The sequence below is a fragment of the Humibacter sp. genome (assembly GCF_035547335.1).
Lineage (GTDB): Bacteria > Actinomycetota > Actinomycetes > Actinomycetales > Microbacteriaceae > Humibacter.
In genome coordinates, this window is record NZ_DASZVF010000021.1 from 57,672 (window position 1) to 171,318 (window position 113,647).

Below are 113,647 nucleotides of genomic sequence, written 5' to 3' on the forward strand. Positions count from 1 at the left end.
CGATATGCGGGCGAGGTCCGCCGCTTCCTGAATTCGGCTCGCAACGGACGCGCGCGGACGGCGCGACCGCGGCCGCGGCGGCGGCGGCGTCGCCCGAGGTGCCTAGTGCAGGCTGACCTTCTTCGGCAGCGCGAACACGAGCAGGAAGGCGGCGACCGCGAAGATCGTGCTGGTCAGCATCGCGAGCGCCGAACCGTGACCGAAGGCGATAGCGAGGTTGTGGTCGATGTACTGCTGGATGGCGTGCTTGATGGCATCCGCTCCACCTGCCGCGTGCTGCTGGGCGATCTGCGCCGCCTTCGCCTTGCTCGGCGCGAACGACGACGGCAGCTGGCCGAAGAGCACGCTGCCGATCACGGCGATGCCGATGGCCGAGCCGATGCGCTGCATGGTCTGGATGACACCGCTCGCCGCGCCCGCCTCCGAATTGTCCACCGTGGCGACGATGAACCGCGCGTTCGGCGCAATGAACAACCCGCTGCCGAAGCCGGCGACGAGAAGCGGCGGAAGCAGATCCCAGTTCACGAGGTCGTCGGTGGGAACGAACGAGAAGAGCAGCCACAGCGTGATCAGGCCGAGCGCGACGAGCCCGGTGCCGAGCGAGAGCACGTTGCGTCCGAGCCGCTGCGCGAACCGGTCGCTGAGCGCCGCGCCCGCGATGCTGCCGATCGAGAACGGCAGCGAGACGAGGCCGGACTCGAGCGCCGTGTGACCCAGTCCTGCCTGCCAGAGCAGCGAGATCGTGAAGAAGATGCTGGTGAACGCCGCGAAATACACGAAGGCCAGCAGCACGCCGCCCGTGAACTGCGGATGCGAGAACAGGTGCGGAGGAACGAGCGGCTCCTTGTCCGTGCTGGCGACGTGCCGCTCCCACAGGGCGAACAGCACGAGCAGCACGACTCCGCCTGCGAGGCTGAGCCAGGTCCAGAGCGGCCAGCCCTGATCCTCTCCCTCGATGAGCGGAACGAGGATCGCCACCATGGAGGCGACGGCGAGGAGCAGGCCGACGGCATCCGTCGACAGGCGCTTGCCCTCTGCGCCGCCCGGCACGAGCAGCACGGCCGCGATGACGGTGAGCACGCCGATCGGCGCGTTCACGAAGAAGATGGAGCGCCATCCCTCGTTCTCGCCGAACGCCTGGATGAGCAACCCGCCGATGAGCGGACCGAGTGCCGTGGAGATGCCGATGACGGCTCCCATGACTCCGAATGCCCTCCCGCGCACCCGCGGCGGGAACATGAGCTGGATGAGGGATGCCACGGCGGGCACGTAGATGCCGCCGCCGACGCCCTGCACGACGCGGGCGATCACGAGCTCCGTGCTGGACTGCGCGAGCCCGCACCACACGCTCGCGAGCGTGAAGACCGCGACGCCCACGATGAAGATGCCCTTGTGACCGAAGCGGTCACCGAACCGACCGGCCGGGATGAGCAGCAGGCCGAAGGCCAGGGCGTAACCGGAGATGACCCAGGAGAGCGTGGCCTCGTTGGCGTTCAAGCTGGTGCGGATGGTCTGCAACGCCACGTTCACGATGCTCGTATCGAGCAGCGCCATGAACATGCCGGCGAGCAGCACCACGAGCGCCAGCCAGGCGCGCCTGCTCACCGTCGTTCCGGAGGGATCGGGTGAGAGGGCGAACGATCCAGTTCGGGTTGTCGGCTTCGCCGACCTGTTGTCCGTCACCGGACAAGTTGACCACGGGAACACCGCCAGTGCAGCCGATCGGCCGACTGCCGATGGACGAGAGCCACCGTTCGCCAGGGAATGACCGGATGCGATATATCGTTGACATTCCCAGTGGCCGTTCGCGGCCCCTCGGATGCTCGCACATCGGCGGGCACGGCGCGGCTTCGAGCGCACGGTGGTGAGAGCATCCCGAGAGCGAGGGAGACAGACATGAGCGGACCGGGGCCGGTCGGGCACGGCAGGCGTGGCGGCAGGGACATCGCGGCGGTGAAGGCGGCGAACGCGGCGGCGCCGAAGATACCGCATCTACTGCGCAGAGTTGGCAGGCTGTTCGCCCCGCACAAAGCCGCTCTCTCGGTGACGGTCGCCCTCGTTCTTCTCTCCGCCGCGCTCTCGGTCGTGCCGCCGCTGTTGACCCAGCGGGTGTTCGACCACGGCCTGTTCCCGGCATCCGGGCACCCGGACATCCCGGTGACCGTCGCCCTCGTGGTCGCCATGATCGTCGTCTTCCTCGCCTCAGGCGGCCTCGGCGTCTGGCAGACCTACCTCACCTCGACCGTGGGCAACAAGGTGATGGGCGCTCTTCGGGTGAGGCTGTTCCGCCACCTGCAGTCCATGGAGCTGAGCTTCTTCACGCGGACGAAGACCGGCGTCATCCAGTCGCGGCTGCAGAACGACGTCGGCGGTGTCGCGAACGTTCTCACGAACACCGTGTCGAGCGTGTTCGGCAACATCGTCACCGTCATCGCCGCCTTTGTGGCGATGCTGCTGCTCAACTGGCAGCTCACCCTGATCGCCATCGTGCTGATGCCCTTCCTCGTCATCGCGCAGCGTCGCGTGGGGCAGGTGCGAGCCAGGATCGCGACGGCGACGCAGGAGTCGCTCTCGGACATGACGGCGATCACGCAGGAGACGCTGAGCGTCTCCGGCATCCTGCTCTCCAAGAGCTTTAACCGTCAGCGGGCGGAGACGGTGCGCTACGAGGCGGAGAACCAGACGCAGATCGGGCTCCAGGTTAAGGAGGCCATGAGCGGGCAGTGGTTCTTCGCCATGGTGCAGATCTTCCTGTCGTCGATTCCCGCGATCGTGTACCTCGTGTCGGCATGGCTGCTGGGCACGGGCGCCGGTGACATCACGGCCGGCACGATCGTCGCGTTCACGACCGTGCAGGCACGGCTGCTGTTCCCGCTGATCGGCATCATGCAGACGGCGCTCAATCTGCAGACATCCAGTGCGCTCTTCGCGCGCATCTTCGAATACCTCGACCTGAAGCCCGCCATCCAGGATGCGCCAGACGCCGTCTCCGTCTCACCGGCCACCGACTCGGTCGGCGAGATCGAGTTCCGCGACGTCACCTTCCGCTATCCCGACTCGCGCCCCGATGAGCAGCCCACGTTGGACGACGTGTCGTTCCGCATCCGTCCAGGGCAGTTCGCAGCGTTCGTCGGTCCCAGCGGCGCAGGCAAGACCACCGTCTCCTACCTGGTTCCGCGGCTGTACGAGGCGTCCGAGGGTGCCGTGCTGTTCGCGGGGCACGACGTGCTCGACCTGGCGCACGAGTCGCTCATCGATCACATCGGCATCGTGAGCCAGGAGACGTACCTGTTCCACGCGACCATCGCCGAGAACCTCAGGTACGCGGCTCCGGATGCCACGCAGGAACAGCTCGAGCAGGCCGCCAGGGCCGCCAACATCCACGACACGATCGCGGGGTTCCCGGATGGCTACGACACGATCGTGGGCGAACGCGGCTACCGGCTCTCCGGCGGTGAGAAGCAGCGCATCGCGATCGCGAGGGTGCTGCTCAAGGACCCGGAAGTGCTGATTCTCGACGAGGCTACGAGCGCGTTGGACACGATCTCGGAGCGCGTGGTGCAGCAGGCGCTCGACACCGCGTCGCACGGCCGCACCACGATCGCCATCGCTCACCGGTTGTCGACGATCGTGCGTGCCGACGTGATCTTCGTCGTCGACAACGGACGCATCGTCGAGCAGGGCACGCACGGCGAGCTGCTCGCCCTCGGCGGCGAGTACGCGCGGCTGTACGACGAGCAGGCCCGGCTCACATCTGTCGCCTGACCCGTGGCGGCAGAGCCGCGACTCGGCCGTCTGCGACCAGGCGTCCGCACCCGTGACGGATGTCAGCGGGTCGGCGTAGCGTGCCCAGCATGATTGGAACATTCGACGTACTGGCCATCGACTGCCCGGATCCGTCGGCGCTCGCGCAGTTCTACGGCGAACTGCTCGGCATGCAGGTGGTCTCCGACGATCCGGACTGGGTCGAGCTCGCCTCTGAGACACGCCCGCGGCCCTTGGTGGCCTTCCAGAAGGTGGAGGGCGAGTACCGGCCCCCGCAGTGGCCAGGCCAAGACGTGCCGCAGCAGATGCACATCGACGTCAAGGTCGACGATCTGGATGCCGGCGAGCAGCAGGTGCTGGCACTCGGGGCCACCAAGGCGGGTTACGACCAGGAGACGTTCCGGGTGTATCTCGACCCGGCGGGGCATCCGTTCTGCCTGGTGAAGCCGAACGACTGACGCGGGGCGGCCGTCAGAGCACCGTCTCGACGGCCATCCGTACGGTGTCGCCGACGCCTACGCCCTCGCGGGTGCGGATGGCCTTCTTGATCGCCAGCACGTAGGTGCCGTCCGACTCCGGAAAGATGGAGGTGTTCCACCGCGACGATCGCAGCGTCGCCACCACCTTCACCGAGTTGAACCCGGCGGGCGGGTGGGGCGCGTCGTGGATCTCTTCCGACACCTCGAGCGGCAGCCGGGCGAAGACCCACAGCTCGCGCCTGGCCGCCCACGGGAACAGCGTCGACTCGAACTCGTGTCTGATGCCCGCCATGCCACCACCGTATGCGTCGCCGCTGACGCATCTCGCTCGGTTCGCTGCCGTTCGTCGCCCCTGCTGTTCGGCCGAGACCACGACGAAGCGTCAGGCTGCGTACCGGTCTGCCACCTCGAGGGCACTGTCTATCACGTCGAGGCCCCGGCGCAGCTCGTCCTCGGTGATGACGAGCGGCGGGGCGATGTGCATGCGGTTGAAATGCGTGAACGGCCACACCCCGGCGGCTTTGCATGCTGCCGCCACCTCGTTCATCGGTGCGGCATCCGCTCCGCCCGCGTTGTACGGCACGAGAGGTTCGCGGGTCTCCCGGTTCCGCACGAGCTCCAGCGCCCAGAACAGGCCGCGGCCGCGCACCTCGCCGAGCGACGGATGCGTCTGAAGCCATCCCGTGATGGTCGGCTCGACGATCCTGGAGCCCAGATCGCGCACGCGCTCCAGGATGCCGTCCCGCTCGAACACCTCGAACGTCGCCACGCCCGCGGCGCACGCGAGCGGATGCCCGGAGTACGTGAGCCCGCCCTGGAACGAGACGTCGTCGAAGAAGTGCGCTATGGCATCCGAGATCACGACGCCGCCCAGCGGCACGTAGCCCGAGTTCACTCCCTTCGCGAACGTGATGAGGTCGGGCGCGACATCGTACGCATCCACCGCGAACCACTCGCCGACGCGGCCGAAACCCACCATGACCTCGTCGGCGATGTACACGATGCCGTGCCTGTCGCACAGCTCGCGCACCCCGTTGAGGTAGCCGGGCGGCGGAACGAGCACGCCGTTCGTGCCGACGATCGTCTCGATGAGGATCGCCGCGATGGTCTGCGGCCCTTCGAGCTGGATGACCTGCTCGAGGTGCTCGAGCGCCCGGCGGCCTTCCTCCTCGACGGATCCCGCATGGAACGCCGACCGGTACGGATACGGCCCGAAGAAGTGAGCGACCGAGCCGTCCGCAGGCTCGTTCGCCCAGCGCCGCGGGTCGCCCGTGAGCGCGATCGCCGTCGACGTGTTGCCGTGGTACGAGCGGTACATCGACAGCACCTTGCGCCGGCCGGTGACGCGACGGGCCATGCGCACGGCGTTCTCGTTCGCATCCGCACCGCCGTTGGTGAAGAACACCGTGTTCAGGTCACCGGGCGCCACCTCGGCGATGCGTCGTGCGAGCTCGCCGCGCACGTCGTTCGCCATCGACGGCTGGATGGTCGTCAGCCGTCCTGCCTGGTGCTGGATGGCGCACACCAGATCCGGATGCTGGTGACCGAGATTGAGATTGACCAGCTGCGAACTGAAGTCGAGGTACGCGTTGCCCTCGTAGTCCCAGAACGTCGACCCCTCACCCGCCGCGACAGGGAGCGGTGAAATGTGCGCCTGCGCACTCCAGGAATGGAACACGTGGGCGCGATCGTCCTCGCGCACTTGCTGTTCCGCGGCCGCGTCGCCGAACGCATGGAACGCGCCCGTGCGGTCCGCGTATCCGGTGCGGTCCGTGTATCCGGTGACGCAGGTGTGCCCGGTGTCGGTGCTGTCCTCGGTGCCGGCGGCGTCTGACCCTGCGGTGCCGTTGTCCGCGATCGCGGCGTTGTCGCTGGTGCTCATGTGTGAATCCTCGGTCTCCGTGCTGCCTTCGTCGTCGTGTACCCCCTCCGTCGAGACTATGGATTGGCCACCGGAACTACGGCCGGATGTCGTAGTCTCGGCGCGCCGACCGTAGTCTCGGCGACGGGGGTGTTGAAGCGGCTCACTGGTTGCCGGGGAATGCGAGTTCCACCTTCGACTGCAGGGGCTCCGGCCACCGCGAGGTCACGACCTTCGAGCGCGTATAGAAGTGGAACGACTCGGGGCCGTAGATGTGGGAGTCGCCGAACAGCGAGTTCTTCCAGCCGCCGAACGAGAACGAGCCGACGGGAACGGGGATGGGCACGTTGATGCCCACCATCCCCACCTCGATGCGGAACTCGAACTCGCGAGCCGCCCCGCCGTCGCGGGTGAAGATCGCCACGCCGTTCCCGTAAGGGTTCGCGTTGATCAGCTCGATCGCGTCGTCGAGAGTGGCGACGCGCACGACGGACAGCACTGGTCCGAAGATCTCGTCCCGGTAGGCCGACGACTCGAGCGGAACGTCGTCGAGCAGCGTCGCACCGATGAAGAACCCGTCTCCGTCGAAGTGCCGCTGCGAGCCGTCCACAACGACCGTCGCGCCTTCGGCCGCAGCGCCCGTCACGTAGGAGAGCACCCTCTCGCGGTGCTGCGCCGTGACGAGCGGGCCCATGCCGCTTGCGGCATCCGTTCCGTCGCCGATCACCAGGTCGTCGATGCGCGAGCGGATGGCCGGGACCAGCTTGTCCCCGGCATCCCCGACGGCCACCAGCACGCTCACGGCCATGCACCGCTCGCCGGCCGATCCGTAGGCGGCCGAGACGGCGGCGTCGGCGGCGGCGTCGATGTCGGCATCCTCCATCACGACCATGTGGTTCTTGGCGCCGCCGAGCGCCTGCACCCGCTTGCCGTTCGCGGAGGCCCGCTCGTAGATGGACCTCGCGATGGGTGTCGAGCCCACGAAGCTGATGGCTGCGACGTCGTCGCTGTCGAGCAGCGCATCCACCGCCACCTTGTCGCCGTGCAGCACGTTGAGCACGCCGGCGGGCAGCCCGGCTTCGAGGAAGAGCTTGGCCAGGAACACGGATGCCGACGGGTCCTTCTCGCTCGGCTTGAGCACCACGGTGTTGCCGCACGCGATGGCGCTCGCCACCATCCACAGCGGCACCATCACGGGAAAGTTGAACGGGGTAATGCAGCCGACGACTCCCACCGGCTGCTTGACGCTGTGCACGTCGACGCCCGTGGAGATCTGCTCGCTGTAGTCGCCCTTGAGATGCTGGATGAGCCCGGATGCGAACTCGACGTTCTCCAGTCCCCTCGCGACCTCGCCCGCAGCGTCGGACAGCACCTTGCCGTGCTCGCTCGTGATGATCGCGGCGAGCTCGTCCTTGCGATCGGAGAGCAGCTGGCGCAGCCGGAACAGCACGTCGGCACGTTTCGTGAGACTCGTGGCGCGCCATCCGGGCAGGGCGGCCGATGCTGCGGCGATCGCGGCCGCGGCATCCGACTCGCTCGCCATGATCACGCGATGCTGCACGGCGCCGGTCGCCGGGTTGTAGACGTCTCCCGTGCGGTCCGGCTCGCCGAACTCGACGCCGTCGACGACGTGGCGGATGAGGGCCATCGCCCCTCCTTTCGGTATGTATCGCCGCTCGTCGCGCGGTCCAGACGGATGCTGTGCACCTGCCATCCGGACGAATCGACGGGCTTGTGCCTTAGTCTTAGTGCTCCCATGTTCACAGAGAAGTGGATGAGGTAGCGGTGCCAGAACGTCATAGCTTCGTCGACGGTCGCACAGATCGTCCGGTCGCCCGGCCGCGCGCCTCAGCGCCGTACGAGCCGGCGACTCACCAGGCCACGCCTCACCCGGCCGTGCCTGCCCCGCCCGCCGACCTCGATCGCACCGCGAAGCGCCAGGCCGTCTCACGGCAGGCGGTGCTGCCCACCATCCGCGAGGTGCTCAGGCTCGAAGAGGTCGTCACGGCGGTGCCGGAGGTGCTGAGCGGCGAGGATGCGATCGATCGCCCGGTCCGCTGGGTTCACGTGAGCGAGACGGCCGACGTCACGCACCTCGTGAAGGGCGGCGAGCTCATCCTCTCCACCGGTGTGGGGTGGCCCACGGATGCCGCCACGCAGCGCGACTTCGCGGCCCGCCTCGTCGACGCCGCCATCGTGGGCGTCGTGCTCGAGCTCGGGCATCGCATGACCCAACCGCCCGAGGCGTTCACCGATGCCGCGCGCCGCCTAGATCTCCCATTCATCGTGCTGCACGGCGAGGCGCGCTTCGTCGCCATCACCGAGGCGGTGCACTCGCGCATCATCGCCGACCAGATGGCGGCGCTGCGGGCAAGGGACGAGATCCATGCCCTCTTCACCCAGCTGAGCCTGCGAGGCAGCCCCGCCGACTACATCGTGGCCCAGGTGGCGAGGGTGCTGGGATCGCCGACCGTGCTGGAGGACCTCACGCACCGCGTCATCGCGGTGGAGGCCATGGGCGACGACACGCGAGTGCTGCGCGACTGGGAGCAGCGCTCGCGGCAGGCGCACGACCGAGCAGCCGATGCGGCGGCGCACGGCACCGTCTCGGGCGCGGAGGACTGGACGATCGTGCCCGTCGAGGCGCGTGGCATCCGCTGGGGTCACCTGATCGCGCTGCCCGGGCGACCGCATCTGGCCGGCCGCACCAACGTTCTGGAGCAGGCGGCCATGGCCCTGGCGCTCGGCCGGCTCGCCGACCGCGGCGCCGACGAATGGACCCGCACCAGCCACGAACGCATCGTCGCCGCTCTGCTCGGGCGGCGCTTCGCCAGTGAATCGTCTTTCGCGGACCGGCTTGAGGCCGGCGGCGTCCCGGTCGCGGGCCGCACGCTGGTCGGCCTGAGTGTACAGGTGCGGGGGAGCGGCAGGACGTCCAGCGCCGCCACGTCCGCCGTGCGCGAACTCGGCGTGCCCGCCATCACCGCGCCACATCCATCTTCGGATGCCGGCGCGAGCGTGATCATCGCATCCCTGCCGTCCGGGTCGAGGCTGTCGGATGCCGTGCTGCTCGCCTTCGCGACAGCCATGGCGAAGGCGGCGGACGCCTCGCCCTCCGACGTGACCGTGGCCGTGGGTGCGGAGGCCGACGGCGTTCCCGGGCTGCTGGCATCCGTCGAGCAGGCCACCGAGCTGCTGGCGCCGCACGACGACCACAAGCGGCGCGGACCCGTCGTCGTGCGCGTGGAGGACCGTCCGCTCCTCAGGCTGCTGAACTCGTTCGGAAGCGACCCGCGACTGCAGGCGCACAGCGAACGGATGCTCGCGCCGCTCATCGAGCACGACCTGCGCCGCGGAGGCGATCTCCTCGACGTACTGACGGCGTATCTCGCGTATCCGGGCAATCGCACCCGCGCCGCGACCGCCAGCCACCTGTCGCGCTCGGTGTTCTACCAGCGCATCGCCCTCATCGAGGACCTGCTCGGCGTCTCACTGGATGACGGCGAGGTGGTCAGCGCGCTCCACACCGCGATCCTCGCCCGCCGCACCGGCCGCTGAGTCGCGTCCACCCGCTGAGTTGCGTCGGCCCGCCGTGTCGCATCCACCCGCTGAGTCGCGTCGGCCCGCCGTGTCGCGTCCACCCGCTGAGTTTGCTTCCAGCGGAGTCGCGTCCCCGATACACGGGTTTACGGCACGCCGGAGTTTTCACGATTCGCCGTGCGGAAACCCTGCTTTCCATACGGCAGTTCGTCGAATTTCCGGCCTGGCAGAAACAGCCAAGTGATGCAGCTGTGGCGGCATCCGTTGGTTGACTCTGTCGCCGGGTGTTTCGCACGCCGAAGCTTTCACACCCGCCGTGTCGGTGCGTGAAGTTTGCTGCACGCCGGAGGTTTCACGATTCGCCGTACGGCAATCGCGCTTTCCGTACGGCGAATCGTCAAAGTGCCGGTCTGCGGATGCCGACGCCGATGCGGATGCGGACGCAAGCGGCAGCGGATGCGGATGCGCGGCGCGGGCGGTCGCGGATGCGGAGCGCGCGAGGGAGGGAGTGGATGGCGCGGCTGCCGTCGGCCGCGCGCGGCGACGGGTCAGCGGCGGCGGCCGCGGCGCGTCACGACGCCGTTCAGCAGCGCGATGGCGAGCGCGACGACGAAGATGATCGTGCCGAAGCAGAGCACCTGAGGCGGCAGGCCCACCTTGGCGGCCCCGTACACGAACAGCGGGAACGTCACGGTCGGGCCGGCGACGAAGCTCGTGATCACGTAGTCGTCGATCGACATCGCGAGGGCGAGCGCCGCGCCGGCCAGCATTCCGGGCAGCAGGAGGGGGAAGGTCACCTTCCAGAAAGCGGTGTACGGGTTCGCGCCGAGATCGCCCGCCGCTTCCTCCAGCACCTTGCCCATGCCGGACAGCCGCGCGCGGATGACGACCACGACGTAGGCGATGCAGAACGTGACGTGCACGAGGAGGATGGTGAGGTACCCGAGCGGCACGCCCGACGACAGGAAGAACGACAGCGACGCGGAGCCCACCACGATCGAGGGTGCGGCGATGTCGGCGAACACCACGGCGCTCAGCGTGCCACGCAGCAGGAACCGGTGCCGCTCCAGCGCCATGGCCAGCGGCACGCCGATGGCGATCGAGATGATCGCGGACAGCACGGCGATCTCGATGGACACCAGGAACGAGTTGCCCAGTCCGCTCACCTGAGTGAGGTTCTGATACCAGTATGGGGTGAAGCCGTGCCACTGGAACGTGATGCGGTTCGTCGGCGTGTTGTTGAAGCTGTAGACGATCATCACGAGGATCGGGATCATCGTGATGCCGATGACGACCCAGTAGATGATCGGCAGCAGAGGGCGCTTGCGGTCCCTGCGCTCGCCGATGGGCTCGCGCACCGGCTGCGCCGTGGTCACCGGCTGGGTCTTCAGCACGTCCGCGGTGGTCATACGAGGTCCTCGATGTTGTCGGTGCCGGCGATGCGGGCGTACGCGAACAGGATGAGACCGAGCACGATCATGAGCACGGTCGAGAGGGCCGCCGCGACGTTGTACTGCTGGTTGGTGAGGTACGCATCCTGGATCGCCTGGCCGATCACGTACGTGTGCGTGCCGCCCAGGAGCGACGGGTTCACCGGGTCGCCCGCCGAGTCGATGAACACGAGCAGCACGCCGGCGAAGATGCCGGACCGGGTCAGCGGCAGGATCGTGCGCGTGAAGGTCGCCGTCTTGCTGCCATAGAGATCGGCGGATGCCTCGATCAGCCGGGGATCGATCCGCTCCAGCGCCACGTAGATGGGCAGCACCATGAACGCGAGGTCGTTGTACGCCAGGCCGCCGATGACGGCAGCGTCGGTGCCGAGGATGTGGAAGCCCTTGCCCGCCAGGTGCAGGTCTCGCAGCACCGTCAGCACCGGCCCCTGGTCGGAGAGCACGAACGCCCACATGTCGGTGCGGATGACGAACGAGACGAAGAAGCTCAGCATCACCAGCAGGAGCAGCCCGTTCTTCCAGCGCGGCGAGACGCGGAACGCGATGAAGTAGGCCAGCGGGAAGCCGACGATGATCGTGATCACGGTGGCCGCAGCGCCGAACAGCAGGCCGCGGATGAGGAACGTGAGGTAGGGGACATCCGAGTTCACGAAGAGATCGGAGTAGACGCTCCAGTTCCACGTGAACGTGTACCCGTCTTGCGGGTTGCCGGTCATCAGCGAGACGGCGAGCCCCGAGACCAGTGGGATGACGAACAGGATGAGCAGCCATGCCGTTCCGACGAGGCCCAGCAGATACGGAGTGGAGTGCCGCAACAGGCTGCGGCGGAAGCGGCCCTCCTTGCGCTCCAGCGGTGCACGTTCCCGCGGTGCCTCCGTGCGGGACGGGGTGGAGCTGACGGCGGTCATGACTGGATCACGGGGTTGAACACCTTGTTCCACTCCTCGTACTCGTCGTAGTTCTTGAAGACGTAGAACTCGTGCGATCGGCTGTCCACCGAGGAATCGGGGAAGACGAGCGGGCTGTTCGCCACCTTCGGGTCGTCCAGCCCGTTCAGGATGTAGTCCTTCGCGGCGGGAACCGGACACACGTAGTTCACCCAGTCCTCGACCATGCCGGCGATCTCGGGCGTGTAGTAGAAGTCCATCCACTTGAGGGCGGATAGCGGGTTCTCGGCCTGCATCGGGATCATCATGTTGTCGTGCCAGATCATCTGGCCCTCGTCGGGGATGACGAACTTCAGATGCTTGTTGCCGCCGGCGATGGCCTGGAACACGTCGCCCGACCACGCCTGGCTGACCCAGGTGTCGCCGTTGGAGAGCCGGTCGATGTAGCTCTGGTCGTAGTAGCCGGCCACGTTGGGCTGCTGCTTCTTCAGCCAGTCCGCCGCCCTGCGCCAGTCGGCCGGCGTCGAGGTCGTGGGGTTCACGCCGATCGCCAGCAGGCCGGCGCTGCCCAGCTCGGTGTTGTCGTTCATCATGCCGACGTGACCCTTGAACGCCGGGTCAGCAAGGTCTTTGAAGCTCGTGATGGGACGGTCGATCAGCTTCGAGTTGTAGGCGATCCCGGTGAACCCGGTCTGCCAGACCAGCGAGTGCTTGTTGCCGGGGTCGTACGGCGGGTTCCGCACGTTCTTCGCCGCGTTCTTCGCGAAGTTCGGCAGCCGCGAGTGGTCGAGTTCCATGACGAAGCCGTTGCTGATCATCTCGGTCAGCTCCCAGCCGTTCGTCATGACGACGATGTCGTAGCCGGTGGCCTCGTGCGCGCGCAGCTGGGGTGCGACAGTCGCATAGAAGGGGGCGTTGTTCTGGATGACCTGCTGGTAGTTCACCTCGATCCCGGTCGCCTTGGTGAACGCCTCGAGCGACGGGAACTTGCCCTTCTCCTGGTCGATGTAGAGCGGCCAGTTGGCGAAGTCGAGGTGCTTGGTCGGGCGCTGCTTCGACCAGAACTCGGTCCAGTCCACCTGTTGTCTGGCCTGGCTGGAGACGGAGCCCTGGATGCTGCATCCGGCGAGCGCGGAGCCGAGCGCGGCGACCCCCACGCCGCCGAGCACGCCCTTCAGCATGGAGCGCCGGGAGATCCGGGTCTCCGTCAGGCCGCGCCAGAGCGCCGGGTCGGGGCGCCCGGTCACGACCCCGCTCCGGACGACCCGCCAGGCTCGCCGCCGCGCGCTTCGGCCGCCTCCTCCGACTTCTCTGCGGCGAGCGGGGTCGGCTCAGGGGAGGGGGCGAGCACGAAGGCGTGCTCGGGATCCCACGTGAGCACGACCTGCTCGCCGGGGCGCGCGCGCGACGAGTCTGCCAGGTTCTGTGCGAACGCCTTGAGGATGCCTCCCCACGGCGTCGAGACCTCGTACTCGGTGCTGGCGCCGAGATAGGTGGCGGTCACCACGGTGCCGCGCACGGTGTTGGCCTGTTGCGGGGAGCCGGTTGCGGCATCCGCTCGCGTCACGACGATCTTCTCGGGGCGGATCCCCAGGCGCGCGCCGGCGGGCAGCCGTCCGTTCACGCTGCTCACCAGCAGGGGCGTGCCGTCCGGCAGGCGGAGCGCACCGCCGTCGGATTGCGGAGCGATCACGTTGCACGTGCCGAGGAACTCCGCGACGAACTGCGTGGCCGGCCGGTCGTACACGCGGTCCGGTGTTCCGATGTCTTCTGTCCGGCCGGCGTTCATCACCGCGAGCCGGTCGGCCATCGACATGGCCTCGTTCTGATCGTGCGTGACGTACAGGAACGTGATGCCGACCTCGCGCTGGATGCGCTTGAGCTCCAGCTGCATGGTCTTGCGGATCTTGGCATCCAGGGCGCCCATCGGCTCGTCGAGCAGCAGAACCTTGGGCTCGTTCACGAGTGCACGGGCGAGAGCCACGCGCTGCTGCTGTCCGCCGGAGAGCTGCAGCGGCCGGCGCTTGCCGTAGCCGGCCAGGCCGACCATCTCGAGGTTGCGCTCGACCTTCTCGCGGATCTGGCCGGTCGAGACCTTGCGACGGCGCAGGCCGAATGCCACGTTGTCGAAGACGGACAGGTGCGGGAACAGGGCGTAGGACTGGAAGACGGTGTTCACATCCCGCTTGTACGGCGGAAGCATGGTCACGTCGCGGCCGTCGAGGTAGATGTGACCCAGGCTCGGCAGCTCGAACCCGCCCACCATGCGCAGCGTCGTGGTCTTGCCGCATCCGCTGGGGCCGAGCAACGCGAAGAACTCGCCCTGGGCCAGCTGCAGATCGATGTCGTCGACCGCGAGGGCGTCGCCGAACCGCTTGGTCACGTGCCGGATCGCGATCGCGGGCCGCTCGCTCTGCGGTGAGGTGTCGGGTGACGCCGATGCTGCGCTTTCGTTCGCCAGGGTCGTCATTGTTCTCCTTCGAAACACAGTGCCTGACGGCATCGAAGCGTCTGAGGGAGCGGGCTCGCACGGAAGCGCGGACACCTCGACTTTCGAGACTGCCGGACGATGTGAGACATTCTCGCAAGCCCTGCTGTGCAGGCCGAGCCTTTTCGGTCGCGAATCGGTATCGACTCCGGGCATTTCGTCCGGTGGAGCGGGCGTCGCAATCGGCGCTCCGAACCCGAAACCATTTGCCCGCTCGAATTCAGGATGAGACGCCACTCGCCCGCGATATGCGCACGTCTCGCCCCGCGTCCTGAATGCGGCAAGCAGTTCTGCGGGGGCAGCAGCGGCGCGGCCGGCAGCAGCACCAACCCGGCGAGTACCGCATCGCGCAAAGGCGTGAGCGCAGCATCCGCACCGGCCGATAGGGCCGCTGCCCTAGCCTGGATCGCATGACCGGCTCCACGACCGACCCTTCGTCTGCACCGATCGTCGCCCGCTACGGGGAATGGAGGTCGCCGATCAGCGCGGTGGATGCCGCGCGGTCGGCCGGTCACGTCGAGGAGCCCGCGTTCGTCGGCGACGAGGTGTGGTGGCTGGAGCTCATGCCTGCCGAGGGTGGACGCATGAGCGTCCGTCGGCTCGGCGCAGACGGCGAGGCCGAACACGTGCTTCCGGAGCCCTGGAACGCGCGCAGCCGCGTGCACGAGTACGGCGGCGGTTCCTGGACGGCGTACGACGGCGACCTCGTCTTCACGGAGTTCACAGATCAGCGGCTGTACCGGATGCCACAGGGAGGCGACCCGACGCCGCTCACGCCCGCCGACGGCGGCTTCCGTTTCGGCGGCATCTCGATCCACCGCGGAACGGTTCGGTCAGGTGAGGACGCCGGCGGCGACGGGGTGGGCGACGCTGTGCTCGCGATCCGCGAGACGCATCACGGCGATGGACCCAGCGACGTCAGCCGCGACATCGTGCTGGTGCCGCTCGACGGGTCCGCCGCCGAGGACGCCTCGCGAATCCGTTCGCTCGTGAGCGGGTCGTGGTTTCTCGCGCAGCCGAGCTTCTCCCCGGACGGCAGGCGGCTCGCATGGATCGCCTGGGATCACCCGAACATGCCGTGGGACGGCACCGAGTTGCGCGTCGGCGACCTGAGACGGGACGGGCGCGTCGCATCCTGGCGCACGCTGGTCGGCGGGAGCGCCGAGTCGGTGCTGCAGCCGGAGTGGGCGAACGACGACGAGCTGTACGCGGTGAGCGACCGCACCGGCTGGTGGAACCTCTACCGAGTGGCGGCCACCGGCGGCCAGCCTGTCGCGGTGACCGCGCTGGAGGAGGACCTCGGTGCGGCCATGTGGACGCTGACGAGCGCGAACTCCTACCTGGTGGAGTCGGCGGGCGCCCTGGTCGCCGTCGCCACGCACGGAACCGACCGTCTGGTGAGGATCGAGCCGAGCGAGGCATCCGTCGCGGAGATCGCGACCCCGTTCGACGTGGTGCACCTGGCGGCTGAACGCGACGGGGTGCTCCTGGTCGTGGCGGGGAGCGCGAGCGTGGCGACGGGCATCCGTCTGCTGCACCCCGACGATCGCATCCAGGACGTGTACGTCGTCGGCGCCGACCGGCCCGGCGCCGGATACCTGCCCGACGCCGAGCTCATGACGTTCCGGAGCGGAGAGCGCGAGACGCATGCCGTGGTCTACCGGCCGAAGAACGCCGACTACGTTGCGCCGGACGGGGAGCTGCCGCCGTTCGTCGCGCTCGTGCACGGCGGCCCGACATCGCACGCCTCTCCGCAGCTGAGCCTTTCGATCGCGTTCTGGACCAGCCGGGGCATCGGCGTGATCGACGTGAACTACGGCGGCTCGACGGGCTACGGACGTGAGTACCGCGAGCGGCTGCACGGCCAGTGGGGCGTCGTCGACGTGGAGGACACCATCGCCGCCGTGCGGGGGCTCGGGGATGCCGGCATCGCCGATCCGGCCCGCCTGCTGATCCGGGGCGGCTCAGCAGGCGGCTGGACGGTGCTGTCCGCGCTGACGGGGTCCGACGTCTTCGCCGCGGGAACGTCGTACTTCGGCGTCGCCGAGCTGACCGAGTTCGCCAAGGAGACGCACGACTTCGAGTCGCGGTACCTCGACTCGCTCATCGGCGCTCTGCCGAAGGCCGAGGAGCTGTACGTCTCCCGCGCTCCGCTGAACCACGTCGACACGCTCGCCACGCCGGTGCTCCTGCTGCAGGGGCTCGACGACCCCGTGGTGCCCCCCGCTCAGGCCGAGCGGTTCATCGACGGGCTGAGGTCGAAGGGCGTTCCGTACGCGTTCCGCTTCTACGAGGGCGAGTCCCACGGATTCCGCCGCATGGAGACGAAGGTCGACTCCCTCGAGCGCGAGCTCGGCTTCTACGGCGCCGTGCTGGGGTTCACGCCCCCTGGCGTGCCGGAGGTGGAATTGCTCGGCGGCTGACGCCCGTCCCGCCTGGCGCCGAATGCGGCCGGCCGCCGTGGAGACAGGCCCGTTGTAGGGCAGTGAGCATCCGTATTCAGGATGAGACGCCGCTCGCCTGCGATATGCGGACGTGTCGACGCGCATCCTGAATACGGCCGGGGCCATTCCAGTCTGCGCTCCAGGGCGGCCGCTCCAGCACCCGCACAGCAACACCCGCGAAAGTAGAGGCCGTGGAACTGGCCGTCGACATCGTGCTCGCGCTCGCCGCGCTCGCCGCGATCGCGATCGGCTGGCGTCGTGGCGCCCTCGTCACGGCGCTCTCGATGGTCGGCCTGATCGTCGGCCTGTGGATCGGCCTCATGCTGGCGCCCGGCATCGTCGGATGGGCGATGCCGCGGGGGCACGGCAGCATGATCGCGCGCACGGTGCTGGCGGCCGTCGTCGTTCTGGTCTGCGGCTCGGTGCTCTACGGCGTCGCCTCCACCGTCGGGGCCGTGCTGCGCCGGCGCATCGGCGCTCGCGGAGTGCTGAGCGGCGCGGATGCCATCGGCGGCGCGGTGATCGGCGTCGTCGCGTGGGCGGCCGTGGTGTGGCTGATCGCCGGGTTCGCCCAGGCGTCGTCGATCTACCCGGCGGCGCTGCTGGCATCCTCGTCGCGCATCGTGTCGGTGCTCGATGACATCGCGCCGGTTCCGCCGTCGACCGCCCTCGGTGCGCTGGACGACGCGCTCGCCGGCGCCGGGCTTCCCGAGGTGTTCTCGGGCAACGAGACCATTCCCGATGTGGCGGCGCCCGATCCGACCATCCCTGCTGCGGTGCAGGTGCGGTCGGAGAGCGTCGTCAAGGTGGAGGCGCTCGAGGCCAGCTGTTCGATGGAGTCGAGCGGAAGCGGCTGGGTGGAGTCGCCCGGCATCGTCGTGACGAACGCGCACGTCGTCGCCGGCTCGTCGTCGGTGCACGTGGTGACGCAGGATGACGGCGGCTACGACGCATCCGTCGTCGCGTTCGACCCCAAGCGCGACGTCGCGGTGCTGAGGGTGCCCGATCTCCCGTCGCCCGCGCTGCACACCGGACCCGAGATGAAGGCGGGCGACCCGGCCGTCGTGGCGGGCTTCCCCGGCGGCGGGCCCTACACGCTCGGCTCGGCCCGCATCCGGGGTGAGCTGACGGCAGCAGGCACCGACATCTACCAGCACGACGCAGTGGTGCGCGACGTGTACTCGCTGCGCGCCATCGTGCGACCCGGCAACTCGGGAGGGCCGCTGTTCGACGACAAGGGCGAGGTGGTCGGCATGGTCTTCGCGCGGTCCACGACGGATGCCGACACCGGCTACGCGCTCACGCTCGACGAGCTGAGTCCCGTGCTCGACTCGCTCAGCCCGGCTCCCGTCGCCACGGGCGTCTGCACGTCCGAGTGACCCGCGGCCCCCGGTCTGCACGTCCGAGTGACCCGCGCGGCCCGGCCGGCACGTCAGAGTGACCCGCGGCCGGCATCCGCACCTTCGGGTGCAACAGCTGCTGCCGGCGCCGCCGAGTTACCCACTGACCGGCAGACGGCAGAACGACCTGTCTACCCGCGACAGGCGGCGCCCGCGAGTCGATCGGCTGAACTGTTCGTGAACTCGATGAACGCCAGGTGAACCGGCGCGAATCGGGTGCCAGCATGGCATCCGTCCGGGCCTCGAACGGTGCCGGACGGTGCCGATCGGCCGCTCGTCTCCGCCCGTGATCCGGGCGTGAGGAGCCTCTGGTCGGCACGGTCACGGCGGTACGACGAGGGCGGATCGGGTGCGGCGAGCGGCGCAATACGGGATGCTGGCCGGCGGCATAGCCGCGGTCGTCACCCTCGGCGTCGTCGGCACGGTGACCGTGCGGCAAGGGTCGGAGGCGCGTGTCGCGCATCCGGATGCCTACCCGGTCACGGCGGGCATCTCCGGTTGCGGACGCGGCTGGTCCGACCCGGCGGCCGGAACCCAGACGTTCGACGTGACGAACACGTCGATCGCGGGCATGGAGGTGTACCTCGAGTCGGTCGCGAGCGGCGACGTGTACCTCGACCTCGAGGCGCTCGGCGCGGGCAGCACGACCCGCGGACGCGCCATCATCCCCGCCGGCCGGTACCGCTTCGTCTGCCTGCCGGCCGACGAGGATCCCATCGCGGGCCCCACGGTGACCGTGACGGGCGTCAGGCGTGTCGCGGACGCGACGCCCGGCATCCCGCCCGTCACCGAGAACGACCTGATCCCGGCATCCAAGCAGTACGGCGCGTGGATCGAGAGCCGGCTGCCCGTGCTGCAGGCGGATGTCGACGCGCTGGCCGATGACGTGGCATCCGGCGACCTGGGCAAGGCGAAGGCTGACTGGCTGACCGGGCACCTGGAGTACGAGTCGCTCGGCGCCGCGTACGGCGCGTTCGGCGATGCGGACGAGGCCATCAACGGGATGCCCGCCTCCGGTCGCACCGCGCTCGACGACCCCGGCCTGACCGGCTTCCACAAGCTCGAGGCGCTGCTGTGGTCTGGTGCCCCTGCCGCTGAGATCGCCCCCTTCGCCGACCGGCTCAGCGCCGACGTCGCCGGCCTGCGCGCGAACTTCCCGAACGTGCGCATCGACCCGCTCGACATCGGACTGCGGGCCCACGAGATCCTGGAGAACGCCCTGCAGTTCGAACTCACCGGCGCCGCGGATGCCGGCAGCCACACCAACCTCGCCACCGTCGACGCCAACCTCAACGGCTCTGCCGAGGCCCTGGCGCCGTTGCGCGGCATCCTGAAGCCGCGGTATCCGCAGCTGGCGAAGACGGAGGCGTCGATCGCCGCCGCCCAGCAGCTCGTCGAGTCGTACCGCGCGGCCGACGGCACGTGGACGCCGCTGCAGAGCCTCACCACCGCTCAGCGCGAGGCGCTCGACGCGCGCATCGACGCCACCGTCGAACTGCTCGCGCCGGTCGCCGCGATCTGCGACGTGCGGAGGGCGGCATCGTGAGCCCGCAGCGAGGTGCCGACGCCGAGCGGCCGGCCGCCGGGCTCGGTCGCCGGGGGTTCCTGCACGGACTCGTCGGGGCGGGCGTCGCAGCGCCGCTCGCCGCGGCGGCCGCCGTCGCACCGGCGGCGGCGACACCGGCATCCGCGCCCTCGTCATCCACGTCGTCGCCGCCAGGGACACCGGCATCCACTCCCTCGGCGGATGCTCCGGCCTACCCCTTCCACGGCGCGCACCAGGCCGGCATCCTCACGCCGGCGCAGCGCAACGGCACGTTCGTCGCGTTCGACCTCACGGCATCCTCGCGCGCGGAGCTCACCGAGCTCATGAAGACCATCACCGAGCGAGCGCGCTTCCTCACCGCCGGCGGACTGCCCGCGGAGGTCGGCATCGCGGCGCCGCCGCCGGACTCCGGCGTGCTCGGCCCCCGCGTGCCCTCCGACGGGCTCACGGTGACCGTGTCCCTCGGCGCTTCCGTCTTCGACGACCGGTACGGGCTCGCGGGACTTAAGCCGCACCGGCTGCGCACCATGGAGGACTTCCCGAACGACGCCCTCGACCGTGCGGCGTGCGACGGCGACGTGCTGCTGCAGCTGTGCGCGCACCATCCCGACACCATCACGCACGCGCTGCGCGACATCGCGAAGGCGACGCGCGGCGGCATGCAGGTGCGGTGGCGCAAGGACGGCTTCGTCTCACCGCCGCGGCCGTCTGGCACGCCGCGCAATCTGATGGGCTTCAAGGACGGCACGTCGTCGCCCGCCCTTGCCGAGCCATCCGCTCCCGATCGCCTGGTGTGGACGCATGCGGGCGGACCGGAGCCGCGCTGGGTCGAGGGCGGCTCGTACCACGTCGTGCGCGTCATCCGGATGCTCGTCGAGTTCTGGGACCGCGTCTCGCTGCACGAGCAGGAGAACATGATCGGTCGCAGGCGCGACTCCGGTGCCCCGCTCACGGGCACGCGCGAGCACGACGATCCGCGGTACGAGACGGATCCGACCGGCGACGTGATCCAGATGGATGCCCACATCAGGCTCGCGAACAACCGTTCGCCGCAGCAGGCCGAGCAGCAGATGCTGCGCAGGTCGTACAACTACGACTCTGGCGTCGACACGAACGGCAACCTCGACAACGGTCTCGTGTTCGCGTGCTTCAACCAGGACCTCGAGCGCCAGTTCGTGACGGTGCAGAAGCGGCTCATCGACGAGCCGCTCGCCGACTACATCTCGCCGACCGGTGGCGGCTACTTCTTCGCGCTGCCGGGCGTGCGTCACCAAGCCGACTGGTTCGCCAGCGGGCTGCTGGCCTGAACGGGCCCGCGGCAGATCCCTTCCCGACGAAAGGAAAACGAATGCCTACGGTGTTCGGGCGACGCGCGCTGCGCTTCGCCGCCATTCCGGTCGCGCTCGCCGCGATCGCGACGACGGCAGCCCTCTCGGCTCCGGCGTCGGCCCACCAGCCGGATGCCTCCGGCAACACCACGACGCCGATCAAGCACCTCGTGGTGCTGTTCGACGAGAACATCTCGTTCGACCACTACTTCGGCACCTACCCGAACGCGGCGAACACCGATGGCACCCCGTTCACGGCGGCGCCTGGCACGCCTTCCGTGAACACCATGCAGAGCGCGGGCCTCATCGCCTCCAACCCCAACGCCTACGCCCCGCAGCGGCTCACGCCCGCCCAGGCCGTGACGTGCGACCAGAACCACGGATACGGCGCCGAGCAGAAGGCGCTGAACAACGGCGCGATGGACAAGTTCGTGGAGAACACGAGCAAGGACACGTGCACGGGCATGTACGGCAGCCCGGGGCTCGCCATGGACTACTACGACGGCAACACCGTGACCGCCGAGTGGAACTACGCGCAGAACTACGCCATGAGCGACAACGCGTGGGACACCGTCTTCGGACCGTCCACTCCGGGAGCGCTCAACCTCGTCTCGGGGCAGACGCACGGCGTCACCTCGATCGATCCGACGACCGGTCGGCAGACGGCGAGCCCGGATGCCTACACGGTCGCGTCGCCCGACGCGAACGGCGTCGGCACGGTCATCAACGACCCCGATCCGGCCTACGACGACTGCGCTGACAACAACCACACGTCGACCAACGCGCTCGCGTCGCTTTCCGGCAAGAACATCGGCGACCTGCTCAACGCCAAGAACGTGACCTGGGGCTGGTTCCAGGGCGGGTTCGCTCCCACCACGAAGTGGGACGGCAAGGCGGGCGACTACGCGACGTGCGGCGCGACCTCCACGAACGTGGCGGGCGCGGCATCCGTCGACTACTCGCCGCACCACAACCCGTTCGCGTACTACAAGTCCACGTCGAACCCGCATCACCTGCCGCCGTCGAGCGACGCCGCGATCGGGCACACCGACCAGGCGAACCACCAGTACGACCTGTCGGCCTTCGACACGGCCCTGCAGCAGAACAACCTGCCTGCCGTCTCGTTCGTCAAGGCCGCCGAGGCCCAGGACGGCCACGCTGGCTACTCCGACCCGATCGACGAGCAGAAGTTCCTGGTCAAGCAGGTCAACGCCATCGAGCAGTCGCCCTCGTGGTCGAGCACGGCGATCGTCATCAACTACGACGACTCCGACGGCTGGTACGACCACGTGGCCCCGACGATCCTGAACGGTTCGAAGGATGCCGCGAACGACTCCACGATCTGCACGACGGCGTCGGCGCCCGCTGCCGGCGGCTACGCCGACCGCTGCGGTCCCAGCCAGCGGCTTCCGTTCCTCGTGATCTCGCCGTTCTCGAAGCAGAACTACGTGGACCACACCGCCATCGAGCAGACCTCGATCACGAAGTTCATCGAGGACAACTGGTCGACGGGACGCATCGGCGACTCGTCGTTCGATGAGCGTGCAGGCTCGCTCGACGGGTTCCTCGACTTCAAGCACCCGCAGCAGCGCGCCGTGGTGCTGGCCGACGACGGATCGGTGGCGAAGGTCATCCCGGTGCACGTGGGCACGGGCAACGGCAACGGCAATGGCAACGGGAACGGGAACGGGAACGGACACGCATCGCCCGGCCAGAGCATCGCGGATGCCGTCAGGTGGGTGCTCAGCCAGCTCAGCTCACTGCTGAAGCACGTGTTCTGATCCGACCCCGAAGCGGCGCAGGGGTTCCAGAACCGGCGCATCGAGTCGGCGGACCGAGACCACGACCCGAGTCCGCGCCATGAGTCCATGCCGATGAGCCATGCCGCCAGGCCACGCCACCGGGTCACGCCGCCGGGAACGGCCCGGTGGCGTGGCACCGGCGCCCGGTGCCGCTGCGGACGGATGCGACGGGTCGAGGCGCACGCTCGAGCGCGCCTCGGCCCGCTGTTCGGGTGCATGCCGTGCCAGCAGCCGGCAGTCGCGAGAATGGAGGCATCCGTTCGAGAGGAACCCGATGCCCGAAGCCGGCGACGACGACAGCACACCGAGGCCGACGCCGCAGCAGCGCGAATGGCAGCGCTGGGGGCTCGGGATGTTCGCCCACTTCGGGCTCAACACGTTCGCCGACGTCGAGTGGAGCGATGGCGCGCTCTCGCCGCGCCTGTTCGATCCCGTCGACCTCGATGCGGCGGAGTGGGTCGCCGCTGCGGCCGACGCGGGCGCCGAGTACTTCGTGCTCACGGCCAAGCATCACGACGGCTTCTGCCTCTGGCCGACCGCGACGACCGACTACTCCGTCGCATCCTCTCCGTGGCGCGCCGGCAGGGGCGACGTGGTGCGCCAGGTCGCGGAAGCCTGCGCGGCCCGCGGCATCCGGTTCGGCGTCTACCTCTCGCCATGGGACAGGCACGAGCCGAGCTATCCGGATGCGCCGGCCTACGACGACTTCTACACGCGCCAGCTCACCGAGCTGCTGTCCGGCTACGGACCCATCGCCGAGCTATGGCTGGATGGTGCGGGCTCGGCCGGCCGCAGCTACGACTGGGACCGCTACCTCGACGTCGTCGACCGGCTGCAGCCCGACACCATGGTCTTCAACATGGGCAGGCCGACCATCAGGTGGGCGGGCAACGAGGACGGTATCGCGGACGATCCGGTGGCCTACGCCGTCGATCGGACGGCCGACAGCCAGTACACGGACTCGTTCACCGCTCTGCCGGGGCGCGCGTACCTGCCGCCGGAATGCGACGTCTCCATCCGCCGCAAGTGGTTCCACAGCCCGTCGGACGAGACGAAGAGCCCCGAGCACCTGCTCGCCATCTGGTACCGCTCGGTGGGCAGGGGCGCCAATTTGCTGCTGAACGTGCCTCCGACACCACGCGGCCGTCTGGATCCGGCCGACGTCAGGGCCCTGCGGGCGTTCACTGCGGAACGGGAGCGCCGCTTCGGGGCGCCGATCCCCGGCGTGCTGCTGGACGCGACGGACGACGGCCGCGACCGCGCGGACCGCGGCCGCGGGCACAACGGCCGCACGTACCGCGTCGCGCTTCCGCGGCGTGCGCGCATCCGTCATGTCGAGCTGATCGAGGCTCTGGATGCCGGCCAGCGCGTCCGCCACCACGAGGTGCGCATCGGGGGAGAGACGGTGGCGGCCGGCTCCACGGTCGGAGCCCGTCGCATCCACGTCGTCGGGCCGGTGGAGAGCGACGAGCTCGTCGTGCAGCTGGACGACGGCGACCTCGAGGCCGTCGTCGTCTACGAGGGCGATGACGACATGGACGTTCCCGGACTTCCCGCCGGATACCAGGCGCCGACCGCGACACCGGACGAGCTGGCCGGGCGCTGAGCCGGGTCGGCGGTCGCGGCCGACTGGACCTGGAGCGCGCTCCGGCCGTCATCATGGAGGCATGAAGACCTTCACTCTCCCCGGCACCGACATGGAGGCGAGCAACGTCATCCTCGGCCTCATGCGCATCCTCGATCTCAGCGACGAGCAGATCCGCACACTGGTGGCAACGGCACGCGACTCCGGCATCAACTTCTTCGACCACGCCGACGTGTACGGCGGCGGCAATCACGGATGCGAGCGCCGCTTCGGCGACGCCGTGCAGTTCAGCGGGGCCGAACGCGAGCAGGTGTACATCCAGTCCAAGGTGGGTCTGCGCAACGGCTTCTGGGACTTCTCGAAGCAGCACATCCTCGAGTCCGTCGACGAGTCGCTCGCGGCGCTGCGCACGGACTACCTCGACGTTCTGCTGCTGCACCGCCCCGACACGCTCATGGAGCCCGACGAGATCGCGGATGCCTTCAGCACGCTTCACGACGCGGGAAAGGTGCGCTACTTCGGCGTCTCGAACCAGACGCCGGGCCAGACCGAGCTGCTCAAGCGCTCCATCAAGCAGCCGCTCGTGGTGAACCAGGTTCAGCTGAGCATCACGCACGCGAACCTCATCGCGCAGGGCATCGCCGCCAACATGAACGGCCTCGACCAGTCGATCGACCGCGACAACGGCATCCTCGATTACGCGCGTCTCAACGACATCACGCTGCAGGCGTGGTCGCCGTTCCAGAAGGGGTTCTTCGACGGCGTGTTCCTCGGCGACCGGGAGAACTACGCGGAGCTGAACGACGCCATCGACGAGATCGCCGCGTCGTACGGCGTGACGCCGACGGCCATCGCGGTGGCGTGGATCACGCGCCACCCCGCGAACATGCAGGTCGTGCTCGGCACCACGAACCCGCAGCGCGTGAAGGATTCGGCCGACGGCTCCGACCTGCCGCTCACCCGGCAGGAGTGGTACCGCCTGTTCACGACGGCCGGGCACAAGCTGCCGTAGTCCCGCGCTGTCGCTGTCTCCGTGGCGGCCGGTGACGCATCGCCTCCCGGCCGCCACGGTCGCGTCTCGGGCGCTTTCGGGATGACGCACTCCTCGACCTAGGCTTGTTCCTGGTCGTGCGACGGTAGCGACTTCAACGGGGAACCGTTGGACTGCACCTGAGCCGCTGTCGTTCGGCCGGGCACTCGCCTCGCCCGTGTCGCGCGCCACGACGCGAACCGCCTTGCACGGCCCGGGAGCCGTCGCTACTGTTGCGGACGGATCGAATCGATTCGAAGCCCCCGACTCCGCGCGACTGGAGGAGCACCATGCGCATCACGGTGTGGAACGAGAACTTCCACGAGACGACGCAGCCCGAGATCGCCGCCATCTATCCGAACGGCATCCACGGAGCGATCGCCGCGGGTCTTGCCGCGCGGCTGCCGGATGCGAGCATCCGCACCGCGACCCTGCAGCAGCCCGAGCACGGGCTCGATACCGACACGCTCGAGCAGACCGACGTGCTGCTCTGGTGGGGTCACATGAAGCACGACGAGGTCGACGACGTCGTCGTCGAGCGCGTGCAGCAGCGCGTGCTCGCCGGCATGGGACTCATCGTGCTGCACTCCGGGCATTTCTCGAAGATCTTCCGGCGTCTGATGGGCACGACCTGCTCGCTGAAGTGGCGGAACGAGGCGGAACGCGAGCTCGTGTGGACGGTGAACCCGTCGCATCCGATCGCCGAAGGCGTCCCGTCGCCGCTCGTCATCGGGCAGCAGGAGATGTACGGCGAGTTCTTCGACGTGCCGACGCCGGACGAGCTCGTGTTCGTGAGCTCGTTCTCCGGCGGAGAGGTGTTCCGGTCGGGCATCACGTACCGGCGCGGCCTCGGCAAGGTGTTCTACTTCAGCCCCGGCGACCAGGAGTACCCGGTGTTCTACCACGAGGATGTGCGCGATGTTCTCGGTAACGCGGTGCGCTGGGCCGCGCCAGCGCGTGGCGTCGCGAAGGTGCCCGAGGTCGCCAACCCGCCGCGCGACTGGTTCGCGACGGAGGATGCCGCGCGCTAGCGGCTTTGGATGACGTGCGCGGCCGGCGCAGGATGCCGCACGCGATCGGCGTCGAATGACCACCGCGGACGCATGCGCCGCGCGAACACAACGGATCGGATGAGGTGACCGTGGAGAAGATCAGGGTCGGCGTCGTGGGCGCCGGATGGGCAGGACAGCAGCACCTGAAGGGCTACGCCGCCCTGCCCGACGTGGAGATCGTCGCGCTGGCGGCCATGGAGGCCGACCAGGTGGCGGAACTGCAGGCCGAGTACGGCATCCCCACCACCTTCGCGCGCTGGGAGGACATGCTCGAGACGGTCGAGCTGGATGCCGTCAGCATCGCCACCCCCACGTTCCTGCACGCGCCGGTGGCGATCGCGGCGCTCGAGCGCGGCACCCACGTGCTGACCGAGAAGCCGATTGCGGCCGGCGTGGATGACGCGCGGCGCATGGTCGAGGCGTCCCGGGCATCCGGGCGCGTGCTGCAGGTGGTGTTCAATCACAGGCTGCGCGGAGACATCGCGGAGCTGAGCCGCATCATCGAGTCGGGCGAGCTCGGAACGCCGTATGTGGCGAAGGCCGGATGGTCGCGGCGCTCGGGCATCCCCGGTTCGGGCTGGTTCGCCAGGAAGGAGCTGTCCGGCGGCGGTCCCCTGCTCGACCTCGGCGTGCACGTGATCGACTACGCGTTGCACCTGCTGGGCGAGCCGGAGGTGGCGACGGTGTCGGCATCCACCTACGCCGAACTGGGCACGAAGGCCATGGAGGGCTTCGACGTCGAAGACATCGCCCTCGCGTTCGTGCGGCTGAAGAACGGCGTGACGCTCACGCTCGAGACCAGCTGGGACAGCTTCTCGCGGCACGAGAACGTGTACTGGATGACCGTGTACGGCACCGATGGCGGCGCCGAGCTGCGCGTTGTGGACTACGAGACCAGCGAGTTCACGGTGTTCCGCAACGAGGGCGGCGTCGTCGCCGACTACGACGCGACACCGGGCGAGAACGGTGGACACGACCAGGTGGTCGCGGAGTTCGTCACGGCGATCCGCGGCGGCGAGACGGAGTGGGTCAAGCACGACGGCTCGCTCGGGCTGCGCCGGGCCGAGGTCATCGACGCCTGCTACCGCTCGGCCGAGAGCGGCCACGAGGTGGCGCTGGCGTAGCCCATCACCTCCCGACCACCACCTCCGGTCCCACCGCATCACCTCCGAAACCCCGACCACCACGTTCTGAAAACAGGCATGATCGCGCTCTCGCGGCGAAAACAGGAGGATTTGGCCTGTTTCGGATGCATGTGCCTGTTTTCGTGACGGCGTGACCGGCAGGTTCTTGTGGCGGCGTGACCGGAGCAGGCTCTCGCGGCAGGCGGCGCACCGCCAGACGGAGCACCGGCAGGCGGCGCACCGCCGCGGCCGTCCGCATGGGTCACCGTGCCTAGTATGGTTCGGTGATCGAACTATCCGGATTCGAGGCGGATGCCCGCTCCGCCGTGCGCGCGCTCACTCGCTCCTCGCGCATCCTCGAGCGTTCTCTTCAGGGCCTGAGCCTCGCTGACTTCCGAGTGCTGTCGGCGGTGGCCGAGGGAGAGGCGCGGGCATCCCGCCTGGCGCAGCGACTCGCCCTGGGCAAGCCGGCGATCAGTTCCACCGTGGAGTCGCTCGTGCGACGCGGGCTGTTGCGCCGGGAGTCGCATCACGCCGATCAGCGTGCGACGGACCTCATGCTCACGGATGCCGGCAGCGCGGCCAGATCCGCAGCTGAATCCGAGCTCGTGGCCGTCGTCTCCTCGCTCGTCGCCGACACCCCGGATCCTGGCGGGACCCTCGCCGCCCTCGCTGCCCTGGATGTCGCTGTCGAACGACGTCAGGTCGCCCTCGCGTCCGCACGGCGCGCAGCCACGGGGGCTCGGCCGGGCTCCGCAGCGCAGGTCGCCGCGTCGACGCCGCGTGCGATCCCGACAGCCGCATCGGCACCGGTTCCCAGGCCGGCCGACAGGTCCGCGCCCAGCCCGGAAACGGTCGAGGGCGCGGTGTCCGACCCCGCCCCTCTGAACGCCGGGTTCGGCGGAAAGGTGATGCTGTGACGCGCGAAGAGGCCGACGAAGCGCAGAGGAGTCGAGCGACTGGGCATCGTGCCGGCCGGCCGGCGGAAGCGCAGCGCGTGGACGACTCCGCAGGGCAGCCGATCACGGATCGCTCCGTCGATCACTCCCCAGCGCGGCCGGCCGCTGACCGCTCCACCGCGGAGCCGTCGCAGGGCGAACGCGCCACTGACACCCAGCCCGGATGGCTCCGCCGACTCGGCCACTACCTGTGGCGGCACCGTGCGAACGTGACGATCGCGGTGAGTGCGGCCATCCTCGGGTCCGCGTGCCAGGTCGCCACACCGCTCATCGCCCGGCAGATCGTGGACGGCGTCATCGTCGACAAGACCGCGCCGCTGCTGCCCTGGCTCGCGCTGCTCATCGCGCTGGCACTCGTGGCATTCGGATTCGCGTACCTGCGCCGGTACCGCGGCGGCCGCGTCGCGCTCGATGTGCAGAACGACCTGCGCAACGAGATGCACGACAAGCTGCAGCAGCTGGATGCCGCCACTCTCGACACCATGCCCACCGGCCAGCTCGTTGCCCGGGCGAACTCCGACTCCGCGCTCGTGCAGGGGCTGCTGAACTTTTTGCCGCTGGTGTCGGGCAACGTGCTCATGATGCTGCTCTCGCTCGTCGTGATGTTCGTGCTGTCGCCCCTGCTCGCGCTCATCAGCCTCGCCGTCCTCCCCGCCCTGCTGGTGGTGAGCTATCGGATGCGCCGCCGCGTCTTCCCCGCCACCTGGGACGGCCAGCAGAAGGAGGGCGATCTCGCGGCCATCGTCGACGAGGACGTCGGAGGCGTTCGCGTCGTGAAGGCGTTCGGACAGGAGCGACGCGAGTTGGAGCGGCTGACCCGTACGGCATCCGCTCTGTACGGGGCGCAGATGCGCGGGGTGCGCATCCAATCCAGGTATCAGCCGTTGCTGGAGGCCGTCCCCGTGCTCGGGCAGGTCGGCATCCTCGCACTCGGCGGATGGCTCGCACTGAGCGGCAACATCACGCTCGGCACGTTCCTGGCGTTCTCTACATACATCGCCCAGCTGATGGCGCCCGCGCGACAGCTCGCCGGCATCCTCACCATCGGGCAGATGGCGCGCACCGGGCTCGAGCGCATCTTCCAGCTGCTCGACCTGACGCCCGCCATCCAGGATGGGCCCGACGCCGTCACGCTCCCGCCCGAGCCCGGCGTCATCGAACTGCGCGACGTCACGTTCGGATACGAGCCGGAGACGCCCGTGCTGCGCGACTTCTCGCTCGTCGTGCAACCGGGGGAGCGGGTCGCGCTCGTCGGCGCGAGCGGCAGCGGCAAGTCCACGGTCGGGCGCCTCCTCGTCCGCTACTACGACCCCGACTCCGGGTCGGTCACGATCGGCGGACGGGATGTTCGCGACATCCGCCTGGGCTCGCTGCGGCAATCGATCGGCATGGCCTTCGAAGACGCGTTCCTGTTCTCCGAGTCGGTGCATGACAACATCGCATACGGGGCGCCGGATGCCACCGACGACGAGATCGAGGCGGCCGCGCGTGCGGCCCAGGCGCACGACTTCATCATGGATCTTCCCCGCGGCTACGACACCGTCGTCGGCGAGCGCGGGCTGAGCCTCTCCGGCGGCCAGCGGCAGCGGATCGCGCTGGCACGGGCCATCCTGCGCGACCCGGCGATCCTCGTGCTCGACGACGCCACGAGCGCCATCGACGCGCGCACCGAGCAGACGATCCACGACGCGCTCCGCAGCGTGATGGAGAACCGCACCGTGCTGCTGGTGGCGCACAGGCACTCCACGCTGCACCTCGCCGATCGCATCGTCGTGCTGGAGCACGGCCGCATCGTCGACCAGGGCACGCACGACGAACTCATCGATCGAAGCGACACGTACCGAGCGCTGTTCGGCGCGACAGATGCCGCCAGGCGCGGTGACATCGACGCCCTCGCCGGTGTGCAGCCGAGCTCCCTCGTCGATCCCGGTCCCGCTGCGTCCCATCCGGCCGACCAACCCTTTTCCGCAGACAGCACTTTCGACGATTCGCCGTACGGAAATCGCGCTACCAGTGCGGCGGATCGGCAAAAGTCCGGTGCATCGGGGAAACCCAGCGGGGGTGAGACCCGCCGCGGAGGTGGGACTGGCGGCGGAGGTGGGACTGGCGGCGGAGGTGGAGCTGGCCGCGGAGGTGGAGTTGCCGCGGGCGGCGGGCGGTCGGTCGGCGGCGGCATCGGCATGGGGCTCGGCGGCGGTGGCGGCGGGATGCGCGGCATGGGCGCGGGCCTCGCGCCGACCCCTGAGCTGCTGGCTCGTGTGGCCGCACTCCCGCCGGTCAGGGACTTTCCCGACATCGATCTGGACGCGGAGTCGCGCCATCAGCGCGACTTCAGCCTGGGCAAGGTGCTGCGCGAGTTCCGGCGGCCGCTGCTGCTGGCGCTCGGCTTCGTGGTCATCGACGCCGTGATCGGACTGCTCGGGCCGGCCGTCGTGAAGACCGGCATCGACGACGGCGTCACCACCGGGGTCGCGGCCGTGCTGTTCGGCGCATCCGCTCTCTACCTCGTTCTCACCGTCGCGGACCTGTTCAACGGCATGGCGGAGTCCCTCATCACGGGTCGGGCGGCGCAGCGCATCATGCTGTCGCTGCGCATCCGCATCTTCGCTCAGCTGCAGCGTCTCTCGCTCGACTACTACGAGCGCGAGATGGCCGGCCGCATCATGACGCGGATGACCACGGATGTCGACCAGTTCGAGTCACTGCTGCAGAACGGTCTGCTCGGCGCCCTCGTCGCCGCCGTCACGTTCGTCGGCGTCGGCGTGGCGCTGGTGATCGTGGATGCCCCGCTCGGCCTCGCCGTGCTGATCGTCGTGATCCCGCTCGCCGTGGCCACCCTGTGGTTCCGGCGCCGGTCGACCAGGCTCTACGATCTGTCCCGCGAGCGCATCGCCATCGTCAACGCCGCGTTCCAGGAAAGCCTCTCCGGCGTGCGCGAGTCGCAGGCGTTCACGCACGAGGAGGCGACCATGCGCCGCTTCCACGGGCACGGCAGCGCCTACCTGAGGTCGCGCGTCGCGGCCCAGAGACTCGTCGCGATCTATTTCCCGTTCGTGCAGTTCCTCTCCGCGATCGCCGACGCGATCGTGCTCGGGCTCGGCGCGGCGCTCATCGCGCAGGGGCAGCTCACCGCCGGTGCGCTCATCGCGTTCCTGCTCTACATCGACATGTTCTTCTCGCCGATCCAGCAGCTCTCCCAGGTGTTCGACGCCTGGCAGCAGACCCGTGTGTCGGTGTCGCGCATCTCGGGCCTCATGAAGCTGGAGACGCTCACTCCGCAGGCGGAGCATCCCGTCGCGGTGGGCGAGCTGACGGGCGACGTGACGCTCGACGACGTGCACTTCGCGTATCCGACGGGTGCGGTGTCCGCCGAGATCCGCGGACCGCGGGATGCCCACGACGCGCTCTCGAGCGATGCCGCGGCGCACCGGCCGGCCGAGGCCCTGGCGGGCATCGCACTCGGCATCCGGCCCGGCGAGACCGTCGCGCTCGTGGGCGAGACGGGTGCGGGCAAGTCGACGGTGATGAAGCTCATCGCGCGCTTCTACGATCCGGATCGCGGCGCGGTGCTCGTCGACGGCGAGGACCTTCGGGCGCTCGACCTCGGCGGCTTCCGCCGCAACCTCGGGTACGTGCCGCAGGAGTCCTTCCTCTTCACGGGGCCCGTCGCTGACAACATCGCGTACGGACGACCGGATGCCCCGGCCTCCGACATCCGGGCGGCGGCACGCGCCGTCGGCGCGCACGACATGATCGAGGCGCTGCCGCACGGCTATGACACCGAGATCGCGGAGCGGGGCAAGTCGTTGTCCGCGGGGCAGCGCCAGCTGATCGCCCTGGCCAGGGCAGAGCTCGTGCAGCCGTCGATCCTGCTGCTCGACGAGGCGACGAGCAATCTGGACCTCGCGACCGAGTCGCGGGTGACGGATGCGATGCATCGCCTGGCCCGCGACCGCACGACGGTGCTCATCGCGCACCGTCTTCAGACGGCGATGGGGGCGCATCGCATCGTCATGCTCGACCACGGCCGCGTGATCGAGGTCGGCTCGCACGAGGAGCTCCTGGAGCGGGACGGCGCGTACGCCTCGATGTGGCGCGCGTTCGAGATGGCCGCCACCCCGGGTTGAGCCTGCCCTTCAACCGCCGCTTGATCCTGTATCACCGAGGGTTGAGCGTGTCGGAACCCCGGTTCCCCGGCTCGGTTTCGACAGGCTCAACCGGCGGTCGTGGTGCGGCTCGTTTCGATTGGCTCGACCGGCGGTGCGGCGTGGGGTGCGGCTCGGTTTCGACGGTCACAGCCGGCGGTCCGGCGTGGGGTGCGGTGGCGTGCTGGCTCAGCCCGCGGTGGCGGCGCGGGCGGCGGTGGCCGGCGACCGGGTGTCGGGCGCGACGATCTGGCTCTGTACGCGGCGGACGGCATCCAGATAGTCGCCGGTCCAGACGATGCGCACCGCGGTGGGCGTGCTCCGACCCGATGCGTCGCTGAGGTCGAGTCTGACCGAGTCGATGAGCTCCGCCGTGGACGCCGGGTCGGGGTCCAGAGGGCGAGGCGGATCCTCCAGCGCCACCAGCCGTCTGCTGTACTGCCTGCACCACTCGGCGACGGCGCGCGCCGACGCGTCGAGCGCCCGCCGGGCACGGGCACGGTCGCCGCTCGCGGCGCCGTCCTCGTCCTGCCACATTGCGACGATCGCATCGCTGATGAGGCGGATGCCCGCCACACCCGCCACTGCCGCCGCGGCCTGAGCGAGGGGCACGCGCCGCCTCGAACGCTCGGTGAGGTACGTGCGGAACGCGTCATCCAACCGCCTGGATGCCGCAGCTGCGCGCTTCGCGGGCGCCGTCGGCAGCGGGTGCTCCGTCACCGTCGGGTCGCACCTGTCCACGCCGAACGCGACGGCGTCCGCAAGGTAATCCGCGAGCTCGGCGTAGGCCTCGGAGAGCGCCGTGCGCAGCGCGGCCGCGGCACCCCTCGGCCAGAAGAGCAGGCCGACGAGCAGGCTTACGAGACAGCCGAGCACGATGTCTTCGATGCGATACAGGCCGACCGTCCAGCCGGTCGGCTCGATGATGTTGAAGAGCAGCACGAGAGCCAGCGTGAAGGCGGCCTGTCCCGCGGCGAACGAGATCGCCGTCGGCGCGACTCCCGCCACGAAGATCGAGATCGGGAGCACGATCCAGAGCGCCATCGAGTCGGTGCCGACCAGCGCCAGCAGCACGCCGCCGATCGCCACTCCGACCGCCGTTCCGATGACGCCGCGCAACACATTCTGGCCGGTGCTGAGCGCGTTCGAGCGCAGCACGGAGAGCGTGCCGAGCACCACCCAGAACGAGTGCTCGACACCGGTGAGGTCCGCAAGCAGCACCGCGAGCCCGAGCGCCACGGCGCCGCGGATGCTGTTGTGCAGCCACACCGAGTGCCACTCCAGCTGGGCGCGTGCGCGCTCGATGCCCGCGCTGAAGGTTCCGATCAGGTCACCTGGCTGCCTGCCGAGCGCCTTGTCCCACCAGCTGCGCCGTTCCGCCGCTGCCGTCAGCGCGATGTTCCAGCCGACCTGCAGCACTGCGTGGCTGAGCTCCTGGGCACGGAACCCGGGGTCGAGCGCGGAGATGAACGCGTCGGCATCCACCTGTCGCTCGTCGGTAGCCGGCCCGTCCTTGCCGGGCAGCCGCGCCAGTGCGCGTGTCGCGACGGCCAGTCTCGCCTCGGCGAGCCGCGACCGTGCGGCCTCCAGAGCCTCGGTGGATGCGCCGTTCGCGCGCAGCACCTCGGCGCCGCGATCCAGCACGTCGGCTGCGGCGATCTTGGCCTGGCAGACATCCCGGAACATCTGGTCGGTGCCGGCGAACGTCAGAGGCGGCACCGAAGAGGACTGCGCCACCACGGCCTGCAGCCAGTTCAATTCGTCCACGAGCCGCACGACGGTGCGAGCCGGCGTGTTGAGACCCGTCGGCCGGTACGGCGTGGCGAGGAAGAGGCTGCGCAAAGCGTCGACCGCCTCGTCGGCGGCAGCGGCAGCGCGGTCGCGTGCCTCACGGTCAGCGGGCTGGTGGCCGCCGAGCGCGTAGGCGGCGTCTGCGCGCAGCCGCGCCGCGAGCGCTGCGCAGGCGTTCGCCGCACTCGTGCGCAACGGCATCCTCGTGGGAGCCGGCCACAGCACGGTGATGGCCACCAGTGCCACCACGGAGGCCGTGCCCCAGCCGGCCAGACGCGGGAGCAGCACACCCATGCCGCCCGGCAGCGTGACGGGAAGGATGAACGACAGGAGCAGGGCGGTGCTGGCGGAGGCGAGCACGTCGCTGACCGTGCCGACGAAGAGCACGACGAAGGCGACGACCGCCATGGAGAGCGCTCCGAGCCACGCCGGGGCAGCGAGCAGCGTGCCGAGAGAGACGAACACGGCGCCGGCCACGATGAGCGCGGTCTGGGCTTGCAGCCGCTCGCGGAGCGTGCCGCCGAACCCCACGAAGAGGAGCATCGCGAAGGAGCCGAACGCGGCGAAGAGCGCGTAGTCGGCGTTGCCGACCACGTAGAAGCCGAACGCGAAGAGGATGGGCATCACGATGGCGATCCGGCCCGCCCGCCGAAGCGCACCGAGGTCGGGATCGCGTCGCTTCAGCCACGCCCATGCGCGCTTCGGGTCGAACGACATGGGCTGCCTCCGCCGGCTAGACCTTGGCATCCTGCCTCGGTATGAAGATCTGCTTGATGATCAGCAGGATGGATGCCGTCACCGGGATCGCGACGAGCGCCCCGAGCAGGCCGAGCAGCGTTCCCCCTACCAGTGCGCCGATCACCACGAGCGCCCCCGGCACCGCGATGGCGCGGTTCATCACCCTGGGCGTGAGGATGTATGCCTCGATCTGCATATAGATGAGGTAGATGATCGCGAACAGCACGGCGCTGAGCGGGCTGCTGAACAACGCGATCACGCTTCCGGTGATCCAGAACAGCACCGAGCCGACGAGGGGGATCAGCGTGATGCAGAACGCGCCGACGGCCATCAGCAACGGGAACGGCAGTCCGAGGAAGAGGTAGAGCAGGAACGCGACGAGCGAGTTGAAGAACGCGAGCACGACCATGCCGCCGAGGTAGGCGCCGATGCCTGACGAGATCTGCTCCATCATCGACGACACGGTCGGCCGGCTCCGAGCCGGCGCCAGCCGGGTGAACGCGAGCTTGATCGCCGGCAGCGTCGCCAGGAAGTACAGGCTCAGTACGAGCACGATGATGATGCCCGAGATGACTGTGCCGATCGTGATGCCGACCTTGATGACCCCTCCGCCGATCGCCGCGATGTTGGCCGGGTCGGAGAGGAACGTCTTGATCTGGTTCAGCAGCGATCCGACCTGGTCGCCGAAGTTGTTCTGGAGCCAGTCGTAGAGATCGGAGTTCTGGAACGACGTGATCGTCTTCGGAATGTTGGTCACGAACCCGCTGACCTGCACGACGATGGTGGGGATCACGAGCCACAGCACCCCGACGAGCACCACGGCGAACGCGGTGTACACGATGAGGATGCCCCACGGTCGCGCCACATGGTGCCGCTCGAAGGCTCGCACGAGCGGGTCGAGGCCGAGCGCGGCGAACAACGCGAAGACGATGTAGATGATGATCGTCGACAGGTTGGAGAAGGCCACTCCGACGACGAAGGCCGCAAGGCCACCGAGCGTGAGCGTGAACCCCAGCGCGAACGGCTGGTTGAGGTTGGCCCAGAACGTGCGCGACGGAATCGCCTCGTGTGCTTGCACGGCGACGGTGTCGCGGTCGGAGAGCCGATCCGTGTTCGGCTCCCCGACCGCTGTGCCTGTCTCCGCTGCCGATGCGTCGGTTCCAGGGTCGGCAGTCGGCTCGGTCGGCTTCGGCGCGTCCGTCATGGCCACACTCTAGGCGGACGGAGGCGCCCCGCCGATGATTTCGGTGAACCGGTGCGCTAGCCCAGTCGCTCGAGCTCGTCCGCGGTCAGCTCGACGTCGGCAGCGGTGACCGAGTCGCGGATGCTCTCGGGCCGTGAAGCGCCGGGGATCGGGATGACGTGCGGTCCCTTCGCGAGCTCCCAGGCGAGGGTGATGACGTGCGGGCTCACGCCGCGGGCATCCGCGATCTCCTGGAACGCCTCGAATCCGGCGCCTGCACCCGACCGCCCGATGCCGCCCAGCGGGCTCCACGGCAGGAACGCGAGTCCCATCTCCGCGCAGACCTCGAGCTCGGGCTCGCTGGAGCGGAACCGGGGGGAGAACTGGTTCTGCACCGAGACCAGACGGCCCTCGAGCACGTCCTGCGCGATGCGGATCTGCTCCGGGTTCGCATTCGAGATGCCGGCCATCTCGATCACGCCGTCGTCCAGCAGGTCGCGAAGGGCCTGCACCGAGTCGGCGTACGGAACGGCCGGGTCCGGACGGTGGAACTGGTACAGCCCGATGCGCTCGACGCCCAGCCGGCGGCGCGATTCCTCTGCTGCACCGCGGATGTAGTCCGGGTTGCCGTTGACGATCCAGGTTCCGTCGCCCGGGCGGATGTGGCCGCCCTTGGTGGCGACCAGGACGTTCGACGCGTCGCCGTCGTACTCGCGCAGGGCCTTCGCGATCAGGGCCTCGTTGTGCCCGACCTCGTCGGCGTGCACGTGGTAGGCGTTCGCCGTGTCGATGAACGTGACACCGGCATCCAGTGCGGCGTGGATGGTCTCGATCGACCGCTTCTCGTCGGGGCGACCCTCGATCGACATGGGCATTCCGCCGAGCCCGATCGCGCTCACGCTACGGGTGCCGATGGTGCGTTGTTGCATGGTGGCCATTTCTCCTTGATCGTCGTGCTAGACCGTTTTCGCGCTGCCCTCCACAGAGAGGCGCAGCTTGTCGCAGAGCGCCTCGAGCTGTTCCAGTTCCTCGGGGGAGAGGGCACTGCCGACGTGGTCGATGATCGACCGGCCGTGCTGAACGGCGCAGTGCCGGTATAGCGCATATCCCTCATCCGTGAGGCGCACGAGCGAGCCGCGTGCGTCATCCGGCTCGGGGCATTTGGAGACGAGCCCGCGATCGACGAGCCGGTCGACCAGGCGGCTGACGCTCGGCTGGGTGAGCAGCACCTGCTTGCGCAGATCACGCAGCCGGATGCTCCGGCCCTCCTGCTTCGAGATGGTGAACAGCACGTCGTACTCGGTGAGGCTGAGGTCGGCGTCTCGCGGGAACTCGGCCGCGAGCGTGCGCATCACGGTCACCTGGGCGCGGAACAGCGACTCCCATGCGCTGATGGCGGACTTCTTGGCCACGCTGGTGCTCCCTTCGCCTCGCCAGAGGGGTCGTTACAGCGTACGGCCGAGGTCCGACGGCAACCCGTACGCGGGAGCAAGGGGGCGGGTAGCCTCGGATCATGGATGACCGTCACCCCACCTACCCCGCCCGCACCGGCGCATCCGGCGCCTGGGTCTGGATCGCCGTGGTCGTCGCCGTTCTGGGCGCTGCCGGCTTCGTGGTCACACTCGTGACGAACGGCCATTACGGAGGCTGAGCCGTGGAGCCCCGCAGACGGGACTAGGGACCCAGGCAGAATCGCGGGCCAGACAGAATCGCGGGCCAGACAGAAATGAGGGCCGGTCGTAGAGGCTTACGACCGGCCCTCTCCCTTGCACCAAGAGTGTCCTGCAATCACATTCCACACCGACCGCCACAGCAAACAGCCGGTGCCCTTGAACTCTATAACGAACAGGTAACGGGTCGCTAGTTATCGTTCCGTTATTTTTCTTGTGAGTTCGTCGTGAGCCGGTCCCTCAGACAAGCATCACGTTTTGGATCTCCGTCCGCGCGATCGCTCGGTCCCGCGCGTCGGAAGCGGCAGTACGGCGCGGGTCGGCCAGATACGACTCGACGCCGGCGTCGCTCGAGAACTCGATGATCTGGGTCTCGAACGGATGCCCCGGAGCATCCGCATCGCCGGCCTCGCCGCGCGCGTGGCCGTCGTCGAGCGCGCGCACCCTGGCGACGACGCGGCCTCCATGGTCGGGCAGGAGTGCGAGCACCGCGTCCTCGTAGGCCGCGAGGGTCGTCTCCTCGCCGGGGTTCGGCCACAACGTCACGCACAGCACCATGCTCATGCGACGACCGTAATGGCCGCTGCCTCCCTTGACGTAATTCATCATGCGATGAATTATGGAATGGTCGAGGAGGCCACCATGCGCGCCATCGTTCTCAAGGAGTTCCAGGAGCTGCGCCGCGACCGGCGCACGCTCGCCCTGCTCGTCGTGATGCCGCTCCTGCTGCTCGTGATCTTCGGCTATGCGGCGAACTTCACCGTCGACCACCTCAGCGTGGCGGTCTACGGCGACCAGGCGACGAGCGTCACCAAGCTCATCGACGACAACTCGGCGCTGAGCGACCACCTCGACGTCGTCGTCACCGACGAAGGCGGCTCCAAGGCCGACGTCGTACGGGAGCTGCGCGACGATCGCGCGGATGTCGCGATCTACGCGGTCGCGGCATCCGGCGCGTCATCGGGCACCGGTGCGGCGCCGGCGGTCGACGCGCACGTCTGGATCGACGGCTCGAACCTCTTCGCCGCGCAGTCGGCCAAGACGCTCTTCGCCCAGGTGCAGCAGCAGCTTTCGCAGCAGGCGGTACAGAGCGGGAGCGGGCAGGCGGCCGGGCCTCACATCACCGTGGCCACGCTGTTCAACCCCGACCTCAAGACGTCGTGGGTGATGATCCCGGCCATCATCGGCCTCATCCTCACGTTCATCGGCACGATCATCACGTCGATCGGCCTGGTGCGGGAGCGTGAGGCGGGCACGCTCGAGCAGCTGGCGGTGATGCCGCTGCGTGCCAGCGCCGTCGTGCTGGGCAAGATCTCGCCGTACTTCCTGCTGGCCAGCTTCGACATGGCGCTGATCACGGTGCTCGGGCTTCTGCTGTTCGGCGTTCCGTTCAACGGGAACGCGGTCATCTTCATCGTCGGCGCAGCCCTCTTCCTTTTCGTCGTGCTCGGGCTCGGTGTGCTGATCTCCTCGGTGTCGCGCACGACGGGACAGGCGATCCAGCTCGCGTTCATGGTGCTGCTGCCGCAGATCCTGCTCTCCGGCATGATCTTCCCGCTGTCGGCGATGGCGGCCGGCGTGCGCTGGATCGGCTACTGCCTGCCGCTCACCTGGTTCACGATGATCTCGCAGGGCGTCATGATCAGGGGAGCGGGCTGGGATTCGCTGTGGCTGCCGCTCGTCATCCTCGCGGCGATGGCGGTCGCCATCTTCGGCCTGGCCGTCTTGCGGCTCAGTCGAAGCATCTCTCCCGTTCGACAGCACGCGCGGGCGGAGCAGGATGCTTCACGGCCGGCAGAGGCGGAGGTCGCGCGATGACCACCCCCGCTGCGGCACGCGGCACCGCACCCGACATCGCACGTGACACCGCAGCCGACGCGGGAGGCCAGGCGCCGACCGGCATCACCGGCGTCACGGTGCGGTTCGGCCGGACGACCGCGCTCCACGACGTGTCGCTGGATGCCCACCCAGGCCAGGTCACCGCCATCGTCGGCGGCGATGGCGCGGGCAAGTCGACGCTGCTGCGCGTGCTCGCCGGCCGGGTGCGCGCCGAGACCGGCCAGGTGCGCACGGTCGAACGCGCGCGATTCGGCTACCAGCCGTCGACATCCGGCGTCTGGCCCACGCTGACGGTAAACGAGAACCTGGAGTTCAGCGGGCGGTCCTACGGCATGTCGGCGGCCGACATCCGCTCGCGCTCGGCCGAGCTGCTGGAGCGCGCGGGGCTGGAGGGTGCACGGCGTCGGCTCGGCCACGCGTTGTCGGGCGGCATGCGGCAGAAGCTGGGGTTCGTGCTCGCCATCCTGCACGAGCCGGAACTGGTGCTGCTGGACGAGCCGAGCACGGGAGTGGATCCGGTGAGCCGGGTGGAGCTCTGGCGCCTCATCAGCGCCACTGCCACGATGCGCAACTCGGCGACCGGCAAGGGCACGACCATCGTCATGGCGACGACGTACCTCGACGAGGCGCAACGTGCGCCGCACGTTCTGGCGCTCGACAGCGGGCGCGTGCTCGCATTCGGCATGCCCGAGGCCATCGTGGCGTCTTTGCCTGGCACGATCTACCGGCTGCCCGACGCGGATGCCCTCCACGACGAGGACGCAGGGCGCACGTGGCGACGCGGGAACGAGCGCCGGCTCTGGGTTCCCGCCGTGGACGCTCGGGACGCTGGGGGCGCTCGGGACGCTGCGGACGCTCGGGACGCTCGGCATGCTCGCGACGCTCTCGATGCCGGCAGCCTTCGCGCCCCGGCGCCGGACGAAGCGCAGGGCGACGGTGTTCCCCTGCAGCGGCACGGCAAGCACTCGGCCGCCGCGACGGCCTCGCAGCCCGCGGCGGGCTCGGTCCCCGGAGCCGAACGAGCGGCCACCTCCATCGCCCGCCCCGACTTCGAGGATGCGCTCATCGCGCTGTCGCTCGCCGCGGCGCCCGTCGACGAGGGGCAGGACCCCGGCCCGCAGGAGTCCGGTCGCAACCGATCGGGTGGCAGACCCGGCGCTGCACCGGGTGCTGGGCGACCCGGCGCTGCCGGCTCGCGCCCAACGTCATCCGCTGTGGCGTCCGCCCGTCACGTCGTGAAGACCTTCGGGAGCACGAGAGCCCTCGACGACGTCGGCCTCGAGGTGCACCCAGGTGAGGTCGTCGGCCTCATCGGCGCCAACGGAGCAGGCAAGACGACGCTGCTGCGCATCCTGCTCGGTCTGGAGCGCGCCGACGAGGGGGAGCTGACGCTGTTCGGCGAGCCGCCCGCGAACTCGTCCCGTCGGCGGCTCGGCTACGTGCCGCAGGGCCTGGGCCTGTACACGACGCTCAGCGTGCGCGAGAACGTGGCCTTCCTGTCCCGCGTGTACGGCGTTCCGCGACCGGACCTTCCGCAACCGCTTCAGGAGGTGCGCTCCGACGTCGTGGCCGACATCGGGCTGGGCAGGCAGCGCCAGCTGGCATTCGTGCTCGCCCTCGCGCACGAGCCGGAGCTGCTCGTGCTCGACGAGCCGACCTCGGGTGTGGATCCGCTGGCACGCGCGGGGCTCTGGGACGTCATCCACGAGCAGGCGGATGCCGGCCGCGCCGTCATCGTGACAACGCACTACCTGCAGGAGGCGGAGCAGTGCACCCGCCTCGTGCTGCTGTCGCAGGGACGGATGGTGGGGACCGGATCCGTGGGCGACCTCACGCGCGGCGCCGCCGCTGTGCTCGTCACGAGCGACGAGTGGCAGCGCGCGTTCGACGCACTCGACCGGTCCGGCATGCCCGTCATGCTGAGCGGTCGCGGCATCCGCGTGGCAGGGGATGCGCGCGCACCGGGCGGCGTCGAGCGGCTGCGCGAGCGCGTGCTGGACGCGTTGCGCGGCATCCGGGTCGACGTACGGCCCGTGCCCGCCACGCTCGAGGAGACCATGGTGCTCCTCGACCACGACGCCGACGACGCCCACGACGCAGCGCGCGGGACCGCGGCATGAGCGGCCGCCGTCCCGGCAAGTCGACCACGAGGCAGGAGCTGCTGGACGCCGCGCGCGAGGTGTTCGCCGACCGTGGCGTCGACGGCGCGACGACGCGGGAGATCGCGCATCGTGCCGGCGTGGACCCCGCCATGATCGCCCACTACTTCGGCTCGAAGGGTGGCCTGTTCGAGGCCGTGACCGCGTTGCAGGTGGACCCGCGCGACGTCGTCGCTCCGGTGCTGGAGGCCGACCCGCAGGATGCCGCCCGGGAACTCCTTGCCGGCCTGGTGGCGGTGTGGGATGCGCATTCGGCCGTGCTCGCCGCCGTGCTGCGCAGCGCCACCCGCAACAAGGCGGTCGCCGGGCGGATGCGCACGTTCATCCTGGAACGCGCGGTGCACCCGGTCGTGAGCCGGTTCTCGCCGAGCGCCGATGAGGTCGACACGCGTGCCGCACTGCTCGCCAGCCAGATCGCCGGTCTCGCGCTCGCGCGTTATGTGCTGCGCTGGGAACCGCTCGCGTCCGCCGACGCGGACTGGATCGTCGCCCACGTCGGACCCGCCGTGCAGGCGTACCTGACCGGCCCGCTTCCCGCACCGACCGAGGGGCCACTCCCATAGTGTGAAAGGCGACGATTCGAGGAGGTCACATGCAGACGGTCATCCAGTACACGCGGTTCGGCGGACCCGAAGTGCTCGAGGTGGCCGAGCATCCCGACCCGGCGCCCGGTGAGGGCAAGGTGCTCGTCGCGGTCAGGGCGGCGGGGGTGAACCCGATCGACTGGAAGCTGCGCGAGGGCACCCGTGCGTCCGACCCGATCGAGAAGCCGCGCCGGCTGGGACTGGACGTCTCCGGTGTGATCTCCGCCTTGGGCGACGGCGTCGACGGGTGGTCGGTCGGCGACGAGGTGGTCGTGCGCGGGGCGAGCGGCGGATACGCCAGCGAGGTCGTGGCATCCGTCGGCAAGCTCGTGCGCAAGCCCGCCGGTGTCTCGTTCGAGGATGCCGCGGCGCTCGGAGTGCCGGCCGGGACCGCGTACCAGGTGGTCGTCTCGATCGGCGCGGGGTCCGGCGATGTGCTCCTCATCCACGGTGCGTCGGGCGCCGTGGGGCAGGCGGCCATCCAGTTCGCCAGAGCGCGCGGCATCACCGTCGTGGGAACGGCGAGTGCGAGGAACATGGATCGCGTTCGCGAGCTCGGCGCCATCGCGCTCGAGTACGGCGACGGTCTCGTGGGCCGGGTGCGCGAGGCAGTGCCTCAGGGCGTGGACTACGTGCTCGACATGGCGGGAACGGATGACGCGCTGCAGGCATCCTTCGAGCTCGTCTCCGATCGCTCGCACATCGGCACCATCGTGGTGGGAGCCAAGGCGGCCGACCTGGGGATCAAGGCGTGGTCGGGCGGCAGCCCGAAGCCTCTCACGCCGGAGGAGGAGGCGCTGCGCGCCGAAGGGCTCGAGGTGGCGCTCGCCGGTCTGGCCGACGGGACGTTCCAGGTGGAGATCGGCGCCACGTATCCGCTGAAGGATGCCGCGGAGGCGCACCGGGCCGGCCAGGCCGGCGAGGTGCGCGGCAAGATCATCCTCGTGCCGTAGCCGGGGCGCATGCTCGGCGGTCACCGACAGGGTCACCCGGCAGGGGTTCACCCGACGGGGGTGACGGCTGCGCCGCGAGACCGACGCATGCTTGAGGCATCGGCCGGAGCACGTGGGAGGTGCGGCCATGAGCGATTTCGAATACGGTCCCGTCGAGTTCGTGCTCGTCGCGTTCCAGGGTGAGGCGCCGGATCCCGGCGTGATCGAGGCCGTTCGGGAGCTCGTGCGTGATGGAGCCGTGCGCATCCTCGACGCCGTCGTCATCAGCCGCACGATCGAGGGTGGCGTCGAGACCATCGAGGTCGAGGACTCGACCGACGCGTACGGTCTCGAGGAGGCCGGCCTTGACCTTTCCGGCCTGGCCGCCGACGAGGACATCGAGTACTTCGCGGAGTCCCTCGAGCCCGGCACCAGCGCAGAGCTTCTCGTCGTCGAGCTGCTCTGGGCCAAGAAGCTCGCCTCGCGGCTGGCGGAGTCCGGCGGTGCGGTGATCGCCAGCGAGCGCATCCCGGCGCCCGTGGTCAACGAGGTCGTGGCCTCGGCCGGCAACGTGTGACGGCGGCCGAGGCGTTCGTCGAGAAGATCGGAGTCGATATGCCTTTCGTCGGTCGCATCGGGCGCCCCGGCCTCATCGGGCTGGCCGCGCGCACCGCCGTCGTCGCCGGAACGGCCAGCGCGGTGTCCGGGGGCATGGCGGCGCGCAGGGAGCGCAACGCCGAGCAGCAGAGTCAGCAGCAGCAATACGAGGCGCAACAACAGCAGGCGCAGGTGGATGCCGCAGCGCAGCAGGCCGTCGCCGCCCAGACTGCGCAGCAGCAGGCGGCGCAGCAGCAGGCCCAGCCTGCCGCGGGCGGAGGCATCACGGATGAGCTGCAGCGGCTCGCCGGGCTGCACCAGCAGGGCATCCTCACCGACGAGGAGTTCGCGGCCGCGAAGCAGAAGCTGCTCGGACTGTAGCGCCGCCGGGCGTCCGGGCGACACCCTTCGAGCACGTCCGTTCGGGACTCGGCCGCATAGGCTCGGGAGGCATGACGGACAACCCGGGCATGGTTCTCTCGCTCGCGGGACATGCAGCGCTCGTCACGGGCGTCTCGCGCCGGCGGGGCATCGGTTACGCGATCGCCTGCCGGCTGGCGGAGCTCGGCGCGAGCGTGTTCATCCAGCACCACGCGCCGCACGATGCCAACCAGCCGTGGGGGAGCGACGATCTGGGCGCCGTGCGTGCCGGCATCCGGGAACGCCTCGGACCGGGCGCGGGATTCGGTGACGTCGCAGCGGACCTGGTCGATGCGGATGCGCCTGCTCGCGTGGTCGAGGCGGCGCGCGCCGCACTGGGACGGGTCGACATCCTGGTGTGCAATCACGCGCGCTCGGGTGGCGACGGCTCCGTCCTCGACATGACGGCCGAGAAGCTCTCCGGTCACTACGACGTGAACACGCGTTCCACGCTTCTGCTCACCCGGTTCTTCGCCGAGCAGTTCTCCGCGTCGGAGCGGCCGGGGGACGGCGCAGGTGGGAAGAAGCCGGCCGACGCGCCGGCGTCACGACCGGGAGATCGGGAGCGCGTCAGCGTGCCGTTCGACGAGTTCGCCACGGGTCGCGCCATCTGGATGACGTCGGGACAGCTCGCCGGGCCGATGCCGGGGGAGGTCGCGTACGCGGCGAGCAAGGCGGCACTCGCCGGCGTCACGGCGACCGTGGCCGCCGAGCTGCTGCCGCGCGGCATCCTGCTCAACACCGTCAACCCCGGCCCGGTGAACACGGGCTATCTGGATGCCGACACCAGCGACCGCTCGGCGGAGACCGTCGAGCGCGTGCTCGCGTCGATGCCGTTTGGCAGGTTCGGGCACCCGGACGACGTCGCACGGCTGATCGGATGGCTCGCCTCGCCGGAGGGTCGATGGATCGTCGGACAGGTCATCACGTCAGACGGCGGCTTCGCCCTGCGCTGACGGGAGCGCCGCTCCGCGAGTCAGGACGGGACGGTTCAGGCGGAACAGGCCAGCTCAGGCGACGTAGGACCGCGCAGGCCCGGAGAGGCTCAGAAGAGATCGGGCGACGGCGCACCGGCGTGCCGGATGGTGACGTCGGCGTGCCGGTCGAACCGGTATCCGACGCCGCGCACGGTGCGCACGATGTCTTCATAGCGGCCGAGCTTCGACCGCAGGCGCCGGATGTGCACGTCGATCGTGCGCTCGTTGGGCACGTCGTCCTCACCGGCGCGCCACAGCGAGGAGATGAGCTCGGCTCGCTCGATCGTGCGACCCTCGCGCAGCACGAGGTACTGCAGCAGCTCGAACTCCTTGTAGGTCAGGCCGACGGGGTCGTTGTCCAGCAGCAGCCGCTTGCGGGAGATGTCGACGATCACGCCGGCAGCCCGATCCTGCTCCTGGTCGTCATCCTGGCGGTGGCGTGCCACGGCGGCGGGATCCTGTAGCGCGAGCCGCACCACGTCGATGTCTCGTCCTCCGGCGCTCTCGGGTGCGAGTGCGACGGCCGCGTACGTCTCAGATCCAGGTGCGATCTCGGCGGCCAGCCGCTTGAGCGCCTCGACGACGTGGCCGAGGTCCGTTCCCGCGGCGTCGGCCTTGTCCTCGTCGAAGCCCACGTACAGCGCGAAGCCGCGGGCCCGGGTGCCGTTCGGAACGGCGCGGATGCGCACGCGGGCGGGGGACTCCTGGGCGGGCGCTGCGGCTCGCGCGCGCTGCTGCACGGGCAGCGGCTGCAGCGGCTGGGTCTGCTCGGGCAGCACTCGACGCGGATGCGCGGTGCGCGCCGGGGCGGACGTCGCCGGAGCGGACGGCGCCGGCTGCGCCGTTGCCGACGCGCGCCGATCGCTCGTGGCCGAGGCGGCGGGCGCGCTCGCTGCCGGGGCCGGCCGCGTCGCTCGTGCCGGCGGGGTGCGCCTCTCAGCGGTGGCGGCGGTATCGGTCAGGGGGGTGACGGTGGCAAGAGACATGGGAGTCGAATCCTCGAGGTGATGATGCGGTGACCCGGGAACCGCTTCGTGCGAGCGGGTTCTGGAAACCGGGTCGGTCTGTGCTTGACCGCTTGGCGGCCGGGGACGGAAGCGTGAGCGGGATGCGCGGGCTTCCGGGAGCGTCGCCTCGAGGGTGTCTCGAACGGGACGGAACGTCGATCCGATCAGCGGTCTCGTGCCCGCTCTTCGGTCGGTTCGGTCTGCGACTGCTCGGCGAAGGTCGTCAGATCAGCGACACATTCGACAGCACATGACGTCAGCGCGGCCGGGCATCATCATGCCGGCGTGCCCAGGGGCCTCGAAGGAGGTCAGGGTGCGCAGGGGTGCAGTCATGCATGCCAGTAAAGCGGATACCGGCTCCGGTGTCAAAGAGCGGCTGCCCGTACCTGGCTCAGGCCGACTCGTACAGAGCTCAGACCAGCCCGTACAGGCGGTCGCCGGCGTCGCCCAGGCCGGGCACGATGTATCCGAGCTCGTTCAGCCGCTCGTCGACGGCGCCGACGACGAGCGTCACGTCGCGTCCCTCGGTGAGGCGCTCGACGGCCGCGATGCCCTCGGGCGCGGCGAGGATGCAGATGGCCGTGACATCGACCGCCCCTCGCTTGAACAGGAACTCGATGGCGGCGCTGAGCGAGCCGCCTGTCGCCAGCATCGGGTCGAGCACGAAGCACTGCCGGTTGGAGAGGTCGTCCGGCAGCCGCTCGGCATACGTCGTCGGCTGCAGCGTCTCCTCGTTGCGTACCATGCCGAGGAATCCCACCTCGGCCGACGGCACGAGCTTGACCATGCCCTCGAGCATCCCGAGACCGGCGCGCAGGATGGGGACGACTAGCGGCTTGGGATCGGCCAGTGTCACGCCGGTCGTCGGCGCGACGGGCGTCTGGATGTCGATGGGCGCGACGCGCACGCCCCGGGTCGCCTCGTAGGCGAGCAAGGTCACGAGCTCCTCGACGAGCGCTCGGAAGGTCACGGCGGGGGTCTCGCGATTGCGGAGCACCGTCAGCTTGTGGGTGACCAGAGGATGATCCGCAACGTGCACTCGCATAGGCTCAAATCTAGGGCACGACCGATCGGCGACGACCCGACATCGTCGGAGCCCCGGCCCGCCGGACCATGCGTCGACCGCAAGCCTCCGATTGCTGACGGGTCGCCCTGTGCTACGACGAGGAGAGCGGTGCCGAACATCGACCAGGCGGAATGGATGCGCCGCGTGGTCGCGGATGCGCGCCTGGCGCTGCGCACCGGCGACGTGCCCGTCGCCGCGCTCGTGCTGGCATCCGACGGGCGGGTGCTGGGCACCGGCCGCAACGAGCGGGAGGCCAGGCAGGACCCGACGGCGCACGCCGAGATCCTGGCACTGCGGGCCGCGGCGGCGACGACCGGCGACTGGCATCTCACGGATGCCACGCTCGTGGTCACGCTCGAGCCGTGCGTGATGTGCGCGGGTGCGATCCTCTCGGCCCGGGTGCCCACCGTCGTGTTCGGCGCGTGGGACGACAAGGCCGGCGCCGCCGGCAGCGTCTACGACGTGCTGCGCGACCGCAGGCTGAACCACCGCGTCGAGGTCTACGGCGGCGTGGAAGCGGATGCGTGCGCTGCCCTTCTCGAGGAGTTCTTCGCCGAGCGGCGCTGACACCGGCCACCGTGTACGCGAGCGCGGATGCCGAAACTCCCGCGGCCCGGTCACGCCAGGACGGGTCGTGACGAGCTGACGGCGCCCGACGCAGAGGCGAAGGCACTCGTCGCCGCCGTGCTGCCTCGCACGGTGGCGTGACGGCGGACGTGACGGCGGAACGGCGCGTCAGTCCTCACTCTTGATGACGATGGTCTCCGTTGCGGGTGCCGGCTCGGCGGTGTGCAGCACGTCGGGTTCGAGGTAGATCACCCGGGCGACGGGCACCGCGTCTCTGATCCGCGCCTCGATCGCGTCGATGGAGGCCGCCACCTCCTCGAGCCTCTTGTGCGGCGGCTGCGCGATCTTGGCCGCCACGAGCAGCTCGTCTGGCCCGAGGTACAGCGTCTTCAGGTGGATGATGCGTTCGGTCTCGCCGCCGGAGAGGATCGCGTGGTCGATGGCTCTGGCATCCGCCTCGCTTGCGCCTTCGCCGACGAGCAGGCTCTTCGTCTCCATGCCGAGAACGATCGCGACGGTCACCAGCAGCGCGCCGATGAAGATGGTGCCGATGCCGTCCCACACCCCGTCGCCGGTCAGGATGGTGAGGCCGACGCCGATGAACGCGAACGCGAGTCCGGTGAGCGCCGCGACATCCTCGAGCAGCACGACCGGCAGCTCAGGAGCCTTGGCTCGTCGGATGAACCCGGCCCACGATCCGGACCCCTTGTGCGGCCGCGATTCCCGGATGCCGGTGCGCAGCGAGTAGCCCTCGAGCGCCATCGAGACCACGAGCACCGCGAGCGGCAGCCACCACACCTCAAGCGGATGCGGGTTCGCGATCTTCTCGATGCCCTCGTAGACGGAGAACACGCCGCCGACCGAGAACAGGATGATCGAGACCACGAACGCGTACACGTAGCGTTCCCGGCCGAATCCGAACGGATGCTCGCGGTCGGCGTCGCGCCTCGACCGGCGTCCGCCCACCATGAGCAGGATCTGGTTGCAGGAGTCCGCGAGCGAGTGCACGCCTTCGGCGAGCATCGACGAGGAGCCGGAGAACGCCCAGGCGATGAACTTCGTCAGGGCGATACCGAGATTGGCGGCCAGCGCGGCGAAGATCGCTTTGTTGCCCGACGAATCGTGGTGGCCGGACTGCTTCTCGGCCTCGCCGTCTCCGTTCGCCTGCGCCTCGCGTGCGTCGTCGCGTCGTGGGCTGTGCTCGGCGCCTGGCTCGGTCATGCGCTCCATCCTATGAAGCTCACAAGCGCGGGTCGCTTGATGCCGACGTCGTTGTGGAAACCCAGCTCGTTGTGGAGACCGATGTCGCCGTGGAGACCGATGTGGTTGTGGAGATCGTGTCGGTGTGAGGCACACGTGTCGTGAGGTGCGGCCCGCTCGACGCCCATCTCGCCGGCGAGGGCCGCGGCGCACGCCAGGCCGTACGCTGGTCCGCATGAGCGAGACCGTCGTGGAGCTGCCGAAGATCGCGATCCTGGGCGCCGGGTCCATGGGCCGAGCCATCCTGAGCGGGCTGGTCGCGCCAAGCGTGCACGTCGACGGCGGCATCGTCGTGACGAACAGAAGCGCCCAGCGGGCGGCATCCGTTCAGCACCTGCCGAACGTCGTCGCGTTGTCGACCGAGCGGGACGGCGACGCGAACCGAACCGCCGTCGCGGATGCCGGGATCGTGCTCGTGGCGGTGAAGCCCGCGATGGTGCCCGACCTGCTCAGCGAGATCGCGGATGCGCTCGCACCCGGCGCCATCGTGGTGAGCGTGGCGGCAGGTGTGACGGTGGCCCGATTCGAGGAGCTGCTGCCGGACTCCGTCGCGGTGATCCGCTCGATGCCCAACACACCCGCCGTCGTGGGAAAGGCCGTGACGGGGCTGAGCGCGGGAACCCGCTCGACGCCGGAGCAGCTGGCTGTGGTGCGACGGCTGTTCGAGACGGTCGGCAGTGTGATCGAGATTCCGGAGTCGCAGCTGGATGCCCTGAGCACGATCTCCGGGTCAGGGCCCGCCTACGTCTATTTCCTCATCGAGAAGCTCACGGCCACCGCCGTCGACAAGGGCTTCACCCCTCAGCAGGCGGCCGAGCTGGTGAACGGCACGTTCATCGGAGCGGCCGCGCTGCTCGAGTCGTCGGAATCCACGCCGACCGAGCTGCGCATCCAGGTAACGAGCCCGAAGGGCACGACCGAGCGCGCCGTCGCCGTGCTGCAGGATGCCGACCTCAAGTCGGTCTTCGATGCCGCCACGGATGCCGCCCTCGCGCGGGCCCGAGAGCTCGCCGCCGGCTGACGGGGACTCCGGGTAGGGCCTCACTCCAGGGTGGCGAAGCGCTCCACGTCGGAGCTGGCGCCGGACACGATGATCAGATCGTGGTCGGAGACGACGGTCTCGCCCGTCGCATACGTGAACGGCTTGCCCGGCGTCTTCACGCCGACGACCGTGATGTCGTACTTGCGTCGCACCTGGGACTGCGTGAGCGTGATGCCGCGGATGACCTTCGGCGGGTACATCTTGACCAGCACGAAGTCGTCGTCGAACTCGATGAAGTCGAGCATCCGCCCGGAGAGCAGATGCGCGACGCGCTCGCCGGCCTCCGCCTCGGGATAGATCACGTGGTTGGCGCCGATGCGCTCGAGGATCGTGCCGTGCGACCTCGAGATGGCCTTGGCCCAGATCTGCGGGATGCCGACATCCACGAGGTTCGCGGTGATGAGCACGGATGCCTCGATCGAGGATCCGACGGCCACCACCGCGATCGAGAAGTCGCCTGCGCCGATCTGGTGGAGCGCCTCGATGGACCTGGCATCCGCCTGCACGGTGTGCGTGATGCGCTCCGACCATTTCTGCACCAGGCCGAGGTCCATGTCGACGGCGAGCACCTCGCGGTCCAGTCGATCCAGTTGCCCCGCCGTGGCAGCGCCGAACCGGCCGAGGCCGATGACGAGAACGGGGGCGTCGTGTCTGATGCGTTCAGCCAACGATGGGCCTCTCTTCCGGATGCTGGTAGTACTGCCCGCGCTGCGACTGCGCGAGAGCGGCGGCGAGGGTGACGGTGCCCACCCTGCCCAGGAACATGGTGAACGCCAGCACGTAGATGGCGGGCGTCGGCGCGTGCTGGGTGAGGCCGGTGGAGAGCCCGCACGTGGCGAACGCGCTGATCACGTCGAAGAGCACGTGATCGAGCGTGTCCTTGGTGAGAGCGAGCACGGTCACCGTCGACACCGCGACGATGGTGGAGCCCCAGAGCACGACGCTCACCGCGACCCGCAGCACGTCCGTCGGGATGCGACGACGGAACGCCTCCATCGAGTCGATGCCTCGCGCCTCGGCGAGGGCCGCGAGGAACAGCACCGCCAGCGTCGTGACCTTGATGCCGCCTGCCGTGGAGGCGGACCCGCCCCCGACGAACATCAGCATGTCGGTGACGAGCAGCGACGAGTGGTGCAGCTGGGTGACGTCGACCACCGAGAAGCCGCCCGATCGAGCCATCACCGACATGAAGAGCGACTGGAAGACGGCATCCCCGGCTCCCCGCGGTCCGAGCGTCTCGGGGTTGCCCGCTTCCAGGGCGAAGTACAGGATCCAGCCGGCGCCCAGCAGCAGTGCGAATGTGACGAGCGTGAGCTTGACGTGCAGGGTCCAGAACCTGCGCTTGGTCTTGCGCCGCACGTTCTGTGCGATGGCGAAGATCACCGGGAAGCCGATGGCACCGGCCACCACGCCGACCATCAGCGCGCTCAGAAACAGATAGTCCCCGGCGAACGGCGTCAGGCCGGACGCGTTGGGCATGAAGCCGGTGTTCGTGAACGCCATGGCCGAGTAATAGAGCGAGTTGAGCGCGCTGTCGTAGAGGCTGAACCCGTGCGCCAGCATCCGCGGGAAGAGCGCGAGCGCCACGACCAGTTCGATGAGCACGGCGCTCAACGCGACAGTGCGCAGCAGGTTGCCGATCTCGCCGAGCCTGATCGCCTGCCCTTCGGCAACGGGGCCGGCGTGGGCGCGGAGCGGATTGCTGTCGCTCGCGGCGATGAGCTTCGCTCGCAGCCCCAGCTTGCGTGAGATGACCATGCCGAGGATGGATGCCAGCGTGAGCACGCCGACGCCGCCGATCTGCACACCGACGTAGACGACGATCTGGCCGAAACCCGACCAGTGCGTCGCCATGTCGACCGTGGAGAGCCCGGTGACGCAGATCACCGATACGGCGGTGAAGAACGCGTCGGCCAGGGGCGTCGCGGAGCGGCCGGCGGCCGAGATCGGAAGCGTGAGCAGCACCGTGAACACGATGATCAGCGACGCGAACACGACGATCGCGAACCGCGACGGACTAGACCCGGCGAACTGGTTCATCCACTGCTGAACACGGCCCCACCACGTGGCCGGGATGAGGTGCCGGGATGCCTGTGCCGTCGCCCGCATCAGCCGCCCTTCCCCCGAGACCGCTTGCGCGGCGTCCCGGACTACTCGCGCGGTCGATGCTATCGCGCCACGTGGCGGCGACACGGAGCACCGCGTGCCGCTTCGGGAATGTACACGTGACGCTGCCGAATGAACGAGCGTCGGGTCATGGTGCAGCGGGCATCCGGCCACTAGCCTGGGGTGATGCCGGACATCTTTGACATCGTCGCGGATGCCACACGGCGCGACATTCTGCGTGTGCTGCGCGAGGCATCCGAAGGGTCGGACAGCGGCGAGATCAGCGTCTCGCAGATTGTGGGCGGGCTCGAGCTCAGCCAGCCGACGGTGTCCAAGCATCTGAAGGTGCTGCGCGAGGCAGGACTCGTGACCGTGCGCGAGGAGGGCCAGCACCGGTACTACCGGATCGACGTCGAGCCGCTCGAGGAGATCGAGGACTGGCTGATGCCGTTCGTGAGCGGCGGATTCGACATCGACGACATCGACGTGAGCGCCGTCGTCGCCGGGCTGAAGGATGAGACGAAGGAGTTCGCGGAGCAGGTCGGCAAGGTCTTCGCCGACACCAGCCACCGCGTCTCGACCGTCGTGGAGCGCGTGCGGCCCAAGCGCCGTCGCTGAGCCGCCCTGCCGCGTTGAGCCTGTTCCGCCGGGGGTTGAGCCTGTTCGCCGTGGGTTGAGCCTGGCGAAACCCACCCGACGCCGTGGAGGCCCACCCGCACCGGGGGGGTGAGCCTGTTCCGCCGTGGGTTGAGCCTGGCGAAACTCGTCGAGGCCCATGGGAAGCGGCACAACCCTACGGACCCTCGCTCAGGGGCACTCCCGCCGGATGGTAGACTGGGCGACCGTGCTGCCGCGCGCCGCGCAGCATCCCGGCAAACTTTGTGAGGTCTTTGTGGGTTCCGTTATCAAGAAGCGCCGCAAGCGCATGGCGAAGAAGAAGCACCGCAAGCTGCTTCGCAAAACTCGCCACCAGCGTCGCAACAAGAAGTAGCGCCACGAACAAGCGCCGGGTTCGCCCGGCGCTTTTCGCATTTGAACCCGTCATCCGTTGTTCTCCGCGGTTGTCGGCTCTCCGGTCCGGCTTCGACCCCGGCGCCGGGGAGTGGCAGGCACCGTAGGCTGTCAGCCGTGTCGAACGTCCAGCTCACGCTCATCGGCAAGCCCGGCTGCCATCTCTGCGACGACGCGCGGGATGCCATCAAGCAGGTGACCGATTCCCTTCCGGATGCCTCGCGCATCGCGATCGAGGAGCGCTCCATTCTCGACGAGCCCGAGCTGTTCGACCGGTACGCCGACGAGATCCCCGTCGTGCTGATCGACGGCCGGCAGCACACCTACTGGCGCGTGGACAAGGAGCGGCTCACCGCGGCTCTCAGCCAGCGACTCTCCGCCTGACCGGGTTTGGCCCGCGGCCACCAGGGCCGACGCCGACCCAGGCCGAGGACCGCCCAGGTCCGGCGACGGCCCAAGCCGGCCCCAGACCGACGGCGACCGTCACGGACTTGACTCAACGACCCCGACCGTACCCCGACAGTAAGGATGCAGGCATGCCGCTTCGGCACGTGGTGACGTGGAAAGTGACCGGCGACTCCCCGGAGGAGCGCGAGCGGATCAAGGAGGAGTTCCGTGACCGGCTGCTGTCGCTTCCCTCGCAGATCGACGTCATCCGGTCGTTCGAGGTGGGTCTGAACAACGCGGGCGCCGACGACAACTTCGATGTCGTGCTGGTCTCGGAGTTCGACGACGAGGCCGCGCTTCAGCAGTACATCGTGCACCCGGTGCACCAGGAGGTGGTGTCGTTCGTCCGCGCTCACACCACCGGCCGCGGAGCCGTCGACTTCACATTCTGACGTCGGCACCGGGCCCCCTCCGGCACGCTCCGGTTGTGCTGCTGCGGGAGTGACGTGGGGCGTCCCTAAGCTGGTGGGCATGAACCAGGGTGCCGCTGCCGATCCTCCGAGATCGGCCGGCATCCTACTTCCCACCGCACTCCGGAGGTCCCCTGCCCGCTCCGTTCCGACCGGTACGGACGGGTCCGAGCTTCCCCGCCGCACTGGGTACGAGCGCGGGCGCTGCAACCTGGTCGCATGCCGTCCCCTGATCGCCACGGCATGAGCGCGCCCCGACCGGATGCCGGGCAGGCCCCCGCGCCCCAGCTTCCGCCGTGGCTGCGGCGACCGCGCGGCGCGCTCGGCTGGATCGGCCTTTCGGTGGCGGTGGCGGTCGCATCCGTCGTGCTGCTCGTCGTCGGCCTCGCCCTGGTCGTGGTGGCGATTGCAGCATGGATCGTCCGCGGCGCCGTCTGGCTCGTGCTCACGATCACGGACTGGGTCTGGTTCACCGCGCGCGGGTTCTCGCGACGCCCCTACCCGTACGACCTGCGTCCGCCCGTGGACGCGGCCTCGCGTGCCATCGACATCAACGACGCGTGGGTCTCGACGCTGCCCAGGGCCATCGACCTGGTGGCGCGCACCGCCGGCTTCTTGTTCGCTCCGCTCGCGCTGCTCGCCTCGCTGGTCGGCATCGTTCTTCCCCGGCTGCGGGCGCGCCCGTACCTCGCGGTCTTCGGCGTTCCGGACCTGGAGACCAAGCTCGTGGGCCTGGGCCGCAACAGCGGGTTCTTCGACGACGGCCACGAGGTGTCCGTGGTTCCGTATGACGCCTTTCTGCAGAAGTCGTTCCCGCAGCGCGCCGACTTCTTACGATGGTGGCGCGATCCCGGAGCTTCCGGAACGTTCCACCCGGCGGCCGAGGACTGGAGCAAGCCGACTCACTTCTCGGGCCTCGCGCTCGGTCCCTACCCCGACGTGCTGGGTCTGCCTGGCCTGGCGCTCACCGCCATGCGGCGCCTCCGCATCGACGGGCTGCGCGAGCTGTTCATCTCCCAGCGCGAGATCGACGACCTCGGCGACCCTGATCTCGACGATCGGGCGGATGTCGCGGTCATCCGCATCGTGAGCGTCGACGACCCGGTCGACGCAGGCGCAGCGGACGACGGCACGGATGCCAGGCCGGGCCGCCGCTGGATCGTGCAGTTCCCGAGCACCCAGACGTGGCATCCGCGCGCCGGCACAGCGCCCAACGACCTCACGGCCGACTTCGTCGCGCTGTCCATGCACGAGACAACGCTCACCCGCGCGGGGCTGGTGGCCATGCGGCAGGCGGGCATACGCCCGGGCGAGCCCGTGCTCGTCGCCGGGTTCAGCCTCGGCGGCATGGTCGCGACCCAGGTCGCGGACGTCTCGGAGCGCCAGGGCTTCACCGTGACCCGGCTCGTCACGGCGGGATCGTCCATCGGCCGGTATCGGCTGCCGCGCGAGGTCAGGGTGCTCTCGCTCGAGCACGTGCTCGACACCGTGCCGCGCCTGGAGGGACGGGAGAACCCGATCATCGTGGAGCGGCGGCATGCCGACGGCACCCGCGCGGACGCGGACGTGGTCGTCGGACGCCGCGGCGACCGCCCGGCGGAGTGGCTCACGGTGAAGGCAGGACCACCGCTGCCGCGCGGCTACCGCATCGCGACGACCCATCACTCGCCGAGCTATGCGGAGACCGCGGGGGCGATCGAGACCGACTCGCCGGCGCCCGAGGTGGCGGCGTACCTCGACGACATCCGGCCGTTCTTCACCGGCAGGCAGACTATCGTGGACTTCGCCGCCACCCGGGTGGGATTCGAGATCTCGCGTCCTGCGGTGCCGATCTACTTCCACTCGACGGTCGACGACGGCATCACACGGGACCACCTTCGGGTCACGCTGCGTCGCGTGCCCGGTGTCATCGCCGTGGACCTCTACCAGTCGCGCACCGGGTTCCCGACGACGATCCTGTGGAGCGCCGACGTGCTCGTGCAGAGCCTGCGGCCGTGGTTCCAGGAGGTGGCGCGGGCATCCGTGTACCGCGCGCTGCTCACGCTGCTCGCCCGTGAACGCGGCATCGGCCTGCACCTTCGGCTTCAGGCCAAGCGCACGCCCGGCGTCACGTGGGAGTCCACGATGCAGCGCATGGCGGACGGCCGCTGGCGCGAGCGCGTCGACGTGAGCTTCGACACGGATGCCGCGCGCAAGGAGTGGGGCGACCTGCTCATGCCGGGCGGCTGGGCCTCGACCGTCACGTACTACGACGCATCCGAGTTCGACTGAGCCACGCCCTGGCCGCCGCTGCCGCCGCTACCGCCGGTTGAGCCCGTCGAAACCGAGTTGTCCGCACCGCAGGTCGAGCGTGTCGAAACCGGGCTGAGGTACACGGGTTTCGACATGCTCAACCCGCGGTGGTTTGGGCTCAACCTGCGGTGGCGCGGCGGCGCCTACGGCGTCAGGCGCGTCGGCCCACGGAACAGGTACGTCGTCTCGCGGATCGACTGCTCACCCAGCAGCAGCATGAGCACGCGCGCGAGGCCCATGCCGAAACCGCCGTGCGGCGGGATGCCGTAGCGGAAGAAGTCGAGGTAGGACTCGAGCCCTGCCAGGTCGAGTCCCTTCTGCACGGCCTGGGCCTCGAGCACGTCGATGCGGTGCTCGCGCTGAGCGCCCGTCGTGATCTCCACGCCGTTGTAGATGAGGTCGTAGCTCTTCGTGAGCCCGGTCTGCTCGTCGACCATGTGGTAGAACGGTCGGATCGCGAGCGGGTAGTCGGTGAGGAACACGAAGTCGTGTCCGTACTCCTCCTTGACGTAGGCGGAGATCTGGCGCTCGCCCTCGGGGTCGAGGTCGCCGTCGGTGCGCGGCACGGTGTATCCGCGTTCCTTCACGATCTCCAGCGCCTCGGCGAGTGGGATGCGCGGGAACGGCACGGAGGGGATCCCGACGTCGATGCCGAACGCGGCGCGGATCTCGTCGCCGTGCTTCTCCTTGACGGCGGTGAAGCCGGCGACGAGCAGCTGCTCCTGCATGGCTATGACGTCGTCGTGCGACTCGATCCAGCTCATCTCGGCATCCACGGTGGTGAACTCCGTCGCGTGCCGGGAGGTGAACGACGGGTCGGCGCGGAACACCGGCGTGATGGCGAACACCTTGCCGAACCCGGCCGCCTGTGCCATCTGCTTGAAGTGCTGCGGGCTCTGCGCCAGGTATCCGATGCCGAGGTCGAAGTACTCGAGCTGGAAGAGCTCGGCACGCGACTCGGCAGGCGTGGCCATGAACGAGGGCGTGTGCACCTCGACGAACCCGTTGTCGATCCACCACGTGCGCCAGGCGTGCTCGAGCGTGGTCTGGATGCGGAAGATCAGGTTGTTCTTCGGCTGCCGCAGGTCGAGGAAGCGCCAGTCCAGCCGCTTGTCGAGGCTCGAGTCGGCCGCGATCGGCATCTCCGGGTTCGCGTACGTCTCGACCTTCAGGGAGTCGATCTTCACCTCGATGCCGCCGAGCTTGACCCGCTCGTCGTGCTTCAGCTCGCCGGTGACCGTGATGAACGAGCCGAGCGTGAGCGACGAGATCGTCTCCGCCACATCATCCGTCACGCTCACGCCGACGGGCACGTCACCGGATGCCTCGACCACCTCGGCGACGGGCGCCGCGGACCGAGGGTGCACGAGCTGCACGTCTCCGGATTCGTCGCGAAGGATGACGAACTGCACCTTCTTCTGATCCCGCACGGTTTCGACCCATCCGGAGACGCTGACGGGACCGTCTTCACGAGCGGAGAGGTTCTTGACGAGTACGCGGGAAGTCACCATGCGAGTTTAGAGGAGCCGATCGCCCGTTGAGTCTTCGGGCGAGACCTCGGCAGTATCGAGCCGATTCAGTCCTGGAGCGGCGAACCACGATGCACATGATCGCGGCTCCGACCGACGAGCGCGGTCAGTCGGGATGCTCCTGCAGCCACGCGCTGACGAGCCGCTGCGGGGCGACGGAGATCCAGGCATCCGCCACGATCTCACCGAGCACCCGATGAGACACGTTGTCGAGCCAGACCAGCACCGCCGGGTACCCGTTGAAGTGCGATGTCGTGAAGAAGACGGTCGGGTCGTCGTTCACCAGCGCGAACTTCGTGGGCTCGTCGTCGACCCTGGCGCCGAGCACCGCGCCCGGCTGGGCATCGAGCCCGAGCTCTTCGAGGTCTTTGTCGCGCAACGGGCGTTCCCACACGAACGTCTTGCCGTGCACCCGCCACGACGGGTTGCCGCGGCTGATGGTTTCTTCAGCATCGGGCATCGAGAGCGCAGCGGTGCGAACGTGGTTCCAGGTCAACTCAGGCATGCTCGCCTCCTCACGTCATGGTGGCCGCGTTCGCCTCGGGGGCACAACCCGTTGCCGGCATCCGAGACCGCCTGCGCTCAGCGAATTCACTGAACCCGCCTCCGTACACTGGCTGTGTGGCGGCTTCCCAGGTGCATCTCGTGCGGCATGGCGAGGTGCACAATCCCGACGGCATCCTGTACGGCAGGATGTCGGGCTTCCACCTCTCCGAGCTGGGCAGGGCGATGGCGCAGACCGCGGCGGACGACCTCGTCGCGCGCGACCGGCCGGTGATGGCCGTGATCGCCTCGCCTCTGCAGCGCACCCAGGAATCGGCCGCCCCGATCTCCTCGGCATACGGCCTCAGCACCGAGACCGACGCCCGACTCATCGAGGGCGCCAACCATTTCGAGGGCACCGTGATGTCGCACGCGCTGCGCAACCCGCTGAACTGGCCGTGGCTGATCAACCCGCTGCGGCCCAGCTGGGGCGAGTCCTACCGCTCGATCGAGACGAGGATGCTCGCGGCCATCCACGCGGCGTTCGACCGCGCCGAGTCCGCCGCCTCGAGCGAGCGCCCCGACCGCGGCGCCGACATCGTGCTCGTCGGCCATCAGCTTCCGATCTGGATCGCTCACCTCGCCGTCGCGGGGGAACGGTTCATGCACGACCCGCGCGAGCGCCGCTGCTCGCTCTCCAGCATCACGTCGTTCGAGCGTCGCGACGGACAGCTGGTCGAGGTTGCCTACTCCGACCCGGCATCCGCGCTCGCCGCCGACTCCACCGACGTGGGGGCAGTGTGAGACTCGCAGCCACCCGACCCGGCAGGCGCCGGGTGCTCGCCGTCGTCACGGCCGCACTCGCGGTGGGCGCCCTGCTCGCCGGCTGCAGCAACGACGAGCTCGCCAAGCAGTACACATCGGGCGAAGACAAGAACTACATCGCAGGCAGCGGCGTCACCGAGCTCAAGCCGGCCGACCGGGGCAAGCCGATCGACTTCTCCGGCACCACCGAAGACGGCTCGACGTTCTCCTCCGTTTCCGCTCGCGGTGACGTGCTGGTCGTGAACTTCTGGTACGCGGGATGCCCGCCATGCCGCGCGGAGGCATCCGACCTCACGCAGATCGCCGGCCAGTACGCCTCGAAGGGTGTGCGGTTCATCGGTGTCAACACGCGTGACGACGCGGCGACCGCGAAGTCGTTCGACAGCACGTTCAAGGTGTCCTATCCCTCGATCCTCGACGTCGACGGCGGCGTCGTGCAGCTGGCGTTCAGCGGATCCATGCGTCCGAACGCCACCCCCACCACGTTCGTGATCGACAAGCAGGGACGCATCGCCGCTCGCATCGCAGGCGACGTCGCCGCCCAGCCGTCCACCCTGACCACGCTCATCGACTCCGCCCTCGAGGGCAAGTGACGATGCGAGCAGGCGAATGACGGGCGGGCGATGAACGGCATCGAGAACTTCGTGCTGTCGGCACCGCTGCTGCTGACCGTGCCCGTCGCGCTGCTCGCCGGGCTCATCTCGTTCGCGTCGCCGTGCATCCTGCCGCTCGTTCCCGGCTATCTGGCCTACATCGGCGGCTTCACGGGCGACACCGCTTCGGCGGCTGCCGCCGCAGGTGCCGCGCCTGCTCGGGTCAAGGGCACGCGCTCGACGGCGGCGGAACGTGCCGGGCGCAACCGCCTGGTGCTCGGTGTCGCATTGTTCGTGCTCGGGTTCGCCGCCGTGTTCGTGCTGACCGGTTTCGTGTTCGGGGCGCTCGGCTTCTGGATGATCCAGTGGCGGGATCTCATCACGCGCATCGCCGGCGTCATCCTCATCGGGCTCGGCCTCGTGTTCGTGGGCCAGTTCACGTTCCTGCAGCGCACGTTCAAGCCGCAGTGGCGTCCGTTTACGGGTCTGGCCGGCGCCCCGCTGCTCGGCGTCATCTTCGCCATCGGCTGGAGCCCGTGCACCGGACCAACGCTCGCGGCCATCACCACCATGAGCTACTCGGGCGGATCCGCGTGGCAGGGAGCGGTCCTCGCCCTGTTCTACGCGCTCGGCCTGGGCGTGCCGTTCGTGCTCATCGCGCTCGGCCTGGGCTGGGCGTCGGGCGCCGTCGCGTTCCTGCGCAGGCACATCCGCCTCATCAACGTCGTGGGCGGGGCGCTGCTCATCGCCATCGGCATCCTCATGGTCTCCGGTCTCTGGAACCAGTGGGTTATCGCGCTGGCGGGGGTGATCCCGAGCTTTGGAACAGCACTCTGAACCGCGCGGGGCAGGCACCGAGACGCTGCAGGGCGCCGACCCCGCCGTCGCATCCGCCGGCGACGCCTCCCGCGAGCAGGGCTCAACGGGCCGCCGCGGCGGACCTTCGGGAAAGCCGGCCGGGAAGCCGGCAGGTTTTCCCGCCGGGAAGAAGGAGCAGGCGCGGCGCGACAGCCGGCCCTCCGGTCACGTCGACGGCACGGATGCCGACGAGCTGACCCAGCCAAGGCTCGGCCTCGTGGGCTGGCTGCGCTGGATGTGGCGCCAGCTCACCAGCATGCGCACAGCGCTGTTCCTCCTCCTGCTGCTGGCCGTCGCGGCCGTGCCAGGGTCTCTCGTGCCGCAGCACACCTCCGACCCCAACGGGGTCGTGCAGTACAAGCTCGACCACCCCGTGCTGTACCCGATCCTGGACAAGCTCCAGGTGTTCGACACATACACGTCGGTGTGGTTCTCGGCCATCTACCTGCTGTTGTTCGTCTCGCTCGTGGGCTGCGTCATCCCGCGCATCAAGCATCACGTGGACTCCCTGCGCGCCAAGCCGCCGCGCACGCCGGCGCGGCTGCAGCGCATGGCCGGCTACCGGGTGCGCGTGCTGAACGGCGTCGCATCCGATGGCAGCGCGGCGGATGCCGTAGCCGTGCGACGGGCGGCCGTGACCGCCGCACAGAAGCTGCTGAAGGCATCCGGATACCGCACGGTCGTGCTCGAGAGCGCGAGGGATGCCTCGGTGTCGGCGGAGCGCGGATACCTGCGCGAGACCGGCAACATCGTGTTCCACGCCGCCCTGGTCGGCATCCTCCTCGCCGTCGGCGTCGGCGGCGGCTTCGGATACACCGGCCAGCGGGTCGTCGTGGACGGGCAGAGCTTCGTGAACACGCTCGTCAACTACGACTCGTTCAACCCGGGCCGGTTCGTGAACACGAGCGCGCTCGCGCCCTACTCGCTCACGCTCACCGGCCTCGACGTCAAGTACGTGACCGACAACAAGAACGCGCTCGGCGCTCCCGCGGACTACACGGCACATGTCGTCGCGACGCAGGACGGCAAGTCGGCCGACAAGACGATCAAGGTCAACGCCCCGCTCGGCATCGGCGGCACGAACGTCTACCTGCTGGGCAACGGATACGCCCCGGTCGTCACCGTGCGCGACCCGAGCGGCAAAGAGGTGTTCCACGACGCCATCCCGTTCCCGCAGCAGTTCCAGAACATGGCGTCTCAGGGTGTGGTGAAGGTTCCGGACGGGCTGAAGAAGCAGCTCGGCATGATCGGGCTGTTCTACCCGACGGCGACGAAGCTCGCCACGGGCGCGCTCGCGTCGTCATACCCCGACACGCGCAACCCCATGCTCGACCTCTCGGTGTACCAGGGGAACCTCGGGCTCGACAAAGGCACTCCGGTGTCGGTGTACGCGCTCGACATCGACAAGATGACGGAGATCGCGGGCCCGAACGCCAAGACGAAGGGCCTCCAGCTCAAGCCGGGTCAGACGGCGACGCTGCCGAACGGCCTGGGCAGCGTCACGTTCGACGGCGTGAAGCGGTTCGCGAGCCTCGACATCCATCACGACCCCACCCAGTTGTGGGTCCTCCTGTTCGCCGTGCTCGTGCTGGGCGGTCTGCTGACGTCGTTGTTCGTACCGCGACGGCGTCTGTGGGTGAAGGCCATCACACAGGCGGACGGGTCATTGCGCCTGGAGTACGCGGGTCTCGCCAGAGGCGAGGATCCGCGGCTCGACGACGCGGTGGCATCCATCGCAGACCGGCACATCGCCCAGTTGACCGGGCGTTCCACCGGTTCCGCGGATCAGCAGACGACGTAGGATTCATCACATCGTGCTCGACACCTTCTCGCAGATCTTCATTTACGTGGCCATGGGCCTCTACGCTGCCGCCTTCGTGGCGTTCGCACTCGATCTCGCACGGCGCAGCGCGCGAGCCACCATCCCGGCGGCCGTGCCGAGCGCAGTGTCCAGGCGAGCGGCGACCACGGAGGACGTCGTCTTCGTCGAGGCGGGTGCGGCGAAAGCGGATGCCACCGCCTCGGCGACCGCGTCCGTCGCCGTTGGCAGCGCGGCCGGCACATCGGGTGCATCGGTTTCCGGCGTCGCGACCGCCGACCGCCCGGCCGAAAAGGGTTCGCTGTCGCGGCTGAGCTCGCGCATCGAGGACGACGTGCACGGCGGCCGCGTCACGTCGAAGAGCCTGCGCGTGGCCATGGTGCTCACGATCGTGGGCTGGACGTTCCACCTGTTCGCCGACATCCTCCGCGGTGTCGCCGCAGGCCGGGTGCCCTGGGCCAACATGTGGGAGTTCTCGATGACGGGCACGCTCGTCATCGTCGGCATCTTCCTGCTGGCCAACCTGCGGTTCGACGTGCGCTACCTGGGCACGTTCGTGATGGGGCTCGTGTGCATCCTGCTCATGATCGCCACCACGAAGTACTACGTGCCGGTCGTACCGCTGCCGCCCGCGCTGCAGTCGTACTGGCTGGTCATCCACATCCTGGTGGCGATCCTCGGCACGGCGTTCTTCGCTCTCGGGTTCGCGCTGTCGGCGGCCCAGCTGGCGCAGGTGCGCCGCGAGCATCAGGTGGCCGCGAACAAGCCGACCCAGTTCCGCTTCCTCGCCACCCTGCCGAAGTCGGACACGCTGGAGAACCTGGCCTACCGCATCAACATCGTCGGCTTCATCTGCTGGACGTTCACGCTCATCGCCGGCGCGATCTGGGCCGAGAAGGCGTGGGGCCGCTACTGGGGCTGGGACACCAAAGAGGTCTGGACGTTCATCATCTGGGTCATCTATGCCGGGTACATCCACGCCCGCGCGACGCGCGGCTGGCGTGGGAGCCGCTCGGCCTGGCTGGCGATCATCGGCTTCAGCGCCGTCATGTTCAACTTCGGCGTCGTGAACGTGTTCTTCCACGGACTCCACTCGTACAGCGGCCTGTCGTAGACCGCGCCTGCGCCGGTGATTACCCGTCGCATGTCGCTGCGTAGCGGTTTCCGCTCAGCGGACCCGTGCCTGCAGCCGGGCGTAGCAGCGCTCGACGCGCGCCAGCCACCAGTCGCGCCGGTCGGCATCCGCTGCGTGCTCGGTCAGCAGAGACTCGTTCACGTCGACACGACGCACGGGGATCTCGCCGTCGACCGGCGCGAGCGGCTCGCGCGTGACATCCGCCGCGAGCAGCGCGGCCGTGCCCAGACCGCAGTCGAAGTCGAGGCGGGGAACGGATGCCGCGAGCATCGCGCCCATCGCCAGCCCGACCGACGTGTCGATCGCGCTGGACACCACGACGGGAAGCCCGGCCAGCCGGATGATCTCGAGCGCGGCGCGGATGCCGCCGAGCGGCTGCGCCTTCACGATGAGCACGTCGGCGGCCCCGGCCCTCGCGACCGCCAGCGGATCTGACGACTTGCGCACGCTCTCGTCCGCCGCGATCGGGATGCCCATGTACTTGACGCGTCGCCGCACCTCGGCGAGCTCCTCGACTGTCGGGCACGGCTGCTCGACGTATTCCAGGTCGTAGGGCGCGAGGGCGTGGATGGCGTGCTCGGCCTCGTCCACGTTCCACAGCGTGTTGGCGTCGACGCGGATGCGCCCTTCCGGGCCCAGCACATCGCGCACGGCCGCCACCCGCGCGACGTCGTCCGCGAGTCGCTGCCCGGCTTCCGCGACCTTCACCTTGGCCGTGCGACACCCGGGGAACCGTTCCAGCACGGCCGCTACGTCATCCGCCGGAACGGCGGGAACCGTCGCGTTCACGCCGATCGTGGAGCGCACCACCTCGGGGTCCTCGCCCCAGCCGAAGTCGATGGCGGCCGCGAGCCAGGCGGACGCCTCATCGTCGCCGTACTCGACGAACGGCGAGAACTCCGTCCATCCGCGCGGCCCGCGCGTGAGGAGCGCCTCGCGCACGGTGATGCCGCGGAACTTCGTGACCATCGGCAGGGCGACGACGCGGGCATCCGCGAGCACGTCCTCCAGCGGCGGAAGGTCGGCGGCGGGCAGCGCTGCGAAGTGGGCCGGCATCCATCCAGTCTGGCACCGCGGCGGCAGGCGGTGCCCGTTCGCTGGCGCGTCTCGGCGCCGCTGTGTGAGGCTGGAGCTTCGCGTGTTTTCACGACGCACCGCACCGACGCATCGCACGACGCACCGCACCGACGCGTCGCACGGCGCATCGCACCGCGCGCCCGACCGAGGAGGAACCGATGGTGTTGGATCTGGAGTCGCTGTACACGGACCTGCACCGGCATCCGGAGCTGTCGTATCAGGAGCATCGAACGGCCCAGATCGCGGCGGACGGTCTGCGCGAGCGCGCCATCGAGGTGATCGACGGCGTCGGGCGCACCGGCGTGGTCGGGGTGCTGAAGAACGGCGACGGACCCGTCGTGCTGCTGCGCGCAGACATGGACGCCCTTCCCGTGCTGGAGGAGACCGGGCTCGAGTATGCGAGCACAGAGCGCGGCATCGACCTGGACGGCGTCGACGTTCCCGTGATGCACGCGTGCGGGCACGACGTGCACGTCACGTGCCTGCTCGGGGCGGCCGACGCGTTGTCCGCGACCAGGGAGGAATGGCGCGGCACCGTCGTGTTCCTGTTCCAGCCCGCAGAGGAGCTGGGGTCGGGCGCTCTGGAGATGATCGCCGACGGCCTCTACGAACGGGTGCCGAGGCCGGATGTCGTGCTCGGCCAGCACGTGGCACCCGCCCCTGCCGGCACGCTCGGCGCGCACGCGGGACCGGCGTTCGCCGCCACCGACGACGTGCTCGTGACGCTGCACGGAGAGGGCGGCCACGGGTCCCGGCCGGAGTCCACCGTCGACCCGGTCGTGATGGCGGCGGCCACGGTCATGCGCCTGCAGACCATCGTCTCCCGCGAGGTGGCAGGAGGCGAGACGGCGGTGGTCACGGTCGGCACCATGCACGCGGGCACGAAGATCAACATCATCCCGCACGAGGCGACGCTCGGCATCAACATCCGCACGTACGACAGCGCCGTGCGAGACAGGGTGGTGGCGGCGATCGACCGCATCGCGCGGGCCGAAGCCGCGGCATCCGGAGCCGAGCGCGAGCCGGAGGTCGAGGTGACGGACTCCTTCCCCGTGCTCTACAACGACGAGGCGGCGACGGAGCGCACCATGGGCGCATTCCGCTCGGCGTTCGGGCCCGAACGCGTGCTCGACCCCGGCAGGGTGACCGGGAGCGAGGATGTCGGAGCGCTTGCCACCGCGGCAGGGGCACCGATCGTGTACTGGCTGCTGGGCGGGCTGGATCCGGCGCTCTTCCGCAACGCCGTCGCCAACGGGACGACGGATGCCGGCATCCCGTCCAACCATTCGCCGCACTTCGCGCCGCTCATCCATCCCACCCTGGAGACGGGTGTGCAGGCGCTCGTGGTGGCGGCCAGGGAATGGCTGGCCCGGAGTGGAGAGCCCAGCGCGGAGAGCGCCGACGGACCGGCGCAGACGCGCCTCGTCCCTAGGCTGGACGCATGAGCCAGCAGGTATCGGAGCTGTTCGACGCGGACGAGTGGGTGCAGGCGCCGGCGGGCGAGGCGTTCACCGACATCACGTACCACCTCTCGCACGACGGCCGCATCGCGCGCGTCGCGTTCGACCGTCCCGAGGTGCGGAACGCGTTCCGGCCGCACACGGTCGACGAGCTGTACACCGCGCTCGATGACGCGAGGCAGAACCCGCGCGTGGGCGTCGTGCTGCTCACCGGCAACGGACCGAGCCCGAAGGACGGCGGCTGGGCCTTCTGCTCCGGCGGCGACCAGCGCATCAGGGGCCGCGACGGATACAAGTACAGCGACTCGGACACCTCCATCGTCGACTCTGATCGCAGCATGGAACCGGCGTCCGAGACGGACGCCGGCGCTGGCGTCGCGGCGGAGGCCGGAAATGGCCTCCGCTCCAAGCTCCAGCGCGCCGTCGGGCGCCTGCACATCCTGGAGGTGCAGCGGCTCATCCGCTTCATGCCGAAGGTCGTCATCGCCGTCGTGCCCGGCTGGGCCGCGGGCGGCGGCCATTCGCTGCACGCCGTCTGCGACCTCACCATCGCCAGCGCGGAGCACGGCAGGTTCAAGCAGACGGATGCCGACGTCGGCTCGTTCGACGCCGGCTACGGCAGCGCCTACTACGCCAGGCAGATCGGGCAGAAGCTCGCGCGCGAGGTGTTCTTCCTCGCCCAGGAGTACTCGGCGCAACGCGCGTACGAGATGGGCGCGGTGAACGCGGTCGTACCGCACGCCGAGCTGGAGACCACGGCCATCGCGTGGGCGAGGATCGTGCTCGGCAAGTCGCCGACGAGCATCCGCATGCTCAAGTTCGCGTTCAACGCCGTGGACGACGGGCTGGTCGGCCAGCAGGTGTTCGCGGGGGAGGCCACGCGTCTCGCGTACGGCACGGACGAAGCCGTGGAGGGCCGCGACGCGTTCCTCGAGAAGCGCGAGCCCGACTGGTCGCCGTTCCCCTGGCAGTTCTGATCCGCCCTGCCCTGCCCGGCCCACCCGCCTCGCCGAGACTATGGATGCGCCGCCGAGACTACGGACAGCGACCGTAGTCTCGCTGCGCCGTTCGTAGTCTCGGCTAGGCGGCCGTAGCCTCGCTGCGCCCGCTCGTAGTCTCGACCGTGACCGGATGGCCTAGCGTGGAGGGCGTGAGTCGTTCGCTGGTCGCCGTGGACGCGGGCGACCCGCAGGCCGTCCTGGCCGCACTGCGCGACGCGCTCACGGGCGACGGACCTGCCGTCCTGCCACGCCAGCACGGCAGCGCGCCGACCGGAGCGCGGAACACGGACGACACCATCGCGGGTGCAGGCGAGCGCACGCCGTCGTTCGTGCCGCGGAATGTCGCTCTCGTGGTCGAGACATCGGGCTCGACAGGGTCGCCGAAGCGGGTGGCGCTCAGTGCAGACGCGCTGCTGGCCAGCGCTGCGGCATCCGCAAGCGCCACCGGCGGCCAGGCGCCGGGGGCCGCAGGCTGGGTGCTCGCGCTGCCCGCCCACTACATCGCCGGCGTCAACGTGCTGGTGCGCTCGATCGCCGCGGGCACCGAGCCCGTCATGCTGCCGCCCGGGCACTTCGACCCCGTCGCGTTCTGCGCTGCGGCGGACGCGCTCGGCACCGACCAGCGGTTCACGTCGCTCGTGCCCGCCCAGCTCGCTCGCCTGCTCGCTGCCGCGGAGGATGCCGCAGCGCACGGCGACCGCGGGATGCTGTCGACGCTGCGCCGCTTCGACGCGCTCCTCATCGGCGGCCAGGCGCTGCAGTCCGAGCTCAGGGAGCGGGCGACGGATGCTGGCCTGCGCATCGTGCGTACCTACGGCTCCAGTGAAACCGCTGGCGGATGCGTCTACGACGGCGTGCCCATCGGCACCGTGCGAGCCAGGGAGGCGGATGGCCGGCTCGAGCTCGGCGGACCCGTTCTGGCCGAAGGGTATCTGGATGCCTCAGGCGGCATCGATCGCGGCCGGACCGACGAGGCGTTCCACGTCGACGACGCCACCAGGTGGTACCGGACGGGAGACCTCGGCTCCGTGGACGCCGACGGCCGTGTGACCGTGACGGGTCGAGCGGACAACGTCATCATCTCCGGCGGCGAGAAGGTGTCCCTCGACGCCGTCGAGCGCTCGGTGCGCGGGCTCAGCGGCTTCGGCGATGCCGTCGTCGTCGCGGCCGCGAGCGAGCAGTGGGGTCAGGTTCCCGCGGTGGCGGTCGCCGGTGTGGGTCACGGCGACCTCGCCGAGCTGCGTCGGCACGTGCGCTCCGAACTGGGCGGGGCGGCTGCCCCTGCGCACCTCGTCGTCGTCGAGGAGCTGCCGCAGCTCTCCTCGGGCAAGCCGGATCGCGTGGCCATCCGGCGCCTGGTCGCCGAGCGCATCGGCCAGGCCTGAGCCGGGCCGGCAGGCGCCGGCAGGGGCCTGCCGACACGTGTCGCGGCGCGGGCGAGTCGCGTGAGCGTGAGCGTGATCTGCCCGAGGGTAGGGCGCATCATGATCGGTCCTGCGCGCATCGCGCCCGGTCCTGGGCGCATCGGAGACGCCTCGACGGCATCGATACAATTCCCCCTTGTGAGTAGCAGCGCGCGCAGAAAGCCCAAGCCGAAGTCGAAGCGCAAGGGCGGGCATCCGGCAGGGCGGCCGGGGGCTGTCGCGCCTGCAACGTTCGGCGACTGGGTCGGCGGTGCTCGGCTTCGCACCCTGCCGCTCGCCATCGCTCCCGTGCTCGTGGGAACGGGCGCCGCCGTGGACGCCAGCAACCCTGGCGTCTTCCACTGGGTGAGGGCGTTGCTCTGTCTTGCCGTCGCGCTGTGCCTGCAGATCGGCGTCAACTACGCGAACGACTATTCGGACGGCGTCAGGGGAACGGATGCCTACCGCGTCGGCCCCAGCAGACTCACCGGCTCGGGCAAGGCCAAGCCGCGCGTCGTGCTCGCCGTCGCACTCGGGTTCTTCGCGCTCGCCGCGATCGCCGGGCTGCTGCTGGTGATCGCGTCGCAGCAGTGGTGGCTGCTCATCGTCGGCGCGGCGGCGATCGTGGCGGCCTGGTTCTACACCGGCGGCAGGCATCCGTACGGCTACTACGGGCTCGGCGAGGTGTTCGTCTTCGTCTTCTTCGGACTGGTCGCCACGGCGGGCACCATGTTCGTGCAGGTGCTGAACGTGTCGCAGGTGGCTTGGCTGGGAGCCGTTGCGGTCGGCCTGCTCGCGTGCGCGGTGCTCGTCGTGAACAACCTGCGCGACATCGACGTGGACCGTCAGGCGGGCAAGCGCACGCTCTCCGTGCTGATCGGACGCACCTGGTCGCGCGTGCTGTACACGATCTTCGTGCTCGTTCCGTTCGCCATCCTGGCTCTGATCAGCCTTCTCTACACGCTCGGATGGCTCGGCTTCTTCACCCTGATCGCCGCGCTTCCCGCGATCGTCATCACGCTGTTCGCGCGTACGCCGCGTGAACTGATCACGGCGCTCCAGCTCACGTCGATCAGCGCGCTGCTGTACGCGGCGTTCCTCGCCGCGGCGCTCGCCTGGTCACCGCTGTGACGCCGGCGATGCAGGGCCCGGAGGCTGCGGCGGCCTACTCCGCGTGCCGCTCGCGACGTTCGGCGGCATCGACCGCGGCATCCTCCACCTGATCGTCGACGGTGGGCTTCGCCTCGGTGCGCTCGCGCCTGCGGGCACCGGCCAGTTGATCGGCGACGGCCTGCCGCGGCCCGCGCAGCAGCAGGTAGGAGAGACAGAAGCCGATGGCGACGGATGCCACGGCCGACACGATCCACAGATCGGCAGGCAGCAGCAGCAACAGCACCACCAGGGGAACGGCGATGAACAGGAGCCGCAGCACGGTGTAGCTGAGCCAGGCCGGAATGCGTTTCACCGTTCAAGTGTAGGGACGCGCGCTGGAGCTTGGATCAAAAGCATCGCGAGGGCGAGGTCCGGGCGATGGCCCGCATGGTCTACTCGGCGCTACCTCACAGGGTGGGCCGGGTCGGGCGGGAGGCTCGCGGGTTAACATGTCCCCATGGTTCGCGTATGGCTCATCGTCGGAGTCATCGGTGCGCTCTTCTACATCTACTCGATCGTCGACTGCGCACTGGCGGAACGCGAACGCGTGCGGGCAGTGCCCAAGGCGGCCTGGATCCCGATCGTCATCGTGTTCGCCGTGATCGGCGGCATCCTGTGGTTCGTCATCGGACGCCCACGCCGCGGCACGGTCGCACGTCTGCGCACCGTCGCGCCTGACGACGACCCCGACTTTCTGAAGAACCTCGAACGCGAGCGCCAGCAGCAGGAGCGCATCCGCCGCCTCGAGAAGGAACTGTCCGACCTCGACGACACGCCCAAGAAGAAGTCTGGCGACTCCGACGGCCGCCGGGATGCCTGAGGCCGCCGAGCAGGCGGGGCCCGGGAGCGACGGCAACGCCCTGCCACGAACCGGCAACCCGGCGACGGATGCCGCGCTGGCGCTGCTGACGCAGCTCGTGCGACAGGGCCTGACACACCTCGTGCTGAGCCCCGGCTCGCGCTCGCAGGCGCTCGCGCTCGTGGCCGCCGAGCTGGAACGCGTCGGAGCCATCGAGCTGCACGTGCGGATCGACGAGCGCGTCGGCGGGTTCCTCGCTCTGGGCATCGCGGCCGAGACGGGGCATCCCGCCGCCATCGTCACCACGAGCGGGACGGCCACCGCCAACCTGCTGCCCGCCGTGCTCGAGGCGCATCACTCGAATCTGCCGATGCTGGTGCTGACGGCGGACCGGCCCGCCCAGCTGCGTGGCATCCGTTCCAATCAGACCACCGTGCAGGCCGGCATGTACGGCGCAGCGGTGCGCCGGGCGCTCGATGTGGCGGCCCCGACCGGCGCGGATGGCGAGGCGGATGCGTTCGCCAGGCTCGCCCGCCAGGCCTGGAGCGCGTCGCTGGACGAGACGGGGCCTGTGCACCTCAATCTCGCCTTCCGCGAGCCGCTCTCCGTCGCCGTCCCCGACCTCTCCGGATTCGCGGCCGACGTGAACGCGAGGGATGACGGTGCCGCGGAAAGCCCGAAAGCGGCGCTGGCCCACCCGGCGGCGCTCGCGCGGGAGAACGTGATCCTGTCCTCCGGACCGCGCACCGTCGTGATCGCCGGTAATGCCGCCGGTCCTGACGCCGAAGAGCTCGCCCGCGCGGCCGGGTGGCCGCTGATCGCCGAGGCGTCGAGCGGATCGCGGTACGGACCCAACCTCGTGGTGGCCTACCGTCAGCTCCTGCGCGATGCAGGGTTCGGCGGTCAGGTGCAGCGCGCGGTGGTGTTCGGGCATCCCACGCTCAGCCGCGAGGTGCCTGCGCTCCTGCAGCGCGACGACGTTGAGGTGGTCGTCGTGGCGCCCGTGGGGGAGGAGGTCTACGACCCGTCGAGGTCTGCGCGCGTGGCGGCATCCGCACGCGTCGAGGATGCCGACCCGAACGATCGCGCCGCCCGCGCGTGGGTCGGCAGGTGGGTGTTCGCCAGTCGCGCCCTGCTGGAGGAGGATGACGCGGCATCCGCCGACCACATCGCCCCCGATGTCGAGGCCGGCCGGTCGCACACCCCGGAGCAGCGGCTCGCGTTCGCCAAGGCCGAGTTCGCCGCCGTGCGCGCGCCCGTGACGAGAAGGATGCTCGTCGAGGCGCTGTGGCGGTTCACCTGGCCGCACGACAGGCTGGTGCTCGGCGCATCCCGGCTCGTGCGCGATCTCGACGGGGCGGTTCCCGGCAAGAAGATCAGGGTGCACGCCAACCGCGGTCTCGCTGGTATCGACGGGACGGTGAGCACGGCGATCGGCATGGCGCTCGCGGCGCAGCCGCAGGGAGCCGAGACGCCGACCGGTACCACGCGAGTGCTGCTCGGCGACCTCGCCATGCTGCACGATGCGGGTTCGTTGCTGTTCGGCGAAGGGGAGCGGCGGCCCACGGTGCAGGTCGTCGTCGGCAACGACGGCGGCGGAACGATCTTCGATTCGCTCGAGGTGGCGTCGACGGCTCCGGCCGAGGCCATGCGACGCGTGCTCACCACCCCGCAGCGGGTCGATCTCGCCGCGCTCGCGGGGGCATACGGGTGGAGTTATCGACTGGTGCAGACGCGCGGCGAACTCGATCAGGCGCTGTCGGCTCCGCCGGCCGGCACGAGCATCGTCGAGGTTCCGCTGCCGCGCTGAGGTTGCCGGCGGCACGCGCGATGGTGGGTGGCGAGCTTCAGCGTCGCCCTACCAAAGGCCGGAGCTACTGGAAGGCCTCGGTGATCGGCCGGAACTTCATGCTCGTCTCCGCCAACTCGCGCTCGGGAACGGAATCGCCCATGATGCCGCAGCCGGCGTACGCGGTGATGTCGCCGGAGGCGGACACCTGCGCACCGCGCAGCGCGATGGCCCACTCTCCGTCGCCGTCGGCGCCGATCCAGCCGACCGGTCCCGCGTACCGTTCACGATCGAACGGCTCGAGCTCGCGGATGAGCCGCAGCGCCACGTCGGTCGGCGTGCCCGCCACGGCGGCGGTCGGATGCAGGGCGGCCACGAGATCGAGCGAACCGGATCCGTCGCTGAGCGTGCCGGACACGTCCGTCGCCAGGTGCCACAGGTTGGGCAGCTTGAGCGGGAACGGCTCGTCGCTCGTCTCGAGCGTGGAGGTGTGCGGGGCGAGCGCACGCACCACGCTGCGCACGGCGACGGCGTGCTCCTCGCGGTCCTTGGTGCTGCGCAGAAGATCGGTCGCGGAGTCGTGGTCGGATGCCGCATCCCTGCCGCGGGCGCTCGTGCCCGCGAGCACGCGCGCGTCGAGGGTTCCGCGATGAACGCGCACCAGGGTCTCCGGGCTCGAACCGAGCATGCCGTCGACGGCATACGTCCAGCACTGCGGATAGCCCAGGGCGAGTTCGACGAGTGCGCGCCGCACGTCGGACTCCGCGGGGAGGTGCGCGCGAAGATCGCGGGCCAGCACGACCTTGTCGAGTTCGCCGCCTCGGATGCGATCCGCGGCGACGGCGACCGCCCGCTTGTATGCCTCGCGAGTGAGAGCTCCGGGCAGCATGGTGAGCCGGTACTCCGCGCCGAACGGCTGCGGGTGCGGAGCCGACGGCATGCTGGAGTCGTCGGAGTGACGGATGCGCGTGATCCAGGAGCGACCCTCGCGACGACCGATGACGACCTGCGGCACCACCAGCACACTGGTCGCGGAGCTCTCGTCGTCGAACGCGAACGTGCCGAAGGCGACCAGACCCGTGCCCGGCATTCTGACCGGATCGTTCACCGTGCACACGGATGCGAGCTGCTTCCACGCGGCGGATGCCTGAGCGATGCGGTCGGCACCGGTGAACTCGAGCCGCAGAGCCTCGCCGACGCCGGCGATCCCCTCGCCCTTGCGCAGCCAGACGAGGGGGGCGCGCGCGTCGGTGAAGGGGAGGATGTGTCTGACGTCGTCGAGTGGGGTGGTCTCGACCGTCAACGCCTGTATTCGGGTCGCGATTACGGTCACGGTTCTAGCGTACGTCTGTGCCCTGGAGGCCGCCGTCAGGTGCGCGGAACCCTGCGCTGGCACCAAGGTCGCTCACGGGCTCGCGCCGCTCTCGCCTCAATCGCCCCTATCGGGCGCTGTGCACCCTCAAGGGCTCAGTCGGGTCGGCCCCGCGAGCGAGCTCGCGGTGCTCTCCCCTCAATCGCCCCTATCGCAGCTGCGCCGCTCAAGGGCTCAATCCGGTGGCGAGGCCCGAGCGAGCTCGCGCCGCTCTCCCCTCAATCGCCCCTATCGGGCGCTGTGCACCCTCAAGGGCTCAGTCGGGTCGGCCCCGCGAGCGAGCTCGCGGTGCGCTCCCCTCAATCGCCCCTAAGCTTGATGGGGTGAGTAGGGCCGACCTGAGCAAGCAGCCGTCGGACGTCGCCGCGATGTTCGATGAAGTCTCGGTCGGCTACGACCGCACGAACGCGGTGCTGTCCGTCGGCAACGCGTCGCTCTGGCGCATCGCCACCATGCGAGCCGTCGATCCGCGTCCCGGCCAGCTCGTGCTCGATGTCGCGGCGGGTACCGGTACCTCGAGCGCATCCCTCGCCCGCTCCGGCGCGAGGGTGGTCGCCGCCGACTTCTCGCCCGGCATGATCGCGGTCGGCGAGCGCAGGCAGGCCGGCAACCCGAACATCGAGTTCGTGCAGGCCGACGCCACAGACCTGCCGTTCGGCGACGACAGCTTCGACGCCGTCACGATCTCGTTCGGACTGCGCAACATCGTCGACCCGGATGCCGCCCTGCGCGAGTTCTTCCGGGTCACGAAGCCGGGCGGCAGGGTCGTGGTCTGCGAGTTCTCGCGGCCGCCGGCATCCGTGATCCGTAGTGCCTACTACGCCTATCTGCGCTACGGCATGCCCCTCTTCGCCCGCCTCGCGTCGTCGAACCCGGCCGCCTACTCCTATCTCATGGAATCGATCAGGGACTGGCCCGACCAGCAGTCGCTCGCGCACATGATCGGTCGAGCAGGATTCGAACGCGTGCAGTACCGCAACCTCACGGCAGGCATCGTCGCGCTGCACCGCGGCTTCGTGCCCGCGAACGGCAAAGCGGTCGTTCCGCCAGGGGAGTCGCCGACCGGCCCAGCATCGAAGGGTGACCTCTAGTGCCATCGCTGCCCCTCGCCCGGCGAGGAACCACGCTGTCGAGTCAGCTGGGCTTGAGCGACCGCATCTTCGCCTCGGGCAAGGACAAGCGCTTCGCGGAACGCATCGACGCCGGACTCGAACTGGTCGAGCAGGGACTGCGCGAACAGGTCAGATACGCCGACGAGATCGCGGATGTCACGGCCCGCTACCTCCTGAACGCCGGCGGCAAGCGCGTGCGGCCGATGCTCACGCTGTTGACGGCCCAGCTCGGAGAGGGTGCCACTCCCGACGTGATCGTCGCGGCGCAGGCCGTGGAGATCACACACCTGGCGTCGCTGTACCACGACGATGTGATGGACGAGGCGCAGACCAGAAGAGGCGTGCCGAGCGCACAACACGTCTGGGGCAACTCCGTCGCGGTGCTCACCGGCGACCTGCTGTTCGCCCGCGCGAGCCAGCTCGTTGCGAGCCTGGGCGAGGGCGCCATCCGCCTGCAGTCCGACACGTTCGAGCGCCTCTGCCTCGGCCAGCTGCACGAGACCATCGGGCCGAACGAGGGCGACGATCCCGTGCAGCACTACATCGACGTGCTCGCCGACAAGACCGGCTCGCTGGTCGCCGCCGCTGCGCAGATGGGCGTCATGTTCTCCGGCGCGCCCGACGAGTACATCCGGCCCGTCATGGAGTTCGGCGAGAAGGTGGGAGTGGGCTTCCAGCTCATCGACGATGTCATCGACCTCTCCGGAAGGGGCAACGAGACCGGCAAGACACCGGGAACCGACCTGCGCGCGGGCGTCGCCACCCTGCCCGTGCTGAAGCTGCGCGAGCGTGCGGAACGGGATGCCGACGCGGCGGCGCTGCTGGAACGCCTCGACGTCGAGGTGCTCGGGGCCCCGGAGAGCAAGGACGTGAGTGACGCCGTGGCCGCGCTTCGGGAGCACGTCGTCACGCAGGAGACCATGGACGAGGCGCACCGCTGGGCCCGTGAAGCGGTGGAGGCCATCGCCCCGCTGCCGCAGGGACCGGTGAAGAGGGCTCTCACGCGCTTCGCCGATACGATCGTCGAACGGTCCAGCTGAGCCCGTTTCGGGGGAACGGATGCCGTCATGCACGCCAGCAGCGCCCTCCACGCCGACAAGCTCGACAAGCACGAAAAGGAACCCGTCATGACCAGACTCCGCCTCGCCATCGTCGGTGCCGGCCCCGCCGGTATCTACGCTGCAGACATCCTGTTGAAGGCGGAGCGCGAGTTCGACGTGTCGATCGACCTGTTCGACCAGCTGCCGGCGCCGTATGGACTCGTGCGCTACGGCGTGGCACCCGACCACCCGCGCATCAAGGGCATCATCACGGCGCTCCGCGAGGTGCTCGACCGCGGCGACATCCGCATCTTCGGCAACGTGCGCTTCGGAACCGACATCACGCTCGACGACCTCAAGCGGCACTACAACGCCGTCATCTTCGCGACGGGTGCCGTGCGCGATGCCGACCTCGACATCCCCGGTATGGAGCTCGAGGGGTCGTACGGGGCGGCCGACTTCGTCAGCTGGTACGACGGGCATCCGGACTACCCGCGCACGTGGCCGCTCGATGCGCAGTCGGTGGCCGTCATCGGTAACGGCAACGTGGCGCTGGATGTCTCGCGCATCCTGGCCAAGCATCCGGAAGACCTGCTGCCCACCGAGATCCCCGACAACGTGTACGAGGGGCTCACGGCGTCGCCGGTGACCGACGTGCACGTGTTCGGCAGGCGGGGCCCGACATCGGTGAAGTTCACGCCGCTGGAGCTGCGCGAGCTCGGCGAGCTGCGCGACGTCGACATGATCCTGTACGACGAGGACTTCGACTACGACGACCACGCGCGCGAGGTGATCGCCGGCAACAAGCAGGTGCTCGTGATCGACCGGGTGCTGCAGCAGTGGCGGCAGCGCGAGGTGGGGCAGGCATCCCGTCGTCTTCACCTGCACTTCTACGCGAGGCCGACGGAGCTCGTCGACGACGGCACCGGACGGGTGGGCGCCATCCGCTACGAGCGCACGGCTCCCGACGGGCAGGGCGGCGTGTACGGCACCGGCGAGATACGCGAGATTCCCGTGCAGGCCGTCTACCGTGCGGTCGGATACTTCGGCTCGCCGCTTCCCGGCGTGCCGTTCGACAAGCGGCACGGCGTCATCCCGAACCACGAGGGTCAGGTGCTGCACGCCAAGGACAACACGCAGATCTACGGCGTGTACGCGACGGGGTGGATCAAGCGAGGTCCGGTCGGCCTGATCGGTCACACCAAGTCGGATGCGATGGAGACCGTCTCGCACCTCATCAACGACCTCGGCAACTGGTGGACGCCCGCCGATCCGTCGGAGGAGGCGATCGTGGCGCTCCTGAACGAGCGCGGCGTCGAGTACACGAACCTCGACGGCTGGCACAACCTCGATGCCCACGAGCAGGCGCTCGGCGCGGCCCGCGGCCGTGCGCGCATCAAGGTCGTTCCTCGCGACGAGATGGTGCGCGCGTCGAACCGGCCGGCGCCCTCGTCCGACTGAATGCGCGGCCCGAACGAGGGATAGAGGCGAACACCGCCGTCTGCTTAGCTGACTGATGCCGTGAGGGGACGGCGTATTCGGGGCAAGCGGCCAGTGGGGGCGGTGTGCGTCATGATGCGTACGCGGAATCGAAAAGGGATCATTCGGGCGGTTCTGGCCGGCGGAGTCGTGCTGGGGGTGGGAGCGGCAGTCACGCTGGCCGCGTGGAACGCCTCCGACTTCGCCACCGGCGACTTCCAGGCGGGAACCTTCGCCTTCGAGGGCTCTCCCGACGGGACGAACTATGCGCTGCATGCGGCGGGTGCTCCGGCCACTCTGTCGTTCGACGCGGCCGACGATCTGTCGCCGAGCACCACGACGTACGCGCCGTACTGGCTGCGGCTCGGTGCGGGGACGACGAGCGACGCCACCGTCACGGTGAGCTCTGCCGGCACGACCGGGACTGTGGCAGGACTCACGTACGCCATGACGGAACTGGCTGCCGACGACACGTGCAACGCGGCGGCGTCGGGACAGAGTCTGATCCCCGCGGGAACGGCACTGGATTCCGTCGGCCCGACATCGCCCACCGTGTCGCTCACGCACGCGGCGTCGAGCACCGACGACGGAACCGCCGTGCAGTTGTGTCTCGCGGTGACGGCGGGAGCCGGGGTCACGCAAGGCCAGGCGGGTGGCGCCACCTGGCAGTTCGCGGCCCAATCGACGAATTGAGCCGACAGCCCGAGTCGACGAGCTGAGAAACGTGGCCTCGAGGCCATCGCGACCGGCCCTGGTGCGAACCCTCCTCGCGGGAGGGCTCGTGCTGGGGGCGGGCGCGGCAGTGACGGTCGCCGCCTGGACCGCGCAGGACGATGCCGTGGGCGGCTTCGTCACGAGCCGGTTCAGCACCGAGTCGACCGTGAACGGCGGAACGAGCTGGTCGGACAACTCGACGACTCCCGCCACGCTGTCGCTCAGCGCGGGAGCGCTCATGCCGGGGGATGCGACGGCGGCCTCGTTCGGCATCCATGCCACGACGGGATCCGTGTCGGGAACGGAATCCCTGCAGACGCCGTCCGGCGTGGCGGGAGCCTTGGCACCCTCGCTTCAGTACCGCGTCTACCGGGCCTCGAGCAGCGCTTGCTCGGCGACGTCCGCGCCGGCGGCCGGTTCCGACTGGCTCGTCGGCGACGCGGTCGGCTGGGCCGCACTGTCGTCGACCGTGCCGGCCAACAGCACACCTCTGGCCGCCGGTGGCACTGGTGCGCCAGGCGCTCCTGCGTGGTTCTGCTTCCAGGTGCGCTTGAGCACGGATGCCCCCAACTCGGTGCAAGCGTCGGGCGCTCAGGCCACGTGGCGATTCCTGGGGACGAGTTCGTGACCATCCGGCGGAGCGCATCGGTGATCACCGAACCGTCGAGCGAGCGTTCTGGCACACGTGGCTGGTCTCGCGCGGTCTCGATCACCAGGTCCACCGTGCTCGACGTGGCCGCCGTGCTCGGCTCGTTGTGCATCGTGCTCGTCGTGCTGGCCGTGGTGTTCCACATCACGCTGATCATGTTCAAGACGGGCTCGATGGCGCCGGACATCCCCACGGGCTCCCTCGCGATCGTGCGGCAGATCCCGGCGGAAGACGCGAGGATCGGGCAGGTCGTCACGGTGGATCGGCCGGGGCTGCTGCCGGTCACGCACCGCATCGTCGGCACGCACGCCGGGCCAGCCGGCACGACTGTCCTCACGTTGAAGGGGGACGCCAACCCGACAGCGGATCCCGCACCCTACGCGGTGCGTTCGGTTCGGCTCGTGCTCGTGGCGATGCCGGGGCTGGCATACGTCATCGTGTGGCTGAGCAATCCCGTCGTCCTCGGTGTGCTCACGATCGCGGTCTCCTCCCTGATCGTGTGGGTGCTGTGGCCACGCGGCGACACCACGACGGGTGGCAGGCACGTGCGGGCAAGGGGCGCCGGATGACCAGGGGGAACCGGCGACCGGTCGTCGCGGCCGCTGTGCTGGCGGCTGCCGGTGCGGTGGCCGTCGTCGGCGCGGTGCTCCTCCCACCGGCCGGCGCGCTCGGCATGCCGTCGGCCGACGCCGGCGCGGCGCTTGTGCTCTCCGGCGACGCCGATGGAACGGTGCACGAGGTGCGACCCGACATGCCCGCGCTCTGGAACGTCGGCGTGACGGTGCACAGGATGCCCGTGCGAACGCTGGTGGGCGTCGTCACCTCCCAGGGCGGGTTCTTCTCGCACGGCACGGCGGTGAAGGCGCAGCTCGAAGTGCGCGGCTGCTCCAGTCCATGGCTCGGTGCCGAGTGCGCGAACGGCGAGCGGGTCATCCTCCCGAGCACCGCTGCCGAGATGCTTCCCGGAACGCCGGCAGCGCTGACCGATCCCGCACGTCCTGTGCCCGCCCGAACCTGGGTGCAGGCGAGGGTCGCCGTGACGTCCGATGCGCCGATCGACACCTCGGGAGAACTGCGCGTGCGCCTCACCGTGAACGCCGCGGGCGACGACGCGGCGAGTGGGACGGAGGCGCTGGCCGACACCGGGTCGGTGCCCCTGGCCGCCGCGCTGCTGGCGCTCGCCGCGGTGAGCGCGGGGTTCGCGGCAGCGGCGCTGGCGAGGGGTTGGCGTCGTGGCTGAGCGGCGCGGCATCCGGGGTGGCATGCGGCGTCGCATGGGGCGGGGGCCGCGCCATCGCATCCGGCGTCGGATCGGGAGGGGAGTGCTGGTCTGCGCGGCGGCGCTCGGCACGCTGGCGGCGCTCGTCGTGCATCCAGCCGAAACCGACGCGAGCTGGACAACGCAGCAGCAGAGCACGGCATCCGTGTCCTCCGGAACGGTGGCGCCGCCGGTCGTCAGCGGCTGCGCGGGCGCCGCTCTGAGCACGGCGGTGACCATCAAGTGGTCCCTGCCGTCGAGCGGTCAGTACACCACGGCCGACATCGCGTTCGGCGTCAGCAAGACGGGCCTCGGCACCGCAACGGAGGCGCTCGGCGCCACCACGTCTGCGACGACGGGTCCGGTCGGCGGCGTGTACACCACCACGCTGAGCAGCACGCTGCTCTCCGGGCTGCTCGGGAGCATCCTCGGTCAGACGATCTACATCTCGCTGTGGACCATGTACAAGCCGAGCACGGGCGTGACCAGCGCCTGGGTGTCGTCACCGGTGGGCTATAAGGTGACCTACCTGGCCGTGCTGGGCGCTCTCGGCGGATCGTGCAGCGCGCCCTGAGCGTGGGCGGCCCGCAGCGGCGTCAGCCGGCGGCGGAGCACCGCATCGTCAGCGTCGCCGTTCCCTGATCGTCGCCCAGCTCGAGGGCGACGGATGCGCTGCGCAGCGCGCCGAGCGATGAGACGTGCGTGCCGCCGCACGGGATGCGTGCGGTTCCCTCCGGCAGCTCGCACACCCAGTAGCGGGGATCGCCCAGGCCGTCCCCGTCGCGCTCGATGCGCACTGCGGCGTCCGTCGCGATCCACCGCGTGAGGGTCTCCCTCGCTTCTGCGGCGACGGCATCCAGCGCATCGCCCAGTCCGTCTGTGGCGAATCCTTTGCGTCGCAGCGACTTGTTCAGGCGGAAGACGTCGACGGATCCATCCGGCACGATGGTGGACGACTGGATGGCTTCGTGGTCGAAGTCCGCGCGGCCGAGCGCGTCCTCGCGTGCCGGCTTGCTCCAGCGGTCGGCCAGCGCCGCGTTCAGCGCCAGGGATGCCAGGTGGCACAGGGTGTGCCCGACCGAGAGCGCCTGCCGGTGCGTCGCATCCACGCTCACGATCACGTCGTCGCCGACCGCGATGCGGCTCGGTGCATCGAGCACGTGCGCGACCACGAAGGCCCAGCCTTCGGTGCCTCGGCGCACCGGGACGTCATCTCCGACGAACAGGTTCGTGCCGTCCGTGGCCCCGACCACCACATCCACCAGCGGCAGCTCGCGCCCGTCCGCCCTGATGGAGCCGAGATCGGGTCCCTGGTCGGGCCAGCCGCGGTCGACGGGATGCGCGGGCGTGCGATCCAGCAGCACGATCTCCTGTCCGTTCCCGTACGGCTGCAGATGCAGCACGACGGCTTCGGCGACGAGCGATTCGGCGCCGCCCGACGCGTACAGAACGGTGGTGTCGGTCGAGGGGAGGGGCATCCGGGCTCGTGCTCCGTGCTTCGTGCGCTCGTCTGTCGACGAGCGGGATGGACGTTCGGGCTGGGGTCAGCGGAAGTTCACGAACTGCAGGTCGACATCCAGGTCGGCCTTCTTGAGCAGCGCGATGGTGGCCTGGAGGTCGTCGCGGCTCTTGGATGAGACGCGCACCTCGTCGCCTTGGAGTTGACTCTTCACCGACTTCGGGGCCTCGTCGCGGATCAGCTTGTTGATCTTCTTGCCCGCCTCCTGGTCGATGCCCTGCTTGAGGGCGACCTCCAGGCGGAACTCCTTGCCGCTGGCATACGGCTCGCCGGCATCCAGGCTCTTCAGCGAGATGCCGCGCTTGATGAACTTCGACTCCAGTACGTCGAGAATGGCCTTCACGCGCTCTTCGCTGTTGGCCTTGAGCAGCACCTTCTCCCCGCTCCATTCGACCGACGCGCCCACGTTCTTGAAGTCGTAGCGCTGCTCGACCTCTTTGCGTGCCTGGTTGACCGCGTTGTCGGCCTCCATCTTGTCGACCTTGCTGACGACATCGAACGACGAATCTGCCATGAACTCGAGCTCCCTACTTCCTCGTCTCCAGCGAGTTTAGAGGCGATTGAGGGGAGAGCCGAGCGAGCTTGCTCGCGCGGCCGACCCGATTGAGCCTTTGAGCGCGGACACACGTGCTCTGCCGCTCCCGCCCGCGCCTCACGTCGCCAGGTGGCCGGCGCCCCTATGCTGTCCGCGTGAGCCAAGACTTCAGCGGCCTCGCCGCCACCGGATCCGACGTGACGCCCTGGCTGATCGTCGCGGCCATCGTGGTGCTGCTCGGCGTGGTCGCGCTCGTGGTGGCCGGTGTCCTGCGATCCCGACGCGCCGAGCGCCAGGTCGAAGACGCGGCCGAAGCTGTGGCAGGTGCAGGCGGTGTTCTGCCGACCCCTGACGCGAACGCGCCGGAGTCGGCGGAGACCGTCATCCAGGAGGCGTCAGAGCTGGGCGCGACGGATGCCGGCACAGCGGCGCCCGGAACACCCGCCGCGCCGCCCGCAGACGGCTCTCAGCCGCCGTCGACCGGCGGCGCGTCCGCCGGGGACGACGGGCCCACTCCCGGAGACGCCCCGAAGGCGTGATCGGCCGCCGGCACGCCTCGCACAGCGCACGCCGAAGAGTACGAGTCACCGCGGGGCGCGCTCTCGTGTCGCCGGCATCCGAAAATCGGGCTACTTCATGGACGCGCCGTGGCGACGTGCCGGCAGCCGGGGTGGCGTCGCAGATCTCCGATATTCAGAGCCGAGGACAGCCGGCGGCTCCGCCGCGGTGGGCGGGAGAAGCAGGGCTCTGCGCAGCCCGGTCGCCGATTTCACCGGATGCCTGAAGCATGGGTATCCTTGACTTCGCGCCTTCGGTCAGATGATCACATGTGGTCGGGAGCGCCAAGGCAGGTTACCCAAGCGGCCAAAGGGATCTGACTGTAAATCAGCCGGCATAGCCTTCGGGGGTTCGAATCCCTCACCTGCCACTCATGAATCGGGTCTCACCGGCGTGCCGGAGCGACCCGATTCGCGTATCCGGCGCTCTTCCCCGAGAGCAGGATGAGTGCTGCCGCGCGGAAGCTGCGTGCAGCGACAGGGTCGGATGACCGTTGCCGACGGGCGGCGCATGTTCCGCATCCCGGTGGGCACCTGGTCGGGAATCGCAGTGCTGCGGCCGGTGTTCTCTCAACCGTACGAATCCATCCGAAGGAGTCTCATGCGCGTCACCATGCTTCGCGCCAAGATCCACCGCGCGACCGTGACGAGGGCAGACCTCCACTACGTGGGATCGCTGACCGTGGACCGCGGGCTGCTCGAGGCATCCGGCATTCTCGTGGGGGAGCGGGTGAGCGTCGTCGACATCGACAACGGCGAGCGGTTCGAGACGTATGTCATCGAGGGCGAACCGGGATCGGGTGTGATCGGCGTGAACGGCGCCGCGGCCCGATTGGTGAGCGTGGGCGACCGCGTCATCATCATGGCGTACGGATCAGTGAAGCTCTCGAAGGCCCAGGAGTTGCGTCCGCGGGTGATCATGGTGGACGAGCAGAACCGCGTCCAGCACATGGGCGACGACCCCGCCTTCCCCACCACCTATCCGGCCTGACCCACCGCGGCCGGTGCGATCCCCAATCGGGCCGACCCCACCATCGGCCTGACGCCTACCGGCCCGATCTACCGCCGCACTGGTCTACCACCGGCGGGATCCACCACTTCTCCGGTCTGACCGATCACACCGCGAAGTTGCGGCGGCGGACGGTGCACAGCCGGTGATCGGATGCCGCCGATAGGCTCGCGTGGACAGCATGCGACGTGAGGGGGAAGCGTGGCCGAGGATCAGCCGAATGTGCCCACACAGATCAACTTCGACCTTCCGGCCGAGGTCGAAGCCGGGACCTTCGCCGACTTCGCGAGCATCTGGCACACCGACAACGTGTTCGTGCTCGACTTCGCGTCGCTGAGGGGACCCGCGACCGAGACCCACGACGAGCTCGGAGAGCCGCAGCGCTCGGTGAACGCGCGTGTCGTCACGCGTGTGCGCATCCCGCCCGAGCAGGTGTTCGAGTTGGCGAAGGCGCTGACCCGGGAACTCGAGATCTGGGAACAGCAGACGGGGAAACGCGCCACGTCCTAGGGGCCGACGCGCCAACGCGCAGCCTGCTGAGACGCTGCGTCCGAGGCCTCAGCATGCGACGTCTGTGTGTGCCCCGGTCAGGCGCTCGCCGCCTGCAAGGCGGCAGTGGAGTCGCTCACGAGAGTGTCGAGCCGTTCCACGATCCTGCTCACGACGGCGGTCGCAATGGCGACATCTTCGGGGTCGAGACCATTGATCACCTCCACGATCGCCGAGTGGTGATCGTGGTAGGCGCCGTCCACGAGATGCACAGCGGGCTCCGTCGGCACCAGGTAGTGCGCCCGGCGGTCGGTGGGATGATCGACGCGCTTGAGATAACCGCGCGTCACCAGCCGTTCGATCACGTTGGTCACGGTCGCACTGGACGTGTTCAGCATGACGATGACGTCCTTGGGGCTCATGTCGCGCCCGTCTCGCTTGGCCTGCACCAGGTAGCGCAGCGCGCTGAACTCCAGGTTCGACAGGCCGGTGGAATGGAGCGCTCTGTTGCCGAGCAGCATCTCCGCTCGCCGCAGCCTGAGCAGCGCTTCGGTCAGTGCCCTTCCCTCGGGAGTGTCCGGCTTCGCTGCGTAGAGATGTTCGCTTTCATGTCGTACGACGGTCTGGGGCACCGGTGTCCTCCGAGTCTCAACTGGGTTCCTTGCAGGGTTCGAGCGGTGCGAGCGAGGCTCGCGCCGCGGCCAACGTGCCGAAGGCGCCTGCATGGGATCCCGTCGCATCTCGCGCGACATAGTTCATGCCCTCCAACGTCACAGTCCCCAGGAAGTCGCCCTCTCGGGCGGCGACCCAGAACCCTGGTTCGGGCTCGGCCCACAGCGCGGTGCCCGCTGGCTGCGGGCCTTCCGCCGTCGCCCCCTCGAGGGCGAGTTCGTGATGTGCTGCGGGCGTCATGAGTCCTCCTGAAGAACATTACACACATTGTTCTTGTCTAAACCAGTCTGTTACACATATCGTGAGTAATACAACTACTGTACTGTTTGGATCTTGAGAGTCACGGAATCCGAATCAGTGATGATCCTGACCGCGAGGAACGGATCAGCCCACCACAACAAGGAGCAGCGAAGATGGCCACGTTCAACTACAACAACATGCTGCAGGCCGAGTTCGACGACCGGACTCTCGCGCATCTCGAGCGGGTGATCTTCGGAAAGCTGCGTCGCCGCGAGGCCTTCCACTTCGCCTGGACGACGCCGGACGGCGAGCGCAAGTCGGTGTGGCTCGACAGTGGGGTCGCGGTCTCGTTCGACTACGCCGTTCCGGTGCGCGACCTCAACCGCGCATGGCTCGAGCGCCTCATGGCTGCCGCGTCGAGCCCGGCCGGACTGGCCGTGCTTCCCGAGCCCGAGCCGGACAAGCAGGTGCCGGTGCCGGCATCCCGTCGCCGCAGCATGGTCGCCGCGTGACGAGAGCGGACACGGATCAGCCCCGGTCGAAGCGCTTGCCGTAGCCGCGCCTGGGCAGGATGCCGAAGATGACTGCGATGACCGGGCCGGCGAACGGGACCAGCGTGAGCAGGAACCACCAGCCGGCCAGGTTCGCGTCGTGGAGCCGCCTGACGAACACGGCGATCGTCGGGATCAGCGCCGCCAGCACGTAAGCGGCGAAGACGACGCCGATCACGATGCTCGCGGGTGTCGGACTGGCGGCCGACGGGCCCGCGACGGCGACGGCCATCTCCACGGCGATGCCTGCGACGAGGAACACCACCACGTTCAGGGCGTATGCCCACCAGAACTCGCTGCGGCTGGCCCTGCCGTGGAAGACGGCGTACTTGCCGAAGAACCGGGCCAGGGCCTCTTGCGGCGTCGCCCAGTAGATCGGGTCGTCGGATGGTCGCCCGGAGGCGGCGATCCTGGCAGCGTCAACGGCATCCTGTGCGTAGTCGTCGGCTCCGGTGCTCACGAGGACATGCTGACACACCTCGGTCTCGGCTAGTGAGTCCATGCTCAGTCGATGACCCGGATCAGCTCCCAGATGCCGGGGGCCGATAGCCGCACGTCGAACACGCGCGTGTCGCCGTCGTCGCTCGTGCCTTGGAACCGCCAGCCCTTCAAGGGCGACGGCGGATGCGTGATGGCGGGGCTCAGAGGCATGCCGGGCTCGGGGCCGAGCCGGGTAGGCGTGTCCGTGACCCGGTAGCGGTGACCGGCCCAGAACATCCGTCGCGGGATGCCGTCCTCATCGATCCACACCGTGACGATCTCGGTGGTATGAGTGATACTCATGGCGATCCTCCTGATGAAACATTAGAACAGAGATTCGATGGATCGACGATAAATGCGATGCGCGCGACACGCCAAACACCTCGATCACCGTCTCGACGACGGGTCGCCGTCGCCGGAGCGCTTAGACATCGCAGCCCCTAGTGCTTGGACGACGAAGCTTGGAGCGCTCAGACGGAAAAGCACGAGCGCTCGGACGGCGCGAAGCCAGGAGAACGTGGGCCGACCGGATGACGCGGCGAAAGCCCGCCCCACCCCCGTAGCATCGGAGGCATGTCCACAGCGATCGACGAACTCCGCGACCTTGCCCGATCGATCGCCTGGGAAGCCGGTGATCTGGTGCGCACCCGACGCGAGGAGGGCGTGGAGATAGCCGCCACCAAGACTGCGCCGGAAGACATCGTCACGGCCGCCGACCGGGAATCGGAAGACCTGATCCGTGGTCGTCTTGCGGATGCCAGGCCCGGCGACGGGTTCTTCGGCGAGGAGAGCGACGCCAGCGGGAGCAGCACCGGGCTGAACTGGATCGTCGACCCGATCGACGGAACCGTCAACTACCTCTACGGCATCCCTGCGTACGCGGTGTCCATCGCGGTCGTGGAGGGCGACCCTGACCCGAGCACGTGGCGTGCGCTCGCATCCGCCGTGGTCAACCCGGCCACCGGGGAGGTCTACACCGCCTCGACCGGTGGCGGTGCGTACCTCGGCTCGAAGCGGCTGCGGGTGGCGACCGGCAAGAAGCTGTCACTCGCGCTCGTCGGCACAGGGTTCTCCTACGATTCGCGCAGGCGGGGGCTGCAGGCCGAGGCCGTGAGCGGCCTCATTCCGCGGGTGCGTGACATCCGTCGCATCGGCGCGGCATCGCTCGACCTGTGCAACGTGGCGACGGGCAGGCTGGATGCCTACTACGAGAAGGGTCTCAAGCCCTGGGATCACGCGGGCGGCGCGCTCGTCGCTGCCGAGGCGGGCGCCACGGTCGCCGGCCTGCATGGTGTGCCCGCGAGCCGCGCGCTGACGATCGCCGCCGAGCCCGGGCTCTTCGCCCAGCTCGAGCCCGTGCTCGACGAGCTCGGCGTAGCCGACCGCTGACCCCACCGTGGGTTGAGTCTGTCGAAACCCGCGGGCGCGTGGCGGTCTCGTCCGGCGCAACCGGAGGTAGGGGCTGAGGTGCGGCTCAGCGCACAGCGGCGGTCAGCCGAGCAGCCAGACGGCGGTGTCCGTGGGCAGTTCGTCGCCGTCCAGCGGCTCGCTGGAGACGACCACCTCGCCGGCGGGCAGCGGGATCGGGGCCCCGCTGAGGTTCGCCACCACCGTCACCTCGCCATTGCGGAACGCCACGACCTCGTCGCCGTATCCGTCCAGCCATTCGAGGCTTCCGCCTCCGAGCCAGCGCGCCTCGCGCTCGGCGAGGAGCAGTTTGTACAGCGACAGCGTGGAGTCGGGGTCGACGCTCTCGACATCCCGGGCCAGCGTCGCCCATTCCGCGGGCTGCGGCAGCCAGCTCGCACCCGAGTCGTTGAAGCCGTAGGACGGGCCGGAGGATGTCCACGGGATGGGCACGCGGCATCCGTCGCGTCCGTAGCGTTCGCCGTGCGTGCGGAACCACGTGGGATCCTGCCTGGCGGAGTCCGGAAGGTCGATCACCTCGGGCAGGCCGAGCTCTTCGCCCTGATACAGGTAGGCCGAGCCGGGGAGCGCGAGCATGAGCGTCGTGGCCGCCCTGGCACGCCGCAGCCCGACGGCCTCATCGGGCCGGAACGGTGTGTTCGGTCCCAGTCCGTATCCCTGCGGGCTCTCCTCGGGGAGGCCGAAGCGGGTGGCGTGCCGGATGACGTCGTGGTTGGAGAGCACCCACGTGCTGGGTGCGCCGACGCCGCCGAATGCCGCGAGGGAATCGGCGATCACCTTGCGAAGGGCATCCGCGTTCCACGGAGTCTCGAGGTAGGAGAAGTTGAACGTCTGCTGCATCTCGTCGGGACGCACGTACCTGGCGAGCTTCGACGGCGGATCCACCCACGCCTCACCGCACAGCGCGCGGTCGCCGTCGTAGTCGGCGAGCACCTTGTGCCAGTCGCGGAAGATGGCGTGGCCGTCCTCCTGGCCCCAGAACGGAGCGCTGGGCGCCTCGTCGCTGATGTCTGGCTCGAGCGTGACGCTCGCGCCGCCCATCGAGCCCGCGTGCTCGGCGGGCGTGTAGTCGGGCAGGCCCTTCGCCTTCACCATGCCGTGGGCCACGTCGATGCGGAAGCCGTCGACTCCTCGATCCAGCCAGAACCGCAGGATGCCGCGGAACTGCTCCCACACCCACGGGTCCTCCCAGTTGAGGTCGGGCTGCGACTGGTCGAACAGGTGCAGATACCACTGGCCGGGCGTGCCGTCGGCGTTGGTGGTGCGCGTCCACGCCGGCCCGCCGAAGACGGACTCCCAGTTGTTCGGCGGCAGCTCCCCGTTCTCGCCCTTGCCGTCGCGGAACCAGTAGTGGTCGCGTGCCTCGCTGCCCTCGGCGGATGCGAGCGCCTCGCGGAACCATGCGTGATCCGACGACGTGTGGTTCGGCACCAGGTCGACGATCACCCGGAGGCCCAGGCGGTGCGCGGTCTCGAGCATCCGGTCGAAGTCCGCCAGCGTGCCGAACAGCGGGTCGACGTCGCAGTAGTCGGCCACGTCGTATCCGGCGTCGCGCTGCGGTGAGGTCATGAACGGGGAGAGCCAGACGGCATCCACCCCGAGCTCCTGCAGCACGGGCAGGTGCTCGGTGATGCCGCGCAGGTCGCCGATGCCATCACCGTTCGCGTCGGCGAACGACCGCGGATACACCTGGTAGATGACGGCGGTGCGCCACCACTCCCGGCCAGCGCTCGAAGTCGGTGCCTCCGCGACACGGGTCGAAGGTTTCGTGCTCACCGCTGTGTCTACCACTGATGCGTCCTCGATTCGATTCGTTTTCGGGCAGTGCACGTCATGCTCGCGCATGGGCAAGGAATTGGATGCCACTGTAAGGCACGCGTCCGAGATGCTCCTCCGTCTCGCGACCTCGGTGTGCGCAGACGCCGTTCCGCCTCGTGGCGGGAGCATCGCCGGGTCCCGCTGCGTCGCGCCCGGATGCGTCGCCCGCTTCGTGTGCTTGGTCGGGGTCGCCGGGGGCGTCGGAGGTCAGCCGGTCTGTTCGACGGGGCACACGAGGCGGCTCGCCGTGCGCTGGTCGGCCGAGCGCAGCACCGAATGGGCCGTCATCGGACGGCCGCAGAGCGGACACGGCGCATCCGCACGCCGCTGCTCGGGCGACTCGGGATGCCCGGCGCCCAGCTGCGCCGGACCCGTGAACGTGCGGACCACCCTGTTGAACTTCTCGTACCAGTTCCAGAACCCGCGAGCCACGATCTGCTGCCTTTCGCCCTAACCGTTAGGGTGCTAACTATTAGGGCGAGAGTAGCATGGCGGGCAGGAGGCGACAGGATGAGTTCAGGCACGCAGGCCCGCGGCAGAAGCGGCCTCGGCGAGAGCGCGGACGGTCCGCGGCAGGAGGACGCCGCCGCGGAGTCAGCGGACGGCACGTTCCGTGCGCCCGACGACCTGCTCAAGCTCGGGAACCAGGTGTGCTTCGCGCTCGCCGTGGCATCCCGAAGCGTCATCGCGCTGTACCGGCCGGTGCTGGAGCCGCTCGGCCTCACGCATCCTCAGTACCTCGTGATGCTCGCGCTGTGGGAGCAGAGCCCGCGAACCGTGGCGGCCATCGGACGAGAGCTCCAGCTCGAACCCGCGACGCTGTCGCCGCTGCTCAAGCGGCTGGAGGCATCCGGTCTCGTGCGGCGCGAGCGCGACCCGAAAGACGAGCGGATGCTGCGTGTCACCCTCACCGACAAGGGCCGCCGGTTGCGCCAGAAGGCGCTGGATGTGCCGCCGCAGATCATCGAGCGGCTCGGGCTCGAGCTGTCCGAGCTGGAAAGCCTGCGAGGTGCTCTACACCGCGTGATCTCGGCGGCCTCGGATGACCGGCGGGTGTCCGAGCCGGCAGCCGGATGATGATATCCTCGTACGGTTGTCGATCGGCCCTCGGGCGGTCGGTGTCGCCCCGATAGCTCAGTGGTAGAGCACTTCCATGGTAAGGAAGGGGTCGTCAGTTCAATCCTGACTCGGGGCTCCAGCTTGGTGTCACCGGCGGTTCGGTGGGCACGAAGACTGCGGCGGGATAGCTCAGGTGGTTAGAGCACACGGCTCATAATCGTGGTGTCGCGGGTTCGAGTCCCGCTCCCGCTACTCACCTAGGAAACACTGGGAACGGCGGCCATCGGATGGTCGCTGTTTCGTCGTTCTACGACGCGTTTGCCCACAATTTTCCCACATCTGTGTGGGCAGCGTGCTCATTGAGTGCGGCCGCAACGGAGTCAAGGTCATCGTCGAAGAGGTCGCTGTAGGTGTCGAGGGTCATGGCGGCCGACGCGTGACCGAGCATCCGCTGCACGGCCTTCACGTTGGCGCCGGCACTGATCGCGAGTGACCTCGCTGTTGCGCACCGAGGCGAGCGACCGGTCCGCCCACACGGGCGCGACGTGAAGCCGCCATGCAGATCGGTAGACGTAGACGGTCGAAACCTTCAAGTCCGATCGGGAGTTCAGCCATTGTTCGCCGAGTGAGCCGATGGATATCCTTCCAGCCGCCGGATCGATGAACTCGCCCCTGGCCTTCTTCACCTCAACTGACGCGGCGAACTGCTCCGCGTCACGTTTGGTCTTGAACCCGCGCTTGTCGGTCTGCCGATGATCGGGAGTTCGGTAGCGGACCCGATAGCGGCGGCCGGAGACGGTTTTGTACGGCTCGATGCTCCCCATAGGCCGCACCCTAACCCGCACCATCGACAGGCCACCACCCGCGCCAGAGGTCGGCCACGCGGTCATTCGATGACCCCCGGGACCACCCACGGCGCCGTGTCCGGACTTGTCCGGACGCGTTTGGACCGTCTAGCGGCCCAACGGTGGCGGTATACTATCAGTATGACTACCACGATTAAGGTGAGCGATGAGCTCCGCGACCGGCTGAAGGAACAGGCCGCCCGCGATGGGCTCACCTTGGGCGCGCATCTGGCACGACTGGCGGATGCGGAAGATCGTCGTAAGCGACTGCAGTCGTTGAAGATCGCGATCAATGCCACAGGAACCGCGAAGGCTGTGTCGCATGCGGCGGAGTCCTCCGAGTGGGAGCGCGCTGAGCTGACCGACGCGACACAGTGACGGACCTCGAGCTTGCGCCGGGCGTCGTTGCCTGGGCATCCCTTGAGCCTGTTCGCGGCCGTGAACAGGGTGGCCACCGTCCGGTGCTCGTCGTCGCTTCCTCGGGGTATCTTGACGCGGTCACGACGCTGGTGATCATTCTCCCGATCACCACGGTCGATCGTGGCTGGCCGAACCATATTCGGGTTGAGGGGCCGAGCGGCCTCGATCGGCCGTCCTGGATCATGTCCGAGCAGCCCCGCACGCTCTCCCGCGACCGGATCACAGGGATAGCAGGCCAGGTCTCGGACGCCTGCCTTGCAGAGATCCGTACCTGGCTTGGCGACTTCCTCGACCTCTGAGTCCCCGGCTCTGTCGTTCCGACTGCCCGGGTCAGTGCCCGTTCGGTCCGGTGGTTCGTTTGGACAACGCTTGCCTACTGAGTCCGGTTCGCGATGCCAGCGAGTTCCAGCTCTCTCCCACCTCACGAAGATGAATGATCAACTGATCTCTCTCAAGAAGAAGGGCGTCCTGCTCACGCCGTAGCCGATCGAGGGACCGCCCGAGGTACCCGAGGCGTTCGAGGGCGTCGGCGCGCGTGCCCCATCTCTTCGTCGCGGCAGATTGCGCGTCGGCGGCGCGCCGCGCAGCGGCATCCCGAGCACGCTCCTCCGCACGCCGAACCGCGGCCGCGTCGTACTGCTCACGCTGCCTCGCGTACGCCGCTGAACGACGTTTTGACCTGGCTTGAACCCCCCGATTTGCCATGCAACTCGGTTTACACGCGACCCCTGTCATTCAGAGGGCCCCCGGGACGGCCCCACTGAAAGTGCCTGCGCGCATTGCCATTTTCGATCGGTCTGATCTCGTTGGCTTGGTCGTCGCGCTAACCGTCTCTTACTCCCACGTCCCTCTTGATTGATCTGTTTATCCGTCCTTCGCCATCTGAGTCGTTGCCTTCACTTCGAAGAACCGGCGCCCACAGACATCTCGCCCTACGTCACCAGTGTGAAATGGGACTGCTGCAGGTTTGGTTGACTCGTTCGTTTAGGCCGCGAGTGCGGCCTGTGGGTTGATGATCGTCTCGTACTCGATCGGGGTCAACTTCCCGAGACCGCGTTGACGTCGTTTCCGGTGATAGGTGCCCTCGATCCAGGTGATGATCGCCAGCCGGAGTTCCTCCCGGGTGGTCCAACGCCGCCGGTTGAGGACGTTCTTCTGCAACAGGGCGAAGAACGATTCCATCGCCGCATTGTCCGCGCACGCGCCGACCCGGCCCATCGATCCGAGCAGCCCGGCATCGCCGAGCGCGCGGACGAAGCGTTTGGAACGAAATTGACTGCCTCTATCGGAGTGGACCACCGTCCCGACCGGGTGACGGCGCTGCACCGCCATCTGCAGCGCCGCGACAGCGAGCGAGGACCGCATCCGATCACTGATCGAGTACCCCACGATGCGGCGCGAGCAGGCGTCCTTGACCGCGCAGAGGTAGAGCTTGCCCTCACCAGTTGGGTGCTCGGTGATGTCGGTCAACCACAGCCGGTCGATATCCGGCGCCGTGAACGCTCGTCGGACCCGGTCGTCGTGCACCGGCGGCCCGGCCTTGCGATTCAGGCCATGCTTCTTCGCGTGCAGCGACCAGAGCCGCTGCTGCGAACACAATCGCCACACCCGCCGTTCCGAAACCCGGTGGCCGGCAGTATGGAGGTCGTCGGCGATGAACCGGTACCCGAACGTCGGGTCGTCGCGGTGCGCGTCGACGGCCGCGTTGGTCAGGTGCGCGTCCTCCCAGTCGCGATCGGTCACAGGATCGGCACGCCATCGATAAAACGCCTGCTTCGAGAAGCACAACACCCGGCAGGCCACCGCGACCGGGATCCGATCGGCGGCGAGTTCAAGGACCAGCGGGTAGATCATTTTGGGAGTTGCGACTGGGCGAAGTACGCCGCTGCCCGGCGGAGGATCTCGTTCTCCTGCTCGAGCAGACGGATCCGCTTCTGCGCTTCCCGCAGCTCGGCCTGCTCGACTGCTTTCGCCGATGGCGCTGCCGTGAGTCCGATGCCATCGTCACGGTCCGCGAGCCGCAACCAGCGGGCGAGGCAGGACTCGGACACGCCGAAGTCCTTCGCGACCTGCCGCACCGACGTCTCGCCCTTCCGGGCAACCGCGATCACATCACGGCGGAACTCTTCCGGATACGCCTTCACCATGGCGCACATCCTTCCAGCAGGAGCGCATGCCCCTACCTATCAGGAGTCAACCAAACCGACAGCAGTCCCAATACTCCGGGATCCTCTTGGAGAGTGACCTTCCCGATTCCGCCACTGCATTTCCAGACGGACTGCAGATACCGCGCACCTTGCGGCCGGTTGACGGCAATCGTCTGGCTGCCCGTTCCAGTGAAACGAACCGGTGCACCGAATGTCGACCCGATAGGTGGCTCCGACGCGCTGGGTATGGCCGGGAGCGTAGGCGCTGGCGGGATGGGCTCGCGCTTGTCGATCGAGCATCCGCACAGCACGACGCTCAGCGATATCAACGCAGAAACGATGAAGACCACCCGACGTTGCCGCATTCACCACTCCCGCCCGCGCCCAACGGCACACTAGCGGCCGAGGACTGGCGACTAGAACCGGGCCCATCGACAGAACGGGCTCACCACTCCGCAGACGTGTCGCCTCGGCCGCTCTCGGTGCTGTCGGGATAGCCCGGTTCGCCACTGCGTCACCTGGCCTTCACCCGCCCTTCCATCGGGCATACCCTTCCGTGCCCATCGGCCTCAATACGTTCGGGCACATGAAACGAATCACCCGCGTTTGGGGCACACTCGCGATCGCCTGCGCCGCCACCGCCTCGTTCACGCTTGCCGCGAATCCGGATGCTCACGCCGCCACCACTGCGACTACACCGGATACGGATGTCGCCGTCCCCGCCGGATTCACCCTGCTTCCGGCGGGCAGCTATGCACCGCTGCCGGTCGGGGATCCTGACCTCACGGAGACCCGCAGCGTCGAGACGCTCGCGCCGGGTGTGACTCTTACGCACATCGTGCGGGGCGACGAGCCGGCCGCGATCGGCAGCGTGAATACCACGATGAGGGGTCCGTTCGTCGTCAACACGGTCACCATCGACCCGACCGTGGCGAAGGGGCACCTCAAGGTGGTACACCCGGAGCACCTGACCGACCGCGCCAACGTCGGCCAGCTTGTGACGAAGGCGAACGGTCTGGTCGGCATCAACGCATCGTTCTTCGACATCAACGACAACTACGGCGTCGCCGACGGACTCGCCATCGACGACGGAACGATCGTGGGCAATCCGAACGGTGAGGATCACGCCAGCGGAGTGCACAACGGCAAGACCTCGGGCCCGATCGTCGACTCCGCATCGAACAACCTGGTGCTGAACGGAGACTTCACCTGGTCGGGCACCATCACGAACCCGGTCAGCGGCAAGAGCCTCACGCTCACCGAGGTCGACAAGAACACGTTCGTGCCCTCCTCGTGTGCGAACCTCGTCGACCAGACCGCCTGCACGGTGGCAGGCGACCTCGTGAAGTTCGACCCGGTGTGGGGCGCCACCACTCCGGTCGGCCACGGCGTGGAGGTGGTGCTCGACAAGGTGGGCCGTGTCCTCAGCGTTGACACCACGCGCGGCGTCGCGCTGCAACCGGGGCAGACCTCCATCCAGGCCACCGGCAGCTATGCGGCCCAGCTGCTCGACCTGGTGGCGAACGGCCACAACATCCACACCGACATCCAGCTCTACAACGACGGCAAGAACGTGCCGCTCACGCCCAACACCGCAGCGACGACGGCGAGCTGGGTGCAGGTCGACGACGGGGTGAACAAGTACCCGTACCCGAAAGGAGTGGACACGCCGATCACACGGAATCCCCTCACGTCGGTCGCCACCACCCGTGACGGCAAGATCATCCTGTTCACGGTCGAGGGACGCGCGTCATTCAGCGTCGGGATGACGTATCCGGAAGAATCCGCCGCCTTGCTCGCCATGGGTGCGTGGAACGCGGTGAACCTCGACGGCGGCGGATCGACCGAGATGTACGCCGGCGGCCAGTACGTGACCACTTCGGCCGACGGCTACGTCACCGGATCCACGGGTCAGACCACCTGGAACGGAAAGCTGCGCGCCGACGGCGACGCGATCGTCTGGGTTCCGTAAGCAGACCCGCGGGCTCCCGTCAGAAGAGTTCGTCGTCGTGCGTCGTCAACCGGAACCACCGGTACCCGTACCCGTCGAGCGCGACCGTAGCCCGGCCGCGTTCGACGGGGACCTGCTCTGCGGTGAACACGTCGCGGAGGCAGTCTCGGTTTGCGGGCAGTGAAATGTGCACATCGCGCGGTTCGGCCGCGAAGCTGTGCAGCGCGACGATCACCCGAGCGCCGGAGGTGAGCGTGTGGGCAAGAACTCCCGGATCCGGTTGGTCGAGCACCTCGAACCCGCCCCAGCCGAGCTCGCGCAGGTTGCGGTAGTGGCGAGTCAGCGTGCGCATGAAGTGCAGGAGCGAGTCCTGGTCTCGTTCCTGCTGGGCCACGTTCACGTGTTCGGGTCCGTAGACCCCCTCGGTCACCGGCGTCCTCAGCCTGGAAGGTCGGGCCGTGGAGAAGCCGCCGTTTCGGCCCGCCGTCCACTGCATCGGGGTGCGCACCGACATCCGGCCGCCGATGTCGAGGTTCTCACCCATCCCGATCTCCTCGCCGTAGAAGAGCACCGGAGTTCCCGGCAGGGAGAAGAGCAGGCTGTAGACCATTCGGATGCGCCGGGGATCGCCGTCGAGCATCGGCGGCAAGCGGCGGACCAGCCCGCGCCCGTACACCTGCATCCGTTCCTCAGGCCCGAACGCCGCGAACACCTCGTCGCGTTCCTCGGCCGTGAGCTTGTCGAGCGTGAGCTCGTCATGATTGCGAACGAAGTTCGCCCATTGGATGTCGGGCGACCCCTTCGGACGGGACAGCAGCGCTTCGGCCAGGGGCCGGGCATCGCCGCGGGCCAACGACAGGTAGAGGTTCTGCATGCTGATGAAGTCGAACTGCATCGTCAGCTCGTCGCCCTCGGCGCCGCCGAAGAACTCGTTCTGCGCGTCACGTGACAGATTGACCTCGCCGAGCAGGATGCCGTCTCCAACCCTCCGGTTGAGGACCGACCGGAGCGAGCGCAGGTAGGCGTGCGGGTCAGGCAGTCGCCGCGCTCCATCGACGACATCGTCCGTCTGCAGCAGGAAGGGAACGGCGTCGACACGGAATCCTGAGACCCCGAGCTGCAGCCAGAAGCCCATCACCTTGGCGATCTCGTCACGCACCCGGTCGTCGGTGATGTTGAGGTCCGGTTGCTCACGGTAGAAGACGTGTTGGTAGTACTGCCCGGCCTTCTCGTCGTATTGCCAGTCGCTGGTCTCTTGGTCGGGGAAGACCGGGTCCGGTTGGTTCTTCGGGGCTTTGTCGCGCCACACGTAGAAGTCGCGGAAGGGCGACTGCGGGCTCGACCGCGCGGACTTGAACCACGGGTGCTGGTTCGAGGTGTGGTTGACGACCAGGTCGACGATCACGCGCATGCCCCGGTCGCGCGCGATCCTGAGCACCTCGACGAAATCGCCGAAGTGCCCGAGACGGCTGTCGACCCCGTAGAAGTCGGTGATGTCGTACCCGTCGTCGCGGTGGGGCGAGGGGTAGAACGGCATCAACCAGAGGCACGTGACCCCGAGCTCTGCCAGATAGTCAAGGCGCGTGGCGAGACCCTCCATGTCGCCGACGCCGTCGCCGTTCCCATCCAGAAACGTCTCGACATCAAGGCAGTAGATCACCGCGCTCTTCCACCACAGGTCGCTGGTGTCGCTGACTTTCATCGGACCTCCAAGCGGCACACGGTACGGCATCCAGCCGAAGCACAACCGGGAATCACGGTCGGGAGATCGTACAGATGGCGACAATCGGCCGTCCACCCTGCCTCGACTCCTCGAACTCGTTCGCACCCGTAGAGTGGTACGATATTCAGTACCACTAGGGAGGCGGTCATGTCGGCGATCACGGCATCCGAGGCACGCAAGAGCCTGTTCGGATTGATCCAGCAGGTCAATGACGACCACACCGCCGTCGAGGTCGTTTCCCGTCACGGCAACGCGGTGATCCTCTCCAAGGATGACTATGACGCCATGACGGAGACCGCGTACCTGTTGCGCAACTCGGTCGGCGCTCAGCGACTCGTCGAAGCGATCGAACGTGCACGGCGGGGAGACTTTGAACAGCACGACCTGTTCGACGCTTGAGCCGCCGGCTCGCCTTCGACCGCAACGGGTGGGAGGACTACATCCATTGGCAGACTCAAGACCGCAAAACACTGAAGCGAATCAACCAACTCATCGCCGACGTCCTGCGCGACCCATTTGCCGGCATCGGCAAGCCTGAACCGCTCAGGCACATCCTGTCCGGTGCGTGGTCGCGTCGCATTGACGACGCGAACCGACTTGTGTACTACGTCACCGACGACCACGTCGTCATCCTTCAAGCGCGCGATCATTACTGACTCGCTGTGTCAGACCTGCTAGGCGTTGCTCTCGCGGCACACGAGTAGGGTGACGGCATGCTCACGCGACTGATGCGTTCGCTCGGCCGGTTCCTCTCCTGGGTCGCCGACGTGGTGAAGCGGGTCGGCGGTGCACTGAACGGAGGCCGCGACGCCGACAGGTACGCTGCCAAGGTCTACGCGGAGCGGCGAGACTACCGCCCTTGAAGCTCCGGCCCGCAGGTCGATCCGCGTCTCCTTCGGCCCCCACGCGGATGGCGAGCGCGGTCGACCGTTCAAAGAGCGCGGTCGACCGTTCGAACAAGGGAGCCTGCGCACGCCGTGGCCGGGCCCGATCTGGCACCCTTGACCGCGGAACGAGCGCGGATGTCGGCGCTCAGCAAGGGAGAATCCATGTCCATCGAACTCGAGCAGAGGCCCGCTCTCGTCGTCATCGACCTGCAGGTGGGCATCCTCAACTATCCGACCGCGCACCCGACGGAGCAGATCATCGCGAACTCCGCGGCTCTCGCCGAGGCGTTCAGGGCTCGAGGCCTTCCCGTCGTGCTGGTGAACGTGGGGGGATCCGCTCCTGGTCGCACCGATCGTGGCAAGGCGACGGGACGTGTCGGCGGTCGCTCGCTTCCGCCCGAGACGACGGAGCTCGTACCCGAGTTGAACCGGCAGCCCAGCGACATCACCCTGACGAAGCGATCGCTCGGCGCATTCCTCACCACCGATCTCGACGCCAAGCTGAGAGAGGCCGGCGTGACGCAGATCGTGCTCACCGGGATCTCGACCACCTCGGGAGTGGAGTCCACGGCGCGGTCCGCCTTCGACCTCGGATACCACGTGGCATTCGTCACCGATGCCATGACCGACAACCTCGAAGCTCACAACGCCTCGATCGAGTACCAGTTCCCGAAACTCGGCGAGCTCGGCACGACCGCCGAGGTCCTGGCGCTCCTCGACGCGCGGTAGGCGGGCGTCCGACCACGCCTGACGAGTTCCGGATGCGCGAATCCCGCGCCCTCAGGTGGTGACGACGACCTTCTTCCCGGCCCGCACACCGCTCTCGAAGCGCCGTTGCGCGTCGGCGACGTGATCGAGATCGAGCGTCGCGTCGAGCTCGGGTCGCAGCGAGCCGAGTCGCACGGCTGCCTGCATGAAGGCGTTCATGCGCGCCAGCACGTCGGGATCGAGCAGGTAGTCGAAGCCGCGGTAACCCACGACATCCACGGTGGACTGAAGCGGCTCGGGAGTCGGTCTGGCGTCGAGGAACCCGGCTGCGACCAGCTTGCCGTGAGGACGCGTCGCACGCAGCAGGTCCCGCTGGCCCGGTCCTCTGACCAGGTCGAGCACGATGTCCGCGCCCGCGCCGTTCGTCTCGCGCAACACGTCCGCGGCCAGGTCGCCCCTCGAGGAAACGATGACCGATGCGGCACCGGCCGCCTCGAGTTCCTCGATTCTGTCGGCGTTCCGCGTGATGGCCAGGGGAACGGCCCCGAGGTGATTGGCGAGCTGGATCGCCGCTCGTCCCACGCTTCCTGATGCTCCGGAGATCAGTACCGTGTCTCCAGGGCGCATGCCCGCGGCCTCGATGAGCGCGCCGTAAGCGGTGGAGAATCCGACCCAGATCGCTGCTGCCTCGGCGATGTCGAGACCGCTCGGGCGCGGCACGACGGTGTTCGCGCGGACCGTCGTGTGGTCTGCATAGCTTCCGTTCTTGCTCGGGTCGGGGATGGCGGCGAGGATCACCGGGTCTCCGGGCCTGATGCCGCCGGTTCTCGGTCCCACCTTGTCGATGACGCCTGTCGCTTCGATGCCGAGTCGGCTGTGTGGCAGCGGCACGGGTGCAGGGGAGGTTCCCGACCGCATCATCACGTCCAACGGGTTGACGGCGAAGGCTTCGATTCTGACCCGCACCTCTCCGGGGCCCGGCTCGGTCACCGGGGCGTCGGCGATGCGCAACACCTCAGGCCCGCCGAACTCGTCGAACACCACGACTCGCGACGCTTGTTCTCCTCGCGACGCTTCTCCTTCTGACACTTGTCCTCCTCGTGACGAGACTCCTCGGTACTCCTCCTTCGACGTTACGGAGCACGTCGTTACCCGCAGGTACCTTGGGCTCATGCAGAATGCGGCGGGGCCGGGAGTGCTCGTCGACTGCCCGACCCGTCTGGCGGTGGAGATCCTGGCCGACAAGTGGTCGGTGCTGGTGATCTATGCCCTGGGCCGGGCGCCCCGGCGGCACGGTGAGCTGGTCGGCATCATCGGCGGTGTCTCGCGCAAGGTGCTCACCGACACGTTGCGGCGACTGCAGCGCGACGGACTGGTCGAACGACGGACGGGTGGGTCCCGACGCATCGAGTACCGGCTGACCGAGCTCGGCAGGACCCTGCTCGACCCGATCGAGACGCTCACCGACTGGGCGAAGGCCTACGGCGCCGCCGTGACCGAGTGTCGGGAGGGGACGTAGCGCGGTCGGCGTCAGCCGCGCGTGGTGCCTGCTGTCGAGCGAGTGTCGTCTGTGAGGGGCGCACGATCGACGGGCGCCACGAGCGCGAACAGCAGCCGCAGGCGGTCCTCGTGCCCGGGGCGCGGCGACATGACGATCATGGAGGCACCGCCCGCTACGCCGTACGCATCCCATTCCAGGTCGATGTCGCCGATTCGCGGATGCCGGATGGTCTTGCCGCCGTGCACACGATCGCGGACGTCGTGGCGCGCCCACAACGCGCGGAACTCGGCGCTGCGCACCGACAACGCGCCGATGACGGCGATCGCGCGCGGATGCTCGGGATCCTCGGCGACGGCGGTGCGGAGCATCCCGATGTACTCGATGGCCATGGCACGGCAGTCGGGGAACCGCACGAGCGCGTCGTCGCGGAACAGGGTGAGCAACACGTTGCGCTCTGCGGGCGGCAGCTCTTCCGGGTCGCCGAGCAGTTCGGCCGCCAGCGGATTCCAGGCGAGCACGTCGAGGTGCGGGCTCACGATGAACGCCGGCAGCTCGGTCGCGTTGAGGAGGGCGATCGCGCTCCTGGGCACTCGAACGGCACGCCTGCGGGGGCCGGCCGGCGGATTCCGCGCCTCCTGCGCGAGGCGCATCAGATGGGACCGCTCGACGTCGTCGAAGTCGAGGGCGTCGGCGATCGAGTCGAGGATGGCATCCGACGGCCGGGAGTTGCGGCCCTGCTCCATGCGCTGGTAGTAGTCCGTGCTGAGACCGGCGAGGGCGGCGACTTCCTCACGTCGCAGCCCGGCCACCCGGCGTCGCGGTCCCGGCTCGAGCCCGAGCTGCTCCGGCGTCGTCTGCTCGCGGCGCGATCGCAGGAAGAGACCCAGTTCGCGGGCCGCCGATTCGCTGGTCATCGCCTCATTCTCGCTCCGGCCGCCGCTGGGAGGGTCGTCCTGCCAGACCGAGGGAAAGCAGGACAACGGAAGCACGTCGGATGCTCCCTAACGTGAAGCCCATGACGAGTCAGTGGACGGCAGCGGACATCCCGGATCAGAGCGGCAGGACCGCCGTGGTGACGGGCGCCAACTCGGGCCTCGGCCTGGTGACGGCGACCGAGCTCACCCGCCACGGCGCCCGCGTGATCCTGGCCGTGCGCAACCCCGAGGCGGGCGAACGCGCCGCCGACGGCATCCGCGCACTGATACCTCAAGCGGATGTCGCGGTGGGCGTTCTCGATGTCGCGTCGCTCGCATCCGTGCGAGCCTTCGCGGCTCGCACCGCAGCCGAGCTCGACCGGATCGATCTGCTGATCAACAACGCGGGTGCTGAGAACCTCGCCGAGCGCCGCACGACGGTCGACGGCTTCGAGTTCCACCTCGGCACGAACATGCTCGGCCATTTCGCCCTCACCGGGCTCCTGCTCGAGGCTCTCGCCCGCGGGCCGGCATCCCGGGTGGTCTCGCTCAGCTCGATCACTCACAAGCGTGCCCACCTGGACTTCGACGACCTGCAGGGCGAGCGGCGGTTCAACGCCAATCGCACCTACGGGGCATCCAAGCTGGCGACCACGGTGTTCGGCATCGAGCTCGATCGTCGTCTGCGGGTAGCCGGATCTCCGGTCATCAGCATCATCGCCCACCCGGGGCTCTCCCGCTCGAACTTCATCGACAACGCGTGGCGCGACCGCGGTGCGGCAGCACAGTTCATGGGGCGGATGTTCTCCGTCGTCGCCACACAGCCGACCGAACGGGGCGCGCTGAACCAGCTGTACGCCGCCACGGCCGACGGGGTCGGCGGAGGCGAGTTCTTCGGCCCCGGCGGGGCCGGCGAACGCAAGGGCGACGTGACGCGGGTGCGCGCGTCGAGCGAGGCCCGGGATCCGGAGACGGGCCGGCGCCTGTGGGATGCCGCACAGCAGTTGACCGGCGTCAGCTACCTCTCATAGACGCTCACCCCACGGTGTCGTGCCGGGCTTGGGCGCCGGCCCGCATGCCGTCCAGCAGCAGGTCCAGCAGACGGCGGCCGAGTTCGTCGCGGCCGGGACCTGCGACGGTGAAGATGCCGATGAGCGCCGCGGCGACGTCATCGGCGGCGACGTCGTCGCGGAGATCCCCGCTCGCGCGGCCGGCCCTGAGCATTTCGTCGATGGCGCCGAGCAGCTCGTCCCGGGTCTGGGCATGGGCGATCTCGCCGGTCTCGACCATCGCCAGCAGGGTCTCGAGCATCCCCCTCTTCGTCGCTATCCAGTCGCCGAAGAGGTCCATCCACCGTCGAAGTGCTGTCGCGGGATCGTGCCGGGCGAGCAGGTCGTGGGCACCGCTCGTGAGCCGTGCGACCTGGTCCTGGTAGACCGCGTCGACGAGCGACTCGCGGGTGGGGAAGTGCCGGTAGAGGGTGGCGATGCCGACTCCGGCCTCGTTCGCGATCGCGCGCATCGACGGCTCTGGCGTCGCGGAGGAGGCGAACAGGCGAGTCGCCGCCGCGAGCACCTGCTGGCGGTTTCGCGTCGCATCCGCCCGCGGTGCACGGGTCGTGCTCGATGCGACGGATACTTGAGGGGACAAAACGGATCACGCTCCGATTAGGCTAGTGTGACGTTAACCGGAGCGTAGTCCATTTACGCTCCCCGACCTCGACAGGAGAACGACGGCATGACGGGCACGAGTGTTTCGCATTCTTCGACCGCGCGCGCGGTACAGTTCGAGTCGTTCGGCGGGCCCGAAGCCTTGCGCATCCGCGAGGTGCCGGTACCCGAGGCCGGTGCCGGGCAGCTTCGCGTTCGGGTGACGGCGGCGGGCCTCAATCCGATGGACTGGTTCATGACATCCGACGCCGACACGGCGGCCCGATTCGGCCTGAGCCTGCCGTGCGGTTTCGGCACCGACTATGCAGGTGTCGTCGACCAGGTGGGTGCCGGCGTCACCGGTTTCGCGGTGGGCGACAGGGTGTTCGGCGGCGCGTTGTCGCGAGCGGTGGCCGACTACGTGCTCGTCGACGCGGCCGGCACGATCGCAGTGGGCGGCGACGCGCACCACACGCCCGACGGGGTCGACGACCGTACGGCCGCCACACTCGCCATAGCCGGCTGCACCGCAGCGGCGGCGCTCGCCGTGATCGCGCCAGGGGCGGGCGACACCGTGCTCGTCGGGGGAGCGGGAGGCGGCGTCGGGGTGTTCGCGGTCCAGCTTGCGCGGATGGCGGGTGCTCGGGTGATCGGCACCGGCTCAGCGAGCTCGGCGGATGCGCTCAGATCCCTCGGCGCCGAGCCCGTGGAATACGGTGGCGGCCTGGTCGACCGCGTGCGGGCGCTGGCGCCGCACGGCGTCACCGCCGCGATGGATCTGCACGGCACCGACACGGTGGCCGCAGCCCGTGAACTGGGCGTGCCCGACGAACGCATCACCGCCATCGCCGCGAGAGTGGAGGGGATCACCTCGGCCAACGGCGCCAACGCCGCCCCCGGCGCCATCGAGGAGATCGCGGGTCAGGTCGCCGACGGCCGCATCAGGGTGCCGATCGCGGCGACATTTCCCGTCGAGCAGATCCGTGCCGCCGTCGAGCTCCAGGCGGGGCGCCATGTGCATGGCAAGGTCGTCGTCGAGCTCTAGGCGTGTCGGGCAGCCGTGGTCGGGACCACCTGAACTCGGAGCGGTTGCTTTCCGTCGTCTGCCAGGGCGGCGCATCCGTCGATGACGGGATCGTCAAGCGTCGTCGCCCGCTTCCTGAACGGATCTGAGCAGAAGGCAGAACTCGTTGCCCTCGGGATCCGCGAGCACGACCCACGTGGCATCCGCCGGCTGGCCGACGTCGATCCGCTTCGCCCCGAGGTCGAGCAGACGCTGCAGCTCTTCCGCCTGGCTGCTGCCGTCGGCACGGAGGTCGAGGTGTATGCGGTTCTTGACGACCTTCTCGTCCGATACGCGTCCGATCTCGATCCTCGGGCCCGACCCATCCTCGGGTCCGATGTCGGCGCCGGTGGCATCCGAGAGCAGAAGGCGCCAACCGAGCACGGAGCGCCAGAACTCTGCGACCCGCTGGGGATCGAGGGCGACCATCGAGATGGCGGCGATGCGACTGGTCATCTCGTCAGCCTACGTTCGGCTGCCGGCCGCGGTGCAGGTCCCGACCGCTCGCAAACGTCTGACCCGTGTTGCGGATGACGCCCCACGGCGTGTGAAGCAGGGCGGCCGCCTCGTATCCGGCCGCCGGGGCGAAGCGGGCGTCACTCTCCGAACGCGCGAAGGGGTCGATGCCGAGCGCGAGCATCGGCAGCGCGACGATGGGTCCAGCCGACCATGGATGGCAGAGGCTCGACTGGGTCGACTCGACGACCTCGCGGCGCGGCGAGTAGCGCTCCCACCAGGTCGCGGCACCGGCATCCAGCATGCCGCCCCAGTAGCTTTCCAGAAGCGCGGCCGCACCCTCCACGTCGCCGAGCGCGATCCGTGCACGGAACACCTGGAATGCGAAGTAGCCGGTCTCCACGGCGAACTCGTGGAGGACGGAGCCCGCCTCCGGCCCGACCACAGGGAGGGCGGTCGCACGGGGGAGTCCGCACAGCAGGATCGTCGCAGCATGCGGGAACCGCACCGGGGACGCGAGACGGGCGAGCACCTCGTCTCGTCTGTCTCGCAGTCTCTCGGCGAGACCAGTGTCGCGACGCCGCTCGGTCAGCGCGGCGGAGGACTCGAGCGTCACGGCGTACTGGGCATCCACCGCCGCCTGCAGCTCGGCCGGGGTGAACTCGTACCAGTCGATGAATGTCCACCAGCCGGGCTCGTCCGTGGTGAAGCCGCTGTGCGTCCAGCGCCCGTCCGCCCAATCGATGAGCCGCAGGAGTGCCGGATACGCCTCGTCAAGCAGCGAGTCGTCGTCCGTGAAGCGCACGGCCTCGTCGAGGTAGCACGGCCACTGCAGCGCGAAGTCCGGGATGCGATGACGCGTTCCGCTCGGCCACAGCCCGGGGATCATGCCGTCGGCATCCTGGCCCATCGCGAAAGCCAGCACCGAACGGCGGGCCGTGGCCGTCACACCGGTCGTCGCGAGGTCGAACATTGCCTGGATGCGGGCATCCGCGACGTAGTGACCGCCCTCGCGCAGCGGGCAGTCTTCGTAGAGGTCCTGCCGGCCGACCGCGACGGTTGCGGCGCTCACGGCGTGCATTCGCATCGACCGATCGTCGTCCGTGGCGTACAGCGCGTGCGGACGCGATGCCGTGATGGTGCGGAAGGATGACTCGACCACGGCGTCGGGATCGCCGTGCACGACGATCGCGAGCGCCCGGAACGTGCGGCGGTGCCAGAACCTGTGCCGTGTTCGGCCTTCAGGCACGACGACCGTGTCGACGGCCAGGATGCCTTGACGGATGCACGTCGGCCATCCCGTGTCGTCGGCGCGTTCGCCCATGAGGACGTCGACGGTCGCTCCGATCGCCGTCGTCACCTCGACCTCGAGGAAGCCGACGAGCTGGTGCGGCAGGTGGATCACGACGTATCGCGAATCACCGCCCGGTTCATGCCGGATCGCGCCGAGCGCCGCGCACCCCGTAGCCCGATCTGGGTCGGCTGTGGCCGCGCGTGCCGCCAGCGTCCCGGTCTCCACCACGTGGTCGGTGAGCCGAACGAGCCTCTCGGCCACGTCGCGTTCGCCGAGCGGGGGAGCGTCTTCGCCGGGATACTCGACAGCTGCTCCCCAGCCGTCGTCGTCGAATCCGGTGTCGAGCGTCCGGTCCGACCACTCGGCGTAGCCGGCCGACCAGACCATTTGCGGTGCGTTCTGCCGCCACGACGCAGGCACGCGCACCTGCCATTCCGAGGAAGAGTCCAACGACAGCTCCTCGTCGTCGCTCGTGCGCGCCGCGCCGTGCGTCCACAGACCGCCCAGTGAACGGCGTTGGTGGTGCGTGCCGATGCCGAGCGAGTAGGCACCGACGACGATCGTTGCGCGGGTACGACCGGCGAGCGCATCCGAGAGATCGACGCGGACCGCCTCCGTCAGTGCGTCCACGTGCTGCACGTCATAGTGCGCAACGATCTCGCCGTCGACCCACACCCGGAAGGAGCCTGGGGTGGCCACCTCGATCCAGGCGGATTCGATCGACGCAGCAGAGCGCAGCATCCTGCGGAACAGCAGGAGCTGGTTCGGCGTCTCGCGGTGGAACGCGTCCCAGATCCACGCGCTCACGGCTGAGTCCTCGTCGTCATGCCGGCTCCTCACGCTTCCGCTCGGGGCGGCAGCGCAGGCGCGGCCGCTGTGGGCACGGCCACAGCTGGCACGGTCAGCTCGCACCGCACCGAGCCGGTCGCATCCGCGGGCACGGTCGCCGTTCGGTCGAGCGGCGCGCCATCCGGGGTCGCTCTGACCACGATGTCGATCGTGGATGCGCGCCACGGTATGCCAGTGATCTCGAGCACCCCACCCTCGGGAAGGGCTGCAGGTGCGAAGGTCACCTCGTCGAGGGATGCGCGCGCACCCAGCAGGCCCTCGAGCACGAGCCGGATGTAGGAGGTCGCCGACCACGTCTGATCCGGCTCGCTCGGCCACCGGAACCCGCACTGCCATCCGCCGTCCGCGACTCCGCTCGCAGGGTGGTAGACCTCGTCGAATCGCCCGCCACTGGCCGCGACGAGACGCGAGAAGTCATCCATCGTGCGATGCACGTCGCCGTCGTCCGCGACCGCTTCGGCAAGCCCGACGAGTCCCATCACCATCGGCCAGCACATGACGTTGTGCCGCCCGGGACGTTCGTCGGAATACCGGTCCGGGAAGTGGGGCCCGACGTTGACGACCCCTGCTGCGCGGCGATCCATCGACGCGAGCACCGCGGATGCCGGCGACTCGGCGATCCCGAAAACGACGGCCAGTGCCAGGCCGGCTGCTTCACGATGCGGGTCGAGCGCGCCTCGCGAGCGCCCACTGCCATGCACGAAATACCCGTATCGTCCCTCGCCATCGCGAAGGTGCGCGTTGATCGCCGCGGCGAGATCCGCCGAACGGCGTTCGTACTCGGTGGCATCCTCGCCCAGTGCCGCGGCAGCGAGGGCGAGCAGCCGAAGAGCGCGGAAGTAGAGCGCGTTCGTCGAGAGTGACATGATCTCCTGGGCATCCGGATAGTCGAGCACGAAGGATGTCGGCTCGTCCGACGACGCCGGCGGCGTGGGCAACCCGGAGATGCCGTCCTGCATCAGCGCCGGTCCGGCGTAGAGGCCCCATGCCGGCCGGAACCGGTCACGGTCGAGGATCGCAAGCGAGGCAGATCCGATCTCGAGCACCTGGCGAAGGAACACGCGGTCTCCGCTCCACATGGAGTGGTCGTATGCGCCGAGAACCCAGGCGATCTGGTCCCACCACTGGTCGTCCTGCGCGATGACGGTCTGGCCGTCGGGCAGCGTCTCGCACACTCGCAGCAGCGTGGACCTCGCGTCGCCGGGGCGCACGACGTTCGCCGCTCCCCAGGAATTGAGCGCGGCATCCCTGGTCCAGGGATCCGCATAGCCGGCTCCCGCTCGGATGTACGTCGACCCATCGGCCGCGGTCACGGTGTTGCGCTGCAGATTGGCGAGGGCTTCGTCCCAGAGCGCGCCGACCGACGCGCTCCACGTTGCGGTGACGGTCGTCGTCATCTCGATCCCTTCCCGTGTCGCCGGCAGCTCGCCGGTCTCGATGATTCTACTGACAACGTTGACATCTGACGACAACGTTGTCACACTGTCGTTTGCGATCGCATCAGCGGTTGCTCACTCGACGATGAGGACGACCACGAATGAAGTTACGCAACTCTGTTCTGAGCGTCGGCGCGCTCGGCGCGAGCCTCGCTCTGGTGCTCGGTTCACCGGCGTTCGCCGACACGGTGGGGGACGGGTCCCCGGATGCTCCCGCCGCCTCCGCGGCCACTCAGCTTCCGAACGGCGGGCTTGCGGTCAAGGATTTCCAGATCCTCGGCCCGCTCGACCAGAACTCCCACGTCTCGGCACGTGACAACGGCCAGAGCGTCTTCTACGGCGGCAAGTCGTACTGGTTCTTCGACGACACGATCGAGACCGACCCGGATGCGTTCCTGACCAGCACCGCGGCCGTCACCAGCGACTTGACCGCTGCCGACAACATCCAGCTGCACTCGACGACCTTCGCCAGCGAAGCCGACACGGGCGCGCCGACCGAGTTCGTGCCGCTGTCGACGGCCGAGACCGACTTCCAGAACGAGCACGCCTCCACCGACTGCACGGGATCGACGGACCCGAACTGCGGAACGGTCTTCGGCTTCTGGCCGGGCGCCGCGGTCGCGGATCCCGCCCACCACCGCATCCTCGTGTTCTACGGCAAGCTCTGCCGCGGCGGCCTCGACACCGGGCCATGCGCCTCCGGCTTCATCGGCCAGCAGCTGGGCTCCGGAATCGTCTCGGTCGACATGCGCACGAAGGTGGCCACGCGACTGACCATCGAGAACCGCGACACCTCGATCACGAGTCCCGAGGGCGTCGATCCGACGCTGCTGTTCTCGCCGTCGGAGGAGTGGGGCAACGGAGGTGCCGTCGTCGTCGGTCACGATCTCTACGCGTACGGCGGATGCGACGACAACCACGCCTGCGGAGTCGCGCGCGTACCGCTCGACCGGGTGCAGGACCGCGCAGCGTGGTCGTTCTACACCGGCACGTCCAACGGCCGGCCGCAGTGGTCGCCGGATGAGACCAAGGCCGTCATCGTCATGCAGGGTGGGGCGGCAGGCGAGACGGTGCAGTACGACCAGACCACGCACCTCTACATGAACACCTTCGAGGAGACGCTGTCCGACCAGGTGCAGTTCCAGACCTCGCCCACTCCGTGGGGCCCGTGGGGAACGCCCACCGACCTGTTCACCGCCCAGAAGAGCACGGCGTGGAACTACGCGGCGTTCGCGCACCCGGAGTACACGACCGACCACGGCCTCACCCGCTACTACACCTACTACTCGTCCGCCACGGGCGCGCAGATGCTCGTGCGCGTCCACTTCACCCAGAAGAAGCACTGATCCATGCACCTCGACCCCCAGCGCGTCATCGACCGCGCGACCAGACTCCTCCGCGAACGGATCCGGCCGGCCACCGAAGCCGTGACGGCTCCGCTCACGGCGACCGTCCGGGACCTTCCCGGTGAACCGGAGCCCTTCGCCACGGCGACCGCGCCGAAGGACGAGTTCCGGCCGATCGCCGTCGGTGACGCCTGGGGGCCGGCCTGGACGACGAGCTGGTTCCACCTCACCGGTGAGATCCCCGATGCCTGGCGTGCCCGGCTGGATGCCGCACCGTCGCGCGTCGACGGGAGCCCCGCCATCGGCCAGGTGGTCGCCGTGATCGACATCGGATTCCAGCCCGATTCCGGCCCAGGGTTCCAGTGCGAAGGCCTGGTCCACACGGCAGACGGAACGATCGTCAAGGGCATCCACCCGAAGTCGCAGTGGGCGCCGATCTCTCCCGACGCGTCCACGGTCGACCTCTGGGTGGAGGCCGCGGCCAACCCCGACATCGCATCCGTGTCTTTCCGGCCGACGGAGCTCGGTGAGGGCATCGCGCCGAGTGGGCCTCCGCTCTACCGGTTGCAGCGTGCTGACCTCGTTCTGCTCGACCCGGTCGTGCAGGCGCTCGAAGTGGACATCGAACTGCTCATCGGATGGGCGGAGGAGCTCCCTGCCGACCGCCCGCGTCGGCTTCGCCTGCTCGCCGCGCTCGACCGTGCCTGCGACGCCGTCGATCTGGACGACATCCCGGGAACGGCGGCCGCCGCACGGGAGATCCTCGGCGAGGAGCTCGCCAAGCCAGCGGACGCGAGTGCCCACCGGGTTTCGGCGATCGCCCACGCGCACATCGACTCGGCGTGGTTGTGGCCGACTCGCGAGACGGTGCGCAAGTGCATCCGCACGTTCTCGAACGTGCTCGACCTGATGGACAGGTACCCCGAGTTCTACTTCGCGTGCTCCCAGGCGCAGCAGTACGCGTGGGTCGAGCAGAGACATCCGGAACTCCTCGAGCGCATCAAGGAGCGAGTCGCCGAAGGCCGGTGGATCCCGGCAGGAGGCATGTGGGTCGAATCGGACACCAACATGCCGGGCGGAGAGGCGCTCGTGCGGCAGTTCGTGCACGGCAAGCGCTACTTCGCCGAGAAGTTCGGATACGAGCCGAAGGAGGTCTGGCTGCCGGACTCCTTCGGGTACACCGCCGCTCTTCCGCAGATCGCCAAGCTCGCCGGCTACCGCTGGTTCCTGACGCAGAAGCTCGCGTGGGGCTCGCCGACCAACAAGTTCCCTCACCACACGTTCCACTGGCAGGGCATCGACGGCACGACCCTGTTCAGCCACATGCCCCCGGTCGACAGCTACCTGTCCGAGCTCTCCCCGCGCGAGCTCGAACACGCGCAGGCCAATTTCCGCGACGCCGCGGAGGCGAGCAGGTCGGTCGTGCCGTTCGGACACGGCGACGGCGGAGGCGGACCGACGGCCCTCATGATGGAGCGTGCGCGTCGACAGGCGGACCTGGAAGGCTCGCCCACCATCGAGCACGCGACGCCCAAGGAGTTCTTCACGGCCGCCGAAGCGGAGTACGCGAACGCGCCCACGTGGGTCGGCGAGCTGTACCTGGAGGCGCACCGCGGCACCTACACGTCGCAGTCCGCGATGAAGCAGGGCAACCGCCGCAGCGAGCACCTTCTGCGCGAGGCGGAGCTCTGGTGCTCGACGGCCACCATCAGACACGGTGTTCCCTACCCGTACGAGGAGCTCGACCGGATCTGGAAGACGGTGCTCCTGCACCAGTTCCACGACATCCTTCCCGGCTCGAGCATCGCCTGGGTGCATCGCCAGGCGGCGCAGACGTACGCCGAGGTGGAGCGCGAACTGGAAGCCATCATCGACAGCGCCATCGACGTGCTCGCCGGCGCCGGTGACGTCGCGCTCGCGTTCAACGCGAGTCCCGTGACCGTGGACGGGGTGCCCGCACTGGCAGCGGCGGCCGCGGATACCGACTCTGGTTACGACCGCGTCGAGGTGACCGAGAACGACGGAACGACCATCCTCGACAACGGGATCCTTCGCGTCACGTTCGACCGGAGCGGCGCGTCGCCCAGCATCGTCGACCTCCGCCGCGGGCGCGAGCTCGTCGCGGCAGGCGGCCGGGCCGGCGAGCTCGTGCTGCACCAGGACTTCCCGAATCAGTTCGACGCGTGGGATGTCGACGAGCACTATCTGCGTACGTCCGAGGTTCTCGACGACGTCGAGGGCCTGAGGGTCGAGAGCGGTGAGGACGGTTCGGCGACGGTCGTCGTCGAACGCCGGTTCGGCAGATCGACGAGCATTCAGGCCACCACGCTGCGTGTCGGCTCCGACAGCATCGACTACGAGATCGATGTCGACTGGCACGAGGCGGAGCGGTTCCTCAAGGTGGCGTTCCCGCTCGACGTGCGGACCGATCACTCCACGTCCGAGATCCAGTTCGGGCACATCCAGCGACCGACGCACGCGAACACGACGTGGGATGCGGCGAAGTTCGAGATCTGCGCACACCGCTGGGTTCACGTGGGCGAACCGGGGTTCGGCGTCGCGATCGCCAACGACTCGACATACGGTCACGACATCCGTCGCCGCGAAGCACCGGAGAGCGGGCTGCCGGGCACGGACGTGCGGCTGTCGCTGTTGCGCGCGCCGCGGTTCCCCGACCCGCGCACCGACCAGGGCCTGCACCGGTTCCGGTACAGCCTCAACAGCGACGCATCCATCGCCGACGCAGTCGACGCCGGTTACCGGATCAACCTGCCGATGCGTACGCGCGCAGGGGCGGCGCCGGTCGAGCCGCTGGTCAGAGTGCAGGAAGGATCCGGCGTTCTGGTCGAGAGCGTCAAGCTCGCCGAGGACCGCTCCGGCGACCTCATCGTGCGCCTGTACGAAGCGCTCGGCGCCCGCACCACGGCCACGGTCACCTGGGACACGCCGGCACGAACGGTCACCATCGTCGACCTGCTCGAACGCGAGCTCGACGAGCTCCGTCACGCGGATGGCTCCGCGTCGCTCGAGTTCCGGCCGTTCCAGATCGTCACACTCCGGATCGCCCGGAGCGCCGCACTCGAGGAGGAGGTCGGATGACACGCACCACGATCGACATGCCCGCGCCGTCGGCGCGCACGCTCGGCCGAGCGAGAGCGAAGCCGTCGGGGATGAGCCGCCGCAAGCGACGCGACGCCATCATCGGCTACGCCTTCATCTCGCCGGCGATCATCGGGCTCCTGCTCTTCGTCGGATACCCGATGGTCACCTCGCTCTACCACTCCTTCACCCAGTGGAACGGGCTGACACCGGCGCAATGGATCGGCTTCACCAACTACGTGCAGATGTTCACGCACGATCCGACGTTCTGGCCATCGCTCGGCGTGACCCTGCTCTGGGTGGTGGTCTCGGTTCCCGTGACCATCGCGGCAGGACTGGGACTCGCCGTGCTGGTCGACCGGGCGTTCAAGGGCGTGAAGCTCTTCCGCACGATCTTCTACCTGCCCGTCGTCCTGCCCGCGGTGGCCGTGCTGACGCTCTGGAAGTACATCTACGACCCGACGTACGGGC

106 protein-coding genes, 3 tRNA genes and 2 pseudogenes (1 of these 111 running past the window's edge) are annotated in these 113,647 nt (G+C 69.0%); 70 read left to right on the plus strand and 41 right to left on the minus strand.

The features are described from left to right. Window positions 1-102: 102 nt before the first annotated feature. The gene (locus VHB92_RS05475; RefSeq protein ID WP_325452208.1) at window positions 103-1,683 is read right to left on the minus strand and encodes an MFS transporter; all 1,581 of its coding nucleotides are present in this window, start codon (window positions 1,681-1,683) and stop codon (window positions 103-105) included. Between the two features lie 213 nt (window positions 1,684-1,896). On the opposite strand from VHB92_RS05475, the gene VHB92_RS05480 reads away from it, so the two are divergent. Together VHB92_RS05480 and VHB92_RS05485 are read left to right on the plus strand one after the other, a co-directional pair. Further along, window positions 1,897-3,765, plus strand: a complete 1,869-nt coding sequence (locus VHB92_RS05480; RefSeq protein ID WP_325452210.1) for an ABC transporter ATP-binding protein — start codon at window positions 1,897-1,899, stop codon at window positions 3,763-3,765. An 89-nt stretch (window positions 3,766-3,854) separates the two neighbouring features. After that, window positions 3,855-4,223 (plus strand): VOC family protein, encoded by a 369-nt coding sequence (locus tag VHB92_RS05485; protein ID WP_325452212.1) that lies wholly within the window; start codon window positions 3,855-3,857, stop codon window positions 4,221-4,223. 13 nt (window positions 4,224-4,236) lie between these two features. On the opposite strand, the gene VHB92_RS05490 is transcribed toward VHB92_RS05485, so the two are convergent. From VHB92_RS05490 to VHB92_RS05500, 3 genes are all read right to left on the minus strand, one after another. After that, window positions 4,237-4,536: a DUF1905 domain-containing protein gene (locus VHB92_RS05490; RefSeq protein WP_325452214.1), complete on the minus strand. Its 300-nt coding sequence runs from the start codon at window positions 4,534-4,536 to the stop codon at window positions 4,237-4,239. A gap of 90 nt (window positions 4,537-4,626) precedes the next feature. Next, entirely contained in the window at window positions 4,627-6,126 is a 1,500-nt protein-coding gene (locus VHB92_RS05495; RefSeq protein ID WP_325452216.1) for an aspartate aminotransferase family protein, read from the minus strand. A 142-nt stretch (window positions 6,127-6,268) separates the two neighbouring features. Continuing rightward, window positions 6,269-7,753, minus strand: coding sequence for a CoA-acylating methylmalonate-semialdehyde dehydrogenase (locus tag VHB92_RS05500; RefSeq protein WP_325452218.1), 1,485 nt, complete (start codon window positions 7,751-7,753; stop codon window positions 6,269-6,271). 248 nt (window positions 7,754-8,001) lie between these two features. Here VHB92_RS05500 and VHB92_RS05505 point away from each other — a divergent pair, with 248 nt between their 5' ends. After that, window positions 8,002-9,663 (plus strand): PucR family transcriptional regulator, encoded by a 1,662-nt coding sequence (locus VHB92_RS05505; RefSeq protein ID WP_325452220.1) that lies wholly within the window; start codon window positions 8,002-8,004, stop codon window positions 9,661-9,663. 530 nt (window positions 9,664-10,193) lie between these two features. On the opposite strand, the gene VHB92_RS05510 is transcribed toward VHB92_RS05505, so the two are convergent. From VHB92_RS05510 to VHB92_RS05525, 4 genes are read right to left on the minus strand one after another with little or no spacing between them, the layout of a single operon-like run. Then, window positions 10,194-11,054, minus strand: coding sequence for an ABC transporter permease (locus VHB92_RS05510; protein ID WP_325452222.1), 861 nt, complete (start codon window positions 11,052-11,054; stop codon window positions 10,194-10,196). Beyond that, window positions 11,051-12,004 (minus strand): ABC transporter permease, encoded by a 954-nt coding sequence (locus VHB92_RS05515; RefSeq protein ID WP_325452224.1) that lies wholly within the window; start codon window positions 12,002-12,004, stop codon window positions 11,051-11,053. The genes VHB92_RS05510 and VHB92_RS05515 overlap by 4 nt, the downstream gene beginning before the upstream one ends. After that, the gene (locus VHB92_RS05520) at window positions 12,001-13,230 is read right to left on the minus strand and encodes a spermidine/putrescine ABC transporter substrate-binding protein (protein ID WP_325452227.1); all 1,230 of its coding nucleotides are present in this window, start codon (window positions 13,228-13,230) and stop codon (window positions 12,001-12,003) included. Before VHB92_RS05520 ends, VHB92_RS05515 begins: the two co-directional genes overlap by 4 nt. Next, window positions 13,227-14,453, minus strand: coding sequence for an ABC transporter ATP-binding protein (locus VHB92_RS05525; protein WP_325452229.1), 1,227 nt, complete (start codon window positions 14,451-14,453; stop codon window positions 13,227-13,229). The genes VHB92_RS05520 and VHB92_RS05525 overlap by 4 nt, the downstream gene beginning before the upstream one ends. Window positions 14,454-14,881: 428 nt before the next feature. Here VHB92_RS05525 and VHB92_RS05530 point away from each other — a divergent pair, with 428 nt between their 5' ends. The 11 genes from VHB92_RS05530 to VHB92_RS05580 all read left to right on the plus strand — a co-directional run bounded on the left by VHB92_RS05530 (window position 14,882) and on the right by VHB92_RS05580 (window position 32,868). Next, entirely contained in the window at window positions 14,882-16,894 is a 2,013-nt protein-coding gene (locus tag VHB92_RS05530) for a prolyl oligopeptidase family serine peptidase (protein ID WP_325452231.1), read from the plus strand. Window positions 16,895-17,106: 212 nt separating this feature from the next. Beyond that, window positions 17,107-18,294: a MarP family serine protease gene (locus tag VHB92_RS05535; RefSeq protein ID WP_325452233.1), complete on the plus strand. Its 1,188-nt coding sequence runs from the start codon at window positions 17,107-17,109 to the stop codon at window positions 18,292-18,294. 370 nt (window positions 18,295-18,664) lie between these two features. After that, the gene (locus VHB92_RS05540) at window positions 18,665-19,861 is read left to right on the plus strand and encodes an EfeM/EfeO family lipoprotein (RefSeq protein WP_325452235.1); all 1,197 of its coding nucleotides are present in this window, start codon (window positions 18,665-18,667) and stop codon (window positions 19,859-19,861) included. Continuing rightward, window positions 19,858-21,168 (plus strand): iron uptake transporter deferrochelatase/peroxidase subunit, encoded by a 1,311-nt coding sequence (efeB, locus tag VHB92_RS05545; RefSeq protein WP_325452237.1) that lies wholly within the window; start codon window positions 19,858-19,860, stop codon window positions 21,166-21,168. The genes VHB92_RS05540 and efeB overlap by 4 nt, the downstream gene beginning before the upstream one ends. 41 nt (window positions 21,169-21,209) lie before the next feature. Next, the gene (locus VHB92_RS05550) at window positions 21,210-22,970 is read left to right on the plus strand and encodes an alkaline phosphatase family protein (RefSeq protein WP_325452239.1); all 1,761 of its coding nucleotides are present in this window, start codon (window positions 21,210-21,212) and stop codon (window positions 22,968-22,970) included. A gap of 295 nt (window positions 22,971-23,265) precedes the next feature. Then, complete coding sequence (locus tag VHB92_RS05555; protein ID WP_325452241.1) at window positions 23,266-24,597, plus strand: alpha-L-fucosidase; 1,332 nt, start codon at window positions 23,266-23,268, stop codon at window positions 24,595-24,597. 61 nt (window positions 24,598-24,658) lie between these two features. Further along, window positions 24,659-25,588 carry an aldo/keto reductase gene (locus VHB92_RS05560; protein ID WP_325452243.1) on the plus strand — a complete coding sequence of 310 codons (930 nt, stop codon included), beginning with the start codon at window positions 24,659-24,661 and terminating at the stop codon, window positions 25,586-25,588. Between the two features lie 308 nt (window positions 25,589-25,896). Further along, window positions 25,897-26,637, plus strand: coding sequence for a ThuA domain-containing protein (locus tag VHB92_RS05565; RefSeq protein WP_325452245.1), 741 nt, complete (start codon window positions 25,897-25,899; stop codon window positions 26,635-26,637). Window positions 26,638-26,741: 104 nt separating this feature from the next. Further along, window positions 26,742-27,782 (plus strand): Gfo/Idh/MocA family oxidoreductase, encoded by a 1,041-nt coding sequence (locus VHB92_RS05570; RefSeq protein WP_325452247.1) that lies wholly within the window; start codon window positions 26,742-26,744, stop codon window positions 27,780-27,782. A 284-nt stretch (window positions 27,783-28,066) separates the two neighbouring features. Beyond that, window positions 28,067-28,702: a MarR family winged helix-turn-helix transcriptional regulator gene (locus tag VHB92_RS05575; protein ID WP_325452249.1), complete on the plus strand. Its 636-nt coding sequence runs from the start codon at window positions 28,067-28,069 to the stop codon at window positions 28,700-28,702. A gap of 77 nt (window positions 28,703-28,779) precedes the next feature. Beyond that, on the plus strand, window positions 28,780-32,868 hold the full coding sequence (locus VHB92_RS05580) for an ABC transporter ATP-binding protein (RefSeq protein ID WP_325452251.1): 4,089 nt from the start codon (window positions 28,780-28,782) through the stop codon (window positions 32,866-32,868). 207 nt (window positions 32,869-33,075) lie between these two features. Here VHB92_RS05580 and VHB92_RS05585 read toward each other — a convergent pair whose 3' ends face one another. The 4 genes from VHB92_RS05585 to VHB92_RS05600 are packed head-to-tail and all read right to left on the minus strand — an operon-like array spanning window position 33,076 to window position 38,010. After that, window positions 33,076-35,394, minus strand: a complete 2,319-nt coding sequence (locus VHB92_RS05585) for an FUSC family protein (RefSeq protein ID WP_325452253.1) — start codon at window positions 35,392-35,394, stop codon at window positions 33,076-33,078. A gap of 16 nt (window positions 35,395-35,410) precedes the next feature. Then, complete coding sequence (locus VHB92_RS05590; protein WP_325452255.1) at window positions 35,411-36,619, minus strand: AI-2E family transporter; 1,209 nt, start codon at window positions 36,617-36,619, stop codon at window positions 35,411-35,413. A 56-nt stretch (window positions 36,620-36,675) separates the two neighbouring features. Further along, window positions 36,676-37,527 (minus strand): aldo/keto reductase, encoded by an 852-nt coding sequence (locus VHB92_RS05595; RefSeq protein WP_325452430.1) that lies wholly within the window; start codon window positions 37,525-37,527, stop codon window positions 36,676-36,678. 27 nt (window positions 37,528-37,554) lie between these two features. After that, window positions 37,555-38,010 (minus strand): MarR family winged helix-turn-helix transcriptional regulator, encoded by a 456-nt coding sequence (locus VHB92_RS05600; RefSeq protein ID WP_414653066.1) that lies wholly within the window; start codon window positions 38,008-38,010, stop codon window positions 37,555-37,557. 101 nt (window positions 38,011-38,111) lie between these two features. Between VHB92_RS05600 and VHB92_RS05605 the strand changes: the two genes are divergently transcribed. Continuing rightward, on the plus strand, window positions 38,112-38,249 hold the full coding sequence (locus VHB92_RS05605) for a hypothetical protein (protein ID WP_325452257.1): 138 nt from the start codon (window positions 38,112-38,114) through the stop codon (window positions 38,247-38,249). 259 nt (window positions 38,250-38,508) lie between these two features. Here VHB92_RS05605 and VHB92_RS05610 read toward each other — a convergent pair whose 3' ends face one another. Further along, entirely contained in the window at window positions 38,509-38,877 is a 369-nt protein-coding gene (locus VHB92_RS05610) for a hypothetical protein (RefSeq protein ID WP_325452259.1), read from the minus strand. Window positions 38,878-38,910: 33 nt separating this feature from the next. Between VHB92_RS05610 and VHB92_RS05615 the strand changes: the two genes are divergently transcribed. The 7 genes from VHB92_RS05615 (at window position 38,911) to VHB92_RS05645 (ending at window position 45,755) form a co-directional block, all read left to right on the plus strand. Beyond that, a complete protein-coding gene (locus VHB92_RS05615) occupies window positions 38,911-40,086 on the plus strand; it encodes an ABC transporter permease (RefSeq protein WP_325452261.1) in 1,176 nt (391 codons plus the stop codon). After that, on the plus strand, window positions 40,083-42,227 hold the full coding sequence (locus VHB92_RS05620) for an ATP-binding cassette domain-containing protein (RefSeq protein WP_325452263.1): 2,145 nt from the start codon (window positions 40,083-40,085) through the stop codon (window positions 42,225-42,227). The genes VHB92_RS05615 and VHB92_RS05620 overlap by 4 nt, the downstream gene beginning before the upstream one ends. Continuing rightward, window positions 42,224-42,829 (plus strand): TetR family transcriptional regulator, encoded by a 606-nt coding sequence (locus tag VHB92_RS05625; RefSeq protein ID WP_325452265.1) that lies wholly within the window; start codon window positions 42,224-42,226, stop codon window positions 42,827-42,829. The genes VHB92_RS05620 and VHB92_RS05625 overlap by 4 nt, the downstream gene beginning before the upstream one ends. 29 nt (window positions 42,830-42,858) lie before the next feature. Continuing rightward, window positions 42,859-43,803 carry an NADP-dependent oxidoreductase gene (locus VHB92_RS05630; protein WP_325452267.1) on the plus strand — a complete coding sequence of 315 codons (945 nt, stop codon included), beginning with the start codon at window positions 42,859-42,861 and terminating at the stop codon, window positions 43,801-43,803. A gap of 127 nt (window positions 43,804-43,930) precedes the next feature. After that, window positions 43,931-44,359 (plus strand): DUF6325 family protein, encoded by a 429-nt coding sequence (locus VHB92_RS05635; protein WP_325452269.1) that lies wholly within the window; start codon window positions 43,931-43,933, stop codon window positions 44,357-44,359. 38 nt (window positions 44,360-44,397) lie between these two features. After that, complete coding sequence (locus VHB92_RS05640; RefSeq protein WP_325452271.1) at window positions 44,398-44,760, plus strand: SHOCT domain-containing protein; 363 nt, start codon at window positions 44,398-44,400, stop codon at window positions 44,758-44,760. 71 nt (window positions 44,761-44,831) lie between these two features. Further along, window positions 44,832-45,755, plus strand: coding sequence for an SDR family oxidoreductase (locus tag VHB92_RS05645; RefSeq protein ID WP_325452273.1), 924 nt, complete (start codon window positions 44,832-44,834; stop codon window positions 45,753-45,755). Between the two features lie 89 nt (window positions 45,756-45,844). Here VHB92_RS05645 and VHB92_RS05650 read toward each other — a convergent pair whose 3' ends face one another. Next, a complete protein-coding gene (locus tag VHB92_RS05650; RefSeq protein ID WP_414653070.1) occupies window positions 45,845-46,555 on the minus strand; it encodes a winged helix-turn-helix domain-containing protein in 711 nt (236 codons plus the stop codon). 640 nt (window positions 46,556-47,195) lie between these two features. Further along, complete coding sequence (upp, locus tag VHB92_RS05655) at window positions 47,196-47,828, minus strand: uracil phosphoribosyltransferase (RefSeq protein ID WP_325452274.1); 633 nt, start codon at window positions 47,826-47,828, stop codon at window positions 47,196-47,198. A 129-nt stretch (window positions 47,829-47,957) separates the two neighbouring features. Here upp and tadA point away from each other — a divergent pair, with 129 nt between their 5' ends. Further along, window positions 47,958-48,416: a tRNA adenosine(34) deaminase TadA gene (tadA, locus tag VHB92_RS05660; protein WP_414653067.1), complete on the plus strand. Its 459-nt coding sequence runs from the start codon at window positions 47,958-47,960 to the stop codon at window positions 48,414-48,416. A 168-nt stretch (window positions 48,417-48,584) separates the two neighbouring features. Here tadA and VHB92_RS05665 read toward each other — a convergent pair whose 3' ends face one another. Beyond that, a complete protein-coding gene (locus VHB92_RS05665) occupies window positions 48,585-49,637 on the minus strand; it encodes a cation diffusion facilitator family transporter (RefSeq protein WP_325452276.1) in 1,053 nt (350 codons plus the stop codon). A gap of 214 nt (window positions 49,638-49,851) precedes the next feature. On the opposite strand from VHB92_RS05665, the gene proC reads away from it, so the two are divergent. Then, window positions 49,852-50,697, plus strand: a complete 846-nt coding sequence (gene proC / locus VHB92_RS05670; RefSeq protein ID WP_325452279.1) for a pyrroline-5-carboxylate reductase — start codon at window positions 49,852-49,854, stop codon at window positions 50,695-50,697. A gap of 20 nt (window positions 50,698-50,717) precedes the next feature. Here the strand turns inward: proC and VHB92_RS05675 are convergent, their stop codons facing one another. Next, window positions 50,718-51,386, minus strand: a complete 669-nt coding sequence (locus VHB92_RS05675) for a TrkA family potassium uptake protein (RefSeq protein ID WP_325452281.1) — start codon at window positions 51,384-51,386, stop codon at window positions 50,718-50,720. Next, a complete protein-coding gene (locus VHB92_RS05680; protein ID WP_325452283.1) occupies window positions 51,379-52,827 on the minus strand; it encodes a TrkH family potassium uptake protein in 1,449 nt (482 codons plus the stop codon). The genes VHB92_RS05675 and VHB92_RS05680 overlap by 8 nt, the downstream gene beginning before the upstream one ends. A 183-nt stretch (window positions 52,828-53,010) precedes the next feature. On the opposite strand from VHB92_RS05680, the gene VHB92_RS05685 reads away from it, so the two are divergent. The 5 genes from VHB92_RS05685 (at window position 53,011) to VHB92_RS05705 (ending at window position 56,963) form a co-directional block, all read left to right on the plus strand. Continuing rightward, window positions 53,011-53,442: a metalloregulator ArsR/SmtB family transcription factor gene (locus VHB92_RS05685; RefSeq protein WP_325452285.1), complete on the plus strand. Its 432-nt coding sequence runs from the start codon at window positions 53,011-53,013 to the stop codon at window positions 53,440-53,442. Between the two features lie 274 nt (window positions 53,443-53,716). Further along, window positions 53,717-53,815, plus strand: a complete 99-nt coding sequence (locus VHB92_RS05690) for a 30S ribosomal protein bS22 (protein ID WP_003792170.1) — start codon at window positions 53,717-53,719, stop codon at window positions 53,813-53,815. 137 nt (window positions 53,816-53,952) lie between these two features. After that, entirely contained in the window at window positions 53,953-54,219 is a 267-nt protein-coding gene (locus tag VHB92_RS05695) for a glutaredoxin family protein (protein ID WP_325452287.1), read from the plus strand. 152 nt (window positions 54,220-54,371) lie between these two features. After that, the gene (locus tag VHB92_RS05700; protein WP_325452289.1) at window positions 54,372-54,674 is read left to right on the plus strand and encodes a Dabb family protein; all 303 of its coding nucleotides are present in this window, start codon (window positions 54,372-54,374) and stop codon (window positions 54,672-54,674) included. 261 nt (window positions 54,675-54,935) lie between these two features. After that, entirely contained in the window at window positions 54,936-56,963 is a 2,028-nt protein-coding gene (locus tag VHB92_RS05705) for a hypothetical protein (protein ID WP_325452291.1), read from the plus strand. Window positions 56,964-57,127: 164 nt separating this feature from the next. Here VHB92_RS05705 and aspS read toward each other — a convergent pair whose 3' ends face one another. Together aspS and VHB92_RS05715 are read right to left on the minus strand one after the other, a co-directional pair. Continuing rightward, window positions 57,128-58,495 carry an aspartate--tRNA(Asn) ligase gene (gene aspS / locus VHB92_RS05710; protein ID WP_325452293.1) on the minus strand — a complete coding sequence of 456 codons (1,368 nt, stop codon included), beginning with the start codon at window positions 58,493-58,495 and terminating at the stop codon, window positions 57,128-57,130. 124 nt (window positions 58,496-58,619) lie between these two features. Beyond that, entirely contained in the window at window positions 58,620-59,018 is a 399-nt protein-coding gene (locus tag VHB92_RS05715; protein WP_325452295.1) for an MmcQ/YjbR family DNA-binding protein, read from the minus strand. Window positions 59,019-59,134: 116 nt separating this feature from the next. Here VHB92_RS05715 and VHB92_RS05720 point away from each other — a divergent pair, with 116 nt between their 5' ends. The 5 genes from VHB92_RS05720 to ccsB are packed head-to-tail and all read left to right on the plus strand — an operon-like array spanning window position 59,135 to window position 64,205. Continuing rightward, window positions 59,135-59,800: a histidine phosphatase family protein gene (locus VHB92_RS05720; RefSeq protein ID WP_325452297.1), complete on the plus strand. Its 666-nt coding sequence runs from the start codon at window positions 59,135-59,137 to the stop codon at window positions 59,798-59,800. Then, window positions 59,797-60,414, plus strand: coding sequence for a TlpA disulfide reductase family protein (locus VHB92_RS05725; RefSeq protein ID WP_325452299.1), 618 nt, complete (start codon window positions 59,797-59,799; stop codon window positions 60,412-60,414). The genes VHB92_RS05720 and VHB92_RS05725 overlap by 4 nt, the downstream gene beginning before the upstream one ends. 30 nt (window positions 60,415-60,444) lie before the next feature. Continuing rightward, window positions 60,445-61,251 (plus strand): cytochrome c biogenesis CcdA family protein, encoded by an 807-nt coding sequence (locus VHB92_RS05730; RefSeq protein ID WP_325452301.1) that lies wholly within the window; start codon window positions 60,445-60,447, stop codon window positions 61,249-61,251. Beyond that, the gene (gene resB, locus VHB92_RS05735; RefSeq protein WP_325452303.1) at window positions 61,235-63,073 is read left to right on the plus strand and encodes a cytochrome c biogenesis protein ResB; all 1,839 of its coding nucleotides are present in this window, start codon (window positions 61,235-61,237) and stop codon (window positions 63,071-63,073) included. Before VHB92_RS05730 ends, resB begins: the two co-directional genes overlap by 17 nt. Before the next feature lie 13 nt (window positions 63,074-63,086). Next, window positions 63,087-64,205, plus strand: coding sequence for a c-type cytochrome biogenesis protein CcsB (ccsB, locus tag VHB92_RS05740; protein WP_325452305.1), 1,119 nt, complete (start codon window positions 63,087-63,089; stop codon window positions 64,203-64,205). A gap of 54 nt (window positions 64,206-64,259) precedes the next feature. Here the strand turns inward: ccsB and VHB92_RS05745 are convergent, their stop codons facing one another. Then, entirely contained in the window at window positions 64,260-65,282 is a 1,023-nt protein-coding gene (locus VHB92_RS05745) for an o-succinylbenzoate synthase (protein WP_325452307.1), read from the minus strand. A gap of 179 nt (window positions 65,283-65,461) precedes the next feature. On the opposite strand from VHB92_RS05745, the gene VHB92_RS05750 reads away from it, so the two are divergent. The 4 genes from VHB92_RS05750 to VHB92_RS05765 all read left to right on the plus strand — a co-directional run bounded on the left by VHB92_RS05750 (window position 65,462) and on the right by VHB92_RS05765 (window position 70,298). Further along, window positions 65,462-66,748, plus strand: a complete 1,287-nt coding sequence (locus VHB92_RS05750) for an amidohydrolase (RefSeq protein WP_325452309.1) — start codon at window positions 65,462-65,464, stop codon at window positions 66,746-66,748. Then, window positions 66,745-67,740, plus strand: a complete 996-nt coding sequence (locus tag VHB92_RS05755; RefSeq protein ID WP_325452311.1) for a 1,4-dihydroxy-2-naphthoyl-CoA synthase — start codon at window positions 66,745-66,747, stop codon at window positions 67,738-67,740. Before VHB92_RS05750 ends, VHB92_RS05755 begins: the two co-directional genes overlap by 4 nt. Window positions 67,741-67,913: 173 nt before the next feature. Then, window positions 67,914-69,149, plus strand: coding sequence for an AMP-binding protein (locus VHB92_RS05760; RefSeq protein WP_325452313.1), 1,236 nt, complete (start codon window positions 67,914-67,916; stop codon window positions 69,147-69,149). Window positions 69,150-69,326: 177 nt separating this feature from the next. Next, window positions 69,327-70,298 carry a 1,4-dihydroxy-2-naphthoate polyprenyltransferase gene (locus tag VHB92_RS05765; protein WP_325452315.1) on the plus strand — a complete coding sequence of 324 codons (972 nt, stop codon included), beginning with the start codon at window positions 69,327-69,329 and terminating at the stop codon, window positions 70,296-70,298. 34 nt (window positions 70,299-70,332) lie between these two features. Here VHB92_RS05765 and VHB92_RS05770 read toward each other — a convergent pair whose 3' ends face one another. Next, on the minus strand, window positions 70,333-70,632 hold the full coding sequence (locus VHB92_RS05770; protein WP_325452317.1) for a DUF4229 domain-containing protein: 300 nt from the start codon (window positions 70,630-70,632) through the stop codon (window positions 70,333-70,335). A 144-nt stretch (window positions 70,633-70,776) separates the two neighbouring features. Here VHB92_RS05770 and VHB92_RS05775 point away from each other — a divergent pair, with 144 nt between their 5' ends. Next, a complete protein-coding gene (locus VHB92_RS05775) occupies window positions 70,777-71,139 on the plus strand; it encodes a PLD nuclease N-terminal domain-containing protein (protein WP_325452319.1) in 363 nt (120 codons plus the stop codon). Next, window positions 71,132-72,928, plus strand: a complete 1,797-nt coding sequence (gene menD, locus VHB92_RS05780) for a 2-succinyl-5-enolpyruvyl-6-hydroxy-3-cyclohexene-1-carboxylic-acid synthase (protein ID WP_325452321.1) — start codon at window positions 71,132-71,134, stop codon at window positions 72,926-72,928. Before VHB92_RS05775 ends, menD begins: the two co-directional genes overlap by 8 nt. A 64-nt stretch (window positions 72,929-72,992) precedes the next feature. Here menD and VHB92_RS05785 read toward each other — a convergent pair whose 3' ends face one another. After that, entirely contained in the window at window positions 72,993-74,240 is a 1,248-nt protein-coding gene (locus tag VHB92_RS05785; RefSeq protein WP_325452323.1) for a chorismate-binding protein, read from the minus strand. Window positions 74,241-74,602: 362 nt separating this feature from the next. On the opposite strand from VHB92_RS05785, the gene VHB92_RS05790 reads away from it, so the two are divergent. The 8 genes from VHB92_RS05790 (at window position 74,603) to VHB92_RS05825 (ending at window position 81,105) form a co-directional block, all read left to right on the plus strand. After that, window positions 74,603-75,370: a demethylmenaquinone methyltransferase gene (locus VHB92_RS05790; RefSeq protein ID WP_325452325.1), complete on the plus strand. Its 768-nt coding sequence runs from the start codon at window positions 74,603-74,605 to the stop codon at window positions 75,368-75,370. Continuing rightward, a complete protein-coding gene (locus VHB92_RS05795; RefSeq protein ID WP_325452327.1) occupies window positions 75,370-76,431 on the plus strand; it encodes a polyprenyl synthetase family protein in 1,062 nt (353 codons plus the stop codon). Before VHB92_RS05790 ends, VHB92_RS05795 begins: the two co-directional genes overlap by 1 nt. An 87-nt stretch (window positions 76,432-76,518) precedes the next feature. After that, on the plus strand, window positions 76,519-77,892 hold the full coding sequence (locus tag VHB92_RS05800) for an FAD-dependent oxidoreductase (RefSeq protein ID WP_325452329.1): 1,374 nt from the start codon (window positions 76,519-76,521) through the stop codon (window positions 77,890-77,892). A 114-nt stretch (window positions 77,893-78,006) separates the two neighbouring features. After that, window positions 78,007-78,603, plus strand: a complete 597-nt coding sequence (locus tag VHB92_RS05805) for a SipW-dependent-type signal peptide-containing protein (protein WP_325452438.1) — start codon at window positions 78,007-78,009, stop codon at window positions 78,601-78,603. A 61-nt stretch (window positions 78,604-78,664) separates the two neighbouring features. Beyond that, window positions 78,665-79,252, plus strand: a complete 588-nt coding sequence (locus tag VHB92_RS05810; RefSeq protein ID WP_325452332.1) for a SipW-dependent-type signal peptide-containing protein — start codon at window positions 78,665-78,667, stop codon at window positions 79,250-79,252. 20 nt (window positions 79,253-79,272) lie between these two features. Next, window positions 79,273-79,842 carry a signal peptidase I gene (locus VHB92_RS05815; RefSeq protein ID WP_325452334.1) on the plus strand — a complete coding sequence of 190 codons (570 nt, stop codon included), beginning with the start codon at window positions 79,273-79,275 and terminating at the stop codon, window positions 79,840-79,842. After that, window positions 79,839-80,513, plus strand: a complete 675-nt coding sequence (locus VHB92_RS05820) for a hypothetical protein (protein WP_325452336.1) — start codon at window positions 79,839-79,841, stop codon at window positions 80,511-80,513. Before VHB92_RS05815 ends, VHB92_RS05820 begins: the two co-directional genes overlap by 4 nt. Next, on the plus strand, window positions 80,506-81,105 hold the full coding sequence (locus VHB92_RS05825) for a hypothetical protein (protein WP_325452338.1): 600 nt from the start codon (window positions 80,506-80,508) through the stop codon (window positions 81,103-81,105). The genes VHB92_RS05820 and VHB92_RS05825 overlap by 8 nt, the downstream gene beginning before the upstream one ends. A gap of 22 nt (window positions 81,106-81,127) precedes the next feature. On the opposite strand, the gene VHB92_RS05830 is transcribed toward VHB92_RS05825, so the two are convergent. Both VHB92_RS05830 and VHB92_RS05835 read right to left on the minus strand, forming a co-directional pair. After that, window positions 81,128-82,009 carry a metal-dependent hydrolase gene (locus tag VHB92_RS05830; RefSeq protein WP_325452340.1) on the minus strand — a complete coding sequence of 294 codons (882 nt, stop codon included), beginning with the start codon at window positions 82,007-82,009 and terminating at the stop codon, window positions 81,128-81,130. A gap of 66 nt (window positions 82,010-82,075) precedes the next feature. Continuing rightward, on the minus strand, window positions 82,076-82,564 hold the full coding sequence (locus tag VHB92_RS05835) for a YajQ family cyclic di-GMP-binding protein (RefSeq protein WP_325452342.1): 489 nt from the start codon (window positions 82,562-82,564) through the stop codon (window positions 82,076-82,078). Window positions 82,565-82,740: 176 nt separating this feature from the next. Between VHB92_RS05835 and VHB92_RS05840 the strand changes: the two genes are divergently transcribed. The 4 genes from VHB92_RS05840 (at window position 82,741) to VHB92_RS05855 (ending at window position 84,661) form a co-directional block, all read left to right on the plus strand. After that, entirely contained in the window at window positions 82,741-83,124 is a 384-nt protein-coding gene (locus tag VHB92_RS05840) for a hypothetical protein (RefSeq protein ID WP_325452344.1), read from the plus strand. A 307-nt stretch (window positions 83,125-83,431) separates the two neighbouring features. Beyond that, window positions 83,432-83,513, plus strand: a tRNA-Tyr gene (locus tag VHB92_RS05845). Between the two features lie 230 nt (window positions 83,514-83,743). Continuing rightward, on the plus strand, window positions 83,744-84,133 hold the full coding sequence (panD, locus tag VHB92_RS05850) for an aspartate 1-decarboxylase (protein ID WP_325452346.1): 390 nt from the start codon (window positions 83,744-83,746) through the stop codon (window positions 84,131-84,133). A 240-nt stretch (window positions 84,134-84,373) separates the two neighbouring features. Continuing rightward, the gene (locus VHB92_RS05855; RefSeq protein WP_325452348.1) at window positions 84,374-84,661 is read left to right on the plus strand and encodes a DUF3467 domain-containing protein; all 288 of its coding nucleotides are present in this window, start codon (window positions 84,374-84,376) and stop codon (window positions 84,659-84,661) included. A gap of 77 nt (window positions 84,662-84,738) precedes the next feature. Here VHB92_RS05855 and VHB92_RS05860 read toward each other — a convergent pair whose 3' ends face one another. Both VHB92_RS05860 and VHB92_RS05865 read right to left on the minus strand, forming a co-directional pair. Then, the gene (locus VHB92_RS05860; RefSeq protein ID WP_325452351.1) at window positions 84,739-85,272 is read right to left on the minus strand and encodes a MarR family winged helix-turn-helix transcriptional regulator; all 534 of its coding nucleotides are present in this window, start codon (window positions 85,270-85,272) and stop codon (window positions 84,739-84,741) included. A 16-nt stretch (window positions 85,273-85,288) separates the two neighbouring features. Beyond that, a complete protein-coding gene (locus VHB92_RS05865) occupies window positions 85,289-85,552 on the minus strand; it encodes a hypothetical protein (protein ID WP_325452352.1) in 264 nt (87 codons plus the stop codon). Window positions 85,553-85,725: 173 nt separating this feature from the next. On the opposite strand from VHB92_RS05865, the gene VHB92_RS05870 reads away from it, so the two are divergent. Continuing rightward, window positions 85,726-86,064, plus strand: a complete 339-nt coding sequence (locus VHB92_RS05870; protein ID WP_325452353.1) for a hypothetical protein — start codon at window positions 85,726-85,728, stop codon at window positions 86,062-86,064. Window positions 86,065-86,080: 16 nt separating this feature from the next. On the opposite strand, the gene VHB92_RS05875 is transcribed toward VHB92_RS05870, so the two are convergent. Both VHB92_RS05875 and VHB92_RS05880 read right to left on the minus strand, forming a co-directional pair. Further along, window positions 86,081-86,563: a DUF805 domain-containing protein gene (locus VHB92_RS05875; RefSeq protein WP_325452355.1), complete on the minus strand. Its 483-nt coding sequence runs from the start codon at window positions 86,561-86,563 to the stop codon at window positions 86,081-86,083. Window positions 86,564-86,607: 44 nt separating this feature from the next. Beyond that, window positions 86,608-86,886 carry a hypothetical protein gene (locus VHB92_RS05880; protein ID WP_325452357.1) on the minus strand — a complete coding sequence of 93 codons (279 nt, stop codon included), beginning with the start codon at window positions 86,884-86,886 and terminating at the stop codon, window positions 86,608-86,610. A 270-nt stretch (window positions 86,887-87,156) separates the two neighbouring features. Here VHB92_RS05880 and VHB92_RS05885 point away from each other — a divergent pair, with 270 nt between their 5' ends. After that, window positions 87,157-87,972: an inositol monophosphatase family protein gene (locus tag VHB92_RS05885; protein WP_325452359.1), complete on the plus strand. Its 816-nt coding sequence runs from the start codon at window positions 87,157-87,159 to the stop codon at window positions 87,970-87,972. 102 nt (window positions 87,973-88,074) lie between these two features. Here the strand turns inward: VHB92_RS05885 and VHB92_RS05890 are convergent, their stop codons facing one another. Both VHB92_RS05890 and VHB92_RS05895 read right to left on the minus strand, forming a co-directional pair. Continuing rightward, window positions 88,075-89,856 carry a glycoside hydrolase family 13 protein gene (locus VHB92_RS05890; RefSeq protein ID WP_414653068.1) on the minus strand — a complete coding sequence of 594 codons (1,782 nt, stop codon included), beginning with the start codon at window positions 89,854-89,856 and terminating at the stop codon, window positions 88,075-88,077. A 180-nt stretch (window positions 89,857-90,036) separates the two neighbouring features. Then, window positions 90,037-90,261 carry a hypothetical protein gene (locus tag VHB92_RS05895; RefSeq protein WP_325452363.1) on the minus strand — a complete coding sequence of 75 codons (225 nt, stop codon included), beginning with the start codon at window positions 90,259-90,261 and terminating at the stop codon, window positions 90,037-90,039. A gap of 78 nt (window positions 90,262-90,339) precedes the next feature. Between VHB92_RS05895 and VHB92_RS05900 the strand changes: the two genes are divergently transcribed. The 3 genes from VHB92_RS05900 (at window position 90,340) to VHB92_RS05910 (ending at window position 91,140) form a co-directional block, all read left to right on the plus strand. Then, window positions 90,340-90,906 (plus strand): MarR family transcriptional regulator, encoded by a 567-nt coding sequence (locus VHB92_RS05900; protein ID WP_325452365.1) that lies wholly within the window; start codon window positions 90,340-90,342, stop codon window positions 90,904-90,906. A 46-nt stretch (window positions 90,907-90,952) separates the two neighbouring features. Continuing rightward, window positions 90,953-91,027 (plus strand) — tRNA-Thr (locus tag VHB92_RS05905). Window positions 91,028-91,066: 39 nt separating this feature from the next. Then, window positions 91,067-91,140 (plus strand) — tRNA-Met (locus VHB92_RS05910). Window positions 91,141-91,195: 55 nt separating this feature from the next. On the opposite strand, the pseudogene VHB92_RS16685 reads toward VHB92_RS05910, so the two are convergent. Then, window positions 91,196-91,390, minus strand: a pseudogene (locus tag VHB92_RS16685) (site-specific integrase); the annotation flags it as partial. Window positions 91,391-91,610: 220 nt separating this feature from the next. Continuing rightward, window positions 91,611-91,778: pseudogene (locus tag VHB92_RS16690) on the minus strand (hypothetical protein); the annotation flags it as partial. Window positions 91,779-91,874: 96 nt separating this feature from the next. Here VHB92_RS16690 and VHB92_RS05920 point away from each other — a divergent pair. Both VHB92_RS05920 and VHB92_RS05925 read left to right on the plus strand, forming a co-directional pair. After that, entirely contained in the window at window positions 91,875-92,111 is a 237-nt protein-coding gene (locus tag VHB92_RS05920; protein WP_325452369.1) for a hypothetical protein, read from the plus strand. Beyond that, window positions 92,108-92,452 carry a type II toxin-antitoxin system PemK/MazF family toxin gene (locus VHB92_RS05925; protein WP_325452371.1) on the plus strand — a complete coding sequence of 115 codons (345 nt, stop codon included), beginning with the start codon at window positions 92,108-92,110 and terminating at the stop codon, window positions 92,450-92,452. Before VHB92_RS05920 ends, VHB92_RS05925 begins: the two co-directional genes overlap by 4 nt. 685 nt (window positions 92,453-93,137) lie before the next feature. On the opposite strand, the gene VHB92_RS05930 is transcribed toward VHB92_RS05925, so the two are convergent. Further along, a protein-coding gene (locus tag VHB92_RS05930) for an IS3 family transposase (protein ID WP_325452373.1) occupies window positions 93,138-94,300 on the minus strand; the annotation gives its coding sequence in 2 pieces (ribosomal slippage) (window positions 93,138-94,018 and window positions 94,018-94,300; 1,164 coding nt in all). 586 nt (window positions 94,301-94,886) lie between these two features. On the opposite strand from VHB92_RS05930, the gene VHB92_RS05935 reads away from it, so the two are divergent. Beyond that, window positions 94,887-96,272 (plus strand): phosphodiester glycosidase family protein, encoded by a 1,386-nt coding sequence (locus VHB92_RS05935; protein ID WP_325452375.1) that lies wholly within the window; start codon window positions 94,887-94,889, stop codon window positions 96,270-96,272. A 19-nt stretch (window positions 96,273-96,291) separates the two neighbouring features. Here VHB92_RS05935 and VHB92_RS05940 read toward each other — a convergent pair whose 3' ends face one another. Beyond that, window positions 96,292-97,953 carry an alpha-amylase family protein gene (locus tag VHB92_RS05940; protein WP_325452377.1) on the minus strand — a complete coding sequence of 554 codons (1,662 nt, stop codon included), beginning with the start codon at window positions 97,951-97,953 and terminating at the stop codon, window positions 96,292-96,294. A 168-nt stretch (window positions 97,954-98,121) separates the two neighbouring features. Here VHB92_RS05940 and VHB92_RS05945 point away from each other — a divergent pair, with 168 nt between their 5' ends. The 4 genes from VHB92_RS05945 to VHB92_RS05960 all read left to right on the plus strand — a co-directional run bounded on the left by VHB92_RS05945 (window position 98,122) and on the right by VHB92_RS05960 (window position 99,590). Next, complete coding sequence (locus VHB92_RS05945) at window positions 98,122-98,373, plus strand: type II toxin-antitoxin system prevent-host-death family antitoxin (protein WP_325452379.1); 252 nt, start codon at window positions 98,122-98,124, stop codon at window positions 98,371-98,373. Continuing rightward, window positions 98,370-98,630, plus strand: a complete 261-nt coding sequence (locus VHB92_RS05950; RefSeq protein WP_325452381.1) for a Txe/YoeB family addiction module toxin — start codon at window positions 98,370-98,372, stop codon at window positions 98,628-98,630. The genes VHB92_RS05945 and VHB92_RS05950 overlap by 4 nt, the downstream gene beginning before the upstream one ends. A gap of 57 nt (window positions 98,631-98,687) precedes the next feature. Further along, window positions 98,688-98,837 carry a hypothetical protein gene (locus VHB92_RS05955; protein ID WP_325452383.1) on the plus strand — a complete coding sequence of 50 codons (150 nt, stop codon included), beginning with the start codon at window positions 98,688-98,690 and terminating at the stop codon, window positions 98,835-98,837. Window positions 98,838-99,023: 186 nt separating this feature from the next. Then, a complete protein-coding gene (locus VHB92_RS05960; RefSeq protein ID WP_325452385.1) occupies window positions 99,024-99,590 on the plus strand; it encodes an isochorismatase family protein in 567 nt (188 codons plus the stop codon). A gap of 51 nt (window positions 99,591-99,641) precedes the next feature. Here VHB92_RS05960 and VHB92_RS05965 read toward each other — a convergent pair whose 3' ends face one another. Then, window positions 99,642-100,658 carry a zinc-dependent alcohol dehydrogenase family protein gene (locus VHB92_RS05965; protein ID WP_325452387.1) on the minus strand — a complete coding sequence of 339 codons (1,017 nt, stop codon included), beginning with the start codon at window positions 100,656-100,658 and terminating at the stop codon, window positions 99,642-99,644. A gap of 82 nt (window positions 100,659-100,740) precedes the next feature. Here VHB92_RS05965 and VHB92_RS05970 point away from each other — a divergent pair, with 82 nt between their 5' ends. Continuing rightward, complete coding sequence (locus VHB92_RS05970; RefSeq protein WP_325452389.1) at window positions 100,741-101,088, plus strand: helix-turn-helix domain-containing protein; 348 nt, start codon at window positions 100,741-100,743, stop codon at window positions 101,086-101,088. Between the two features lie 11 nt (window positions 101,089-101,099). On the opposite strand, the gene VHB92_RS05975 is transcribed toward VHB92_RS05970, so the two are convergent. Next, window positions 101,100-101,984, minus strand: coding sequence for a helix-turn-helix transcriptional regulator (locus VHB92_RS05975; RefSeq protein ID WP_325452391.1), 885 nt, complete (start codon window positions 101,982-101,984; stop codon window positions 101,100-101,102). A 101-nt stretch (window positions 101,985-102,085) separates the two neighbouring features. Between VHB92_RS05975 and VHB92_RS05980 the strand changes: the two genes are divergently transcribed. Next, entirely contained in the window at window positions 102,086-103,015 is a 930-nt protein-coding gene (locus VHB92_RS05980; protein ID WP_325452393.1) for an oxidoreductase, read from the plus strand. Between the two features lie 4 nt (window positions 103,016-103,019). Here the strand turns inward: VHB92_RS05980 and VHB92_RS05985 are convergent, their stop codons facing one another. Beyond that, on the minus strand, window positions 103,020-103,559 hold the full coding sequence (locus VHB92_RS05985) for a helix-turn-helix domain-containing protein (RefSeq protein ID WP_325452395.1): 540 nt from the start codon (window positions 103,557-103,559) through the stop codon (window positions 103,020-103,022). Window positions 103,560-103,721: 162 nt separating this feature from the next. On the opposite strand from VHB92_RS05985, the gene VHB92_RS05990 reads away from it, so the two are divergent. Beyond that, window positions 103,722-104,678, plus strand: a complete 957-nt coding sequence (locus VHB92_RS05990; RefSeq protein WP_325452397.1) for an NADP-dependent oxidoreductase — start codon at window positions 103,722-103,724, stop codon at window positions 104,676-104,678. Between the two features lie 93 nt (window positions 104,679-104,771). Here VHB92_RS05990 and VHB92_RS05995 read toward each other — a convergent pair whose 3' ends face one another. Genes VHB92_RS05995 through VHB92_RS06005 form a run of 3 tightly spaced genes read right to left on the minus strand, consistent with a single transcriptional unit; the run spans window position 104,772 to window position 108,692 of the window. Continuing rightward, the gene (locus VHB92_RS05995) at window positions 104,772-105,152 is read right to left on the minus strand and encodes a VOC family protein (RefSeq protein WP_325452399.1); all 381 of its coding nucleotides are present in this window, start codon (window positions 105,150-105,152) and stop codon (window positions 104,772-104,774) included. Window positions 105,153-105,156: 4 nt separating this feature from the next. After that, window positions 105,157-107,253, minus strand: a complete 2,097-nt coding sequence (locus VHB92_RS06000; protein WP_325452401.1) for a hypothetical protein — start codon at window positions 107,251-107,253, stop codon at window positions 105,157-105,159. A gap of 29 nt (window positions 107,254-107,282) precedes the next feature. Continuing rightward, window positions 107,283-108,692, minus strand: coding sequence for a hypothetical protein (locus VHB92_RS06005; RefSeq protein WP_325452402.1), 1,410 nt, complete (start codon window positions 108,690-108,692; stop codon window positions 107,283-107,285). A 140-nt stretch (window positions 108,693-108,832) separates the two neighbouring features. Here VHB92_RS06005 and VHB92_RS06010 point away from each other — a divergent pair, with 140 nt between their 5' ends. The 3 genes in view from VHB92_RS06010 to VHB92_RS06020 are tightly spaced (at most 3 nt apart) and all read left to right on the plus strand, a layout consistent with a single transcriptional unit that may run on beyond the window. Further along, window positions 108,833-110,077 (plus strand): DUF4185 domain-containing protein, encoded by a 1,245-nt coding sequence (locus VHB92_RS06010; RefSeq protein WP_325452404.1) that lies wholly within the window; start codon window positions 108,833-108,835, stop codon window positions 110,075-110,077. A gap of 3 nt (window positions 110,078-110,080) precedes the next feature. Further along, window positions 110,081-113,176, plus strand: a complete 3,096-nt coding sequence (locus VHB92_RS06015; protein ID WP_325452406.1) for an alpha-mannosidase — start codon at window positions 110,081-110,083, stop codon at window positions 113,174-113,176. Further along, window positions 113,173-113,647, plus strand: partial view of a sugar ABC transporter permease gene (locus tag VHB92_RS06020; RefSeq protein WP_325452408.1) — the start only. 500 nt of this gene lie beyond the right edge of the window; only the first 475 of its 975 coding nucleotides appear in the window; it begins with the start codon at window positions 113,173-113,175; its stop codon lies off the right edge, out of view. Before VHB92_RS06015 ends, VHB92_RS06020 begins: the two co-directional genes overlap by 4 nt.

Excerpts from the sequence above, each read along its gene's own strand:
- VHB92_RS05835 (WP_325452342.1), bottom strand. The coding sequence starts at position 82,564 with ATGGCAGATTCGTCGTTCGATGTCGTCAGCAAGGTCGACAAGATGGAG.
- VHB92_RS05625 (WP_325452265.1), top strand. The coding sequence starts at position 42,224 with ATGAGCGGCCGCCGTCCCGGCAAGTCGACCACGAGGCAGGAGCTGCTG.
- VHB92_RS05980 (WP_325452393.1), top strand. The coding sequence starts at position 102,086 with ATGACGAGTCAGTGGACGGCAGCGGACATCCCGGATCAGAGCGGCAGG.
- VHB92_RS05705 (WP_325452291.1), top strand. The coding sequence starts at position 54,936 with ATGAGCGCGCCCCGACCGGATGCCGGGCAGGCCCCCGCGCCCCAGCTT.
- VHB92_RS05635 (WP_325452269.1), top strand. The coding sequence starts at position 43,931 with ATGAGCGATTTCGAATACGGTCCCGTCGAGTTCGTGCTCGTCGCGTTC.
- VHB92_RS05990 (WP_325452397.1), top strand. The coding sequence starts at position 103,722 with ATGACGGGCACGAGTGTTTCGCATTCTTCGACCGCGCGCGCGGTACAG.
- VHB92_RS05870 (WP_325452353.1), top strand. The coding sequence starts at position 85,726 with ATGGCCACGTTCAACTACAACAACATGCTGCAGGCCGAGTTCGACGAC.
- VHB92_RS05995 (WP_325452399.1), bottom strand. The coding sequence starts at position 105,152 with ATGACCAGTCGCATCGCCGCCATCTCGATGGTCGCCCTCGATCCCCAG.
- VHB92_RS05620 (WP_325452263.1), top strand. The coding sequence starts at position 40,083 with ATGACCACCCCCGCTGCGGCACGCGGCACCGCACCCGACATCGCACGT.
- VHB92_RS05565 (WP_325452245.1), top strand. The coding sequence starts at position 25,897 with ATGCGCATCACGGTGTGGAACGAGAACTTCCACGAGACGACGCAGCCC.
- VHB92_RS05880 (WP_325452357.1), bottom strand. The coding sequence starts at position 86,886 with ATGAGTATCACTCATACCACCGAGATCGTCACGGTGTGGATCGATGAG.
- VHB92_RS05920 (WP_325452369.1), top strand. The coding sequence starts at position 91,875 with ATGACTACCACGATTAAGGTGAGCGATGAGCTCCGCGACCGGCTGAAG.
- VHB92_RS05490 (WP_325452214.1), bottom strand. The coding sequence starts at position 4,536 with ATGGCGGGCATCAGACACGAGTTCGAGTCGACGCTGTTCCCGTGGGCG.
- VHB92_RS05495 (WP_325452216.1), bottom strand. The coding sequence starts at position 6,126 with ATGAGCACCAGCGACAACGCCGCGATCGCGGACAACGGCACCGCAGGG.
- VHB92_RS05615 (WP_325452261.1), top strand. The coding sequence starts at position 38,911 with ATGCGCGCCATCGTTCTCAAGGAGTTCCAGGAGCTGCGCCGCGACCGG.
- VHB92_RS05630 (WP_325452267.1), top strand. The coding sequence starts at position 42,859 with ATGCAGACGGTCATCCAGTACACGCGGTTCGGCGGACCCGAAGTGCTC.
- VHB92_RS05900 (WP_325452365.1), top strand. The coding sequence starts at position 90,340 with ATGAGTTCAGGCACGCAGGCCCGCGGCAGAAGCGGCCTCGGCGAGAGC.
- VHB92_RS06015 (WP_325452406.1), top strand. The coding sequence starts at position 110,081 with ATGCACCTCGACCCCCAGCGCGTCATCGACCGCGCGACCAGACTCCTC.
- VHB92_RS05590 (WP_325452255.1), bottom strand. The coding sequence starts at position 36,619 with ATGACGGACGCGCCGAAGCCGACCGAGCCGACTGCCGACCCTGGAACC.
- VHB92_RS05830 (WP_325452340.1), bottom strand. The coding sequence starts at position 82,009 with ATGCCCCTCCCCTCGACCGACACCACCGTTCTGTACGCGTCGGGCGGC.
- VHB92_RS05970 (WP_325452389.1), top strand. The coding sequence starts at position 100,741 with ATGCAGAATGCGGCGGGGCCGGGAGTGCTCGTCGACTGCCCGACCCGT.
- VHB92_RS05935 (WP_325452375.1), top strand. The coding sequence starts at position 94,887 with ATGAAACGAATCACCCGCGTTTGGGGCACACTCGCGATCGCCTGCGCC.
- VHB92_RS05945 (WP_325452379.1), top strand. The coding sequence starts at position 98,122 with ATGTCGGCGATCACGGCATCCGAGGCACGCAAGAGCCTGTTCGGATTG.
- VHB92_RS05560 (WP_325452243.1), top strand. The coding sequence starts at position 24,659 with ATGAAGACCTTCACTCTCCCCGGCACCGACATGGAGGCGAGCAACGTC.
- VHB92_RS05685 (WP_325452285.1), top strand. The coding sequence starts at position 53,011 with ATGCCGGACATCTTTGACATCGTCGCGGATGCCACACGGCGCGACATT.
- VHB92_RS05645 (WP_325452273.1), top strand. The coding sequence starts at position 44,832 with ATGACGGACAACCCGGGCATGGTTCTCTCGCTCGCGGGACATGCAGCG.
- VHB92_RS05595 (WP_325452430.1), bottom strand. The coding sequence starts at position 37,527 with ATGCAACAACGCACCATCGGCACCCGTAGCGTGAGCGCGATCGGGCTC.
- VHB92_RS05975 (WP_325452391.1), bottom strand. The coding sequence starts at position 101,984 with ATGACCAGCGAATCGGCGGCCCGCGAACTGGGTCTCTTCCTGCGATCG.
- VHB92_RS05755 (WP_325452311.1), top strand. The coding sequence starts at position 66,745 with ATGAGCCAGCAGGTATCGGAGCTGTTCGACGCGGACGAGTGGGTGCAG.
- VHB92_RS06005 (WP_325452402.1), bottom strand. The coding sequence starts at position 108,692 with ATGACGACGACCGTCACCGCAACGTGGAGCGCGTCGGTCGGCGCGCTC.
- VHB92_RS05955 (WP_325452383.1), top strand. The coding sequence starts at position 98,688 with ATGCTCACGCGACTGATGCGTTCGCTCGGCCGGTTCCTCTCCTGGGTC.
- VHB92_RS05480 (WP_325452210.1), top strand. The coding sequence starts at position 1,897 with ATGAGCGGACCGGGGCCGGTCGGGCACGGCAGGCGTGGCGGCAGGGAC.
- VHB92_RS05550 (WP_325452239.1), top strand. The coding sequence starts at position 21,210 with ATGCCTACGGTGTTCGGGCGACGCGCGCTGCGCTTCGCCGCCATTCCG.
- VHB92_RS05715 (WP_325452295.1), bottom strand. The coding sequence starts at position 59,018 with ATGCCTGAGTTGACCTGGAACCACGTTCGCACCGCTGCGCTCTCGATG.
- VHB92_RS05640 (WP_325452271.1), top strand. The coding sequence starts at position 44,398 with ATGCCTTTCGTCGGTCGCATCGGGCGCCCCGGCCTCATCGGGCTGGCC.
- VHB92_RS05700 (WP_325452289.1), top strand. The coding sequence starts at position 54,372 with ATGCCGCTTCGGCACGTGGTGACGTGGAAAGTGACCGGCGACTCCCCG.
- VHB92_RS05805 (WP_325452438.1), top strand. The coding sequence starts at position 78,007 with ATGCGTACGCGGAATCGAAAAGGGATCATTCGGGCGGTTCTGGCCGGC.
- VHB92_RS05820 (WP_325452336.1), top strand. The coding sequence starts at position 79,839 with ATGACCAGGGGGAACCGGCGACCGGTCGTCGCGGCCGCTGTGCTGGCG.
- VHB92_RS05775 (WP_325452319.1), top strand. The coding sequence starts at position 70,777 with ATGGTTCGCGTATGGCTCATCGTCGGAGTCATCGGTGCGCTCTTCTAC.
- VHB92_RS05525 (WP_325452229.1), bottom strand. The coding sequence starts at position 14,453 with ATGACGACCCTGGCGAACGAAAGCGCAGCATCGGCGTCACCCGACACC.
- upp (WP_325452274.1), bottom strand. The coding sequence starts at position 47,828 with ATGCGAGTGCACGTTGCGGATCATCCTCTGGTCACCCACAAGCTGACG.
- VHB92_RS05865 (WP_325452352.1), bottom strand. The coding sequence starts at position 85,552 with ATGACGCCCGCAGCACATCACGAACTCGCCCTCGAGGGGGCGACGGCG.
- VHB92_RS05665 (WP_325452276.1), bottom strand. The coding sequence starts at position 49,637 with ATGACCGAGCCAGGCGCCGAGCACAGCCCACGACGCGACGACGCACGC.
- VHB92_RS05485 (WP_325452212.1), top strand. The coding sequence starts at position 3,855 with ATGATTGGAACATTCGACGTACTGGCCATCGACTGCCCGGATCCGTCG.
- VHB92_RS06010 (WP_325452404.1), top strand. The coding sequence starts at position 108,833 with ATGAAGTTACGCAACTCTGTTCTGAGCGTCGGCGCGCTCGGCGCGAGC.
- VHB92_RS05530 (WP_325452231.1), top strand. The coding sequence starts at position 14,882 with ATGACCGGCTCCACGACCGACCCTTCGTCTGCACCGATCGTCGCCCGC.
- VHB92_RS05585 (WP_325452253.1), bottom strand. The coding sequence starts at position 35,394 with ATGTCGTTCGACCCGAAGCGCGCATGGGCGTGGCTGAAGCGACGCGAT.
- VHB92_RS05730 (WP_325452301.1), top strand. The coding sequence starts at position 60,445 with ATGAACGGCATCGAGAACTTCGTGCTGTCGGCACCGCTGCTGCTGACC.
- VHB92_RS05750 (WP_325452309.1), top strand. The coding sequence starts at position 65,462 with ATGGTGTTGGATCTGGAGTCGCTGTACACGGACCTGCACCGGCATCCG.
- VHB92_RS05555 (WP_325452241.1), top strand. The coding sequence starts at position 23,266 with ATGCCCGAAGCCGGCGACGACGACAGCACACCGAGGCCGACGCCGCAG.
- VHB92_RS05800 (WP_325452329.1), top strand. The coding sequence starts at position 76,519 with ATGACCAGACTCCGCCTCGCCATCGTCGGTGCCGGCCCCGCCGGTATC.
- VHB92_RS05890 (WP_414653068.1), bottom strand. The coding sequence starts at position 89,856 with ATGCGCGAGCATGACGTGCACTGCCCGAAAACGAATCGAATCGAGGAC.
- panD (WP_325452346.1), top strand. The coding sequence starts at position 83,744 with ATGCGCGTCACCATGCTTCGCGCCAAGATCCACCGCGCGACCGTGACG.
- VHB92_RS05500 (WP_325452218.1), bottom strand. The coding sequence starts at position 7,753 with ATGGCCCTCATCCGCCACGTCGTCGACGGCGTCGAGTTCGGCGAGCCG.
- VHB92_RS05510 (WP_325452222.1), bottom strand. The coding sequence starts at position 11,054 with ATGACCACCGCGGACGTGCTGAAGACCCAGCCGGTGACCACGGCGCAG.
- VHB92_RS05610 (WP_325452259.1), bottom strand. The coding sequence starts at position 38,877 with ATGATGAATTACGTCAAGGGAGGCAGCGGCCATTACGGTCGTCGCATG.
- VHB92_RS05960 (WP_325452385.1), top strand. The coding sequence starts at position 99,024 with ATGTCCATCGAACTCGAGCAGAGGCCCGCTCTCGTCGTCATCGACCTG.
- VHB92_RS05745 (WP_325452307.1), bottom strand. The coding sequence starts at position 65,282 with ATGCCGGCCCACTTCGCAGCGCTGCCCGCCGCCGACCTTCCGCCGCTG.
- VHB92_RS05680 (WP_325452283.1), bottom strand. The coding sequence starts at position 52,827 with ATGCGGGCGACGGCACAGGCATCCCGGCACCTCATCCCGGCCACGTGG.
- VHB92_RS05940 (WP_325452377.1), bottom strand. The coding sequence starts at position 97,953 with ATGAAAGTCAGCGACACCAGCGACCTGTGGTGGAAGAGCGCGGTGATC.
- proC (WP_325452279.1), top strand. The coding sequence starts at position 49,852 with ATGAGCGAGACCGTCGTGGAGCTGCCGAAGATCGCGATCCTGGGCGCC.
- VHB92_RS05515 (WP_325452224.1), bottom strand. The coding sequence starts at position 12,004 with ATGACCGCCGTCAGCTCCACCCCGTCCCGCACGGAGGCACCGCGGGAA.
- menD (WP_325452321.1), top strand. The coding sequence starts at position 71,132 with ATGCCTGAGGCCGCCGAGCAGGCGGGGCCCGGGAGCGACGGCAACGCC.
- aspS (WP_325452293.1), bottom strand. The coding sequence starts at position 58,495 with ATGGTGACTTCCCGCGTACTCGTCAAGAACCTCTCCGCTCGTGAAGAC.
- VHB92_RS05605 (WP_325452257.1), top strand. The coding sequence starts at position 38,112 with ATGGATGACCGTCACCCCACCTACCCCGCCCGCACCGGCGCATCCGGC.
- VHB92_RS05885 (WP_325452359.1), top strand. The coding sequence starts at position 87,157 with ATGTCCACAGCGATCGACGAACTCCGCGACCTTGCCCGATCGATCGCC.